The sequence below is a fragment of the Aneurinibacillus sp. Ricciae_BoGa-3 genome (assembly GCF_028421645.1).
Lineage (GTDB): Bacteria > Bacillota > Bacilli > Aneurinibacillales > Aneurinibacillaceae > Aneurinibacillus_B.
In genome coordinates this window covers 4,741,200-4,856,542 of record NZ_CP116887.1, presented here as the reverse complement: position 1 = coordinate 4,856,542, position 115,343 = coordinate 4,741,200, and the positions used below count along the sequence as shown (strand labels likewise).

The window sequence follows — 115,343 nt, the reverse complement described above, 5'->3', positions numbered from 1 at the left end:
GGTCCAGAAGATAAGGCGGCCCACTCCTACAACGGCCGCAGAACCGATCGCAACGAGGTGATGTATGGCCCTCCAGGCTATGCTTACGTCTATTTTATATATGGAAAGCATTTCTGCATTAATGCGGTAACCGCTGCGGTTGGAAGTCCGGAAGCTGTGCTCATTCGGGCGCTTGAGCCGGTATCCGGCATCGAAGAAATGGCGCTGGCCCGTTACGGAAAACCAGGGCCGCTTACAACTAAAGAACGGTACGGTTTAACGAATGGGCCAGGCAAGCTGTGCCAGGCGCTGGGCATAAACCGTTCGGACAATGGACGCTTTCTAGGCGGGGATGGGCTGTATATTAGCTCAGGGCTACCGTTCCAGCCGGAGGGGGAGCATCCACAACTGGAAGGGCAAGATTTGCAACTGCCCAACCCGGCACAATCCTTTGAGGTTGTTTGCGCACCGCGCATTGGTGTCGATTATGCAGAAGAGGCAGCGGCGTATCCCTGGCGTTTTTATATAAAAGACAGTCCCTTCGTTTCCAGGAAAGTGAAACGAGAAACAAAATGAATGCGGACAACATATACAGCCGCTGAATGCCAGCGGCTGTTTTTCTTATTATTCAAAAGGGAAGTAATTTAACAAAAAAGTAGTTTACGTAAAAAGTATGTTATCATACAGGAAAGTGTTTTTTCAGCGTAGACATAAGTTTTTAAGGGGTGAACATTATAAGATGGAGACAGAAGGCGGGCTTAAAAAAGAGATTGGGTTAACGGTAGCGATGTCGATCGTCATCGGCACTGTTATTGGTTCGGGAATCTTTATGAAACCGGGGAAAGTGATTGCGGCTTCCGGCGGATCGAATATGGCACTGCTTGCCTGGGTCCTGGGAGGAATTATAACCATTGCAGGCGGGTTAACGGTTGCGGAATTAAGCACCCAAATTCCTAAAACAGGCGGGCTTTATGTCTATCTAGAAGAAATTTACGGTAAGCTGTGGGGGTACGTCAGCGGCTGGGTACAAACGATTATTTATGGACCGGCTATCATCGGAGCGCTTGGCCTCTACTTTGGATCGTTGATGGCGAATCTCTTTGGGCTGCCTGCATCGTGGAAGATGGCATTCGGTCTCGCAGCTGTGCTCTTCCTGGGCGTCGTAAACAGCCTTGGGACAAAATATGGCGGAATGGTCCAGGCGGCGGCTACAATAGCCAAATTGATTCCGATCGCATTAATTGCAATTTTTGGTATCTGGAAAGGGAATGGAGACATTTTTGGTATGGCGAGCGGAAGCAGCCAGCCGATCAGCATGGGTGCGGCCATACTTGCAACGTTATGGGCCTATGACGGCTGGATGCTCGTTGGTTTTGTCGCAGGTGAGATGAAGAATCCAGCTAAGCTTCTGCCGAAAGCTATTATTGGTGGATTAGTGCTGGTGACCGCTGCTTATCTGCTGGTTAATGTAGCGATTTTGCATGTGCTCCCCGCTTCGCACATCGTAAGGCTCGGTGAGAACGCTGCAGGAACAGCGGCAGCTATCTTATTTGGCGGAATCGGCGGCAAGTTGATCAGCATCGGTATTTTAATTTCAATATTTGGATGCTTGAACGGTAAAATATTAACATTCCCTCGTGTGCCTTATGCTATGGCCGAACGTGGCCAGTTGCCGGCTTCAGGCCTGCTATCCCGCGTCCACAAAAAGTGGGGAACGCCGGTGAATGCCACCCTTTCCCAGATCATCTTGTCTGTTGTTATGATGGTGCTCGCTGATCCGGACCGTTTATCTAACATTGCTATTTTCGTCGTATACATTTTCTATATCCAAGCGTTTATCGGCGTTTTTATCCTGCGCAGAAGAAACAACAGCGAGTTAAGAACATACAGTGTGCCACTGTATCCCATCGTTCCGCTCATTGCGATTGTAGGGTCCGCGTTTGTCGTAATCAGTACGCTTTTTGACAGTCCAAGAGATAGTTTGTTGGCTATCGGATTAGCTGCGATCGGTCTCCCTCTTTACTGGATTTTAAATAAACGGGAAGAAAAAAGGGCAGGAAACGCAGCGGATATTCACCAGCCTTTAAAAGGTTAAGACAGGGTACCGGATAAGCATGTAAGCAGCGTTTCAAACACTTACAATTTCACAGTAGAGATATTGTAAAAAAAGGATTGTATAATACCATATAAATGTTCCATTATTTTGGAAAAGTAAAACAGCCATCGGCCTTGCCTATGGCTGTTTCTTATCTACATGGGTTCAGTCTTAGTTCACTGCCAGTGTCTGCCGCTCTGATGGGACCGAAGTCTGCTTAGGGAATGGTGATGCTTTTATGCGGATATTTCAGGATTTACTCTGGTATTTTAAAGAAGAGAAGAGAAGTTATGGATTTGGTGTACTTTTCTTGTTTTTTGTTTCGCTAATTAATCTAATCCCTCCGTACATTACATGGAAGGTGGTGGACGGCATCAAAGACAGGTCGATGGGGTCTCAGGAGCTTATAATATGGCTAAGCATCATCGTGCTGCTTGCTGGACTCGTTTATGGATGCCGGTATGTATGGCGGGTTTTTCTTTTCGGGGCGGTATTGATGACCTGAGGCTCCACGGATAGAAGTTTCATAATTCTGTCATATGACGCGCGGCCGCGCCCGCCAGAAGGTACTTCGGCGCCTCTTTGGGTATATGAGTCCGTACAAAAAACAGCTGCTGCTTGCTTTTATCACACTGATTCTCGCAACGGGAACGAACGTTGCGGGACCCGCTATTATCCAGCGGTTTATCGATCAATACCTGATTCCGCGCCACTTTCCCCTGCAGCCCATTCTCGCCCTGGGGATACTCTACCTGGTGCTGCATTTTCTTTCGGTAGGCCTCATGTTTTACCAGCTGGTGAGCTTTAATAAGATTGCCTTATGCGCCCGTGTATTCCATACGGCAAGGGAGAAACTCAGCCAGCTGAACGCAAAATTAAATGAATCACTCCAGGGAATGTACATCATCCAGGCGATGCTGTCAACCATTCAGGATGCGGACCTTATCCTCGTTCTTCATAAGGGAGAAATTGTCGAGAAAGGCAATCACCAGGAACTGCTCGTGAAGAAAGGGGTATATTATCGTATGTATCTCCTGCAGCAGGGCGTTAATCTGGAGGATCGATCGGCTGTTTCTGGGCAGAATAAATAAGCCCGAGGAAAAAAATTCTTTCAGACAGCCCAATTTGGCTATTTTTATTTTTAAAAAGTAAATACTGTGGTTAAAAATAATAGGGAGAGAAAAGGCTCACACGAACAGTTTCTCTGCATATTTAAACAATAAGGGGGAGAGATCATGTTTAATGTTTGCCTGCTTGGATGCGGGGGAACGATGCCGCTTCCCGGCAGATATTTAACATCTCTCCTTGCAGCCTACAGAGGCAGCATGATTTTAATTGATAGTGGAGAGGGCACGCAGGTCACCATGAAAGAGTTAGGGTGGGGTTTCAAATCGATTGAGGCGATTTTTTTTACCCATTATCATGCGGATCATATTGCCGGTCTTCCCGGCCTCATGCTGGCTATAGGTAATGCGGGCAGGGTTGAGCCGCTTATGCTGGCCGGGCCTCCGGGGCTTAAAACCATTGTCCAGGGCTTGCTGGTCATTGCGCCTTATTTGCCTTTTTCCATAGAATATAGGGAACTGTCAATTAGGGAGCAATCCTGTGTTACGGTTGGGGATATCCATGTACACACCCTGCCTGTATCTCATACGACCCCATGCCTGGCGTATAAGTTGGAGATCACCCGCATGAGAAAATTTAATCCTGACCTAGCTAAATCACTTGAAATTCCCGTATATTTGTGGAAGCCCCTTCAAACTGGGAATAAAGTTGTATATAATGGAAGGACCATTCACCCGGACATGGTACTGGGGCCTGCGAGAAGAGGAATAAAAGTTTGCTATTGCACAGATACAAGGCCGATAGAAGGCCTGGTTGAATTTGTTAAAGAAGCAGACCTTTTTATATGCGAAGGAATGTATGGAGAACAAGAAAAGCTGCCCAATGCGATTGAACATGGCCATATGCTGTTCTCGGAAGCGGCATATCTTGCACGGGAGGGAGAGGTGAGGGAGCTCTGGTTGACGCATTACAGCCCATCGATAGCTGATCCTGAACCGTATATGGAGACGGTTCAAGGGATTTTTCCAAATTCGTTAGCTGGCAGCAATCGTTTAGTTGCCCGTTTAACTTACAGAGACGAACCGCTTTCATAAGGAGTGATAGAGAATGACTGAACAATACTTGAAAGAAATACGCTGGATATGTAGCCAGCCTGGTGCTTCCGAGCCCCACGCGATTATTCTGCTGGATGAAGTAGAGCGCCTTCGCGATGAAGTTGCGAAACTGAGAAAGCAAATGAATCGTTTGGAGAATGCACAGGAAAGTGAAAATGTATCTTAAATCAAAAAGGACGGCCTCTAACCCTTGAAGTTAGAAGCCGTCCTTTTCTTAATTGCATTAGAAAGTATATTTCGCTGTAAAGCATTAAAGTTATTTGTGTTGGGACCGATAGGTCCCTTTCTCTTTGATAATATGCAAAGTTTATGTGCATCAAAATGCAACGGAACCTCCGGTCCCGAAACACCCAAGAAAAACATCGTGAGGCGCATGTCCGCACCTTTCTTTCCCCCTGTGGAGCGTGTGGAACAGAGGGCGAAAAAGACCGGCAACCTGTCTCCATCATTGAGATACCCAGATGTTGCACCTAAACGGTATAAAGGAATCTAAGGCCATCGCCTGCGCTTTCGCTTGCCACTGGCCAAGATTCCCTAATGCCGGTCCGCCCGTTTTTCCACAAAGCGGCCGTAAAAACTTCTATGAGGGGAAAGGAGAGAGCGGCATGGCCCGTGATGTTTTTCTCATTTTGCTGCGTTCTCCAGCGCTTGTCCCTGCTCGGCTTTTAAAGCTTCCTGTTCAAGAACATAGCGGTTAAGTTCGTGTTCTTCACATTCCTTCGAGCAGGAACGCTTGTGTTTTGGTTCGCATTCTTCGCAGCAGACGTACTGGATGTTACATAGCGGGTTTGCACAGTTAACGTAGCGGTCTTCCGGTTTGCCGCAATGATGGCATTTCGCCACGATTACATCTTCGTCTGTTCGGTTAATTGGAACGGAGATGCGTTCATCGAATACATAGCATTTGCCATCAAACAGCTTGCCCTGTACTTCGGGGTCTTTGCCGTAGGTAACAATACCGCCTTCGAGCTGGGCGACATCCTGGAATCCTTCATTAATAAGGAAACCGGATAATTTCTCACAGCGAATGCCGCCTGTGCAGTATGTGAGAACTTTCTTGTCTTTAAACTGCGATAGATTTTCGCGGATCCATTCCGGAAATTCACGAGACGATTTAACACCCGGGCGAATCGCGTTGCGGAAATGGCCGATTTCATATTCATAATCGTTTCGGCCGTCAATGACGATCACATCGTCGCGCTGAAGCTGCTCGTAGAATTCTTTCGGCGACAGGTGTTTACCTGTTACTTCGTTCGGATTTACATCCTCCTCGAAACGCCAGGTTACAATTTCTTTCTTCGGCCGAACAAAAATCTTCTTAAAGGCATGTTCTTCCGACTCGTCGATTTTAAAGAAGATATCGGAGAAACGCGGGTCCTTGCGCAGCTCTGCCATATAGGCGTCTGTTTGTTCCACGGTTCCTGACAGTGTTCCGTTGATGCCTTCCTCTGCAACAATAATCCGGCCCTTTACCCCAAGCTCTTTGCAGAATTCAAGGTGTTCGGCTGCGAAAGCTTCGTAGTCTTCGATGTGAACATATTTATAATAAAGTAAAATACGATATGGTTTTTGGCTTTCCATTATACTCACCTATCTATTTTTTGAATTTGATGTAGACCATAGAGGCATGAAATCCACGGAAAGGCATCAATATCTGTGGGCAAAATTAAGGAAAAAATAGGGACAGGCGAAATAATTTATAATTACACGCTGTCAATATTATAATGTACCACACTCCGATACCTATGTGGAAGTGGTGAAAGTTAGAAATACAAAATGATACAAAATCTTAAGTAACGGGTAATAGAGGGATAAGCGCAAAAGGAGGAATGCATGATGAAAGAAAACCAGCATGATAAGGAACTCCAACAGAAAAGCCGGCAGGTAGCCGATCAAAAATATCCGTCTGCCGAAAATAAGAAGGACCAGCACGCTTCTACCGGAATGGCAAAAACGCACAAACAGGCTGCAGATACGCTGACAGAAGGGACCATTGAGCATAAAGGCGGCAATTCCAGATAAACAAACCAGAAAGGGCCGGCCACTGAGCCGGTCCTTTCTTCATATAAACACGAAAGCATTCTATTTTAAAGTATTAAAGTTTTGGCTCCTGGGAGGGCTCGTACTCGAAATTAAGCTCATCCCGTGCATCATCATAATCGACGATTAAATCGTTCCCGTCAAAGTACCACAGATCTTCCTTCTCAATGAAGAATAGGATTCCTTCCTCATGAACTGAGGAACCCACAACCTGAGGTTCTTCCAGGGAAACCCCTAGCGAGAAACCGCTCTGGACGGTACTGCATCCCCCATAACGCACGAAAAAGCGGCAGCTGGATCCTTCTGTTGCCCCTAATTCATTTTTAAACCATTCCATGGCTGTTTTTTTAATGGATATTTTCACCGGTAGCATCTCTCCTTTACCGTCTTAAAACCACACTTTGGCATTATTATAACACGTTTAAAGAATAGCAAAAGGAAGTGGGGATATACCCTTCGTGCAAGTTGGGACAACCTTTTGCGATTTCTATGATAAAATAAGGAGAAGTAAAGTATTTTTATGATTTAGCCGAGAACACTCGTGAATTTATTCGTGAGATCAATCGGCTTCAGACAAGGGAGGGTCTATCCCTCTCGATTATCCGATTGTTCAAGTGCATATTGAAGAAGGTAAATAATAGTTTGGGTACGGGTTGTAAAACCCTTCCGCGGTTCAAAAGCAAAAAGAACAAGGTTCAATCCTATACAACGAAACAAACGAACGGAAATATTGCGATTGTAGAAAATAAAATAGAATAAAATCAAACTCCCGAAACTTGGTCTTGTCCGCTTTGCGAAATCAAGAGAAGTGGAAGGTCGTATTTTAAACGCTACAATCAGGCGAAGTCCATCTGGCAAATATTTTGTATCGTTGTTAGTAGAAACGGAAGTTCAAGAGTTACCGAAAACAAATTCTGCTTGTGGTAGAGATGTTGGCCTAAAGGATTTTGCCATTGTTTCAGACGGAACAATCTACTCCAATCCAAAGTTTTTCCATACACTGGAAGAAAAATTGGCGAAAGCACAGCGTATTCTTTCCAGACGTACAAAAAGCGGTTCCAATTGGAACAAGCAACGAGTTAAGGTAGCGAGAATACATGAGAATATTGCTAATGCAAGGAAAGATTACCTAGATAAGATTTCAACAGAGATTGTCAAAAACCACGACATTATCGGGATTGAAGATCTGTCTGTTAAAAACATGTTCAAAAACGGTAATCTTGCAAAAGCAATCAGCGAAGTGTCTTGGGCACAATTTAGAACCATGCTTGAGTACAAAGCGAGATGGTATGGCAAGCAAGTCATAGTTGTAGGAAAAACGTTCGCTTCTTCTCAACTGTGTTCAAAGTGTAACTACAAAAACAAAGACGTTAAAAATCTCAATTTGCGTGAATGGGATTGCTCTTCTTGTAATGCCCATCATGACAGAGATTTGAACGCAAGTATTAATCTTAAAAATGAAGCTATAAGACTTCTAACCGTAGGAACTATGGGGTTAGCCTAATCAGAACTGACCGTTAGGTTGGTGTTCTTAGGAATCTCGGTACTTTAGTGCCGAGTAGTTCAATTCAGTACAGAGGTGAAAAAAATGTCAGTTCGCAGAAATGATCCGTGTCCATGTGGGAGCGGAAAGAAATATAAAAATTGCTGTCTAAAAGAAAACAACATCGTTGCCATCCGGGAACTCCGTGAGCAGCGGCTTGCCCAGGCAAAAAGCCAGCTTACGCAAACCATTACCGAATTCGTAAATAAAAAAATAAACGAGTCGGAAGAGCAACGCTTGCGGCACGCATTCAAGGGAAATATTATAGAGTGGGTAGAGAGCAGCGATGCCGATCGCTTCTTCTCTTTCTGGCTCATCCATCTTCACCGTTTTGAAAATGGGCTGCGGGGGATTGAGTGGTTCTGGGAAGAAAAACGTTCCGCACTGGCGTCAGATCAGCAGCAGATTCTAGAGAACTGGCTAGCTATCCATCCGCGTATTATTCAAATTGTAGAGAAGTCGGAACAAGGGATAATGGTAGAAGATCTCATCACGTATGAGCGATTTGCTATGCCTTATGCTGAGACACTTCAGTACGCGATACCATGGGCAGCCAGCCTCGTCATGATGGAACGAAGCACGGAGGAAGACACCTATAATATGCATGGGGTCTATGCCTGGTTATCCCCTGAGTCCGTTCAGCGGGCAATTTCGGAAGTGAAAAAATCAATGGCGGATAATCATGCCTCCTATGAAAGAATCATGATTGATCAATATGTAGAATTGTTCAGGCTAATTTTACACGATAATCAATCGATTCCCCTTGCCTTGCCTGCTGCCCACGGAGTGGAGCTTATATATGATGTCCTGAACGCGGATGAGGCATTGACGTATCTGCTGGGTCAGCCGTCTATTCTTGCGGGCGATATAAGGGAGCAAACCCACACGTTTACCGTAGCAGGGGAATGGTACCAGTATACAGACAGCCTGATGAGCGGGCTGATATACATCACGCCTTTGCGCGCGTCGCTTGAGTTAGCAGGAAGCATCCTTACTGCGCATGTCATTGATAAGCAGTACACAGCAGAAGTGAAAGAACTGCTGGCGTCTGCCCCGGCGCTTGTTTTTCATGAAGAAAAACCCGGAGCGGAAGGTGAACTTACATACAGTATGTTTGCAACGGCTCAAGATAAAAACACACCTGTATTCGCTGGTTTTGCCCAGAATCAACTTCGCCTTAAAGATGCACTGCAGAGGCCGCTGGAACAGTTCGGCAACGAGTCACCTGCAGCCCTGCTGAAAGCGGGAAGGATAAAGGAAGTCGAGGGATGGGCCAATATGGCTGAGTATGCCAGCTTCATGGCGCAAGTTAGAAGGACAGGGTCCTATTTCCCTAACTTTATCGACGACTTCAACCCGTTCCGGGAATCGCTGGGAGTCAAGAGCCCGTTCACTGCGGGCATAGACAGGGCGACCGCGCTGGAACCTTGTGCGAATCCGTTTAACAGAAGTGAATCAGCGGGCAGTGCTGACAATAACAGCGAGGCCAGCCTGGATGCAGGTACGCCGGTGGAAGCAGAGTGGCCGCTTGGCATTACACCTCAGCAAAGTAAAGCTTTCTACGCGAACGATATCGTCGCCTTCTTTACCGAAAAGACAGAAGGAAAATCTTCGTCCACTTTAAAAAAATACGAAAAACATCTTGGAATACTGGTGAGCTATCTGCAGGGTGTGGGGGAACAGGCCCCCGACTGGAGTGTTTACAGTGAATCATTCTGGTCGGGTATGGTGAAATATGCAGCCGATGATTTAAGCCCGGCGCAATTAAAGGTTTTTGTTTCGGTGATATCAGCTTTTGCGAAATGGCTCGATAAGCGCAATGGTACAGAACTTCAGGCACGGGTGGATACCGCATCGGATGCACTCAAAGTAAAATAAGGAAACAAGAGGGTATCCAAATTTGGCTAAAAAGGAGATTCGCATGTTTCGGTTATTTATTGTTCTTGGCAGTTTAAATATGTTCTTATCGGTTGCACTCGGTGCGTTTGGAGCCCATGGACTGAAGGGGAAAATATCGGCTGATATGCTCGCCGTATATGAGACGGGCGTCCATTACCACATGATCCATGCCATCGCACTGCTGATCATTGCCTTTATTGGGGAAAAATTTATTGGAACATCCCTGCCAGCCTGGTCAGGCTGGCTGATGCAGATTGGCATTATTCTTTTCTCCGGGAGCTTATATGCGCTGAGCATAAGCGGGATTCGAATTTTAGGGGCGATCACGCCCATTGGCGGTGTTGCTTTTTTAGCCGGGTGGGTCCTGCTTGTGATCGCTGCAATTAAGGGATAAAATATACTGCAAAACCTCGCGAGGCTGAACCCGTGAGGTTTTTTAGTGCGCCCGGCATGGGCATTATCTATAGGGTTCAAGTCCCGAATGGTGAAGGCAGTAGTAACCATAGCTTAAGGCAAGGGTGTCGACCGTGAGGTCGAATCTGAAGGAAGCCGGCGGCAAACCTCCGGTCTGAGGAACACGAACCTCATATAAGGCTAACATTCGTTGGATGAGTCTGCTAAACAAGACGAAGTCCATACTGCCGAAGGCGAATGAGAGTAAATGAGGCAGATAGATGGAGGGGAAGATAATGTTCTTACCCGGGGAGATCTGTCTGACATGCCGAGTTCCCTTGGCAACCTTATCCGTGAGGATAAGCTGAACAGACAGAAGTCAGCAGAAGCCATAGTACATGGGTTGTGACGACAAACCATGGAAGGGCTGAACATTATGGAGAATGAAAGACAAGGCGTTCGAAGACACGCGATGAAGGCAGACAATCCGAAAGGACTTATCTGAAGGAAGAAGTGGTGAATCCACGGGGAACTTCAGAAGGGCGGAGTGTGCGTTCGGCACAAATTGGGCCTTTCATTCACGCAAGGAGTATACGTTATGATTGAACAATTGCTGTCACGGAACAATCTCTTACTTGCCCTAAAGCAAGTGGAACGGAATAAAGGAAGTCATGGCGTGGACGGTATGTCAGTTAAACTCCTACGAGCACATATTAAGGAACACTGGCATGACATTCGTCGTTCCATCGAGATGGGCTCCTATAAACCGAGCCCAGTCCGTCGGGTCGAAATCCCGAAACCGAACGGCGGCGTGAGGCAGTTAGGCATCCCTACCGTGACCGACCGTTTCATTCAACAGGCACTTGCGCAAGTATTGACGCCTCTCTTTGACCCTGGCTTTTCTGACCATAGTTATGGATTCCGCCCTGCAAGGCGTGGACATGATGCCGTAAGGAAAGCGAAGCGCTACATGCAGCAGGGATATAGGTGGGTGGTCGACATGGATCTGGAGAAATTTAGCGATATTAATTTAGAGTGGCCCTCGCCTATTTAAGTTAATTAACGTTTATTATCTATGTTTTTCTAATTAAATCGCAGTATTTCAGAATTACGTACCCGTTCGGGCACCGTAAGGTGCTTGAAAACAAGTTACTGGTTTACCGCATAAGCCTATGACAGTACGCATTTTACGCATCGGATGGCGTTGAGAAAGTTGTTTTAAGTCTGTAATGGTGATGTGTAGATAAATTTGAGTCGTATTTAGGCTCTTATGGCCTAATAATTTTTGAATGGCCACTAAATGAGCGCCTTCTTGCAAAAGGTGAGTAGCACATGTATGTCGCAATTTATGGGGAGTGACTTTCTTATCGATACCAGCTCGTGCCGCATATTTCTTAACCATAAACTGAATAGCTCGAGAAGTTAGCGCACCTCCCTTTTTGCTGACAAAGAGCTCAGAAATAGTGCTAGTTCTAGAAGTGAGGTAATCCTTAATGACGTCTTCAACGATTGAATCCAGTGGTACATATCGGATTGACCCCCGTTTTTTGGACAATTCTCCTCTTTTCTCGAGTTTTCTTTGCTTTTCATTTTGGCATTTTATTGCCACCGCACCATTGGCCATTGACAGTGAGCCTCTGAAAAATCGAGTGGGGTCTTCAAGCCCGGTGCCTCTAATAATTCTTTTGAAGCCCTTACGACGCACCGGAAGGTGCGAGTGTACTCGATTTTCTTCTCACTGTAAACGGTTCGCTACGCCCAACAGTTCTGGATCCTCTCATACCCTGATTGCTTTCTTCGGTTGCAACCCGCTTTCCAGGTGACGTCTGTGAAACTCCTCAGGTGTCAAGTAATGTAAGCTGGAATGAATCCTGCGCTGATTATAAAATTGCATGTATTCAACGACAGTCTCATATGCTTGCGCATATGTTTCAAACTCCTGCTGGGACAAGCGGTCTTCCTCTAACCACCGATGAAAGGATTCAATATGTGCATTCATATTCGGAGTGCGAGGTGGAATTCTTTCATGTTCCAACTTCCATTCCTTGCAAGACTCCCCAAAACGATGACTCACAAATTGTGGCCCGTTATCCGAGCGAATCACTGGCTTTTCTTCGGCTTTCCATTGTTTTCTTTGCATCAATGCTTGTTGCAACGCCTGGACCGCATGTTTCGCTTCACACCGCAATCCGATATGATAGCCAACAATTTGTCGATCAAATACATCCAGATAGGAGAGAATATAGAAAAATCGGTCTTCTCCTGCAATATACCCGTATTTGATGTCGACCTCCCAGAGCTGATTGGGTGCCGTAATATCTCGGTTGCGTGCCAGTTTCCGTGGGTGTTTGCTTTTTATCACGCGTTGTGGTTTCAGTATTTGGAGTTCTTTGCATAGACGATAGACCCGTTTTTTGTTAATGACCAATTGATGCTCGTTTCGTAGCCAATGGGTTAATTTCACGTAGCCATAGGCGGATTCATCACTTGCGATTGCTTCCATGATCCATTCTTTTGTCTGCTCATCCGAAACTTTTTTGCCCGATGTCGTCAGACAGTATCCAGGTAGTGGTCGTCCAGCCCCGGATTTCGTTTTCTCTGCTTTCTCGGATTTTGGCTGTATTGAATTATAGTACGTGGATCTTGCTACCCCCACAATGCGTAATACCAGAGATACTTGATACCCGGCTTTGATCCATTTGTCTGCAACTTCTAGTTTTTCAGCAAGTGAGGGTTTTTCTTTTTTACTAAATCACGAAGAACGGCTATTTCTAAGTCTTTTTCACCCAATAACTTCTTTAACTGGTCGTTTTCTTGCTCAATCTGCTCATGTTCCTGCACCAGTTGTTGATGCTCCATATCGGTGACACGGGTGGGACGTCCTTTGGTTGGCGGAACAGCACCTTGCTCTTTATATTCACGAACCCAACGTCCAATTACATTAGATCCCACATCATGCTTTCTCGCAACAATTGAGATATTCCCTGTTTCTAAGCACTCTTGAATGACTTGCATTTTAAATTCTGCAGAAAACTTTCTTCGTACCATGAAAATCCCTCCTGATATTTATTATCTTTAGATCAAGAGGTTTTGTCCATATTAATTACGGGGCTTAAGAGATATCGCTCCCGTCCCCCCTTTCCTTGAATCAGAATTCGTTTCTCTTCCCAATGGACATTACGTAGCTGGAGGGAGCAGATTTCACTTACTCGTAGTCCAACTGAGTAGATCAAAGTAAGGATTGCCCGGTCACGGCGGCCTAAAATAGTTGTGGTGTCTGGTTGGGTGAGTATCTGTTGAATTTCTTTGTTTTCTAAGACCACTGGAAGTCGTTCCGGTGTATCGAGAAGTTTCGGCCATTTTTTTCGTTCATCTTGTTTAGGAGTTATTATCTCCATAAGAATGAGATAGTCGATAAATGCTGAAAGGGTGGCCAATTTACGTTGCACAGCAGAAGAACCATTCTTACGGTCAACACGAAGGTAGCGGATATAATCCACAACCATTTTAGCTTTGGAGGGATTGTCCATTTGTGGGTAGTCATTTCTACAAAATGTTTGCCAAACTTTCATATCGATGGCGTAGGCATCGGCGGTTTTAGGACGACAACCTCGAACAAATTGGGTATAGTCGAGAAATTCTCTAAGAATGGCTTCATTATTCATGCTTTTTCTCTCCTGACACGGGTGGAATATTTCTGCGAAGTAGGCTAACGGCTTTTCTGATATCCTCGAAATCGGCGTGAGCATAGGGGGTGGTTTCTTTTAATGACTTATGTCCAAGTGCTTTAGCTATGACTTCTACTCTTCCACCTCGTTGGATAAGATGAGCCGTAAAAGTATGACGAATGGTATGAGGGCTAACAGGCTTTTCAATATGAGCAGCTTCGGAATATTTTCGTATACGCCTTGTTATGGTCCATGGTTTAATACGAGTTCCTTTTTGATTCAATAGGAAAGGGCCCGATTTGGCTTTGCGATAGAGCCCAACATACTTTTTTAAGTCGCCAATAGCTGCTTTAGGAATAGCTGTTTGACGATCACCTGATTTTCCTTCTCGTACATGAATCCAGCCTTCTTTTAGGTCCACATCTTCGATGTTTAGAGCACTCAGTTCTCCGACACGGAGCCCTGTTGCATAGAGTACCAAAAGAGTAATAAAGTCCGTAAAACCTTGGTTAGTTGAGCGATCAGGTGCAGAAAGTATACGTAGCATCTCTTCTTCCGTTAAATAGGTTTGTTCTTTCGGTTGTTTGGGTACCATTTTAAGTGCCTCCATCGGATTTTCAGTTCTCCAGCCACGGTCTATGGCGTAAGCCATAAATGAGCGAAGGTGGGATAGATTTTTGTCTATCGTACAAGGAGAGATTCCGGCTTGTCTACGAGCACTAAGCCAGCGAATGATGTCTACGGCACGTAACACCTCAATTCCTTTCTCCAGACAATGTGGACAGCCTACGGCAAATCGAGTAAGACTAAAACGAAATTCCTTTAACGTACCCTTCGAATATTTCTTCATACCCTCTGCAGTTCGAAGGAATTCTTGAATTTGTTCTGCTAATTTTCCTGTAAGAGGTTCAGCTATGGGAGTCATCGTATATTTTCGACGTAGTGGTTTATTTTGGCTAGATACGTTAACAATTTCCAACTTGGGTTTTGATGAACAAGACATTTCGTTGATAGGGTGTGACTCCAGTGTTGCTTCTATCTCTGGGTTTTGAATCCGAGTATAATGAAGGGTTGTTGTCAGTCGTTTATGGCCTAACCAGTCTTTGATTTGTACGATATTGCCTCCTTGTTGATACAGATGACTTGCACAAATATGGCGTAGTTGATGGGGGCGAAGGGATTTTTCCCACATCTCATGATATTTCCTAAAGGTAGCACCTATTAAGTTGTTGTCCATCGCTTCTTTCCGCCAGGTTAAGAATAGCGGTGCGTTAGGTTCAAGATCATTACGCGTAGCTAAATAAATCTGAAGTAATTCTAATATCTCATTAACGACGGGAACTCGCCGTTCTTTTCGCCCTTTTCCTTCTCGAATGATGAGAACTTGTTCTTCCCATAGAATATCTGTGATCTGTAAGTTTGCTGCTTCTCCAGCTCGAATGCCGGAGGCATACAAAAGAGCAAATAAGGCCAGATTACGCTTTCGGATAGGGTCGAATTGACGACGGCTCAAACAACTGTCGATTTGCCTTTTTAATTCCTTTAGGCAATCTTGAATTTCCTCTATTGAAGCGATCTCAGGTAAGGATTGATAAAGATCTAGATTCGTATACCTTAGATGACGAGCAGGATTTTCTAAACGTAATTCTTGCTGCACTAAATAATTAAAAAAAGAACGAAGTTGACTAATGATTACATTTCGGTATCCAAGAGATTTACTTTCTGTACGTTCAATACAGTAGTTCTCCAGGTGAACGTGGTGTTACCCTGAATAAGTGGACTGTTTCTTAGACACTTCGTATAATCATCAATGAAGTGTGAAAGAGGGAGATTACCATGGCAAGAAAACAGTATGATATGAACTTTAAACAAATGATTGTGGAGCTAAATCAGAACGGGCAGACAACGGCTTCACTTTCCCGCGAATATGGCATAACCGAGTCTATGATTTACAAGTGGAAGAAGCAATTGACACCTACGGTGCAAGCAGACGGTTCAACGATGAATCCTACTGACGTTAAACGACTTCAAAAGCGAATTGATGAGTTGAAAATGGAAAATGAAATCTTAAAAAAGGCAGTCGCCATATTCGCCAGTCCACCCAATTCCATCAAGTAAAGCTGATTGTTGATTCTTTCAGGGGGACGTACTCTATTACACAAGTACTTCGCGTCCTGGGGATAGCTAAATCGAGCTATTATGCGGCGTTTAAACGCTCAGAGAGCAAACGATCCCAACAAAATAAAGAACTCTTGACCATGATTAGACAAATCTGGTTCGACTCAAGAAAGCTTTATGGGGCTCCAAAGATTCACGCTGAACTTCGGAAAAAGAGTAAGCGTGTTGGGATCAAACGTGTGCAACGCATCATGAAAGAGAACGGAATAAGGTCCATTGTTCAAAAGAAATACAGACCAGCTCATGGTGCTGCTTGCTCGAAAGAGCAACCTGAACGCCTCAATTTAGTGAACCAAAATTTCGATGTACGAACAGTTGGCAATGTCGTGTTTACCGATATCACCTACATCTACACCAAACGAGACCGTTGGGTCTACTTAGCCTCATTCTATGATGCGAAAACGAAGCGAATCGTGGGATGGAATATGAGCCGCACCATTGATACAGCACTTGTACTCGAAGCGTATAACCGTATGAAGGTGCAGCTATCTTCTACTAAGAATCTCATTATCCATAGCGATCAAGGCGTTCAATATACATCAACTGCATATATCGAAGCCTTAAAAAACGACGGCTACCGTGCCTCTTATTCACGAAAGGCCTACCCCTATGATAATGCGTGCATCGAATCCTTCCACTCTGTTCTAAAAAAAGAATTGGTGTATCGTATGCAATTTAACGATTTTGAGGACGCACATCTTCGCATCTTTCAGTACATAGAAGGCTGGTATAATAACCAACGAATCCACAGCGCCTTGGGCTATCGAACACCAAACGAATATGCCAAGCTGTTAGCTCAACAAAAGGTGTCTTAAAATCGGTCCATGATATTGACGTAACATCAAACGAGTTGAACGTTTTGAAAGTTGATGGATAAGTTCTCCAGATATTGAGCTAGCTTTTTGAGTTCCCGCCAAGTAGCTTTCACCACTTTTGGCGTATATCCTCGAATAATGGTTTGATATTCTCGATAATCCTCGATGATAGATTCCATAAGATGTGTACCTCTCTGAAGTTAGTTTACAAGATCTCACGATCTTGTCTAGGGATGATCCTATGGGTCTATCTTATATCGCTAAAGAGAAATTCTTCGACAAAGTGAAACATGATCGGTTGATGAGGAAGGTAGCGGAGAAAGTAGAAGAGGATAAAACAGTTCTTCTCTTGATTCGTCGATTTCTTCAAGCGGGTGTCATGATACATGGAGTTGTCAGAGATTCGGAAGAGGGCACGCCGCAAGGTGGTCCACTAAGTCCGTTGCTTTCCAACATCGTATTAGATGAACTGGATAAGGAACTGGAGAAGCGAGGACACAAGTTTGTCCGCTATGCAGACGACTGTAATATTTACGTTCGTACACGTAAAGCGGGAGAACGGGTGAAAGCATCGGTGACCAACTTTATTGAAGAAACACTCAAGCTTAAAGTGAATCAGGAAAAGAGTGCGGTAGACCGTCCATGGAAACGCAAATTTCTAGGATTTAGCTTTACCTTCCATGTCAATCCGAAAGTCCGCATCGCTCCCCAATCTCTGAAAAGAGTTAAACAGAAAATCCGCGCGATCACGTCCCGGAAGAGTCCGATGGCTATCGATGATAGAATTGAGGAACTCAATCAATATCTCATGGGATGGTTGGGATACTTTGCGCTGGCAGATACGCCAAGTGTTTTCAAAAGTCTTGATATGTGGATTCGCAGACGATTGCGGATGTGCCTATGGAAACAGTGGAAACTTCCCCGTACAAAAGTAAAAAGGCTTATCGCTTTAGGTGTTCCTAAAGCAAAAGCCTTCGAGTGGGGTAATTCCCGCAAGGGATACTGGCGTATTTCCAACAGTCCTGTCCTGGATCGAACGTTGAATAATCGATTCTTCGAATCGCTTCAGCTTAAGAGTCTGGCAGAACGATATGACTCGTTGCGGAGTACATAATGAACCGCCGTATACCGAACGGTACGTACGGTGGTGTGAGAGGTCGGGGGTTAATCACCCCCTCCTACTCGATTGTTCGGAACATCCGTAAAACGGCGTTAACCTGGCCGCCGATAATAATGATCATCCCGGAGAAATAAAACCAGATCATCAGGATGATCACTCCGCCCAGGCTTCCATAAGTCAGCGTATAGTTGCTGAAATTGTTCACGTAAAACGAGAATCCCACCGATACAGCAATCCAGCCAAGCGCTGCAAGTACTGCGCCCGGGAGAACCTCCCTAATCGTTGTTTTTGTATTTGGCCCCAAATAATAGAGAACCCCAAATATAAGTATGAGAAACACTAAACTGAACACCCACCGAATGATGTTCCATACAAGAATAACAAAAGGTGGGATGATGAAGTGAGTCGTCGCAAATATTTCGATGGTTTTTCCGAAAACGGGCAACAGCAGTGTAATCACTATTGCTATTACCATGCCAATGGTGAACAGCAGAGCCATGCCGCGCGACACCCAGAAGGATCGCTCATGTTTGACGTGGTATGCCTTATCCAGCGCAATCAGAATCGCCTCAATCGCGCTTGAGGCTGACCAGAGGGTTCCAATAAGCGCAAGAACGAGCAGCCAACCTCGCCTGGCATTGAGGAACATATGGAGATTGGCTTCCAGTAACTGTGTAACTTTTTCGGGAGCGAACTTATCGACGAAGGCCAGCGTACTCTCGGTGGAAATGGGCAGGTAACCAATCAGGGTAAAGGCAAAGATAAAAAAGGGAAAAATGGATAACAAAAAGTAGTAAGCAAGCTGGGCTGACAAGCTTGTTACATCCACTTCAATAAAACGTTTATACATTTCATATAAAAATGAGAAAAAGCGACTTTTTTTCCTTGTTTCGAGCATAATGAACTCTCCAGCATTCAGGATACTTATCCTTATCTTACCATAGTGAGGAGCCAGCTTTTTTACTATTGTGTGTCGGACTGTCCTTATTAATTATTTTCCGTATTTATGGCTTGCGTGCATGTTGTGTTAGAATGGCAGAAGTTTAGGATTAAAGAGAAATGGAGTTGAACAGCTTGATTAAGGTTTACTTAGTGCAAAACCGCAGAAAGCGGATTGAACAGGGGCACCCCTGGATTTATCAAAGCGAAGTGGAGCGGATTGAAGGGGAATTCAATCCGGGAGATGTAGTGGATGTGGTAAACCATCAAGGCCATTTTTTGGCGCGGGGTTATATAAATCCGGCATCTCAGATGATTGTCCGTGTGCTGACTTTTAATGAAGAAGTGCAAGTGAACGAGCAGTTGTTTAAGGATCGAATTCTGGATGCCTGGAATTTTAGACAGCGTTTTCTGCCGGGTGTAAGGTCATGCAGGGTTATGTATGGTGAAGCGGACTTTCTGCCGGGGATTGTGGTTGATAAGTTCGAGGACGTGCTTGTCGTTCAAATTCTTTCATTGGGGATGGAGATTCGTAAAGATTGGATCTTGCAGGCTCTGCTCGATGTATTCTCCCCGCGGGCCATATACCTGCGCAACGATGTCCATGTACGTGAGCTGGAAGGACTTGAACAGGAAAAGGGATTCTGGTACGGGCAGTCAGAGACCGAGATAGAAATAGAGGAAAACGGCCTTAAGCTTGTGGTTGACATAGAAAATGGCCAGAAGACGGGCTATTTCTTTGACCAGCGCGAGAACCGTTCAGCCATTGCGCCTTTAATGAAAGGCTGGGGAGGTGTGCATGGTATTCGGCTGCAGAACATTGAAGACGATAACGGGGAGAGTACGGTCAAGCCGGTAGACAAGCGCGGCAAACCGGTGAAAAATCCTTTCTGGGATGGCGCGGAAGTTTTGGATTGTTTCACGCACACGGGGTCATTTACGCTGAATGCATGTAAACACGGGGCAAAAAAGGTGACAACGCTCGACATCTCTGAACTCGCGATTGAAACCGCCAAACGCAATGTTCAGTTAAACGGTTTTCTGCACCGCGTCAACTTCGTGGTAGCTAATGCGTTCGACTATTTGCGGGATGCCGTCAAGGAAGAGAAGCTGTGGGATGTGGTGATCCTGGACCCGCCGGCGTTTGCCAAATCACGTGGCGCAGTAAAAAGTGCGCTGCGTGGCTACAAAGATATCAACCTCAATGGATTGAAGCTGGTCCGCGATGGAGGCTTTCTTGTGACAGCCAGCTGTTCCTACCATGTCGATCCGCAGGCTTTTCAAGAGATGGTAAGGGAAGCGGCGAGGGATGCGAAGAAAATGATTCGGCTTGTGCATTGGAGCGGAGCGGGAATTGACCACCCGCAGATTGCAGGCGTAGACGAGGGCCACTATTTGAAGTTTGGCATCTATGAAGTGCGCAGCAGAGGATAGAAAAATATCACGTCTACATGCGCGTGACCACGGTAAAAGACGACAAGCCAGAGGCCTGTCGTCTTTTTTTTCAATTCGGTGTTTGTTCAGCTGCAACTGGCTCAGGCAAAGCATGCTTGTTTCGCTTGCCACCGGGAAGCGATGATATGAGGACGCCAAGCAGGATACATCCGCCCCCTGCAAAAAAGGATAAGCCGAGGTGTTCACCGAGCATAAGCCAGCCTAGGAAGGCCCCAACAAGCGGTTGTAGGAAGAAAAATACGGAACCTGCCCCCGCTTCAACCATCTGCATGCCTTTATTCCACAAATAAAAGGCACCCGCTGTCGACACGATCCCGATATACAGAACAGACAGCCATACAGATGGAAGCCCAAGACCGCTCACAGGTAGATAGCACCACTCCACCAGCATGGCTGGCGTGGTGAAAATCCACGCCCAGAAAATCGCGTAGGCGGTTACAACCAGCGGCGGATATTGGTCAGATGCTTTTTTAGCAAGTACCGATAACAGCCCCCAGGTAACTGCTGCACCGATGAGAGCAGCATTTCCCAGGATGGCTTTGGCATTCATGCCGCTTCCCTCCCATCCGACAACGATCACGACTCCAGCTGATGCAAGCAGCACAGACAGGACTTTCTTCAAAGTCAGCGCTTCACCCAGCATAAAGTAGGCGAAGATGACGATAAATACGGGGCTGGCTGAAGTAAGAATCGCACCCATATGGGCTGTGGAGAGCCAGGTGCCGATAAACTGCAGGCCAACCGATAAGAAGTAGCCAGTAAATCCAATCGAAATAAACATAGGTCTGTCTGCTCTGGTGGGCCTGGGCAGTCCCTGCTTCTCCGCCAGGATGTAAAGCACAATAAACCCAACCAGATAGCGTAGCCACAAGAGGGTAAAAGGTGGAATGTGATCGAGGGCGAGCTTGCTTACCACATACATGCCGCCCCATATGCTTGCCGCTATCCCCAGTGCCAGGCAGCCGAAAATTAACTTTCTCTTTTGTGTATTCATATGTTAATACCTCCGTTCGATTGTTTGTGCAGGAACGGGGGTATAGGCCCCGTTCTAGTAACGGAAGCCGGGTACATCATATTCAAACCGTATCGGTCTCATGTATGGTTCCTCCTCTTGGCTATCATTTGATCCTATTGTACCGTTTTGTTTAAACCCATGTAAATCATTTTCAGAATACTCCATCTTCCAACAGCATTTGTTTTTATGTGCTCGCTTTCTACAAAACGGGCCGAAGAAGTGTGTGAATTGTCGGACGATTTATATTCCCTTACTCTACTGGCGTGTCCTATACTAAATTTAACAAAAGGCGAACGAGGGGGATTTAACGATGAATCAATCATGGGAGATGCAGGTATTTACTTACTACCAGAATGGAATTTTACGTTTTATACAGCTGGGGAACTACCTGAAGGAGAAAGGATTCAGACCGATTGAAGCGATCAGAATGGTGTTTCGTTTTATAAATAAATACGCCGAAAACCACACGGCAAGCAGGAAAAATGACATGCCATTTGAACCATTACCGCAGCGGGCTATGCAGGCTTTTACGATAAAGAACAAGATGAGAAAAGGAAGCAGGTCTTTGCAGATATTCCAGTCCTATATTCATACGGGGTAGGTAGATGGCCAATGGGAAGCTTGGGTGGCGAGTTGTTTTTCGGTTCAACGTGTTATAATGAGAGGAGGATGAAACCAAAAGAGGAAAGGCTGTTACAATGAATCCAATTTTACAGGTTACACATGTTACGGGAGGCTATCAGCGAAACAGACCCATTATCCATGATGTTACCTTTCGCGTGATGCCGGGTGAAATGGTGGGACTGATAGGGCTCAACGGAGCCGGTAAAAGCACAACGATAAAACATATATTAGGACTTCTAGAACCTGTTGAAGGTTCTATTCTTGTTAATGGCAAAACGCTGCTGGAAGAGCCGCAGGCGTACAGGGCTTCCTCTACGTATGTGCCCGAAGCGCCGCTCGTGTACGATGATCTCACCTTGTGGGAGCATTTGGAACTTACAGCTATGGCCTATAATATACAGAGGGCGGACTTTGAAGAGCGAGCTGCTAGATTGCTCGATGAATTCAATATGAGAGAGAACCGCGACTTGTTTCCGCGCCATATGTCCAAGGGCATGCGGCAGAAAATGATGATTATGAGTGCTTTTCTCGTGCAGCCGCCCCTGTATATCATTGACGAACCATTTGTAGGACTGGATCCGGTTGGCATCCGCTCGCTGCTCGAGTTAATGGTTAAGGTAAAAAACACCGGCGCCGGAATTCTTATGAGTTCACATATTTTATCCACAGTAGAACGCTACTGCGATCGCTATATTGTTTTGCAGAAAGGGAGGATGATTGCTTCAGGTACGCTGGCAGAACTGCGCACACAAGCTGGAATGCCGGGTGCGAGCTTGGATGACATCTTCTACGAAATGACAAAGGATGGAGCCCCCAGATGAGTGTGCAACAACTTTGGAAACAGCGGGCCGCATCGTTCTGGGGTGAAGCGCTTCAATATTCCCGTTACATTGGAAACAGTGGCACGATAACCTTTCTTGTGTTTGCTTTTATCGCAGGGGCGTATTATTACAGCGTGTTTATCAGATGGCTGCCGCAGGCGTATCCAGTTGAATGGGGCATGGCGGCTGTTTTTGCGTTCGGGCTTTCGTTTGGCAGCGTTCGCACTTTTTTAAAGGAAGCGGATACCGTTTATCTCCTTCCACTGGAGTGGAAAATGGGCGCATACTTTCGTCTGTCCATCCGGTATAGCTTTATCCTGCAGGCGCTGTACCTATTTGGCCTGCTGCTGGTTGTCTGGCCGCTTTACCGACACAGAATGGCTGATCATGCATGGCCGTTTATTGCGCTTCTGTTATACCTTCTATTTCTAAAGGCGGGCAACCTGCTGGCCTCCTGGCAGGAGCAGCGTTTGAGGGAGCAGGGGATGCGCAGGCTGCATTTTCTGGTGCGGCTTGCCGCTAACTATGCGGTAGCAGCCGTGCTTTTCTCCCGGGGAATTGGTACAGAAATAGCAATCCTCACGCTCGTTTATTTTGGCGGAGGCTGGGCGTATTACCGTTTGCTTGAGAGGAAATATATCAACTGGCAGCAGTTGCTGGCGGCAGAGGGTAAAGCAAAATCCAGGTTTTACTTTTTTATAAACTGGTTTGTGGATGTGCCGGGTATCGAAACAAGGGTTAACAGGCGTCCCATTCTTTCATCCCTTGCCGGGCGTACACCTTTCATGCAGAAAAACACGTATGCTTTCCTATACGGAAAGGCTTTTGTTCGCTCTGACCTGCCCGGTATGCTTTTTAGATTAGCGGTTGTCGCGATATTGCTTATATGGCTGGTCCGAAATCCATGGGGCAAGGTTCTGGTGTATGCGATCTTTTTATACGCGAGCGCCATCCAGCTTGCTACGATTCGCCAGCTCCACCGATATGTATTCTGGCACCACGTCTATCCGCTTCCGCAGGGCTTGCGGGAAGAAGCACTTGTACGGATCGTTTACCGTGTCCTCCTGGTTGTCGCGGGAGTGCTGTTTGTGCCAGTAGCTTTAATGGCTGGAAACCTTTTGCCAGCAGCAGCCGCGGCGGCGATCGGTGTGGCCATATCGTACCTTTACAGCCACAGCGTGTTTTTGCGTGGCCTGAAGCAAACCAGCCTATGACCTGCACCCTAGCCACCCTGCCGGGGTTGTCGCATTTACGCCGTTCTGATCAGCATGTATGATAGTACTAATTCGCAAAAAGCGGTGTACAAAAGGAATGAGTTTATGATGATGCAACCCCAGCAGCTAAACAGGTTTGAGAGAAAGAAGCAGGCAACCCGGAACAGGATTAGGGAATGTGCTGTACAAGTCTTTTTAGAGAAAGGCTACAGCAATACAACGGTACAGGATATTATGGAGCGGGCTGATTTAGGCTATGGAACCTTTTATAAGCATTATAAAAACAGGCAAGATGTTTTGGTTGAGCTGACATCCGAAGTGCTTGAGCAGATTACGGTGAACTATACGAAACCGCCTAAAACTGAACAGGATATTTACCGGCGCACGCTGCACAGCATCCGCAATGTTATGCGTTCCTGTTATTTATATCGTGAAATTTTTTTGGTGCTTCAATCGGTGCGCAGCAATGATGAAGAACTGAGGCAATTGCGTGATTCGATTTATGGGGAGCTTTTTATACGGCTTAGGAATGATATTTCCTGGAGTATGGAAAAAGGATTATGCCGGGATGTGCGGCTAGCGACGGCCCTTGCTGCACTGGAGGGCATGATCCATGGCGTGATTAACTACATTATCGAAAACAGCGGCTTAACGATTGAGGATATCGATCAAATAGCGGAAGACACCGCTCTTCTTTTTAAAGAAGCGATCTTCACTACATCTGTAATGCCTGAGAAGAAGTGACAAACACTTCTTTACTGTCATGAATTTTTTAAATATTGCCAAATCGTAAGGAATTTCTTTATAATAAAGATACAGTAAAGTCATAAGTGACAATGTTATCACTGTATAGTGTTTATAAAGGAGGCTTTTCTTTGGTGGAAAAAGGCTTGCAAACAACGCCCGGCGGAGGTTTTATTGTTCGAGGTAGCGCGCCTGAGGAAGTATTCACACCTGAAGAATTTACAGAAGAGCATCAGATGATTGCGAAAACAACTAACGATTTCATTGACAATCACGTCTTGCCTAACATCGATAAATTAGAGAACCACGATTTTTCCTTGCTGGTTACGCTGCTGCGCAAGGCCGGTGATCTCGGCCTGCTGGGGCACAGCGTACCTGAGCAATATGGAGGCTCAGGACTTGATAAAATCAGTGCCGCCGTGGTGTATGAAAAACTTGGCCGAAGCGGCGGGTACAGTGTGGCTCACGCCAACCATACCGCGATTGGAACGCTCCCCATTACATACTTTGGCACGCCTGAACAGAAGGCGAAGTATCTGGCGGATCATGCCATCGGCGCGCGGCTTGGCGCTTACTGTTTAACAGAGCCGTCAGCCGGCTCAGATGCCCTTTCCGGGAAAACAAAAGCGGTTTTGAACGAAGAAGGAACCCACTATATTTTAAATGGAAACAAGCTTTTCATTACGAACGCTGGGTTTGCCGATACGTTTATTGTTTATGCGCAGGTGGATGGAGATAAATTCACCGCGTTCCTGGTGGATCGTGGGACTCCAGGCCTCATTATCGGACCGGAAGAGCAGAAGATGGGGATTAATAGCTCGTCTACTTGTCCAGTTATTTTCGAGGACTGCGCAGTGCCGGTGGAGAATGTGCTTGGTGAAATCGGCCGAGGGCATGTTATTGCGCTAAATGTATTGAATCTCGGCAGATTTAACCTGGGAACCGCGGGGTTAGGCGGTTCTAAGGAAGCGCTTTCTCGTGCTCTTAAATATGGCAGGGAGCGCAAGCAGTTTGGCAGGGAGCTGACGGCGTTTCCGGCTACACAGGAGAAGATTGCAAGGTTAGCGGCGCGCATTTATGCACTGGAATCGCTTCAGTACCGCACGGCTAATCTGCTCGAGCAGGCGCTTCGTGATCTGTATGAAGAGAAGCCGGACACCGGAAAACGCTTTGCAAAGCAATCCATGGAATATGCAATCGAATGCTCCATCTGCAAAGTATTCGGTTCAGAAACGCTCGACGAAGTGGTAGATGAATCCCTGCAGATTCATGGCGGCTATGGATTTATTAAAGAGTATCCGATTGAGAGGATGTACCGCGATTCGCGGATCAACCGCATTTTTGAAGGGACAAATGAAATCAACCGTCTGCTGATACCGGGCATGCTGTTCCGCCGCGGGGCACTGGGCACTCTAGCGCTTGAACAAGCGGTGAAGCAGGCATTTAGCGAAATCACCCGCGAGCCACAAGTGCCGCAGCAACCGGTGGGAAGAGAGCGGGGAATAACAGACAGCATCCGCAGGGTACTTCTCTACAGTGCAGGGTTGGCCTATGAGAAGTATGGCAGCTCGCTGGAGGAAGAACAGGAAATACTGATGAAACTGGCTGATCTGGCCATCTGGCTTTATGCGCTGGAAAGTGCGGTTCTTCGCACCATGAAAGCGGTGGAGAACAATGGGGCCGAAAGAGAGTGGCTTAAGATTGAATTTGCAAAGGAATTCGCCGATCAGGCGGCCTCGAACGCGGAAGCGGCTGCGCGCAGTCTGGTGAGCAGTCTGAGTAAGGAAGAACAAGTGTTAGCTAACGTTGAAAGCGTTTACCGCCAATTTGCTACGTTTGCCCGCACTGGAAGTATAGAAGGAAGACGAAAAATTGCCAGAGCTCTTGTTGCTCAGGTACATAATCTATGAGGTCAAGGAGAGAGGATCGCGATGAGCGTTGAAAACATCAAAACAGTGGCTGTAATTGGTTCTGGAACAATGGGTTCCCAGATTGCAATGGTGTCAAGCCTGGGCGGTTACCAGGTATTTCTGCACGACAGCAGCGAAGAAAGCTTAAAAAGGGCGGAAACACAGCTCCACGGGCATATGTCACGATGGAAGGAAAAAGGCAGAATATCCGAGGAAGGCTATCAGGATGCATTTGCCCGTCTGGTCTTCACAAGCGATCTGGCGCAGGCAGCTTCCCATGCAGACCTCATTATTGAAGCGGTTCCGGAGAAGCTGGAACTAAAGCGCCAGGTATTTGAGCAATTGGATGCACTGGCGCCGAAGCACGCGATACTTGCGACCAACAGTTCCTTTATTCCGAGCTCTAAAATTGTGGACGTAACCAAGCGGCCTGAACAAGTATGCAATATGCATTTCTTCCATCCGGTACTTGTTATGCAATTCGTTGAGGTTGTACAGGGTCCTCACACATCGGAGGTAACGGCCAAAACCGCTTATCAGTTCTGCAAGAAAATCGGAAAAACCCCTGTTCATATGAAGAAAGAGATTGAAGGGTTTATTGCCAACAGGATTCTGAATCGCATCATTGAAGAAGCTTTTTATCTGGTTGAGAACGGGGTGGCAACCATTGAGGAAGTGGACTTGGCCTGCACCAAAGCATTGAACCACCCTATCGGACCCTTTGCTTTGCTTGATCTGAGCGGATTGGATATCGGGTACTATAATGCGATGGATAAATACAAGGAAACCGGCGATGAGAAGGATCTTCCGCATCCGCTGCTGCGCGAACGGGTAGAGCGGGGGGATCTGGGGCGTAAAACAGGTAAAGGTTTCTATGACTATACGGAGAAGGCGGCAACAACGAAATAAGGAGGGCAACGAAGTGAACTTTGAATACTCGGATAAAGTAAAGAATCTGCAGGCAAAACTCAATCGATTCATGGAAGAGAATGTGTATCCAAATGAGAAACTGTACGAGCAGCAGTTAAACGAGGCAAGTGATCGGTGGACGATTCCGCCTATTATCGAGGAGCTGAAATCCAAGGCAAAAGAAGAAGGCCTGTGGAATTTATTTTTACCGGAAAGCGAGCGCGGCGCGGGATTAATCAATCTGGAGTATGCACCGCTGTGTGAAATTATGGGAAGATCGCTGATTGGGCCGGAAGTGTTTAACTGCAATGCCCCGGATACGGGAAACATGGAAGTGCTGGAGCGCTATGGCACTGAAGAGCAAAAGCATAAATGGCTGGTGCCCCTGCTCAATGGCGAAATTCGCTCCTGCTTCTCAATGACGGAGCCGGATGTTGCTTCATCTGACGCTACCAATATTGAAGCCAGCATTGTGCGGGATGGTGACGAATATGTGATTAATGGCCGTAAGTGGTGGTCTTCCGGTGCTGGTGATCCGCGCTGTAAAATCGCTATTTTTATGGGGAAAACAGATCCTACTGCAGCGCGTCATGAGCAGCAATCGATGATTCTCGTCCCCCTCGATACACCGGGAGTGGAAATTGTACGCGTGCTGCCTGTGTTTGGCTATGACCATGCCCCGCACGGCCATGCGGAAATTCAGTTTTCAAATGTGCGTGTTCCTGTATCCAACATTTTATGGGGAGAAGGCAAGGGGTTTGCCATTGCACAGGGACGCCTGGGACCGGGCCGGATCCACCATTGCATGCGGTTAATTGGCGTTGCGGAAAGAGCGCTGGACATCATGTGCGAACGGGTGAAAAACCGGGTGGCATTTGGCAAAACGCTTGCTGAACAAGGCGTTACGATGGAGAGAATCGCGGAATCCCGAATTGAAATTGAACAGGCGCGTCTGCTCACGCTTAAAGCGGCCTATATGATGGATACAGTTGGCAACAAAGAAGCGAAGGCGGAAATTGCGATGATTAAGGTTGTTGCACCGAACGTGGCGCTTCGCGTGCTGGATCGGGCGATTCAGGCGCTTGGTGCTGCAGGTGTATCCGATGATTTCCCGCTGGCCTCCCACTGGGCGAATTCCCGCACGCTGCGCCTTGCAGATGGCCCGGATGAAGTCCACCGTAACGCGATTGCTAAATTGGAACTGCGGAAGACGGGCTCATCCGGCAAAGCCGCTGCGAAAGTTTAATCAGTATGGCTATGGGAAAACTGCATGTGGTCTTGCGTAAAGAGGATATTGATGAAGTAAAAATTCAATGCACAACTGCTGTTGTACTGGACATTTTATTGGCAACCTCCACCATTACAAGCGGCTTGTTTTTTGGTGCGAAGGAATTTATTCCGGTTCTCGACGGGGAGGAAGGACTGCGGAAATCGGCTGAGCTTAAAGACGGTGAAAACCTGCTAGTAGGCGAGTATGCAGGCATTACACTAGATGGCTTTCTTTCGCCTAACCCGGCTGCCCTGCAGCCAGCAGTTGGAGGGAAAGGGGTTATTCTATCCACTACGAACGGGACCGTTGCCATTCGAAAATGCGCTTCGGCCCAGGAAGTTTATATCGCCTCGCTCTTAAACGCGGAGGCTGTTGCCAGGCACATAAACAGCCAGCATGGAGAGGATACGCTAGTGATTGTCTGCTCAGGTTCCTCTTCTCTATTCTCCCTGGAGGATTTCTACGGTGCGGGCTACCTGTTGCACTGCATCCAGGAGCAAGCAGGAAGCGGGGTATGGGATCTAACGGATGCGGCGCAGGCTGCGCTTGGATACTACACAGCCTACCAGGAACAGGCAGGCTCCATTCTGCTTGCGTCCCGGGTAGGGCAGATGATTGCGAACATGGGGTATGAGGAAGAAGTGCGTTTTGCCGCACGCAAAAGCGTGATGGATATTGTGCCTTATCTGGATGGCGAGCGTGTGATACTAAAATAGGGGCCGCTATGGCCCCTTATATCTTTTGTAAAGGAAAGTATATTTTGCTCTAACGTGTTCAAGTGCCTTGAGCGATGTTTTCCTCATTGTACGGATACGTGGTATTCCCGCATCCAGCGGTCAATCTGGATAAGGAAAGCGAAGAACTGCGGCACATTCATAAGCTGCCCAAACCATGGCATATGGATTGCGGAAACATCTGCAGAGGCGAATTTCCGAACGGCCGGTACATCTATAAATGGGAGAAGCGGGGACGCATAATCATCCAGAATGTGCAGCACCCTTTGCTGCACGGCTGCTAAATAGGAAGGGTTATGTGTTTTCGGGTAGGGGCTTTTACGCCTCTCCAGCACGTCATCCGGCAGCATACCCGCCAGTGCTTTTCGGAGGATGCCTTTTTCCCGTTGACCGTATGTTTTAAACTCCCATGGAACATTCCACATGTACTCCACCAGACGGTGATCACAGAAAGGAACCCGGACTTCAAGGCCTGTCGCCATGCTCATCCTATCTTTTCGATCGAGGAGGGTGGGCATCCAGCGGGTGAGATTCAGGTAAAACATCTCACGGATGCGTGCATCCTGCGCATTCTCGCCTTGCAGCCGCGGTACTTCATCCAGCGCCTGCTGATAGCGATCTGTTACATATTGTTCCGGTTTGATTAGCTCTTTAAGTTCGCTTGAATAGAATTTTATTTTATCCTGCACATTTCGCGCCCACGGGAACGTTGTCGACTCAAGGGCCTCTTTGCGATGAAACCATGGATAGCCGCCAAAAACTTCATCCGCGCACTCGCCGGATAGCGCGACCGTTACTTCCTTTTTGATTTCTTTGCAGAAAAGGTAAAGCGATCCGTCTATATCCGTCATGCCCGGCAAATCTCTGCCGCTGACAGCTGTATCAAGCGATTCAATCAGGTTTGGTGTATCAAAGAATATGTTGTGGTGTACGGTTCCGAGGTAACTCGATACTTTCTCAACCCACGGTGCATCCGGGTTTGGCTGGAATTCATTGGCCTTAAAAAAGATGTCGTTATCGACGTAATCAACGGAAAATGTATGGAGAGCCCCTCTTCCTTTCTCCTGGAAGTATTCAGAGGCGAAAGCGGAGATAGCGCTGGAATCGAGCCCTCCGGACAGCAGCGTGCAGACAGGTACATCTGCGACCAGCTGCCTCTGTACAGTGTCCCGGAACAAGTCTCGGATATGTTCAATGGTTTGCTCTAATGTATCCTCATGCGGGCGGCTTTCTAGAGACCAGTAGGCCCTGGTCTGCAATCCCTGGCGGCTGTATCGCAGGAAATGGCCTGGCAAAAGCTCATGAACATTATGGAACACCCCGACGCCAGGTGTTCTTGCTGGACCGAGCGCGAAAATCTCCGCAAGCCCTTCAGCCTTCATTACCGGGCTTACCGACGGGTGAGCCAGTAAAGCTTTTAACTCGGATCCAAACACCAGCGTTCCGTTCTGTTCCGAATAAAATAACGGTTTTACACCCAGGCGATCCCTGGCCATAAAGAGTTCCTGGGCTGCCTCATTCCAGATAGCAAAAGCAAAAATACCGTTTAAACGATCCAGGCAGGCTGCACCCCATTCAATGTAAGAAACAAGCAGCACTTCCGTATCGGAGGTCGAGATAAATCTGTGGCCCCGGACGGTTAACTCATTGCGTATGTCATCCGTATTGTAAAGCTCCCCGTTGTATACCATTACAAACTTGTTATCACCATGCTCGCGGATCATCGGCTGTGCGCCTCCGGCAGGATCTACCACAATCAAACGCCTGTGCCCGAAAGCCGTATGTCGCCCTATCCATGTTCCTTCGTTGTCAGGACCACGTGGAACTAACGTGTTTGTCATGGCTGCAAGCAGATTTTCATTCTGTTTTGCATCCTCATTCCAATTAATCCAGCCTGTGATTCCACACATGTAATATCCCTCCACTTATGAACCCAATTTTTCCCGGTAACTTACACTATGCAGGCGCCTATAAACCGGAAACCCTGAAGCGAAAAAAAATCATGATAATTTCGCTGCTGATGTAAACAATAACACTATCTTTTACACAGCGGGGTGGTATTATGGAATCCGGTCCAAATCGACAAGGAAGCGCGCACAGCAAGAAGGATGAGGTGGAGGCAGCAGTTCCCCATCAAATGCGATCGCCGGAAGCCTGGGAAGCCAGGCCTGATTTAAAAGAACCGTTTGTTAATGAATATGGGGTTGTGATCGGTGACAATTTCTATGATTCACCTCAGTCGCCTTTGAATAATTGGAGTAAAGATGCAGATCCGGCCATCATGGCGGGTGATCAGTGGGTTCACCCGACTAACGATATTGGGTGGAATACCGCTGAGAATCAAGAACTACTAAAAGAAGGAATCCTCCCGCAAAGCGGCATCTTCATGCATCCAACAAAGGATGTCAGCTATCGCAAGGACTGAGAAAAATTGTGGGTCTAAACTGCCCATATAAAGTATCGAGTGTAAAAACGCTGCGGCAACATGCCTGCAGCGTTTTTTTCATTATAGATAGTGAAAAGGAACCATTAATGAATGCAATAAGCACACAATTTATGATAGGGCTAAACTTTTGATTTTCATATACCGTTAAGAATAATATACTAGGACTAAATGAGTGAACAAAACTTGTATGCTGCAGCGTCAATTTGAGTTGTATATGCAGAAGGTTTGAAATAATAAACGCTTCCCCATAGTCTTCTAATAAGAGGTGACAAACTTGGAAATGAACCAATACCTTGATATGTTCGTTGAGGAATCAAAGGAACATATACAGGCCATAAATGACCATTTACTTGAACTTGAAAACGCCCCGGAAAGCATCGATATTGTGAACGAAATCTTCCGCTCCGCCCACACCCTTAAAGGGATGGCAGCTACGATGGGTTTTGAAGATATGACGACGTTGACGCACGAGATGGAGAACGTCCTTGATCAGGTGCGCAACCACAAGCTCGTTGTAAACAGCGATATGATGGATGTTATTTTCCGTTGCGTCGATCTGCTGGAAGGCATGCTGTATTCCATCGCCGGCGGTGGAGACGGACGTGAAGATGTGTCGGCCGTAGTCGCTCAGCTGCACGCTATCCTGAACGGGGAGACGGTTGTGCAGGCAGCGCCGAAGGTCCTGCCGGAGGACTCAGCGGCAGCGAACCCTGAAGCGGCACCCGATGTTGAAGCTTCCGCTGCTTCCCGGCTGCATGCGTTTGACCAATTTGAGATCACCGTACTGGATCAATCCGTTCAAGCGGGCCATCAGGCTTATTGGATCAAGACATCCGTGCGTGATGACTGCGTATTGAAGGCAGCGCGGGCGTATATGGTATACGACAACCTGGAATCGCTTGGTGAGGTGATCAAAACCACGCCTTCGGTTCAGGATTTAGAAGAAGAGCGGTTTGAGAAATCCTTTGAGATTGTGCTGATTACCAGGGAAAGCCAGGAGAAAATCGAGTCGACTGTCCTCAATGTTTCCGAGATTGAAGGGGTAGAAGTTGAGCTTATCGATATCCATTTATATAAGGCGGACCACCTGAGAGAAGCAAAACCGCAAGCCCAGGCTAAACCAGCGGCAGGAACAAAACAAGCTGGTGCAAAACCTGCAGATGCGGATAAATCAGCCCCCAAGAAGGCAGCTGCCGGCAAAACCATCCGCGTGGATATCGAACGGCTGGATGTGCTCATGAATTTGTTCAGCGAGCTTGTGATTGACCGGGGCCGGCTGGAGCAGCTGGCGCATGAGCTCAACAAGAGCGCCCTCACCGAAACGGTGGAGCATATGAGCCGCATCAGCGGGGATCTGCAGAGCATCATTCTCACGATGCGGATGGTGCCGGTTGAACAGGTGTTTAACCGTTTCCCGCGGATGGTGCGCGACCTGGCTAAAGAGCTCAACAAGAAAATCAACCTTGAAATTATCGGGGCGGAAACTGAACTCGACCGCACGGTAATCGATGAAATAGGCGACCCGCTCGTGCATCTGCTGCGCAACTCGCTCGACCATGGCGTGGAGCCGGCAGACAGGCGGCGGATGGCGGGCAAGCCGGAAGAAGGGCTTGTGCAGTTGAAGGCGTATCACAGCGGCAACCACGTCTTTATAGAAGTAAAGGACGATGGAGCCGGCATTAACCGGGAAAAGGTGCTGGCCAAAGCGCTGGACAAAGGCGTTGTAACCGAGCAGCAGGCCCAGTCGCTTACCAACAAGCAGATCGATGAATTGCTGTTTGCTTCCGGCTTAAGCACAGCCGATAAAATTTCTGATATTTCCGGGCGCGGCGTCGGGCTCGACGTGGTGAAAACCAAGATCGAATCGCTCGGCGGAAGCGTCAGTGTCGATTCCAACCCGGGCGTAGGCACGACGTTCTTAATCCAACTGCCGCTAACCCTGTCGATTATCTCTGCGATGCTCGTGCAGGTCGAAGATGAGAAGTATGCCGTACCGCTGAGCTCCATTATCGAGACCGCCGTGTTCTCACCGGATCAAATTATGCATGCCCACAGGCAGGATGTCATTGATTTCCGCGGACGGGTCGTGCCGCTTGTATCGCTCAAGAGCCTGTTCTCCATACCGGACAACGGCATCGCGAAAGAAGAAGACATCTCGGTTGTCATTGTACGCAAAGGCGACAAAATGGCCGGGCTGGTGGTGGATTCTTTCATCGGCCAGCAAGAGATCGTCTTAAAGTCGCTGGGCAAATACCTGACAAATGTGTTTGCTGTATCAGGCGCAACCATTCTTGGAGACGGACAAGTGGCGCTTATTATCGACTGTAATGCATTGATTAAATAAGGGGGGACGAATTTCATGTTCGATCAGTCAACTGTAATGGAAGAAATCAAGGTAATCGTTTTTCGCCTAAAAGAAGAGGAATACGGCGTAGAAGTACATCAGGTCCGATCTATAGAGCGGATGGAATCCATTACTCGCGTGCCGCGAACCGCCGATTTTGTTAAGGGGGTTATTAACCTGCGCGGCGTTGTCACTCCCATTGTGGATTTGCGCGGCCGCTTCGGACTTGAAGAAACTCCTTACACCGAATCGACCCGAATCATTATTGTTGCAACAGGTGGGCTTGAAATCGGCTTAATTGTGGATGCCGCGAATGATGTTATTGATATTCCGGTTAACGCCATTGCGCCGCCTCCTGAAGTTGTAGGCGGAATTGATGCGGTCTATCTTCGCGGGGTCGCCAAACTCGAAAAACGCCTGCTTATCCTGTTAAACCTGGATAATGTGCTAAACAAAGAAGAGCTAAGTGTGCTTGCAAAATTATAACGTGCTTGACCTATATTTGGGGTTAGGAGATATTGCGGATGAATAACACAATTTTGGTTGTAGACGACGCAGCCTTTATGCGCATGATGATTAAAGGGTTCCTTACGAAGTCCGGCTTCTCGCGGATAGAGGAGGCCGCTAATGGGGTTGAGGCGGTAGAGAAGTATAAATCGGCTCACCCTGCTTTGGTAACAATGGATATTACGATGCCTGAGATGGACGGAATTGAGGCAGTCAAGGCCATCCGCCAGATCGATCCGAACGCCAATATTATAATGTGCTCCGCCATGGGGCAGCAAAATATGGTCATACAGGCACTGCAGGCCGGCGCTAAAGATTTCATTGTTAAACCATTTCAGGAACAGCGCGTTATTGAAGCTATTAAAAAGGTGCTGGGGTAATAGTGTTGGAACGATTTTTACTTTATCCTGTGCCAAGTCTTAAAGCGGCAGCGGCCAGGAGATAACAGAATAATAAGGGTGTGGGAATGGCGGGTGGCTGATGGCTCCCGCCATTTTTGCTGGATAGCAAAAGTATTGCTTTCCTATCCACATCAGAGCAACTAAGGCTGTCGACCTTGGCTTGGTCCCAAAACACTCAAGAAAAACATCGCGAGGCGCATGTCCGCACCTTTCTTTCCCCCTGTGGAGCGTGTGGAACAGAGGACGAAAAAGACCGGCAACTGTCTCCATCACCCCGATACCCAGATGTTGCACCTAAACGGTATAAAGGAATCTAAGGCCATTGCCTGCGCTTACGCTTGCCACTGACCAAGATTCCCTAATGCCGGTCCGTCCGTCGTTGCACAAAGCGGCCGTAAAAACTTCTAATGAGGGGAAAGGAGAGAGCGGCATGGCCCGCGATGTTTTCTTTTGCATACCGCAATTGTCGCGTGCCCTATCGTCAATGTGATATGATTCTTGTGAGGAGAACCTTCAGGAATAGAAAGGATTTGTTTGGTATGCCTACTGAATTTCGTGTTTGTGATGAGTGCAAAATGATCAATATAAAGTCGATGGTTCCACTGTTAAAAGAAATAGACCCGCAGGCTACGATAGAGATGGGATGCCAATCCTACTGCGGTATAGGCTTTAAAAAACATTTCGCTGTCGTCAACGGCCGCTACATAACGGCACCTACCGAGCAACAGCTCATTGAGAAAATAAAAAAGCACCTTGCCCGGAAAACCATTTAAATTTATATATAAATGTGCTCAACGACCAAAGGACCAACCTCAGCTATGCTGTGTATTCGGGTTGGTCCTTTGGTTCAAGCTATATAGTAGCAGACGTGTCTCGTAATTAAATAACCTGAATTATTCAAACGCTGGAGCTTTCGGCTGCTCAGCAATAGCTGCAATCAACAGATGGATGGCCTGGTGTTTGCGCTCCTGTATATCGTCCACTTCATTTAGGCTTTCAATGAATTGTTCCATCTTGTTGCTCATAAAATCTCCTCCTATCAGGATGGTGTTGTTCTTTTATTTCCCACCAGAGAAGAGGTTGAAACTGTCTTTATTTTACAAGCAATACGTCACATTCAGCGTGCTGGCTGATCGTTTGGCTCACGCCGCCCAGCATAAGGCGTTCATAATTGGACAAACCCCGGGAGCCCATTACGATCAAATCAACTTCCAATTCCGCTGCTTTATCCAAAATAAGCTTTTTCGGGTCTTCTTCCTGTATAACTGTATCGATGGAGATGGACTTTTGTTTGAATAAAGGTTGAATCTCCGCTGCCTTTTCTTCCCAATAGCGAATAACTTCCGCATCATTAAGCTTTGATCCAAGGAAAAATGGGGAAATGGAAGGATAAGCAATAAGAATGGTGACATGGGCACCGTCTGCGGTTGCAATCTCTGCCGCTTTCCCGGCTGCTTTTCGGGCGTGATCGGAACCGTCATAGGCAAGTAAAATATGCTGGTACATGTTACACCTCCACTAGTTATCGGACTTATGTTCATTGTAATAGCCGGTCCTTTTTTCGTCAAAACGTAGTTGTAAAGGATTTGCTGATGATTTGCCGAAATTAATCTAAACGAAAATAGGCGGATCAATCATTGGGGCAAGGGAGATGAGGCATACATGCTCGAAAAGATTCTAGCCAGTTTTGGAATTGGTTCGGCGAAGGTCGATACGCGAATAGCGGAAGCGCGCGTCCGCATAGGGCAGGAGCTAACCGGGGAGATCCACATTACGGGGGGAGTGGCCGACCAATCTATCTCGCAAATCTATATGTCTCTATACACAAACTACTACAGGGAAACAGCGGGAACGAATGAGTTAAAGAGGGAAGTACTGGTCTCTATACGGGTGTCCGATTCCCTTACGATACAAGCAGGTGGGAAGAAGGTTATCCCATTTAAGCTGCAGATTCCTTATCACACACCTGCCTCGTTTGGCCGCCAGCATGTATATATCAAAACGGGGCTCGATATTGACCTGGCCGTTGATGCAACGGACCGTGATACCGTTGTTGTTCTGCCCGATCTGTTGATGGATCAGGTGCTTGCAGAACTAGAAAGTATGGGTTTCCGCCATACAAATGAAAGCGGTATATGTACCTACCGTAAGCATATCCACCGCATGGTCCCTTTTGTCCAGGAATTTGAACTCGAACCAACAGCGCTTTTTAGAAGCGAGCTGGATGACATTCAACTTATCTTCGATGTGCACCCCAGCGGTGTCGACATTCTAATGGAAATTAACCGGAATGAGCGGGGATTGAAGAATCTCGTAGAAGAAATGCTTAATTTAGATGAGGAATATACCCGTTTTTCACTCGACAGAAAAACCGGTCTTATTCCAGGCGTACTGGAAACGAGGATACGCGAGGCCATTAACAGGGGCCGGGAAGCGAGGAAAAATAAACTGTGAGAGATTGGAAGATTCGTGGCAATTGGCTGGAGTATACAGTCGGAGAGCAGGAAGCAGGGCTGGATGTAGAAACGCTTCTTAAGGGACGCCTTTCTGTTTCCGGACGTATGCTTCAGCGGTTAACCCGCAGGAAAGGTATTTTTCTCAACCGTAAACAGCCCTTTCTTAAGAGAAAAGTGAAGCTTGGGGATGAAGTCAAAGTATTAATTGGTGATAGAGCTGAAGCCTCTCTTCCACCAGCCAAGATGGACTTATCGATTCTGTTCGAAGACGACGCTGTCCTGGTTTTGAACAAGCCAGCCGGGATAGCCGTCCATCCGGTGCATCCCGGGCAACATCATACTCTGGCCAACGGGATTGCTCATTACTGGCATGAGAAGGGTATAAAAGGTGCGGTAAGGCCGCTGCACCGCTTGGATAAAAACACTTCAGGAGCTATTTTGTTTGCTGGAAACAGTTTTATCCATCAACTCCTTGATAAGCAGCTTCGTGAACATTCCATTCAACGTGTGTATTATGCGCTGATTAGCGGCATGATTGGCCAGACGGGAGAAACAGGTACATTCAACAGCCCAATCGGACGGGAAAAGGGCCATCCTGTGCGGCGCTGTATTAGGGAAGACGGGGACCCGGCCGTAACGCATTACCGTGTTGTTGAATGTTTTCCTTCTTCCGAGCTGGCAGGCAAGGGCGGCGCGACACTCGTTGAAATACAGCTTGAAACGGGGCGGACTCACCAGATTAGGGTGCATTTCAGTTCCAATGGGTATCCCTTAATCGGGGATGCTTTATATGGAGGACTTGCTTTGCCAGCGTTTACGCGTCAGGCCCTTCACGCTGCAAGTCTTATGTTTTGCCACCCGGTAACCGGAGAAGAGGTGGAATGCAGGGCCCCTCTGCCATCAGATTTGGAAGAGCTTATACATAAGTTGCGTTCGTAAGGAGAGAAGCCACAATGACGGGACGATTGCAGGAGGAAAAGGTATTTAAAGACCCGGTTCACCGCTATGTACATGTGCGGGATAAATTGATATGGGATTTAATCGGTACCAGGGAATTCCAAAGGTTGCGCCGCATTCGTCAACTGGGAACCTGCTATATGACTTTTCACGGTGCCGAGCACAGCCGGTTTAACCACAGCCTCGGTGTCTATGAGGTGATGCGCAGAATCGTCAACAATTTCGAAGGGCGCATTCACTTTACAGATGAAGAGAGGCTGCTGTGCCTCAGTGCCGCACTGTTGCACGACATCGGGCACGGACCCTTCTCTCATTCCTTCGAAAAGGTGTTTCATACGGATCACGAGGCATGGACCCAGCAGCTTATTAGAGGTGACACGCAGATTAACAGTGTGCTGCGAAAAGTTTCGCCGGATTTTCCCGACTATGTTGCACAAATTATCGGCAAGACTTATAAAAATAAGTTAATTACCAGTCTGATATCCAGCCAGTTTGATGCGGATCGGATGGATTATCTGCTGCGTGACACCTACTATACAGGAACCAATTATGGCTCATACGACATTGAGCGCATTCTGAGGGTGATGCGGCCCTATAATAATATGGTGGTAATCAAGCATACCGGCATGCATGCGGTGGAAGATTATATTGTTGCCCGCTATCAGATGTACTGGCAGGTATATTTTCATCCTGTCACCCGAAGCGCAGAAGTCATACTGCAGAAAATTTTTCAGCGCGTTAAGTTTCTTTACCGGCACGGATATGCATTTGCCCGAAAGCCCGATCATTTCCTTACATTGTTCGATCAGAGTATTTCGCTGGATGAATACCTTGCGCTTGATGAGTCTGTCGTATTATTTTATATGAGTGAATGGTGCAAGGAGAAAGATGACATTCTCCGCGATTTATGCGATCGCTTCATCAATAGGCGGTTGTTCGTTTACATCGAACATGATGATCGGATTAAAGATGCAGCCTGGAAGCAGGGGATCGAGGAGCTTTTTCGCAAGGCTGGCATTGATCCGGATTATTATCTTGTCGAAGATTCTCCATCTGACCTGCCGTATGATATATATGGGGTTAGCGAAGAGAATGGCGAGAAAACCCCTATTTATCTACTGATGCCGAGTGGGAATCTGGAAGAGTTATCTCTTTGCTCACCTATTGTAGAAGCTATCTCCGGTAAGAGGCGTTTTGATCACAAGCTGTATTTTCCACTAGACCTTCTGGAGGACGGTACGCGCGAATCTGAAGTCATGAATAAAATCAAGCATATGCTCCGTATCTAGTACGGCGCTGGCGAAAGGGAGTAGAGAAAATGGAGCTGTTTAACAATAAAGGCAAGCAGGGCGGCTTTAATATTATAAGCAACAAGAATCAGGTGCATGGCGGGTATGGTGCGGGAACCATCGATCTCGGCAACGTTTCGTCCATCATCGTGGATGAAGAGACAGCGGTGATTGACATTGGTGCCATGCATGCGAAAAGCGCGGTGGAGAAGGGTATCAAATTCTCCGCGAATAAAGAAGATGTTCCAAACGGAAAAACCTATTGGCTTGTCTGGGTGGCGGTTGATCAGGCTGAAGGCGGCGCTTACTACGCGGGCGTTACCGCCTGTGAAATGCTCATTGACAGAGAAGCGCGCCGGGGATGGAAAATCCTTGCCGATCACGTGAACAAAATGGACTATGCAATGAAGCGCCGTTACATCCTGGAAGGTTTAGGCGAGAAGGAAAAGAAAAACCTGCGTGAACTGCTGGAGAGCAACAATCCGATGATGTGGGCGAATTCCCCGGATGAACTCAAGAAGAAACTTTCCTAATCAACATCCTTGCCTCTTCATTAAAACCCGAAAGAAAAAAATTGTGAGGCAATGACCGCTCCTTTCTTTCCCCAAAGCGGCCGTAAAAGCTTCTATGAGGGGCAAGGAGAGAGCGGAATGCCCACAATTTTTTTTTGCCTACCAGAATTTCAGCCTATCCCAGAAAGATTTCTTCTCTGTAGTCGGTGGTGGCGTTACGTTATTACGCCGGTGGATGACGCAATATTCGGTTGGCTGGGTGCCAGGGATAAAGTACATCAATTTAACGTCCGGACAGGCTTCCGTAGCCAGTTGGCCGCTTTCCGGGTCCACATAGGCAGAAACGACGCCTGGTGGAACCGTAAAGTCCATGGCCGGTTTGCCTTGAAGAGCACCGTTCATGAACTGGGCCCATATAGGTGCCGCCTGCCGGGCATCATCAAATTCATCGATTTTTCGGTTATCATCATAACCCACCCAGACGGATGCCGTTAGATCCGGCGTGAACCCCGTCAGCCATGCGTCGTAGTCGGTGGTCCCGGTTTTCCCGGCTACCGGGCGCTGGATCATGTTGGCTACCCGATGGGCGGTGCCTCCGTTATCAAACACACCTTTCATCAGATTTGTTAAGATAAAGGCATTCTCAGGACTGACAACCTGCTGCAGGCGAGGGTGATTTTCCAGTATGGTATTTCCTTCCCTGTCAACGATTTTGGTAACGGCAATGGTATCTGCCTTCTTCCCCTGGTTGGCTAACGTGGAGAAAGCGCGGGCCATCTCAATGGCCGTAGCCGGACTGCTGCCTAAAGCCGACGAAGGAATGGGTTTCACGGGTGAAACGATGCCAAGCCGTTTGGCCATGCTCACCATTTTATCCTGTCCGATTGTGAGGTCAGTCTGCACTGCGTAGATGTTATCAGAACGGGCAATGGCCTGATCCATGTTGATAAAATCATGCGCATACTGGCTGCCAAAGTTTTTGGGTGCATAAACTTCTTTTTTGTTCTTCCCGTAGGTAAACACAGTTGGCTGGCTCTTAATCCGGGTAAGAGGCGTAAACCCGTTCTCCAGCGCAGCCATATACAAAATCGGTTTAATGGAAGAGCCAGGCTGCCGTTCAGCAAGCGTCCGATTATAAGAACTCTCCTTATAGCTGCGCCCGCCAACCATGGCGCGGATGTAGCCGGTTTGCGGCTCCATCGCAACCAGTGCGGCCTGAAGCGTCCGGTTGGCCGGCAGGTATTTGGCCACGGCAGCTTCTGCCTGCTTCTGCATAGCGGGATCAAGGGTAGTGTAGATTTTCAAACCGCCATGCTCAATCAAATCGGGGTCAATGTGATAGGTGTCCTTCAATTGCTGGACAACGAAGTCCCTGAAATAGGGGGAAATCACAGAGTCCCGGTTTTGTAGGGGCGCAAGTTTAATCGGCGCGTTTCGTGCATCTGCCGCCTGCTGAGCGGTTATAAATTTAGCAGTAACCATCGCGCTAAGAACCATATCCTGCCGTTCTCTGGCAGCCTTCATATCCACAAATGGTGAATAGAACCGTGGACCCTTCGGAAGACCGGCAAGCATGCTTGCCTCTGCCAGGGTTAATTCCCCTGCATTTTTCCCAAAATACGTTTTGGCTGCTGCCTGGATCCCATATGCGCCTTGCCCGTAATAGATTTGGTTCATATAGAGCTCAAGCAGCTGCGGTTTCGTATAATTCAATTCCAGCTGCATAGTCAGAATAGCTTCCCTGAGTTTTCTTGACCACGTTTTGTCGTGGCTTAGATAAAGGTTTCGCGCCAGCTGCATGGTAATCGTACTGGCTCCCTCCACTTTGGACAGATGCCGTATGTCTGTAAGTGCAGCCCCTGCGATTCTCTTGATGTCAAACCCGGTATGGTTGTAGAATTTGCGGTCTTCAATGGCGACCGTGGCATCCCGCATGTAAGAAGGGATTTTATCCAGCGGAATAAAAGTCCGGTTTTCACCTTTATAAAGCGTTGCAATCACCTGCCCATTATCACCGTACATAGTGGTGGTTTCACTAATAGAAACAGGGGGAAGCGGCTTCGAGCGCAGATAAAGGAGAAAAAGGGTTAGGGCCCCTGCCAGTATGGCGGATCCCAGCATGAAATAACGCAGCGTTTTTTTAAATGTTCGGTACCAGCGTACAAGCCGGTGTTCCGGAATAACTTCCATTAGGGATACCCTCCCTCTTTAATTTGCTGTTTTTGGTTTATCTAGCAATCAGTAAACGGTCTACTTCTATCAGACAGTATGGCGACTTTTGGTAGATTGTATACAGACTGCGGTAAGCAGAAACTGTACGGTAAGGATGTTGTATGCAAATTGCGGATAAAAACTGTGGAATCGCGGAAATAATAAAAGTATGTTTTGATTTTTGTGGAGGGTGTTACTATAATTGAACATGGTTCATGAATTCTTGCTATGAAGCATGAAAAACATGAAAAGGATCGTTCCTTTACAAAGAGGAACAAAGAAAGGGGACGAAGTAAATGGGCGGAATGTGGTACACAGAAAAGCAGACGGAAAACTTCGGAATCACGATTAAAATAAACAAAACTTTACATACAGAGCAGACGGATTTTCAAAAGCTGGATATGGTGGAAACGGCTGAGTTCGGCAATATGCTGTTCCTTGATGGCATGGTAATGACCTCGATAAAAGATGAGTTTGTTTACCATGAAATGGTCGCGCATCCGGCGCTTCACACGCACCCAAATCCGGAGAACGTTCTGGTTGTAGGCGGTGGTGACGGCGGTGTTATTCGCGAAGTGTTGAAGCATAAATCCGTGAAAAAAGCCACACTTGTAGAAATCGACGGCAAAGTTATCGAATACTCGAAGAAATATCTGCCTGAGATCGCAGGGGAACTGGATAATCCACGCGTAGAAGTAAAAGTGGATGACGGCTTTATGCACATTGTAAAAAGCAAGAATGAATACGATGTGATTTTCGTTGATTCCACGGAGCCGGTGGGTCCTGCAGCGCCGCTCTTTGAACGTGGCTTCTACCAGGGGATTTATGAAGCGTTGAAAGAAGACGGCATTTTTGTGGCACAGACAGATAATCCGTGGTTTAAAGCTGATTTGATTAAAAAAGTAAACCGTGATGTAAAAGAAATTTTCCCGATCACAAAAGTTTATATTGCGAACATCCCTACGTACCCAAGTGGCATGTGGACGTTCACCATGGGATCGAAGAAATATGATCCCGAAGCGCTTGACGCCAACAGTATTCCAGAGCTCGAAACCAAATATTACACACCGCGCCTGCATGGTGCAGCATTTGTCCTTCCGAAATTTGTGGAAGAGCTGACGAAGTAGGGAGGACACAATATGACGATGCACTTTTTTAATCCTTCCTACAGCGGCCACGCATTCTTTGAAGCGCAGAGCAGCTATGAAGATGCGCAGGCTGTGATCTACGGAATGCCGATGGACTGGACCACAAGCTTTCGCCCGGGTTCACGTTTCGGCCCTACCCGCATTCGCGAGGTATCGATAAACCTGGAGGATTACAGCCCGTATGCGGACCGCGAGCTTCAGGAAGTCAACTATTTTGACGCCGGTGACATTCCGCTGCCTTTTGGAAGCGCACAGCGCAGTTTGGAAGCCATTGAAGAATACGTACGGAGAATAGTAGCCGACGGAAAATTCCCTATCGGCCTCGGTGGGGAGCACCTGGTCAGCCTGGCTCCAATCAAGGTAATGGCTGAGAAATATCCGGATCTTGTAGTGGTGCACATCGATGCACATACCGATCTCCGGCATGAAATGGAAGGGGAGGAACTTTCCCATTCCGCGATTATTCGCCGTGCACTGGATTATGTCAAACCGGAAAACGTCTATCAGTTCGGCATTCGCTCCGGCCTGAAAGAGGAATTTGAGTATGCCCGTGACCACCTGCACCTTCATAAGTTCGAGGTTATCGAACCGCTCAAGAAGTGCCTGGATGAACTCAAGGGCCGTCCAGTGTATGTAACGTTCGATATTGATGCGGTTGATCCGGCTTTTGCCCCTGGCACAGGCACAGCAGAACCAGGCGGCATTACTTCCGCTGAAGCGATTGAGTCTATTTACCTGCTTTCAGCTCTCAATGTAGTGGGTTTTGACCTTGTAGAGGTTGCCCCTGTGCTTGACCAGTCAGAACGTACACAAATCCTGGCGTCTAAGTTGATCCGTGAAGTTATTTTGACCATGGTGAAATAGGCCAAACCGTATAAATATAGCGAAGCCCGCAAACCAGACAGGATTCTCCGACAAGGGAGACAGTTGCGGGCTTTTCTTATTGATAAAGAAATTGTATGTTACTTTAAAGCGTTAAAGTAATTGTTATTTCTTAACCGGGGACTGGATGGTCCCCAAAACGCTAAAGAAAAACATCGCGAGGCAATGCCGGCTCCTTTCTTTCCCCTTCAGGAGCGTCTGGAACAGAGGGCGAAAAAGACCGGCAACCTGTCTCCATCATTGAGATACCCAGATGTTTTGCCGGTCCGCCCGTCGTGACAGAAAGCGGCCGAAAAACTTCTGCGGGGGGAAAGGAGAGAGTCGCATGTCCGCGGTGTTTATTCTTGCATTTGCTAAAGACAGGCGCACGAGATAAAATAGTACTATTATTATGGACAGTAACGAGGAAAGCATGGGTGATACGGTGCAAAAACCCAGTCAGCAGGTTAACATACATCTGCGAAGCATATTCCGGCTTAAGACGTCCTCACCGGATATACATAGAGTCAATTATGAAGGTCGGCTGTACGCACTAGGAGACAGCTGGCTTGTCAAATTTGTTGAGCATGAAGAAGACGGCAATACAAATACAACCTTAAAAATAAAAGGTGATGAAATAACGGTCATTCGCCAAGGTGCTGTTACGATGCGCCAGCATTACCAGAAGGGTGTTAAAACAAGCGGTACATATGAAGGCCCGGCAGGTATGCTCCAGATGGATACCGAAACCATTGAAGTATTGCATCAAAATGGCCAGGATGGCTGGCTGAGGCAATGTTCGTGGAAATATGACATGTATCTAAACGGCCAGAAAATAGGCCGCTATGAATTGGAATGTATGTTTACCCGGAAAGATACCGTTATTTTTCATTAAGGGGGCCTAGAAGATGAGTGTTATTGAACAGACAAAGAGCAAAATTATAAATGAAATAAAACGCGCCGTGACAGCAGCTGGGATCGTGGAAGAAGCGCAGATTCCAGAGTTTGTACTGGAACTCCCAAAAGATAAAGCGCATGGAGATTATGCGACCAATATCGCCATGCAGCTGACCCGCATCGCGCGAAAAAACCCGCGCCAGATTGCCGAAGAGCTGGTAAGCCATTTAGATAAAAAGGCCGCCAGCATTTCCAAGGTTGAAATCGCAGGACCTGGCTTTATCAATTTTTATATGGACAACAGCTACCTAACGGATGTCATTGGACAGGCTTTACAGGCCGGCGACAACTACGGCCGTACAAATACAGGCCAAGGATCGAGAGTTCAGGTGGAGTTTGTTAGCGCAAATCCTACAGGCGATCTCCACCTGGGACACGCACGAGGGGCGGCATTTGGGGATGCCCTGTGCAATGTGCTTGATATGGGCGGCTATGAAGTATCGCGCGAGTATTATATAAATGATGCAGGAAACCAGATTGTAAACCTGGCCCGGTCCATAGAAGCCCGCTATTATCAGGCGCTGGGACAGAATGTTGAAATGCCTGAAGACGGATATTTTGGGCAGGATATTATCCAATTCGGTAAAGAGCTGGCTGAAAAAGACGGCAATAAATACGCCCAGATGGATGACGGGGAGCGCTTTGTCTTCTTCCGCAACTGGGGCCGCGACAAAGAACTGGAGAAAATCAAAAAGGATCTGGCTGATTTCCGAGTTCGCTTTGATGAATGGTTCAGCGAGACGTCACTGTATGAATCAAACGCTGTGCAAAACATCGTAGAAGAGCTTCGCAACCGCGGCTTTGTGTATGAGAAAGATGGCGCAACCTGGCTGAGGTCGACGGACTTTGGTGATGATAAGGACCGCGTGCTGATTAAACAGGATGGCTCCTATACGTATCTCACACCTGATATCGCGTACCATGAGAACAAATTTAAGCGCGGCTTTGAGCAGTTAATCAACATCTGGGGTGCCGACCACCATGGCTATATTCCCCGTATGAAAGCGGCCATGCAGTGTCTTGGTCATGACCCGGAACAGCTTGTTGTGCTCATTAACCAGATGGTGAGCCTGTACCAGGGCGGGGAAAAAGTCAAAATGTCGAAGCGCACCGGCAAAGCGGTTACGATGCGCGATCTTATGGAGGAAGTCGGAACGGATGCGACGCGCTACTTCTTCGCGATGCGCAGCCAGGACTCGCACCTTGATTTTGATATGGACCTTGCTGTGTCGAAGTCCAATGAAAACCCGGTGTTCTATGTGCAATACGCACACGCGCGCATCTGCAGCATCTTCAGGCAGGCTGAGGAGCAGGGGGTTGGATTCGACCTTGCCAAAGCGGACTTTAACCGTGTATCCAGCGAGAAGGAAGTGGACCTGCTGAAGCACCTGGGGGCCTTCCCGGGTGAAGTGGCCAACTCAGCTGAAATGCTCGCGCCGCACCGCATTGTACGCTATGTGCATGAACTGGCCGGCATGCTGCACAGCTTCTACAACGCAGAACGTGTGATTACAGAAGACGAGGGCCTAACGCATGCCCGCCTGGCGCTCATGAAAGCCGTCCAAATTACCATTCAGAACTGCCTCAAGATGATCGGTGTTACCGCACCTGAAAAAATGTAAGAAAATATCAAGCAACGGACAAGCGTACATGGCAATAGATTCTAAGAAATTCTGCTGGAAACAGCAGGATTTTTTGGTCGTATAGAAAGTATATTTCGTTTTAAAGTATTAAAGTTATTTTCTGCTGGGACCGATAGGTCCCTTTCTCTTTGTTATATGTAAAGTTTATGTGCTTCACAGTGTTGGTGCCTTGATCGATTTTTAAAGGGACCTCCGGTCCCGAAAAACCCAAGAAAAACATCGTGAGGCGCATGTCCGCACCTTTCTTTCCCCCAGGCCGAAAGGTGTTTCCGATTTTACCTTTCGGCATAAGTGCAACTTAGGTTGCTGCCAGCGCTACAGCTTAGCAGCAACCTAGTTTTCTAATGGAGCGTGGGGGACAGAGGGCGAAAAAGACCGGCAACCTGTCTCCATCATTGAGATACCCAAATGTTTTTGCCGGTCCGTCCGTCGTTCCACAAAGCGGCCGTAAAAACTTCTATGAGGGGAAAGGAGAGAGCGACATGGCCCAAGATGTTTTTCTCAAATTTTTTTGTTTTTCATGCAGGAGAATGAGCAAAGGCGTCGAAATTTTCTATCTTATAAGAGATTTTATTGATAATCGATAATTTGATTATTTTGGTGACTGAATAGTCATTCACTTTTTTTGGAAAGTCTGCTATTATAGAGTTAAGACTTTTTACCATTGTCTGATTATTTATGAGTGGGATATACAATAAAGGAGTTGAGAGAGATGAATATTCTGCCGGTCGTAAATTTAATCGCTTTCTTGGCAGTAGTAGGCTATGCGCTGTATCTATTTGCCCACCTGGTCTACAGCCGAATCACCTTCATTAAACTCGGCAAACCGGCCAATTTGCGCGAAGATGCTGGCAAAAGGCTAAATGTCTTCCTTGTAAACGTTTTCGGCCAGAAGAAATTGCTGAAGGACTCCAAAAGCGGCGTCATGCACGTCGTGCTGTTCTATGGGTTTCTGCTTGTACAATTTGGTGCCCTTGACCTGATCTGGAAGGGGCTGAAGCCAGGTTCCCACCTACCGTTCGGTTCCGCGTATCCGTATTTTCTATTATTCCAGGAAATTGTTGTCGTTGCTATTTTGATTGCCATTATCTATGCATGGTACCGCAGGAACGTGGAGAAGCTTAAGCGGCTTAAAAGGGGCTGGAAAGCCAACCTGGTCGTGTGGCTGATCTCTATCCTCATGGTTAGTACACTATTTGCTGAAGCATTTGAAATGGTATGGCGTGAACCGGGCCATTTAGGATTCCACGGCACCCAGCCGATTGCCTCAAGCCTTGCGACGGTTTTTGCAGGGGTTAGTCCTGCCGCAGCTGTCGGGGTCTTCTATTTCTTCTGGTGGATTCACCTTCTAACCCTGCTATTCTTCCTTGTTTACATACCGCAGGGTAAACACGCACACCTTATATTCGCTCCGTACAACTGGGCAATGAAGGACAAGTCACGCCCTGTAGGCCGGTTGAGCAAAATCGATTTTGAAAAGCTGGAGGAAGAAGGGGCAGAAGAATTTGGGATCGGGCGCGTTGAGAACTTTACTCAGACACAGCTTATCGATTTATATGCGTGCGTAGAATGCGGCCGCTGTACCAGCATGTGCCCGGCATCGGGAACCGGTAAAACACTTTCCCCGATGGATTTAATCGTAAAAATGCGTAACCACCTGACGGACAAGGGTGCAGCTATCACATCCCGCACACCCTGGATGCCTTCCTTTGCGTTTAAGAATAAGACGGGGAATTTGCTGGCCATGCAGAGTGCAGCAGCGGGCGCTAATTCCGAGGTGGCAGCTGCTATTGAAGGAAACACCGCCTTAGCTATCGACTATGATGTAAATCTAATTGGCGATGTCATTACAGAAGAAGAACTGTGGGCCTGTACGACCTGCCGCAACTGCGAGGATCAATGCCCGGTAGCAAATGAGCACGTGAGTTTGATCGTGGATATGCGCCGCTACCTGGTGATGACAGAAGGACAGATGCCGTCTGATGCACAGCGGGCCTTAAGCAATATTGAACGCCAGAGCAATCCATGGGGCATTAATCGTAAGGATCGGATTAAATGGCGCGAAGGGATGGAGGATCTGGTACCAACCGTGAAAGAAGCGGAAGAATTTGAATATCTCTTCTTTGTAGGCTCTATGGGCTCATTCGATAACCGGACGATTAAAATTACCCAGTCCTTTGTTCGTGTAATGAACAAAGCTGGCATTAAATTTGCGATACTGGGCAATGAAGAGAAGAATTCCGGGGATACGGCCCGCCGGCTTGGCAATGAGATGCTCTTCCAAGAGCTAGCGGCAGAAAACATTGCCAACTTCCAAAAATACGGCATCAAGAAGATCGTTACGATGGATCCGCACGCTTATAATACATTTAAAAATGAATATCCGGATTTCGGCCTGGAAGATGTGGAAGTCTATCACCATACGGAGCTGCTGGCGAAGTGGATTCACGAGGGCCGGATTAAACCGGTGAATGAAGTGACAGAACGCGTTACCTACCACGATTCCTGCTACCTGGGACGCTATAACGAAGTGTATGATGCACCGCGAATCATTCTTTCCGCTATTCCTGGCGTGCAGATCGCCGAAATGGAGCGCAACAAATGTGATAGCATGTGTTGCGGTGCCGGCGGCGGGATGATGTGGCAGGAAGAGCATCAGGGAACACGGGTCAACCTTGCCCGCACGGAACAGGCGTTAGAAGTGAACCCCACGACAATTGGAAGTGCATGCCCGTACTGCCTGACGATGCTTTCTGACGGTACAAAAGCAAAAGAAGTAGATGAGCAGGTTAAGACACTTGATATGGTAGAAATTTTGGAAAAATCACTCTAAAATTTACTATCTTATTTGGCACAATATTGGTAAAATAAAAATAGAAAAACGGGTATCCGGCGGTAAGTTGACTGCCGGGTACGTTTAAGAGGACAATCTGACCGAGCAATCGCTCGGTTTTGCGGGAGGAATGTATTATGGCTGGCAAATCAGTAATTGTAAGCGCTACACGGACTCCTTTTGGCAAGTTTGGAGGCGCGTTAAAATCCCTACAGGCAGTGGACCTCGGCGGCATTGTCATTAAAGAGGCAGTCCGGCGGGCGGGCATTTCACCGGATACGGTAGATGAAGTCATTATGGGGATGGTATTACAGGCCGGAGCAAAACAAATTCCATCACGCCAGGCCGCCCGCAAAGCCGGGTTGCCCTGGGAAGTACCAACGGAAACCATAAATAAAGTGTGCGCGTCAGGGCTTCGCAGCGTCACACTGGCTGACCAGATTATCCGTGCCGGAGATGCATCGATTATTGTAGCTGGCGGCATGGAAAGTATGAGCAATGCGCCATACCTTCTTACCGATGCGCGGTGGGGAATGCGGATGGGCAATGGCAAGGTCGTAGATGCGATGTTGAATGATGGATTAACCGATGCGTATGATGGGCTGCATATGGCTGTTCACGGCAGCAATGTGGCGGCAGAATATGAAATCTCCCGCGAGTCCCAGGACGAATGGGCGCTGCGCAGCCAGCAGCGTGCCATCGAAGCAATGGACCAGGGCAAGTTTAAAGACGAAATTGTACCGGTTCATGTGTCACAGCGCAAAGGTGACCCGATCCTTGTGGATGCGGATGAAGCGCCGCGTGAGACAACGCTTGCGCAGCTGGCAAAACTGCCGCCTGTTTTTACAAAAGGTGGTTCGGTAACAGCCGGCAACGCGCCGGGCGTAAACGATGGAGCAGGCGCCCTGGTGGTGATGTCCGAAGAAAAAGCGCAACAACTTGGCATTAAGCCGCTTGCCGTTATCCATGGCCATGCAGCGGTTGGTCAGGAAGCGCCTTATATTGCAACAACACCAGGCCTCGCCATTAATAAGCTTTTGAAGAAAACCGGCCGGGAGCTGGATGAAGTAGACCTTTTTGAGGTAAATGAGGCGTTTGCGGCGGTTACGCTAACAAGCGGCAAGATCGTGGGATGGGATCCGGATAAAGTGAATGTCAACGGTGGTGCCATTGCCTTTGGCCATCCTATAGGGGCCAGCGGCGCCCGCATTTTAATGGCGCTGGTTTATGAGCTTCGCCGCCGGGGTGGGGGGCTTGGCATTGCTGCCATTTGCTCAGGAGCGGCACAGGGAGATGCGGTTATGGTAGAGGTTTATCCGGCTTAAGGGCACTTCGCATTCCATGCTTAAACCGATATAGAGGAGAGTGGAGAGAAGATGGAAATCAAGAAACTTATGGTGATAGGCGCCGGCCAGATGGGTGCGGGAATTGCCCAGGTTGCCGCGCAGGCTGGACTTGAAGTTATCCTTCATGATCTATCAGATGAATTCGTGGATAGGGGTCTTGGCGTCATTACAAAAAATCTTTCCCGCGATGTACAGAAAGGCCGCAAAACAGCAGATGAGAAGCAGGCCATTATCGGAAAGATTACACCTTCTACTGATTTGAACGCTGCAAAAGACGCGGATTTTGTAGTAGAGGCCATTGTAGAGAATATGGATGTAAAAACGAGCCTGTTCAAGCAGCTTGACGAGATTACACCCGCTCATACGATTCTGGCAAGCAACACGTCATCACTGCCTATTACCGAAATTGCGGCTGTGACGAAGCGGCCTGAGAAGGTTATCGGGATGCATTTTATGAATCCGGTGCCGGTTATGAAGCTTATCGAAGTGATTCGCGGGCTTGCTACATCTGATGAAACTTACCGCACGGTGGCGGAGTTGTCAGCTGCGATGAACAAAACAGCGGTGGAAGTCAATGATTTCCCTGGATTTGTGTCGAACCGGATTCTACTGCCTATGATCAATGAAGCCATCTATTGTGTATACGAAGGGGTTGCCACACCTGAGGCGGTAGATGAAGTGATGAAGCTTGGGATGAATCATCCGATGGGCCCGCTTACGCTGGCGGATTTCATCGGCCTGGATACTTGCCTGTACATCATGGAGATTCTTCATGAAGGGCTGGGCGATTCTAAGTACCGCCCATGCCCGCTGCTGCGTAAATATGTTAAAGCTGGCTGGCTCGGGCGTAAATCGGGCCGCGGCTTTTACAAGTATGAATAAATAATACGCGGGCGGGTAACGATTGTTACAGCCGGGAGGAGATATACGTGCAGCTTTGTTTTACGGAAGAGCAGGAAATGATGCGTAGGATGGTACGCGATTTCGCTCAGAATGAAATCGCTCCCAGTGTAGATAAAATGGAGGAAACGGATGAATTTCCGCTGGAAGTTATCCGCAAAATGGCAGAGTATGGCCTTATGGGAATTCCTGTGCCGGAAGACTGGGGCGGATCCGGCATGGATTTTGTCTCTTACATTTTGGCCATCAATGAAATATCCAAGGTGAGCCCGACAGTTGGCGTGATCCTATCCGTCCATACTTCTGTCGGAACCAATCCAATCCTCTACTTTGGAACGGATGAACAGAAGAAGAAGTACCTGCCAAAACTTGCATCCGGGGAATATATCGGTGCTTTTGCCCTTACCGAACCAAATGCCGGTTCAGACGCGGGCAGCCTACGTACTACAGCGGTTAAAAAAGGTGACAAGTACATTTTAAACGGCTCCAAAATTTTTATTACAAACGCCGGAGCGGCGGATACGTATATTACATTTGCCCGCACAGATAGGGCGGAAGGCAGGAAAGGAATTTCCGCTTTCATTGTCGAAAAAGACACACCAGGATTCTCCATTGGCAAGAAGGAGAAGAAAATGGGCCTCCATGGATCCAATACATCGGAATTGATTTTCGATAATGCCGAAGTTCCGGCCGCAAACCTTCTTGGCCAGGAAGGGGATGGCTTTGCGATCGCCCTCGCTAACCTGGATATAGGCAGGATCGGCATCGCCGCACAGGGGCTGGGGATTGCGCAAGGCGCTCTCTCCCACGCCGTCGCTTATGCGAAGGACCGGGTCCAGTTCGGCAGACCGATTGCGGCGCAGCAGGCCATAGCTTTTAAATTAGCTGATATGGCAACCCAGACAGAGGCCGCGAGACTGCTTGTGTACCGTGCGGCAGATCTGCGCAGCCGGGGCGAGAAATGCGGCCTGCAGGCATCCATGGCCAAACGTTTTGCTACCGATACCGCAATGAAGGTTGCGACGGAAGCGGTTCAGGTGTTTGGCGGGTACGGCTATACAAGGGACTATCCTGTTGAACGCTTTTTTCGCGATGCCAAAGTCACACAAATATACGAAGGAACCAACCAAATTCAGCGCATTGTCATTTCGAAATATCTGCTGGATTAAAAATATAAAAATAGGAGTGGAGAACATGGATTTCAGATTGTCAGAAGAGCATGAAATGATGCGCAAAATGGTGCGGAATTTTGCGGAAACAGAATTGGCGCCCAAAGCGGCAGAGCGCGATGAAGAAGAACACTTTGATATGGATATATTCCGTAAAATGGCGGAGCTTGGCTTAACAGGAATCCCGTGGGAGGAGAAATACGGCGGGGCCGGGTTTGATTTCTTAAGCTATGTCATCACAATAGAGGAACTTTCCCGGGTGGATTCTTCCGTTGGCGTAGCGCTGTCGGCCCACACCTCGCTTGGAAGCTGGCCGATTTACAAATTCGGTACTGAGGAGCAGAAACAGAAATACCTGCGTCCGCTGGCGGAAGGCAAAATGATGGGGGCTTACTGCCTGACTGAGCCGGGTTCGGGTTCCGATGCGGCCGGCATGAAGACAACCGCGAAAAAAGAGGGAGATGCCTATATTCTAAATGGAAGCAAAATCTTCATTACAAACGGCGGGCTCGCAGACGTTTATATCGTCTTTGCTGCAACCACTCCTGAACTTAAGCATAAAGGCCAGACGGCTTTTATTGTGACTAAGGATATGCCTGGGTTCAAAGTAGGGAAAAAAGAGAAAAAGCTCGGTATCCGCTCTTCTGCCACGACAGAAATTATTTTTGAAGACTGCCGCGTGCCTGCGGAAAACCTGCTGGGTGAAGAAGGCCAGGGCTTTAAAATTGCGATGATGACGCTTGACGGCGGACGCAACGGGATAGCAGCCCAGGCCGTCGGGATTGCGGATGGTGCGCTGACACATGCAACCGCTTATGCGAAGGAGCGGGTCCAGTTCGGCAGGCCGATTGGCTCGCAGCAGGCTATTGCATTTAAACTGGCTGACATGGCCACACAGGTTGAAGCAGCCCGACTCTTAACCTATCAAGCTGCCGTGCTAGAAGATCAAAAACTTCCGTATGGAAAAGCATCGGCCATGGCGAAGCTGTTTGCCGGCGATATTGCGATGGAAGTCACCACGGAAGCCGTCCAGGTGTTTGGCGGTTATGGCTATACGCGCGAATATCCGGTTGAGCGTTTTATGCGCGATGCGAAAATCACACAGATCTACGAAGGAACCAACGAAATACAGCGCCTTGTTATCTCCAACTTCTTATTGAAAGACTAAATGAATTTTCTGATAAGAATTGCTTTTCGGAGATATTCTCTGTATAATATATGGAAAGAGAAGAGGCATAAGCTGCCTTTTCTTTTTCCATGCCTACTGAGCAATCGCTCAGTCGGAACGGAGAAAGGGGTAAAGAATGACACAGCAAAAGAAAACCATTCCTTCTATGGTGAAAGATCCAAAGCTTATTGAGAAGCGGCGGGAGCAAATAATTGAAGCGGCCGTGGGGCTGTTTATTTCAAAAGGCTTTCACAAGACAACAACAAGAGAGATATCACGTGCCTCAGGTTTTAGTATTGGTACGTTATATGAATATATTGAATCGAAGGAAGATGTTCTGTATCTGGTATGTGACGCGATACACCATGAAGTAGAGGCTGGGCTTGAAGCCGTTCTCGTTGAAACAAAGAACGGGGCCGATAAGCTTAGGGCCGCCATTAACGGTTTCTTTCACGTAATGGATAAATTACAGGACCGTGTGCTATTAATCTACCAGGAAATAAAATCACTGCCGCGCGAAGCGATGCGCTATGTCATGGCAAAGGAAGAACAGATCACCTCTATTTTTGAGGAAATTCTCAGTTGCGGCATGGAGGATGGTTCACTGCGGATCCAGGAGAGTGCAGTGAAGCTCATGGCGCATAACATTGTCGTGCTTGGAGAAATGTGGGCCTTCCGGCGTTGGAGCCTTAAGAAATACTATTCTCTTGAACATTACATTGATATCCAGACATCTTTAATTTTACGCGAATTGACGACTGATTAAGAGTCAAGATTATAAGGGGGAACTCTCGTGGAAACAACGATTTATCGTCCAAAGTATAATGTGCGTTTTGTAACCGCGGCAAGTCTATTTGATGGGCATGATGCTTCCATTAACGTGATGCGCCGCATTCTTCAGTCCTCAGGCGTTGAAGTGATTCACCTTGGCCACAATCGATCTGTAGAAGAAGTCGTGAACGCTGCGATACAGGAAGATGTACAGGGAATTGCCATAAGTTCCTACCAGGGCGGCCATGTAGAGTTCTTCAAATATATTGTGGACCTTTTAAAAGAAAAGGGCGCCCCCCATATTAAGGTATTTGGCGGCGGTGGCGGCGTTATTGTTCCTTCGGAGATCCAGGAGCTTCATGCGTACGGTGTAACCCAGATCTTCTCTCCGGATGACGGGCGCAGAATGGGCCTGCAGGGCATGATTAATTCGATGATCGAACAGACGGATTATCCAACAAAGAAAGATGTAGAAAAAGAGATCAAACAACTAAAAGCAGACAACTGGAATGCAATCTCCCACCTCATTACGCTCGCGGAAGAAAATGTGGAGAAGCAGGATAAAGAAGTAGCTGCTACGCTTGAGCTTATCCACGCGCAGGTCAAAAAAGTGACGGTTCTGGGGATTACCGGAACGGGCGGTGCCGGAAAAAGTTCACTGACAGATGAGCTGGTCCGCCGTTATCTCGACCAGTATCCGGATAAAACCATTGCGATTCTGTCCGTTGACCCGTCCAAGCAGAAAACAGGCGGCGCCCTTTTAGGCGATCGGATCAGAATGAATGCGATTAATTCGCCCAGGGTTTATATGCGTTCGCTGGCCACCCGCAAATCCCACAGCGAGCTTAGCAAGGCAATTGGCGAAGCGATCAATATTGTAAAGGCTGCCGGCTATGACTTTATTATTGTCGAGACTTCAGGTATCGGCCAAGGCGACGCGCAGATTATGGACATATGCGATACGGCGATGTATGTCATGACAAGCGAATTTGGTGCAGCTACCCAGCTTGAGAAGATTGATATGATCGATTATGCCGATATCATTGCGATCAATAAATTTGAGCGGCGCGGCTCCGAAGACGCACTGCGTGACGTGAAGAAACAATGGAAACGCTCCCGCAATCTTTTTGATATGGACGATGAACAGGTGCCGGTAGTGGGTACAATCGCCAGCCAGTTCAACGATCCGGGTACAAACGTCTTATTTGCGAAGCTGATGGGCATTGTGCAGGGTAAGTCTGGTGGCGACTGGGGTACATCGCTTGTCGTTCCTGAAAATCAGGTATCTAAGAAGCAGTACGTCATTCCTGCGGATCGGGTAAATTACCTCGGAGAGATCGTCAATACAGTAAGAGAGTATAAACGTCAAACAGCGGAACAGGTAGCGATTGCCCGCAAGCTTTTCCAGCTTAAGGGGACGAAAGAAGAGTTCTCCCGCCGGGAAGGTGGCATGGCGGAGGAGCTACTGAAACAAATCGATGCATGCATTGCTCACTACGAGGAGAAGCTTCACCCGGAAAGTAAAAAAATACTGGCCAACTGGAAATCGCTTAAGGAAGCCTACACCCGGGATGAATACGTCACCAAAGTCCGCGACAAAGAAATCCGGACCAAGCTGTACACAACCTCATTATCTGGAACACGTATCCCCAAGGTATCCCTGCCTAAATTCGAAGATTGGGGCGAGATACTTCGCTGGTCGATGGAAGAGAACGTGCCGGGTGAGTTTCCGTACACGGGCGGTGTGTTTCCTCTCAAACGGGATGGGGAAGACCCGAAACGCCAGTTTGCCGGAGAAGGTACACCGGAGCGAACCAACAGGCGCTTTCATTACCTGTCAAAAGACGATGCAGCCAAGCGCCTCAGTACGGCATTTGACAGCGTTACCCTCTATGGAGAGGATCCGGACTACCGCCCGGACATCTACGGCAAAATCGGAAACAGCGGCGTCAGCGTCTGCACGCTGGACGATATGAAGAAGCTGTATGCAGGATTTGACCTCTGCCATCCGTCTACGTCTGTATCGATGACGATCAATGGACCGGCCCCTATCATTTTGGCGATGTATATGAATACGGCTATCCAGCAGCAGCTGGATAAATTCGCAGAAGTGAATGGCCGCCATCCCAATGAACAGGAGGCACGCCAGGTACGGGAAATGACGCTGCGCAGCGTGCGGGGTACCGTACAGGCTGATATCCTTAAGGAAGATCAAGGCCAGAATACGTGTATCTTCTCGACTGAATTTGCCCTGAAAATGATGGGAGATATCCAGCAGTATTTTATCGATCACCAGGTGCGCAACTATTATTCGGTCAGTATTTCGGGTTACCACATCGCAGAGGCGGGGGCAAACCCCATTTCGCAGCTCGCTTTCACGCTGGCGAACGGTTTTACGTATGTCGAATACTACTTGAGCCGGGGCATGCACATCGACGATTTTGCGCCGAATCTATCTTTCTTCTTCAGCAACGGGCTGGATCCGGAATATACGGTGCTTGGCAGGGTTGCCCGCCGAATCTGGGCAACGGTTATGAAGAACAAATACAAAGGTAACGAGCGCAGCCAGAAGCTTAAATACCATACCCAGACATCGGGAAGATCCCTGCATGCACAGGAGATGGACTTTAACGATATCCGCACGACGCTTCAGGCGCTCATGGCGATATATGATAATTGCAATTCGCTCCACACGAATGCATACGATGAGGCAATTACAACGCCTACAGAGAATTCTGTGCGCCGCGCGATGGCCATCCAGATGATTATTACAAAAGAGCTGGGACTCGCAAAAAATGAAAATCCACTGCAGGGATCTTTCATTATTGAAGAATTGACAGACCTGGTGGAAGAGGCAGTCATGCAGGAATTTCAACGGATCAGCGACCGCGGAGGCGTGCTGGGTGCCATGGAAACGCAGTATCAGCGGGGCAAAATCCAGGAAGAATCGCTGTATTACGAAACAAAGAAGCATAACGGGGAACTCCCTATTATCGGTGTCAATACCTTCATTAATCCGCATGCGGATGAATCTGATTATGAAATCGAGCTGGCCCGTGCGACGGAAGAGGAAAAAGTACAGCAGATCAATAATTTGAACGCCTTCCAGGAACAGCACAAAGACGCCGCTTCAGGGGCTCTGCAGCGATTAAAGGAGGTTGCGCGCAATCACGGAAACATCTTTGAGGAGCTTATGGAAACGGTAAAGGTGGCCAGCCTTGGTCAAATAACAGGTGCACTTTACGAGGTAGGCGGACAATACAGGAGAAATATGTAACAGATCGAAACCGGGTGGATGCCCGGTTTCTTATCATTTGCGGGAGGGGAAAGGCAAGTTTTTTGGCATTCCATTTTGTCACCTTTCCCATACGAGGGAACCAGTAGGATATTTACAGTTGTGAAAAGTTAAGATTCGCTTGGCTCATTGTTGCTATGAACATCCATAATTTTTCTTTTAATGCTTGCCTTCCATGTACTATTTTGTATAAAATAAGGAATACTGGCTACTAACGTTTTTTTCGCCTTTCCTTTGGCGAAATCTATTGAGGAGAAGGGAAGTGCCGAAGTTGAGTAATATAGTCAACCTTGAACCGGAAAAGATTGAGGAAATGGCAATGGTCGATTTGTCGTACCAGCTTTTAAGCGAGACCAAAAAACCGCAGTATTATCGTGACCTTTTTAATCAGGTTGTAGAACTAAAGCAAATTTCAGAGCAGCAGGCGATGGACGTGATCGCACAGGTATATACAGAGATTAATCTCGACGGGCGCTTCATCTGCCTTGGCGATAATCTATGGGGCCTCAAACGGTGGTACCTTGTTGAAACGCAGGAAGAGTCTGCGGAAGGCTCGCTGCGCGGGAAAATGTTCCTTGATGATGACGATGAAGATGAGGAATATGAAGAAGAAATTGCGGATTATGACGCTCTTCATGCCACCAAAGAAGCGGATGAAGAAGATGCTGATATAGAAGACGAAGATTTAGATGAAGAAGAAGCGTTTGAAGAGGATGAAGAACAGGACTTCGATGAAGAACTGGAAGATGAATCTGAAGAGGATGAAGATGAGGAACTTGACATGTAATTGCTGTAAGGATAAAATACTTTTTGGGCTTTAAAAGTAAACGAAAAAAGCAAAACAAAAGTGCCCCCTCTCCGAACATTCGGCTGGGGAAAACTTTTGTTTTTTTATTTTATATTGTCCTTCATATAGAGCTGTTCTTTGGGAAAAGTATTAAATGGGCGAAGAAAGTGGGGATCATTGCATGGCAAAATATATTTTTGTTACCGGCGGGGTTGTATCCTCGTTAGGTAAAGGGATAACAGCGGCTTCTCTAGGAAGGCTTCTGAAAAACCGGGGTTTAAATGTTACGATTCAAAAATTTGACCCGTACATTAACGTAGACCCGGGTACCATGAGCCCTTACCAGCACGGTGAGGTATTTGTAACAGAAGACGGGGCTGAAACAGACCTGGACCTGGGCCACTATGAACGATTTATTGATATAAACTTAAATTCCAACAGTAATGTAACGACGGGCAAAATTTATTCTTCCGTAATCACGAAGGAACGCCGCGGTGATTATCTGGGGGGGACTGTTCAAGTTATTCCGCATATAACGAATGAAATTAAAGAGCGGGTTTTTCGTGCGGGGCGGGAAAATAATCCTGATGTTGTCATTACAGAAATCGGAGGAACCGTCGGGGATATCGAAAGTCTTCCGTTCCTAGAAGCCATTCGGCAGATTAAAAGTGATGTAGGCCGTGACAATGTGATGTACATTCACTGTACGCTTATCCCTTATCTGAGCGCTGCCGGTGAGTTAAAAACAAAACCGACCCAGCATAGCGTCAAGGAACTGCGCAGCCTTGGCATTCAGCCGAATGTGATCGTGTGCCGTACAGAAAAGCCCGTATCCCAGGATATGAAGGACAAAATCGCGCTATTTTGCGATATTGATCCCAAAGCGGTCGTTGAGGCATCGGATGCCGATACCCTGTACGAAGTTCCACTTATGCTTAAAGAGCAGGGATTGGACGACTATGTATGCAACCATCTTAATCTAACCTGCCCTGAAGCTGATATGAAAGAGTGGAAGCAGCTGGTCCATAAAGTGCGCAACCTCTCCGGAAAAACAACTATTGCCCTTGTCGGTAAATATGTAGCGCTGCATGATGCTTATCTCAGCGTTGCAGAAGCGCTCTACCATGCAGGCTATGAGAATGATGCGGACGTCAAAATCGAGTGGATCGATGCGGAGGAAGTAAATCAGGAGAATGTGCGGGAGCTGCTTGGACATGCTGATGGCATTCTTGTTCCTGGTGGGTTTGGGGACCGCGGGGTAGAAGGCAAGATTGCCGCAACCCAATATGCGCGGGAGAATAAGGTTCCATTCCTCGGGATTTGCTTAGGGATGCAGGTTGCTGTGATTGAATTTGCCCGCCACGTCCTTGGCAAGTATGACGCGCATACATCTGAAATTGATCCTTCCACACTGAATCCAGTGATTGACCTGCTTCCGGATCAGAAGGATATTGAGAACATGGGCGGAACGATGCGCCTTGGCCTCTATCCTTGTAAGCTTGAGAAAGGCAGCCGGGCGTTTGAGTCTTATACCCAGGAACTGGTTTATGAACGCCACCGTCATCGCTATGAATTTAACAACGCATACCGGGAAGAAATGAAAAATGCGGGGCTCAAATTCAGCGGAACTTCCCCGGATGGACGCCTTGTAGAAATTATTGAAGTTGTTGACCATCCCTGGTTTGTGGCCAGCCAATTCCATCCGGAATTCGCTTCTCGTCCAAACCGCCCTCAGCCGCTGTTCCGCGATTTTGTGCGGGCGACGCTGAAGTAAATTGAACGGTTAGCATAGGGTTTTGCATTCCTGATAAAATCAGGAGTGCAAAACCCTTTTTTGTCGTATAAGCAGAAAGTATATTCGCTTTAAAGTGTTAAAGTTATTTTCTGCCGGGACCGATAGGTCCATTTCTCTTTGTTGATATGGAAGTTTATGGGCTTCATAGTGTTGAAGTGCCTTGAGCGATTTTTTCAATGGAACCTCCGGTCCCGAAACACCCATGAAAAACATCATGAGGCACATGTCCACACCTTTCTTTCCCCCTGTGGAGCGTGTGGAACAGAGGGCGAAAAAGACCGGCAAACTGTCTCCATCATTGGATACCCAGATGTTTGCACCTAAACGGTATAAAGGAATCTAAGGCCATTGCCTGCGCTTACGCTTGACACTGACCAAGATTCCCTAATGCCGGTCCGTCCGTCGTTCCACAAAGCGGCCGTAAAAACTTCTACGAGGGGAAAGGAGAGAGCGGCATGGCCCGCGATGTTTTTCTCAAATATAGGCAGGAATTTTTTGTAGGGCGGCGAATCCATATAATTAAGAATATAGCGCTTTCTTATCGGAGCAGGAACATTAGGGGGTCAACAAATGGAAAGCAAAAAAGTGCTCGTGGTAGACGATCAGTATGGCATACGTGTTTTATTATTCGAGGTGTTTGGTAAAGAAGGATATCAAACATTTCAGGCTGCCAATGGTAAACAGGCACTTGATATTGTCGCCAGTGAATCGCCTGACCTTGTGATTTTAGATATGAAAATTCCGGGCATGGACGGGTTGGAGATATTAAAAGAAATAAAAAAAATAAACCAGAGTATTAAGGTGATTATGATGACGGCCTACGGGGAACTGGATATGATTAAAGAAGCAACAGAGCTTGGGGCTGTTTCACATTTCACCAAACCGTTTGATATTGATGAACTTCGCAGTGCTGTCCATAAGCAACTCGCATGCTAAAACGCCGTTGTGCTATAATGGGAATGGTTGTGAATATGGAGCAGTTATGAGGAGGATACTACATATGCCATTAGTTTCGATGAAAGACATGCTGAATAAGGCGGTCGAAGGAAAATACGCGGTAGGCCAATTCAACATAAATAACCTGGAGTTTACGCAGGCTATTCTGCAGGCGGCACAGGAAGAAAATGCGCCGGTTATTCTTGGTGTTAGTGAAGGCGCTGGCCGCTATATGGGCGGTTTTAAGCTGGTAGTAGCTATGGTTAAAGCATTAATGGAAGAATACAAAATTACTGTTCCGGTTGCTATTCATCTTGACCATGGGTCTTCTTTCGAAAAATGTGTGGAAGCCATTCATGCAGGTTTTACATCGGTTATGATAGATGGCTCTCATTTCCCGCTCGACGAAAACATTGCATTAACTAAGCGCGTAGTGGATGTGGCCCATGCTCTTGGCATATCCGTAGAAGCTGAACTGGGGCGCATTGGCGGCCAGGAAGATGACCTCATTGTTAATGATGCCGATGCAATGTATGCCATTCCGGAAGAGTGCGATCGGCTTGTTCGCGAGACTGGCGTTGATTGCTTTGCACCAGCGCTTGGTTCTGTTCATGGCCCTTACAAAGGCGAGCCAAACCTTGGTTTTGGACGCATGGAAGAGGTTATGAAGCTGACCGGTGTTCCACTTGTACTCCACGGTGGTACAGGCATCCCTACAAAAGATATTCAGAAAGCAATTTCGCTTGGAACAGCAAAAATTAACGTAAATACAGAGAACCAGATGACCTCAGCGGCTACTATACGTAGGGTGCTTGCGGAAAAACCTGATCTGTATGATCCGCGTAAATACCTCGGACCTGCCCGGGATACCATTAAAGAAACGGTTCAAGGCAAAATCCGTGAGTTTGGAAGCAGCAATAAAGCTTAATTCGTAAAAACATAAGGAGTGTGCCATGAAATTCTTTATTGATACAGCAAATGTTGAAGAAATTCGTGCTGTGAATGAATGGGGAGTACTGGCCGGAGTTACGACCAATCCCTCCCTCGTAGCTAAAGAAGGCCGCGACTTTGAGGAGACCTTAAAAGAAATCATTGATATCATTGACGGGCCCATCAGCGCAGAAGTTATCAGCCTTGAAGCTGAAGGCATGATAGAAGAAGGGGAGCATCTCGCTTCACTTTCTAAAAATATCGTCATTAAAGTACCGATGACTGTTGAAGGCCTCAAAGCTGTGAAACACTTTACAAAGAAGAAGATTAAGACCAACGTTACCCTTGTCTTCTCCGCAACCCAGGCCCTTCTTGCCGCTCGTTCTGGTGCCACCTATGTTTCCCCTTTTCTTGGCCGTTTGGACGATATTGCCCACAATGGGGTTCAACTTATATCGGATATCGCGCAGATTTTTGCCATGCACGATATTGAAACGGAAATCATTTCAGCAAGTGTACGCCATCCCCTGCATGTTATAGAATGTGCAAAATCAGGTGCGGATATCGCCACAATCCCTTATGCTATATTTAAACAAATGGTGAAGCATCCGCTTACTGACAGCGGAATCGAGCGTTTCCTTGCTGATTGGGATAAAGCCAAGCAAAAATAAAGAAGGAAAAGCACCTTTTCATAACGTAATATGAGAAGGTGCTTTTTCCGATACGTTAGGGGTTTGATCCATGGAGAAACTTTTCATAAAGGGTGGACAGAGACTGCATGGAAATATCCAAGTTAGCGGCGCGAAGAACAGTGCGGTCGCACTCATACCTGCTTCTATCCTTTCAGAATCGGAAATCATCCTGGACAATTTGCCTGAAATTAGCGATGTGCACATTTATGGTGAGATACTGAAAGAGCTTGGAGCCAGTGTAACGCTTGAGGGAGAAACGATGCGGATTGATTCATCCAACCTTCGGCCGCAGGCTATGCCAAACGGAAAAGTGAAATACCTAAGAGCTTCCTACTACTTAATGGGTGCCATGCTGGGCCGCTTCGGCAAGGCCACCATTGGAATGCCGGGAGGATGCAATCTGGGACCACGTCCAATTGACCAGCATATCAAAGGGTTCGAAGCGCTCGGCGCCGTCATAACCCATGAGCAGGGTTCACTGCACATTCAGGCCAAACAGTTAACTGGAACCCGAATTTATCTAGATGTTGTAAGTGTCGGTGCCACTATTAATATTATGCTGGCAGCGGCGCGTGCCAAAGGTAAAACCATTATTGAAAATGCTGCCAAAGAGCCGGAAATCATTGATGTGGCGACTCTGCTCAATTCAATGGGCGCGAATATTAAAGGTGCGGGTACGGATGTGATTCGGATTCGCGGCGTCAACAAGCTTCACGGGTGCCGACATTCTATTATTCCAGACCGGATCGAAGCGGGAACCTATATGATAGCCGCTGCTGCAACAGGCGGGGATGTGAGGGTGGAAAATGTGATCCCGAGGCACCTTGAATCTCTTACAGCTAAGCTGCGGGAAATGAATGTTGAGGTAGAAGAAATAGACGATGCGATTCGGGTCACAGGAAACAAGGATTATCACTCTGTTGATATCAAAACACTCCCTTACCCAGGTTTTCCAACCGATCTGCAGCAGCCTATGACTGCGCTGCTTACACTGGCACAGGGTACAAGCATTGTTACAGATAATATTTACCAATCTCGATTCAGGCATGCTGACCATTTGAACAATATGGGGGCCAGCGTTAAAGTGGAGGGCCGCTCTGCCGTCATTGAGGGCAGGCGGGACCTGCATGCAACGAAGGTTACCGCCACCGACCTGCGGGCAGGAGCCGCTCTTGTGATTGCAGGCCTTATGGCTGATGGGATTACAGAAATCTCGGGAGTTTACCATATTGATAGAGGCTATGCCAGGCTGGAAGAAAAACTTAAAGGGCTCAATGCCCAGATGTGGCGGGAATCCAGATAATTTGAACACACGAAATGATAGTATCGCACACTAACAAGATGGGAGAATAGACAAAATGGATCGCAGTTTATCATTAGAATTAGTTCGTGTAACAGAGGCAGCAGCGTTAGCATCAGCACGGTGGATGGGCCGGGGTAAGAAGGAGGAGGCCGATGATGCCGCAACTACAGCTATGCGCGCCGTGTTTGACACCGTTCCGATGGAAGGGACCGTTGTAATAGGTGAAGGTGAGATGGATGAAGCGCCGATGCTGTACATAGGCGAGAAGCTGGGCCAGGGAAATGGGGGCCCGCAGGTGGATGTTGCAGTTGATCCGCTTGAAGGAACCAATATTGTGGCAAAGGGTACATGGAATGCTTTAACGGTGCTCGCTGTCGCTGACCGTGGCAATCTGCTGCATGCGCCGGATATGTACATGGATAAAATTGCAGTTGGACCGAAAGCAGCCGGCAAAGTTCATATTGACGCCCCTGTTATTGATAATTTAAAAGCTGTAGCCAGGGCAAATGGAAAAGACATCAGCGATCTGGTGGCTGTTATCATGGATCGGGAGCGCCATTCCAAACTTATTCAGGAAGTGCGGGACGCTGGAGCCCGAATTAAGCTGATAACGGACGGAGATGTTGCGGGGGCTATTAACACGGCGTTCGACCATACGGGTGTCGATATATTGTTTGGCATCGGCGGCGCGCCTGAAGGAGTTATTGCGGCTGTTGCTTTGAAGTGCCTGGGTGGCGATTTCCAGGGCCGGCTTGTTCCGCAGAGCCAGGAAGAATTGGAACGCTGTAAAAAAATGGGGATAGCCGATCCGAATCAAATTCTCCTTTTAGAAGATTTGGTGAAGGGTGACGATGCCATTTTTGCTGCAACCGGCGTGACAGATGGAGAACTGCTGAAAGGTGTCCGTTTTAGCGGATCGAAAGCGATGACGCATTCGATTGTAATGCGGGCCAAAACTGGAACCGTGCGCTTTATCGATGGGCAGCACAGGCTTGATATTAAACCTAATTTTGTTATGGAAAATTAAACTAAAAAAGCGTGGTGTTCATGAATTAATGGAAATGAACTTGGTCCAACTGGAAGAAAAGAAGTTAACAGAGCTGTATAAACTGGCAAAGCAGTTTCAGATTCCGTATTATGCAACCTTTAAAAAGAAAGAGCTTATCTTTGCTATCTTGCAGGCACAGGCAGAAAAGCAAGGAAACATGTTTATGGAAGGGGTGCTCGAAACGCACCCCGACGGTTTCGGATTTCTCCGGCCGATTAACTACCTGCCAAGCGCGGATGATATTTACATATCCGCTTCCCAAATCCGCCGCTTCGACTTGAGAACAGGGGATAAGGTTTCAGGTAAAGTTCGGCCGCCTAAGGAAAATGAACGATATTTTGGCCTTCTGCATGTGGATGCGGTAAACGGCGAACCGCCGGAAACTTCCCCGGAAAGGGTGCATTTTCCTGCACTTACCCCTCTATATCCCGAGAAGAAAATTGTTCTGGAAACATCGCCGGATAAGATCTCCTCACGAGTGATCGATTTAATCTCACCTGTTGGCATGGGACAGCGCGGTTTAATTGTGGCACCTCCAAAAGCAGGTAAAACGGTTCTTCTAAAGGAAATCGCCAACAGTATTGCCACCAACCATCCGAACATTGAACTTATCGTCCTTCTAATAGACGAGCGCCCGGAAGAGGTAACGGATATGCAGCGTTCGCTCGTGAAGGGTGAAGTTGTAAGCTCGACATTCGATGAAGTACCGGAGAATCATATCAAGGTTGCTGAGCTTGTGCTTGAACGGGCAATGCGGCTAGTCGAGCACAAGAAAGATGTCGTGATTCTACTGGACAGTATTACAAGATTGGCGCGGGCTTATAACGTTACGGTCCCGGCAAGTGGACGTACACTGTCTGGCGGTATCGATCCGGCAGCTTTTCATCGGCCTAAAAGGTTTTTTGGGGCTGCGCGCAATGTGGAAGAGGGCGGCAGCCTGACGATATTGGCCACGGCGCTTATTGAAACCGGATCGCGCATGGATGATGTCATTTATGAAGAATTCAAGGGAACGGGAAATATGGAACTTCACCTGGATCGTAAACTGGCCGAACGCCGCGTGTACCCGGCTATTGACATTAGACGCTCCGGAACGCGCAGAGAAGATCTGTTGTTTACAAAAGAAGACCTTGAAAAAATCTGGGCCCTGCGAAAATCGATTATGGACAACAATGAATTTACGGAAGCCTTCATCAAGCGAATCAAAGGAACGAAAACCAATCAGGAATTTCTGGACTCCCTCATTTTTGAACAAGTTAAAAAATCTCCTGGTAAGGCACGATAGTCTCCTACTTATAAGCAACCATCTATGTTTGTAACCAGCCTACTTGATGTGAGCAGTTGACAAGAAATTTAATACGTGTTAGAAAGGCCGCTCCATCAGTGAGCGGCCTTTTGTATGATATCTGCTGCGGATGTCTGTTCAGGGAAGGCTGCACGCCCATTAACAACTGTAGCAACTTTGACTTTTATGCTGCGATTGCCGTATAATGTATCGAATAGACTACGCTTATTACGCCTTTATGTGAATGAATCAATAAGGAGCTTTGATAGATATGTATCTTGTATACGCGGATGAGAAGGGCCAGGTTTATGATCATCCGGAACTATTCGGTCTGGGCCGAAGTGGAAATGTTCTCCAGGAAATACTTGAGGATGAACTTATTCCGCTGCCCGAAGGTGCAACGCTTGTCAGCTTGCCTTTTACACGGCCGGTTGGACTCAATCCGGACAACGGAGAGATGGTTCCGCTTGAAGGTTATCAGGCTGTCGGTGCGCTTCTGCCGCAGGGATTTACCCGTCTTATGTTTCCTGGTTATGTGAAGGAAAACAAGGAAGAGAAGCTTCCGCTTTTTGGTTATACAGCAGTTGTCTGGCACAATGACGGTTTTTACGTAGCCGCAGAGGCATCTGATGATCCGTATAAATGGAATCCTTTAAACTTCCCAATGCCTGAACTGGAAGGTAAAGTGAAGGAAGTCCTCGCCCAATACCCGGAAAACAGGGTATTTGATCATTTAAGCAATTGCACGCTCGGCTATGGCTGTCTAACAGCCTCGAACACATTCATGAACCGATGGGAAGCTGGATTACCTGTTTCTTACTCCTGTAATGCAGGCTGTTTCGGTTGTATCTCAGAACAACCGGATGACAGCGGCTTTCCTGCACCGCAAACCCGCATGAACTTCAGGCCAACAGTTGAAGAACTGGTTGAGGTTATGATGCACCACCTGAAAACCCCGGAATCGATCATCAGCTTCGGCCAGGGTTGCGAAGGGGAGCCATCCACGCAGGCGGCCATTATTACTCAGGCTATGCGGGAAGTTAAATCCCGTACGAAGACAGGCTTTATTAATATCAACACCAATGCAGGGCTGACTGATCACATCAAAGCCATTGTAGATGCCGGCCTTGATCTTATGAGGGTGAGTACGATCAGCGCCATCGATGAACATTACAATGCGTACTACCGCCCACGAGCTTACACGCTCGCCAATGTTGAACGATCTGCCGCCTATGCCAGCGAAAAAGGAGTCTACACGTCGATTAACTATCTGGTATTTCCGGGTGTGTTTGACCGGGAAGAGGAAATGGAAGCGATGATCGACTTTATTAAAAGAACAGGGATTCGCCTGATCCAAATGCGAAACTTAAACATTGACCCGGAAAGCTACCTTGAGATGATCCCGCCGGCTAAAGGAGAAGTGTTCGGTATGAAGCAGGCACTTGAGATCTATCGTCAGGAGCTTCCGGATGTTATAATAGGATCCTACACGCACGTCCCGCCTGTTGAATTCCAGGAAAGGCGCCGTCAAACGCTTAACGTTTAAAATACAGTTGAATATATTTAGTAGTGGTGATATAATTTAATTATTGTGATTGAAACTCTGTTTCGTAAAGATTCAGGGCAGAAAGGGTGAAAACAATGAAAGCGGATATCCATCCAAATTATAAACTTACGAAAGTTACCTGTGCATGTGGTAACGAATTCGAAACTGGTTCAGTTAAAGAAAACCTTCGGGTTGAGGTTTGCTCCGAATGCCATCCGTTCTTCACTGGTAAGCAGAAGTTCTTAGATGCTGGCGGACGTGTAGATCGATTCAAGAAGAAATACAACATGAAATAATAGAACGTATGAAAATGGACAGGCAATTATGCCTGTCCATTTTTGTGTCGGCAGATATAAAAAACTTCCTGGATATGGACAATAGCACAAAACAATATGCTGGATATGTTTTTCTTAGCACAGATGCAGCGGTGGAAAAGAAGTCATGGATGAGGCGGAAGGAGAATGATCGATGGCGCAGCTATATTTTCGATATGGGACAATGAACAGTGGTAAATCCGTAGAAATTTTAAAAGTAGCCCATAATTATGAAGAACAGGGGAAAAAAGTTTTAATTTTTACATCTATCGTCGACAACCGGTATGGTACGGGTTATGTAGCCTCCAGGATCGGCATCAAGCGAGAGGCGATTACAGTAGCTGAGGCTACCGACATTAGGCGTGTTGTTGAGCAACACCCGGCGGGACTTCCTGATTGTGTGCTCATCGATGAGGGACAGTTTTTAAAAAAACAACATGTTATCCAGTTGACAGAGATTGTAGACGAACTGGGTATCCCTGTTATTGTATATGGCTTGAAAAATGACTTTTCTAATCATTTATTTGAAGGCAGTGAGGCACTTCTCTTATACGCTGACAAACTCGAAGAAATTAAAACCATTTGCTGGTTTTGTACGAAGAAAGCAACCATGGTGCTTCGTGTTAAAGATGCAACACCGGTGTACACAGGGCAGCAAATTCAGGTCGGAGGCAATGACAGTTACATCCCGGTTTGCCGGCCCCACTATAACCACCCTACTCTGTCCAAACTTCCGGTAAAACAGGAAAAGGAATAACGATGCAGCGGGCCCTTTGGCAGGCATTCACGAAGAAATAGCTACACATAAGTTTTTCCCTCCTGCGGACACAATAGAAGTAGGAGGTGGGCTTATGCATAAGTGGCTTACTGGTGCAATGATCGCTAGCTTTATATGGGCAGCGGGCTGTACGCAGCAACAAGCGGGGCCGGGTGGAGGTCAGCACCAGAGTAACACCTATGTTCAGTCGGTTCCGAATCCGGCACATGACAAAGGCGTCGAACAACCGGATACCCAACCACAGGCTCAAGCTATAGCGAATATGGCGGCAGGGGTGCCTGGTGTGAAGCGTGCTACGGCAACGATAAATGGGCGGATTGCTTATGTCGGCGTTCAACTGGAAGATGTTGTGCGCAATAAGGCGCGTGCTGATTATATCACGCGCCAGGTAGCGGCCCGTATTAACCGAACCATTCCGGGTTATACCATTCGGCTCACATCCGATAACCGGGTGTTTCATTTAATTGAGAATGTCAGGGAAGGGATTCGCAGCGGTACTCCAAGCAATAACTACCGCATGAATCTGCTCGATATCGACAACCGGCTATCGCAGCATCAGGTGCAGGCCATGGCACGTTAAAAGGGGTATACCAAACAAAATATCGCGGGCAATGCTTCTACGGGGAAAGGACAGAGCGAGCATACCCGCGATCTTTTACTTCTTTTTTCAAGATGTTGACAATTGATAGGAATGTGTTATGCTTTAGATATCAACCGATATGAGGTTCATGATTCACATAACACAAAGAGTTATCACTTCATGATTTTGTATTGGAACTTTTTGTGGTATGTGAATTTTTTATTTGCAAGAAGTAAATAATGAATACGACATATCAATTATTTTTTGGAGGTTTTACCCACATGAATCAAGGTACAGTAAAATGGTTTAACGCCGATAAAGGTTTTGGCTTCATCGAGGTTGAAGGTGGAGACGATGTATTCGTACATTTCTCTGCAATTAACGGAGAAGGTTTCAAATCGCTTGAAGAAGGCCAACGAGTAAGCTTTGACGTTGTTGAAGGAAACCGTGGACCGCAAGCTACGAACGTAACGAAACTGTAAACCATAGATGAGATCAATCCCCCTGTTAGCCTCTGCTGCAGGGGGGTTTTTGTTTTGACTAAATCCTTGTATTCATTTATAATTATAATGTTACGGACTTTTTGAAATGAGGTGAACCAACCGTGCTACAGCGATTAGAATCTGTTGTTGAGCGGTATGATAGGTTAACAAACCTACTGTGCGATCCGAACGTTATGAACGATCCCGCAAAATTGCGTGAGTATTCGAAAGAACAATCTGATATTGAAGAAACCGTACAGGCGTACCGTGAATATAAATCTGTAAGTGAACAGCTCGACGATGCGAAAGCCATGCTTGAAGAAAAGCTGGATGATGAGATGCGCGAGATGGTTAAAATGGAAATTGGCGAGCTTGAAGAGCAGAAAGAGCAACTCGAGGAGCGTATCCGTGTGCTGCTTCTGCCCAAAGACCCCAACGATGATAAAAACGTGATCATCGAAATCCGGGGTGCGGCCGGCGGAGACGAAGCGGCTCTCTTTGCGGCTGATCTCTACCGCATGTATACCCGCTATGCGGAAAAGCACCGCTTCAAAATGGAGGTGCTTGAGGCCAACTATACTGGCATAGGCGGATATAAAGAGATTATTTTCTCCATCAACGGAAAAGGCGCATACAGCCGCCTGAAGTTCGAAAGCGGCGCGCATCGTGTGCAGCGTATTCCTTCAACCGAATCCGGCGGACGCATTCATACGTCCACCGCTACCGTTGCTGTCCTTCCAGAGGCAGAGGAAGTGGAAGTCGAAGTTAACGATAACGATATCCGGGTTGACCTGTTCTGCTCAAGCGGCGCGGGCGGCCAGAGTGTTAACACCACGAAATCCGCAGTTCGGCTGACCCACGTCCCTACCGGTATTGTCGTAACCTGCCAGGATGAGAAATCCCAGCACAAAAATAAGGACAAGGCAATGCGCGTGCTTCGCGCCCGGCTATTTGACAAATTCCAGCAGGAAGCCCAGGCTGAATATGCTGGTGTGCGTAAATCAGCAGTAGGAACCGGTGACCGCAGTGAGCGGATTCGCACGTATAACTTCCCGCAGAGCCGTGTCACCGACCATCGGATTGGCCTGACGCTGCATAAGCTGGACCAGATCCTCGATGGCGAGCTGGATGAGGTTATTGATCAGTTAATTCTCAGCGAGCAGGCGGAATTAATGCGGAATGCGGAAGGTGCATAATATGGCAGTATCCATACGGGAAGCTCTGAAGAGGGCTTCTCTTTTTTTAGAGGCAAAAGGCATTGAAGATGCTTTGTTTTTAGCGGAGTACGCCATTCGGCATGTAAAGGGATGGGACAGGACGCGCTTTTTTGCTTCGATGGGCGATGAACTTAGCCAGCAGGATTGGCTTAAAGTCGAGTCGATCATAAAGCGAAGAGGAGAAGGAGAGCCTTTTCAATATATTGTTGGAGAACAGGAATTTTACGGCCTTACCTTTAAGGTAAATCCATCGGTTCTCATTCCCCGCCCGGAGACAGAACTTCTCGTAGAAGAGATTCTAAAAAAAGCAACCAGCCTCTGGCCTCCTGAGGAGAAGCTGGCAGTAGCAGACATCGGAACCGGCAGTGGGGCGATTATTGTAACGCTTGCCGTAGAGGGAAACAACAACTGGGAATACATCGCGACGGATATCGCGCAGGAATCCCTCGACACAGCGGCTCTCAACGCGAAGAACAATGGGGTTGGGGATAAAATTTCTTTTGTGCAGGGTGATCTGCTTGCGCCTTTGCGTGAAAGGGATCAGCGTGTGGATATCCTTGTATCCAATCCGCCTTACATTCCCTCATATGATGTCACCCAGCTCGACGTCCAGGTTAAAGCTCATGAGCCGCTTCGGGCGCTTGACGGTGGCGAAGATGGGCTTGATTTCTACAGGCGAATGGCGCGGGATCTCCCGGACGTGCTCCAGAACAAAGCACTGCTGGGCTTGGAAGTTGGCATTCACCAGTCTGAAGCGGTGCGCGGATTGCTGCTTGACACCGGCCTTTTCCATAAGGTCTATATTATAGACGATCTGCAGGGAATCGGCCGCCATGTACTCGGGCTGCGGGATAGCAATAAATAAAGTATTCTGAACGTTTAGCATTCGCCTTTTCTGCTCATACTGTTGACAGGGAGAAGAAAGGGTGAGGGGAAATGCAACGTTCAATGCTGCTATTCTTTTGTATGTTTATACTTGTGATGAGCTGGGAAGGACAGCGGGATGCGCTGGCGGTGTTTGCGTCTTCCCATGTACCGCAGAATTCGATTCGGCTCCGCATTCTTGCCAATAGCGATTCTTTGGAGGATCAGAACTTAAAGAGGCATGTTCGTGATCAGGTGATACAATCCGTTAAGAAATGGTCCGGGCAGGCGCAGGATGAACAGGCTGCCCGAACTATCATAAATCAACATCTGCCGGAATTACGCCAGGTTGTCAATGATGATATCAAACAACAAGGATTTTCCTACACCGCGCACGTGGATCTTACACCAACCGATTTTCCGACCAAGATGTATGGGTCGCAGGTGTTTCCGGCCGGCAAATACGAAGCAGTGCGAATTTCTATCGGGCAAGCTGAGGGGGCCAACTGGTGGTGTGTGTTGTTCCCGCCCTTATGCTTTGTCGATATTGCAAATGGCGACACCACTGACCACATCAAAAAGACTGCAGATGGCCACGCCACGACTGTGGCGGCCAGTACAGGCATCCAGAACAAGGATAAAAACCAGGTTCAGGTGAGGTTCTTTCTTGTGGATATGTTTTATAAAATCGCTGACTTTTTCAAGGCGTAAACCATTACCCCAAACAAACTCGGACTCTGCCCACAAGCAGGGTCTTTTCTACATAACCAATCACAAAGCGGCCGTAAAACTTCTATGAGGGGAAAGGAAAGAGCGGCATGCCCGCGATGTGTTTTTATGTTTATCCACAAGTTATTCACAAGTTGTGGATAATAGGTATAATAAATGGGGATGAAGTCGTCGTAAGTAAATAAATCAAAGAACAGAGGGCATAGAATGGACAAGAAGACAGCATACTGGAATGTGGATAACCTTGTGGATGAGTCGGATATTTATCCACAAACGCGCAAATCCATTGTGGAAGCAGCAGAGTTGCTGCGGAATAATGAACTGGTGGCTTTTCCGACAGAAACCGTATACGGGCTGGGCGGCAACGCGCTTGCTGACGACACGGTTGAGAAAATTTACGCGGCCAAAGGAAGGCCAAGTGACAACCCGCTCATTCTACATATTGCGGACAAAGAACAGCTTAATGATCTTGTGCGGGAAGTCTCCCCGCTTGCTTCTCTATTAATAGAGGCGTTCTGGCCGGGCCCTCTTACGCTTGTGATGCCAAAAAAACAGGGGGTTGCACACCGGGCCTCTGCCGGGCTCGATACGCTCGCTATCCGCATGCCGGACCACCCGCTTGCCCTTGCGCTGATTCGCGCAACAGGGCTGCCGATAGCCGCTCCCAGCGCCAATCTTTCCGGCAGGCCAAGCCCGACAACGGCCAGGCATGTTATGGAGGATTTAAATGGAAGAATAGCCGGGGTGCTTGACGGAGGGCCCACAGGAATTGGTGTGGAATCAACGGTGGTGGACGTTACCGGGAATATTCCGGTGATTCTTCGTCCAGGTGGTGTGACGGCAGAACAGATTGCGGAAGTTGCTGGGAACGTCGCGGTAGACCCTGGAATCACAAGCGACAAAGTGGCACCCAAGTCGCCGGGCATGAAATACAGACATTATGCACCGGCAGGCGAGATGACCCTGGTTGAGGCTGATTCACAGGAGCAAATGATTCAGGCTATCATCCGTTTGGCTGAGCAAGCAGCCGCAGAAGGGAAAAAAGTGGGCATACTGGCTGCTGAGGAATCGGCCTCACGCTACCCTGAGGGGTGTACTGTGATTGCCTGTGGCCAACGCGCTGATTTGCATTCGGTAGCCCACCGGGTATACGATGTACTGCGGACGTTTGATGAGCGGGGTGTCGATGTCATTTTCTCAGAAACCTTCCCGGCTAAAGGGGTTGGCGCGGCGATTATGAACCGGCTGAATAAAGCCGCAGGCGGAAAACGTTATATTTGCTAGTTGTCCCGCATATCCTGCCTTAGATATGTAAAAGTACAGGCAGGATGGGAGTGATGATTTTGGGTGTTATTCAATGGGGTGAGATGATTACGATCCTCATGATTGGCATAGCACTCGGAGCGGATGCATTTTCGCTTGGCATAGGCATGGGAATGGGCGGCATTCGTCTGCTAACTGTTCTTAAAGTAAGTATAATCATTGGAATTTTTCATGTTATTATGCCGCTGATCGGGATTGCAGCCGGTCTATTCCTTACTTCCGTAGTGGGCAATGTCGCTTCCTACCTTGGTGGGGGAATCTTAATTGCGCTGGGCATTCATATGCTGTGGAATGCTTACTTTAACGAAGAAGAAAGTCCCTTGTTGAAAACAAGCTTCTGGGGAATCATGCTCTTCAGTTTCAGCGTCAGTTTGGATGCACTGTCTGTCGGCTTTTCCTTTGGCTTGTTTAATGTAAATATTGTAATGGCCGTCGTTACATTTGGCGTGATCAGCATGGTGCTGTCCATGTGCGGTCTTTTACTGGGCAGACGGGTTGGCGGCTGGATGGGTGCATACAGTGAAATAATCGGGGGGCTGATACTGTTAGCCTTCGGGATTAAATTCCTTCTGTAGGGGGCCCGGCTATGACGGAAACAGTATTTATCAGTATGATGACGGGGTTAACGACCTTGCTGGGATCCATGGTGATTCTGTTTATCGGGCCTCCTGGCAGAAAACTGCTGGCCTTTTACCTTGGCCTGTCTGCCGGCGTTATGACGCTTGTCATATTTGTTGACTTGCTGCCTGCTTCTTTAAGAGATGAAGATGTGTATGGCGCGCTGCTCGGGTGCTGTGCAGGTGTCGCTTGTCTGATGTTTGTCCATAAAGCCGCTGATTTTGCCCAGCGTAAAACTGGTAATGGACGTAACGATTCAGAAGGCATGTGGCGTAAAGCGGGATGGATGATGACCATAGCGATTGCTATGCACCATATACCCGAGGGGATTGCTATCGGCGCCGGGTTTCAGGCGCATGAAAGCATAGGGGTGATGATTGCGCTGTCGATGTCTCTGCATAACATTCCGGAAGGGATCGGTTTTACAGTGCCGCTACTTATGGGAAGAATACCAAAGCTAGTCATCCTGCTGCTTGCCTTTATTATCAGCCTTTGCATACCGCTTGGTGCATGGCTGGGAGAATTATATTTTTCTTCTACCCCATGGGCCATCACGTTTGGACTGGCGTTTGCGGCTGGTGCAATGGCCTATATCGTTTGGAAGGAAATTGCACCGTCAGGTCTGAAGCAGGACCGCCTAAGCGCTCAGGCCGGTATGCTTGCGGGTCTTGCGGTGATGGTTGCGCTTCACTTATTAGAAGGATAAAATTTCTTGCAAAAAGCGCGTTCTTCGTACACCATGTAAGGAGAAAGCTGGAAAGGGGAGAAAGAAATGCGCATTTTATTTGTTTGTACAGGAAACACCTGCCGCAGTCCAATGGCGGAAAAACTGCTGAGAAAAATGGCTGCGGAGAGGGGAATGGATATTGAAGTGAAATCTGCCGGCCTCTTTGCTTCCCCAGGTTCAGCGGCATCGCCGCAGGCTGTTCACGTACTTGGGAAGCGGGGGATTACGGAAAGCCATCAATCACAGCCTGCTACCAGCGAACTGCTGGATTGGGCGGATCTTATCTTAACCATGACGGAATCACACAGAGATTCCCTTCTGCAGAAATATGAACATTTACAAAGCAAAATCTACACGTTGAAAGAATATACCGATATTTCCCTGGAGGAGCTCAGCCGCGGAGAAGAGTTGGATTCCCTGTACCAGGAAGTAGAGAGGAAGCAGGAAGCATTCCTGAACAGCCATCGTGAGGAAATCCGCAGACTGGAAGACGAGTATCAGGAATTGTACAACCGGCTGGAGGTCGTAAGGGAAGAGCTGGACGAATGGAAAAACCGCCTGATGAAAGAGACGACAGAAGAACGAAATCGAATCGCCATACTGGAACAGCAAGTGCCTGGCTATGATATTGTCGATCCTTACGGAGGAACGGTGGAAGACTACGAAACATGTGCAGGTGAGATAGAACAAGCGCTGCACAACCTTCTTAAAATATTGAAAAAAAATACAGAAAATAGTTGAAGTCCACCCCTTTTTATTCCGATATTAATATACAGCTATTTTAATGTCGTTATCTATAGGGGGAACCATGATGGACGAACAATCAAAATACCGTTTTGGTCTCGTAAAGAAACTCGTGATTGGCATCAGTCTGCTGTCTGCAGTAACATACAGCGTCAGTGCCTTTTTTATCTTTTTTCTAAGCAGATATACCGCAGATGTGATGCCTTCCTGGCTTTTTACGCTTCTTACCCTTTCGTTGGGCGTCATCTGGTCTGGTATATTTGGCTATCTAGTCGCCCGCTGGCTTACGAAGCCGCTTGTTGCGCTTGAGCGAGTGGCGAAGGCGGCGTCCACGGGAGATCTGCGGTCTGAAGTGGATATACCGAAGTCGGATGATGAAATTCGCGCGCTTGCCCAGTCCGTATCCACCATGATTTTAAATTTAAGAGGCATGCTGAAGGATATTAACTCTTCTTCTGAGAATGCAGCCGTAAGTGTTAATGAATTAACGTTTGCCTCCGAGCAGGCCGCTGTACAGATCGAACAGGTAAGCGTAACAATGGATCAAATTGCCCGGGGAGCGGAAAGGCAGGCGGCCCATACCGCAGCGGCCGTTGAATCCCTGGAACAGGTAGTGGGACTTGGCAGGGAAGTAAATGAGCATGCTGTACAATCCCGCCAGCTTACCCGGGAAATGCTTTCGACCCTGCAGGAGAGCAGTCAGGTCGTATCCATTCTCGTAGAAGGCATGCATAGCCTGGCTGAACAGAACGGGCTGTCCATCCAGTACGTGCAGCAGCTTGAACAGAATGCAGGCGAGATTGGCAAGATCACAGGCGTTGTCAGCGAGCTTGCCGGGCAGACCAATTTGCTCGCGCTTAATGCAAGCATTGAAGCTGCACGGGCCGGTGAACATGGAAGAGGTTTTGCTGTTGTAGCGGAAGAAGTCCGTAAACTTGCAGACGAGAGCGGAACAGCGGCTTCAAATATTAATACGTTGATTGAACAAATGCAGCGTCAGGTTGGAATTGTGGTAAAACAGATTGGCGAACAGGTCGCAATGGCGGATATGGAGTCCAAGCGCGGGGAAGAAACCACCCGTGCGCTGGGCAGTATAGCAGGATCTGTTAACCAGGTTGTTGAATCGGTTGAGAGAATCGCGGGGCTCATATCGCGCCAGCTTGACAGCATGGAGCGTACGATGCAAGATGCCCGAGACGTCGCGCGTGTCGCTTCTGAAACATCCGAGGGGGCGGCCACTGTGTCTAACGCTGCCCAGGAGCAAACGGCGTTTATGGAAGAAGTGGCGGCCGCCGGCCAAGTTCTGCGCGAGCAATCGGATCAGTTGAAAGGATTTGTAAAGCGATTTCAGTTTTAACATTCCTGCGGAGGTGATTGCTTGGCCAGAGAAATAACGTTGAACAGCGTAGAGCTTGCGAATGGAGAAACCATTGCGTATCGGCAAAGAAAAGGCGGCGATCAGGTTATCGTCCTTGTTCACGGCAACATGACATCCTCTGTTCATTGGGATTTGCTGATGGAGAATCTTGACGAGGCCTACACAATCTATGCCGTTGATTTGCGAGGATTTGGTGAATCGAGTTATCGTCAGCCCATCAGCAGCCTGCTTGAGTTCGCTGCGGATGTTAAGGAGTGGGCTGACAGGTTACACCTAACCTCTTTTGTGCTAGTGGGCTGGTCAGCAGGGGGCGGTGTAGCCATGGAGCTTGCAGCTGAGCATCCTGAGATGGTTGAGAAGCTCATTTTGCTGGCATCTGTAAGCACCCGGGGATTGCCGCTTTTTAAGAAGGATGCTTTCGGACACCTTCTTTCGATACCGCTGCGGACGAAAGAAGAAATCGCGCTGGATCCGGTGCAGGTTGTTCCTATTCTCAGTGCTTACAAAAATCGTGATAAGCAAACGCTTCGGTTTATCTGGAACGCTACGATTTACACGATAAACCAGCCGGAACAGAGCCGTTATGAGAAGTATCTGGATGATATGCTCACACAGCGCAACCTGGTGGATGTAGATTATGCATTAGCTACCTTCAACATTAGTGAAGTTACAAATGTGATGGGGCCAGGCAATGGCCGGGTGAACCGGATTACGATGCCTGTGCTTGTTTTATCCGGAAAAAGAGATTTAGTTGTACCGCAACAAGCGGCGCTTGAAATCCGACAGGATATTGGCGAGAACGCCTCTATTCATTATTTAAACGCCGGGCATTCGCCGTTAATTGATGACTTGGATCACTTAATAGAAGAAATAGATGCGTTTATTCGTTAGAAACGATAAGGAATGGCACAGAAGAAGACTTTTTGCTTAAGGTAAGCAGGGAGTCTTTTTTTAGTGGGCAGGAAAGAAAATTACTCTTTAAAGCGAACATTAATGTGGGTTATAATGATAAACGTAAGGATTTTAGTACATATCAGCTTGCGCAAATTCCTCTATGCAATCTCAATGATTGGGTTATAATACTTGTAGACATGACTTAAGCAGAGAGAAACGGGGGAGAATACATTGAAAGTTGCGCTAGGAGCCGACCATGGCGGTGTTAATTTAAAAGAAGAAATCAAGAAATTCCTTGAGGCTGAAGGGATCGAGTATGAGGATTTTGGCTGTACCTGTACCGATTCTGTCGATTACCCGGACTTTGCCCTGCCAGTTGCCGAGAAGGTGGCATCGGGGGACTTTGAACGGGGGATTCTCATTTGTGGTACAGGCATAGGGATGACCATTGCCGCCAACAAGGTAAAAGGAATTCGCTGTGCACTTGTGCATGATTGTTTCAGCGCGAAGGCGACACGGGAGCATAACGATTCAAACATTCTGGCTATGGGTGAGAGGGTAATAGGGCCTGGCCTTGCATTAGAGATTGTGAAAATTTGGCTGGGAACGGAATTCATGGGTGGAAGACATCAACGCCGGCTTGAGAAAATTAAAATGCTAGAAGACAATCAGTAAGGTTGTGATTCCCATGAATATAGAGAAGCTTCAGAATGACTTGCAGTCGATACTTGATGACCTATTGGAAGCCGCACCACTTGGAGAGCACAGGGTATTGGTAATCGGAACAAGTACAAGTGAAATCGTTGGCCAGCATATTGGAACGTCAGGGAGTGCGGAAGTGGCGGCTGCTCTTTATGAAGTGTATCGCCGAACGAGTGAAAAGCATGGGTTTTCGCTGGCTTTTCAATGCTGCGAGCATTTAAACCGGGCGCTTGTTGTGCCACGTCGAATTGCCGAACAACGCGGCTGGCCTGAGGTGGCCGTTATCCCGGTTCCAAAAGCCGGTGGTGCTATGGCATCGGCAGCCTATCGAAAGATGGAAGACCCGGTAGTTGTGGAACGGATTCAGGCTGATGCTGGAATTGATATCGGTGATACGTTCATTGGGATGCATTTAAAGCCGGTTGCGGTTCCGGTACGCCCGCGCATCAAGCAGTTGGGCGGCGCCCATGTCACAATGGCACGCACCCGGGCGAAGCTTATCGGCGGACCACGGGCTGTATACGAACTTCCGCCAGAAGATAAAAGTTGTACATAACTTAATTGGAGAAGGGAATGTGAGAAATGATTGAACATGTAAAAAGACAGGACAAGGAAGTAGCAAAAGCAATTGAGTTGGAACTCGGACGCCAGCGGAGCAAGATTGAGCTTATCGCCTCCGAAAACTTTGTCAGCGAAGCTGTTATGGAAGCCATGGGAACCGTCCTCACGAATAAATATGCGGAAGGTTATCCAGGCAAACGCTATTACGGCGGCTGTGAGTATGTAGATATTGTCGAGAATATCGCAAGAGACAGAGCCAAACAGCTTTTCGGCGCGGAGCATGCTAACGTCCAGCCGCACTCGGGTGCACAGGCCAATATGGCTGTTTATTTCTCCGTTCTGGAACCGGGTGATACCGTCCTTGGCATGAACTTATCGCATGGTGGCCATCTAACACACGGAAGCCCGGTAAACTTCTCCGGTAAACTGTACAATTTCGTTGAATATGGTGTGGATAAAGACACCCAGGTGCTTGATTATGACGATATCCGCAGAAAAGCGGAAGAGCATAAACCAAAAATGATCGTAGCGGGGGCAAGCGCATATCCCCGGTTTATAGATTTTGAAAAATTGTCTGACATCGCAAAAAGCGTAGGCGCCTATCTGATGGTGGACATGGCCCATATCGCCGGCCTAATTGCAACCGGACATCATCCGAATCCGGTTCCGCATGCAGATTTCGTGACAACCACAACCCATAAAACCCTGCGCGGACCACGTGGCGGGATGATTCTCTGCAAAGAAGAATATGCGAAGGCTGTTGATAAATCCATCTTCCCGGGCGTTCAGGGTGGCCCGTTGATGCATGTAATCGCCGCAAAAGCGGTCGCTTTTGGCGAGGCGCTGCAGCCGGAATTTAAAGACTACTCCGCCCGCATCATCGCCAATGCCAAGCAACTGGCTGAGTCGCTCACTGAAGAAGGATTTACGCTCATTTCAGGCGGTACCGATAACCACCTGTTGCTTGTAGATGTACGCAATCTTAACCTGACCGGGAAAGATGCTGAACATCTGCTGGATGAAGTCGGGATTACCTGCAATAAGAACACCATTCCGTTTGACCCGGCAAGCCCATTTGTGACAAGCGGTATCCGCATCGGAACACCCGCTGTGACAACCCGCGGGTTTGATCAGGAAGCTATGAAAGAAGTAGCGGCCATCATGGCGCTGACACTGAAAAATCCACAGGACCAACAAAAACAGCAGGAAGCCGCCAACCGCGTTGCTGCCCTCTGTGAGAAGTTCCCGATGTATCCTGGCATCTAATTTTATCTTTTCTTGTTTGCTGTCCACCCGCTCTTACCGATGAGTCAAACCGGTAAGGGCGGGTATTTTTAATTGTTATGTATCTACTCCCACATTTGATATAATATAACGCAGTGTAGATTTTCATATTGAACAGGAGGCCTGTAAGGTGGGTAAAGTATATGTGTTTGACCATCCGTTAATTCAGCATAAGCTATCGTATATTCGTGATAAAAATACCGGAACAAAAGAGTTCCGTGAACTTGTAGATGAAGTGGCCATGCTGATGGCATACGAAATAACCCGTGAAATGCCGCTCGAGGAAGTCGTGATTGAGACGCCGGTTACGACTTGCAAAACCAATGTGATTTCCGGGAAGAAGCTTGGTCTTGTACCGATTCTGCGCGCCGGACTTGGCATGGTGGATGGAATGCTTAAGCTTATTCCAGCTGCCAAAGTTGGACATGTTGGTTTGTACCGTGACCCGGAAACGCTTGAACCGGTTGAGTACTACGTTAAACTTCCAAGCGACATTCAGGACCGGGAACTGATCGTGATCGATCCGATGCTCGCAACGGGCGGTTCGGCAGCTGCGGCGATTACCGCGCTGAAAAAACGGGGAGCTCTTAACCTGAAGCTCATGTGCCTTATCGCAGCGCCAGAAGGAATTGAGCGCCTTCAGCAGGCCCACCCTGATATTGACCTGTATGTTGCTGCAGTGGACGAGCAGTTGAACGATCACGGCTATATTGTTCCGGGCCTTGGTGATGCAGGTGATCGCCTGTTTGGTACGAAGTAATTGAGGAGGAAACTTTCGTGGCTAAAAAAATTATGACAGTGTTTGGCACGCGCCCGGAAGCCATTAAGATGGCACCGCTCGTACACCAATTACGCCAGTATCCCGAACTCGAACCGTTTGTCTGTGTGACCGCCCAGCACCGGCAAATGCTGGATCAGGTACTGGATATCTTCTCCATCACCCCTGATGCTGATTTGAATGTAATGAAAGACAGGCAGACCCTTACCCAGATTACCACGAGGGTTCTAGAAGGACTGGATAACGTAATGAAGGAAGTTAAGCCGGATATGGTCCTCGTACACGGGGATACAACGACAACCTTTGCCGCCAGCCTAGCCGCTCTGTATAACCAAATTCCCGTTGGGCACGTGGAAGCAGGCCTGCGTACGTGGAATAAGTATTCGCCTTATCCTGAAGAGATGAACCGCCAGTTAACCGGCGTGATTTCTGATCTTCATTTTTCCCCGACCGCCCAGTCTGCGAATAATCTAAGGCAGGAAAATAAACCGGAGAGTTCCATCTACATAACAGGAAACACGGTAATTGATGCCCAGAAGACAACGGTGCAGAAAGATTACAGGCATCCCATTCTGGAGGAATTTGCAGGGAAAAGGCTGGTTCTGGTGACCGCCCACCGCCGTGAGAATTTAGGGGAGCCCATGGCGCGTATGTTCCGGGCGATCCGCAGGCTTGTTGATAAGCATGAGGATATTGCGGTGGTGTACCCGGTGCATTTGAATCCGCTTGTTCAGGAAGCGGCTGAGAAATTCCTTGGTAACCACGAGCGCATTCGCCTCATTGATCCACTCGATGTGATCGATTTTCATAATTTTATGTCCCGTTCCTATTTAATCCTGACCGATTCGGGCGGCGTGCAGGAAGAAGCGCCTGCTTTTGGCGTGCCTGTACTTGTTCTGCGGGATACGACTGAGCGCCCCGAGGGAATCGCCGCAGGAACGCTCAAACTTGCAGGAACGGATGAAGAGAAAATTTACGCGCTTGCCGATGAACTGCTATCCAGCGAGCAAGCTTATGAGAAGATGGCCAAGGCCGCTAACCCGTACGGGGACGGGGAAGCATCCCGCCGCATTTGCGAGGCGATTTTACATCACTTCGGGCTGCGCAGCGAACGGCCTACACCTTTTAGAGTTTAAAAAAAGTATAGTAAAACATCAGAACCATGCGGGTCTCACCAGGCCGCGCATGGTTTTTTATTTTAAGTATGGTTTCGTAAATGAAACAATTCCCTGTTTTTGGCGTCTAAGTAAATGGTGCAATAGAGACAAAAAACAGAGGAGGAATCAAACAGGATGAGCAGGGCTTTACGAAGGACGTTTGCCACGTTTCTTGCTATAACAATGATCATTGCGCTGCAAATGCCAGCCATCGGCCAAGCCGCGGACCTTTCATTAACTGAAACTTCTTCATCACCGCTTGGTGAAGGAACGACACTGCACGAGTACAGGGCTTCTGTTGGGGGAAAGACATCCCTCGTTCATGTAACAACGGTTGATTTACATAACCAGTACGTCCAGGTCGGACCTGTGTATGGCACAGCCGGCAAGCTGACGAACAAACAAACGGTGAAAGGAATGGCGGATGAGCGGGGAGCAGTGGCAGCGGTTAATGCTGACTTTTTCCGAATGGACCGCAAAGGTGCGCCGTTTGGCATTGTTCTCGACAAAGGAAAACTTGTGTCCTCCATGGGGAAAATCAACAACTGGTATTCGTTTGGAATTTTAAACGATAACACGGCCATCGTTGCCCACATGAATTTTCAGGGAACACTTGAAACGCCTGATGGCGCAACGAGTGACATCATGGGTGTCAACAAGGAAGAATACAATCCGACCAATGACAAAAGCCATTTAGGCAAAATTAATTTGTACACAAGCGATTTTGGCACGACCAGCCTTGGCGCTATCAAAGGGTATGAAAGTGCGGTAGAAATGCTTGTGGTGGATGACCACGTATCTGATATTCGCATCGGAAACCCTGGCTATACCATTCCGTCAAATGGCTATGTGCTGTGGGGCGACGGAGCAGGGAAGCAGTTTCTGCTTGATCACCTCCACATCGGCGATGCAGTAAAAACGACTCTCCAGACAACGCCCGATGTTGCGTTGGGGGATCGCAGCCTTGTCAGTGCTGTAGGCGGCAACATGCTGCTTGTCAAAGATGGACAGGCCCTAACCAACATTCCTTCAGACAATATTGCGGGACTTGTGGCGAGAACAGCATTTGGCGTATCACAAGACGGAAAAACGCTCTATATCGTGGCTGTGGAAAGCTCCAGCCGCAGCACAGGGATGACACTTGATACACTGGCGCAGCTTCTCCAGCAGCTTGGTGCGTACAACGCGGCCAACTTTGACGGAGGCGGTTCAACCACGATGGTTGCGCGCTACCCGGGAGATAAGCAGACGACTCTGCTTAACACACCTGCAGCAGGTGCAATGAGGCAGGTGCCTACCGGTCTGGCAGTATTCAATACGGCGCCTCCGGGGGATTTTGCTAACTTCCTGTATACGACGAATGGAAAGACTACGCTTGGAAAATCGCTTCCCATAACAGTCAAGGCGTATGATACACACTACAACCCATTCGACCTGAATCCGTCTAATATAACCTGGTCAGCTGATCCGGCTGACGGGACATTCACAGGGAATGTATTTACGCCGAAACGAAGCGGCCAAATCAAGATAACCGGCGAGTATAAAGGACTGAAAAAAGACCTTACTCTTACGGTAGCGAATATTCCGGATGTTCAGGATCTTGTGGTTAATCCGTCTCCGGTTGCCGTGGACCCCAACGGCCAGGTAACTTTCTCGGTGGCGCTTAAAACCAAATCCGGTGATCTTATTCCTGCGACACAGGATATGATCAAAGCATCTGTATCTCCGGATTTAGGGATTGTCAGCGGCTTCACCTTTACTGCAGGCAGCGAGCAAAAAACGGGTTCAATGCAGGTTCAGTATGGTTCCATTACCCGCAATGTACCGGTAATAATCGGGACGATGTGGTCATCGTGGAACGCTGCAAATGCCTTATCGAATCCAACTTACACAACAACACCGGCCTCTCTTGCCCCACAGGGTTCTTTCCGGCTCACCACAGGCGATGAACCGGTGAACGGCTCTACTAAAGCGCTGCGCCTGCAATACAGCTATGCGGGTGCTCCCAACACATCCATGCGGTTTGCGTACGGGAACTTTGGGACAGCGGGTGTGACTTTGCCAGGGCAGCCCCTTGGCATAAAGCTATCAGTTAACGGGGATAACAGCGGCCACTGGCTGCGTGCCCAGTTAGCCGATGCCAGCGGCCAGATTTATTATGTGGATTTAGCCAAACAAATTGACTGGTCTGGATGGAAAGAAGTACAAGGACAGTTTCCGTCCGGTATGAAATATCCGGTTGCACTACGGAGCCTTTACGTGGTGGACCAGGAGGATTCTACGCTTTCTGAGCAGGGCACGCTTTACTTTGACAGCTTCGCGCTTAAGTATCCAAATAGCCCGGCGCCAGCGCCCGCCCCTGCGCCAACGCCAGTGCCTGCTCCGGCACCTAAACCGGTACCTGCACCAACCCCGGTGCCGCCCAAACAGGATGGTCCGGGAAATAGCAGTGCGGCCTTTTCCGATTTAAAGGGTCACTGGGCAGAAGCAACGGTCATGAATATGTTCAAAAAAGGAATTGTCAGCGGGATCTCTGCCAACAAAATGGGGCCAAACCTTCCGGTAACACGCGGCCAGTTCGTTGTGTTTATGGATCGGGCTTTTGGCTGGACCAAAGGCAAAGCGCCGTCAGGAAAGCTGTCTTTTAAAGATTCTATTCCAGCGTACGCCCAGGCTTCTGTTCAGGCTGCTGTAAGCAAGAAGATTATCTCCGGCATGACAGACGGTACTTTCCAAGCTGACAAGCCGATCACCCGGGCCGAGATGGCTGTCATTATGTACAATGCACTCAAGCAGGGATATGGTACGGATCATTCGCCATCCGCAAGTGTATCTTCTTACAAAGACTTCGCGTCGATTCCTGCATATGCACGCAGCAAAGTACAGTATTTAACGCAGAGAGGTTTTGTTTACGGTTCGGAAGGAATGTTCCATCCGCAGAACTCTGCCACCCGGGCCGAGGCGTTGGTTATACTTAACAGGCTTTTGAATGACTAAGGCTAATTTTCTAAAATTTTAGCAGGATTGGGTACAACATTGTCGAATATAGTACGGGTAATTCTCAATTTTTACAAAAAAAAGTGTGGAGAGAGGGAGTCGTCTATATGAATCAACGAGATGTTGTAATCGTGAGTGCTGTTCGTACTGCTATGGGAAGCTTTATGGGATCCCTAGGTAATATTCCTGCTGTGGAGCTTGGCGCCATCGTCATCAAGGAAGCTTTAAACCGCGCCGGTGTAGCAGGGGATCAGGTAGACGAAGTGATTATGGGCAACGTGCTGCAGGCAGGAACAGGTCAGGGTCCGGCTCGCCAGGCTGCAATGAAGGCTGGCCTGCCTCAGGAAGTTTCCTCTATGGCGATCAATAAGCTGTGCGGGTCAGGCTTAAAGGCTGTTCACCTGGCAGCGCAAGCTATCGCAGTTGGAGAAGCAGATATCGTAGTCGCAGGCGGAATGGAAAATATGAGCTTAGCTCCGTATCTTCTGCCGAAAGCCCGTACAGGTTTCCGCATGGGCGACCAAACCGTGCAGGACAGCATGCTGACAGACGGCTTAATCTGCGCTTTTAACAATTACCATATGGGGATTACCGCTGAAAATATTTGCGAGCAGTATGGCTTGTCCCGTGAAGAACAGGACGAATTTGCTGCATGGAGCCAGCAAAAGACCGAGGCGGCTATTAAAGAAGGCAAATTTAAAGACGAGATTGTTCCGGTTCAAATTCCGCAGCGCAAAGGTGACCCGGTTATTTTTGATACGGATGAATTCCCGCGTGCAGGCGTTACAGCTGGGCAGCTGGGCAAGCTGAAACCAGCTTTTAAGAAGGATGGCTCCGTTACGGCAGGCAATGCATCCGGTATCAATGATGGGGCCGCCGCGCTCGTGCTGATGAGCAGGGAACGCGCTGAAGCGATGGGCATTAAGCCGATGGCTGTTATTAAAGCGAACGCAAGCGCCGGGGTCGATCCGAAGATCATGGGTATCGGGCCAGTGCCGGCTACGAAGAAAGCCCTCGAAAAAGCCGGACTGTCCATTGAGGATATTGACCTGGTTGAAGCTAATGAAGCTTTTGCCGCTCAATCGCTTGCAGTAGGCCGCGATCTTGGCATTCCGCGCGAGAAACTGAATGTGAACGGTGGCGCGATCGCTCTGGGACACCCAATTGGAGCAAGCGGTGCACGCATTCTTGTCACGCTGCTGCATGAAATGAAGAAGCAGGGGCTTAAGCGCGGTTTGGCCACCCTTTGCATCGGCGGCGGACAGGGTGTTTCTACCATTGTTGAAATGGAGTAAATCTTAGATGTGTCAAGGTTAAAAATGCAGCGGGGCGGGATAAACTATGCGTAAACCCCTGGTTATGTCGAAATAGTGACAAAGCCTTTTCAACTTGTTGACAAACAATAAATGCTTAAGTACTATGGTTAGGGGCAATGTTAAAACTAACAAAAAGGTTGCATTGTCCCTGACTATTTTTTTGAATTTTGCTGTCTGCTTTTGGAAACCGCTTTTACAATAACAGGTATAATCCTGAGATGATGGCGGGGGGAAGAACAGTGAACCAGAACAAGAACGGACCGATGCGCGCTTTTGCGCTGGTCGGAACAATAGGGATAGAGATGGCTATCTCTGTATTGTGCGGTTTCTGGGCGGGGCGCTGGCTTGATGGGTGGCTCCACACAGCACCGTGGTTTTTGCTTGCCGGTATTTTGCTCGGTCTTGCGCTGGGAATCACCGGGATCCTCTTCCTGATCAAACAGTTTTTTGGAGAGTGACATGGAAGAGTTTATTGCCTCATTCAAGCAGATTTGGCGCATCACCTTTATATTGTTCGCAGCCATTGTACTGCTGTGGGTTTTTATGCCGCAGCGCGTCTTTTTCCAGGGTTTGATTTTAGGTGTGCTGGTAAGTATACTGAATGGGCTGATTCTTTATATCAAGACTTTGCAGGCTGGAGAAGCCGCAGTAACACCGGGTAAACGGGCTAAGGGCCTGGGAATGCTTCAGAGGGTGCTACTCGCGGGCTTTGCTATTTATGCTGCAAACAAGCTGCCCCACTATTTTTCTGTTTATGGGGTTTTAATCGGACTTTTTGCGGTGCAGCTGGTGACCTTATTTCATGCTATCTCTCAATATGTTTCTATAAAAAAATAAAAAGAATGAAAGGGGTGAAATAGAGAAATGGAACATTTTCCTCCGTCAATAACGATAGCCGGTCTGGTATTTGATATCTCCACCGTGATTATGTCTGTCTTTACCGCCCTGTTAGTCCTCTTGATTGTCTGGATTTCGACCAGAAATATGTCCGCAGGTGTACCACGAGGCTGGCAAAATTTCTTCGAATGGGTCATTGACTTTGTGCGTGGGATTGCAGGCCAGTTTATGGACGCGAAAACAAGTACGAAGTTTATAACCCTCGCAATTACGCTTTTCCTCTATATATTTATTGGAAATCAGCTTGGCGTAATGGCCAACTTTACCACAGCATATACCGCACCAAATCCCGCTATCGGTCTGACACAGGAACAATTTGCCAAGCATGCGCATGTTGTAGTTGAGCATGGGCAGAATGTAAGAGAGGTAACAGTGGCATGGTTTAAATCACCAACCGCTTCACCAAGTGTTACGTTCGGCCTTGCTTTTATGGTTCTTATTTATGCACACATCCTAGGGATTCGTAAAGACCCCGGCGGATATGTTAAGCATTATTTTGAACCTCAGCCATGGATGGTTATCCTTCATGTCATGGAGGAATTTATCATCAAACCGCTGACACTGCCATTGCGACTATTTGGTAACATTTTTGCAGGTGAGGTACTCATTGCATTCCTGCTTGCCGGTTCCGTAGCAGCTGTAACTCTGCCGCTAATCGTCTGGCTTGGCTACTCCGTTTTTGTTGGCGCTGTACAAGCCTACATCTTTACTACTCTTACTTTGGTTTACATTTCACAGAAAGTTGTGGATGATCACTAGAGCGGAAGCTCGGTTACTAAAATTATTTTATATATCTTGAGGAGGAAATCATAAATGCATACAATGGATTTCGCTATTGCAGTAGGTTTAATTTTCGGTCTCGCCGCTGTTGGCGCAGGTATCGGTAACGGTCTTGTTGTATCCCGTACAATTGAAGGGGTTGCACGCCAGCCAGAAGCTCGTGGTTCTCTGATGGGTCTTATGTTCCTTGGTCTTGGTCTGGTAGAGGCCCTGCCGATCATCGCGGTTGCTATTGGTTTCATGGTATTCGGCCGACTTGGCTAATTGTAAAGAACAATAAAACGTTAACCTTAGTGGTTGAACTTTAGCCGGGCGGGGACTATCATCCTTCGCCTTCCCTTTTGTACTGAAACAATATCTCCTGCATTGATAGGAAAGGAGTGACAGGTATGTTGGATTTGGGAGGACTCAGAATCGAGTATGGAACGCTGCTGTTCCAGATTGTTCTGTTCTTAATCCTTTTATTCCTTGTTAGCCGCGTCGCGATGAAACCGGCACTGTCTGTATTACAGAAGCGCCAGAACCACATCGCCGATCAAATATCTGCTGCTGAAAAGGCAAATGCTGAAGCTGCGTCTTTACTTGAACAGCAGCGTGCTGAATTAAAGAAAGTCCGTGAGGAAGCACAGGCTATTTTGGACCGTGCGAAGAAGCAGGCGGACATCGAATCACAGGAAATTATTGCTGCCAACCAGGAACGCGCTGAACGAATGATTGAAGATGCAAAAGTCGAGATTAATCGCGAGAAGGACAAAGCGCTCAGTTCGGTGCGCGACCAGGTTGCTGGATTGTCTGTTCTGCTTGCTTCTAAAATTATCGAAAGAGAAATGACAGAAGCACAGCAGCAGGAGACGATTAAGCAGTTTATCGGTCAGGTGGGCCAAGTATGAGTGCTGTTGCAAAACGGTATGCGCGCGCCCTCTTTGATGTAGTCAATGAACATGGCACGCTTGAAGCCACTGAACAGGAACTTGTACAGATTAACGGAATCATCCGTGAGAATACGGAGTTTGAGAACCTTTTGACTCACCCGAAAATCTCTGTGGATGAGAAAAAGAATTTAATCAATCAACTGTTCCAGGGCAAAGTGTCTGACATCACGTTGAATTTTGTCAACCTGCTTATTGAGCGGGGACGCGAGCATGAACTTGGACAAGTGACGGCTACTTTTACGGAACTATCGAATGAAACACGCGGGCTGGCAGATGCTATTGTAACAACAGCCAAACCGTTAACGGAAGAAGAAATAAAGCAGCTTGCCGATAGTTTCGGCCAGAAGCTAAATAAAACACTGCGTGTAACGACAGTAGTGGACCCCACTATTCTCGGCGGCGTGGTAGTGCGAATCGGAAACCGCCTGTATGATGGCTCCATTAAAGGCAAACTGGATCGGTTTACGCAGCAAATTAAGCAAGCCCAAGTATGATAGATAGGGGTGAACCATAAGTGAGTGCAATCAGACCTGATGAGATTAGTTCTCTAATTAAACAGCAGATTGAAAGATATAAATCAGACATCGAAGTTGTGGATGTGGGTACTGTAGTCCAAATTGGTGACGGTATTGCCCGCGTGCACGGTTTAGATAATGTTATGGCCGGTGAACTTCTTGAGTTCTCAAACGGCATTATGGGTTTGGCCCAAAACCTTGATGAGGACAATGTAGGTGCGGTAATTCTTGGACCTTACACAGCAATTCGCGAAGGTGACCAGGTAAAACGCACAGGCCGCATTATGGAAGTTCCTGTAGGGGAAGCCATGCTCGGCCGGGTTGTAAACCCGCTTGGCCAGCCAATCGATGGGTTAGGCCCAATTGAAACAACACACTTCCGCCCGATTGAAAGTCCTGCACCGGGTGTAATGGCCCGTAAATCGGTACATGAACCGCTGCAAACAGGTATTAAAGCAATCGATGCTATGGTCCCGATTGGCCGTGGCCAGCGCGAGCTTATTATCGGTGACCGTCAAACAGGTAAAACAGCCATCGCCCTTGACACGATCATCAACCAGAAGGGCAAGAACATGGTATGTATCTATGTGGCGATTGGACAAAAGCAATCAACAGTTGCCGGCGTTGTGGAAACCCTCCGCAAACATGGTGCTCTAGATTATACAATTATAGTATCCGCTACCGCTTCTGATCCGGCTCCGCTCCTCTATCTTGCACCATATACAGGTGTATCGATTGGTGAGTACTTCATGTACAATGGCGGACATGTTCTGTGCGTATACGATGACCTCTCCAAACAGGCTGCCGCATACCGCGAGCTTTCCTTACTGCTCCGCCGTCCTCCAGGCCGTGAAGCATATCCAGGGGACGTGTTCTACCTGCATAGCCGCCTGTTAGAGCGTGCAGCTAAATTAAGCGATGATCTTGGCGGCGGTTCTTTAACGGCACTGCCTTTCATTGAAACCCAGGCAGGAGACGTATCTGCCTACATTCCAACGAACGTTATTTCGATTACAGACGGACAGATCTTCCTTGAAGCAGACCTGTTCCACGCAGGCCAGCGTCCGGCTGTAAACACCGGTATCTCTGTATCACGCGTAGGTGGATCTGCGCAGATTAAGGCTATGAAGAAGGTCGCCGGTTCTCTGAAGCTTGAACTTGCCCAGTATCGTGAACTGCAGGCGTTTGCGCAGTTCGGTTCCGACCTGGATAAGGCTACCCAGGCGACATTAAATCGCGGCGCCCGCATGACTGAAATTATGAAGCAAAGCCAATTCGACCCAATGGCGGTTGAGAAGCAGGTTGTTTCGATTTATGCGGTAACGAAAGGCTTTTTGGACGACATTCCTGTTGAAGATGTTCGCCGCTTCGAAAAAGAATTGCTTTCTTATTTTGAGCACAACAAAAAAGATTTGCTCGATACGATCGCAAATACGAAGGGATTACCACCTGAAGACCAGTTGAAAGCAGCAATTGAAGACTTCAAAAAGGGCTTCGCAGTCTCCGAGTAAAGGAACATGGTCAGCTCCATTGGCGGCCGCTAATGGAACGTTACTAAGGATGAAAAGGTGGTGAATCCAATTGGCTGGAGGAATTCGTGAAATAAAGCAGCGCATCAAAAGCACGCAGAACACACGGAAGATTACCAGAGCGATGAAAATGGTAGCGGCGGCAAAACTTCGCCGCGCCCAGGAACGTGCCGAGGCTTCCCTTCCGTATGCTGAAAAAATGCGCGAGGTTGTGATGAGTATTGCGGCAGGCGCTAAGGGTGTCAAGCACCCCATGCTGCAAAGCCGCCCGGTGAAGAAAACCGGTTATGTCGTCATTACCTCAGACCGTGGACTTGCGGGGGGCTACAACAGTAATATTCTGCGCATGGTTACCCGCACGATCGCTGAGCGTCATCAGAACAAAGATGAATACACCATCATCATACTCGGGCGGAAAGGCCGCGATTTCTTTAAAAGGCGTGGCTATCCGATTAGCGAGGAGTATGTGAATATACCTGACTCCCCGAATTTCGCCGACATCAAAACTGTCACGCGTAAAGCAATTGGAATGTTTGCGGATGGCGAAATTGATGAACTCTATGTTGTTTATAACAAATTTATCAGCGCAATTCAGCAGGATCCAACCGAACTGCGTCTGCTTCCTCTTGGTGACGTAGAAAAAGTGGACAACTCAACGGTATATGATTTTGAGCCGTCTGCTGGTGAAGTTCTTGCCGATTTGCTGCCAAAATATGCAGAAACATTAATTTTCAGCGCGCTGCTTGATGCAAAAGCAAGCTTCCAGGGGGCGCAAATGACGGCGATGGGCAATGCTACGGATAACGCTTCGGAGATGATCGAACGCTATACGCTGTTCTATAATCGTGCCCGCCAGGCTGCAATTACACAGGAAATTGCCGAGATCGTAGGCGGAGCGAACGCGCTGCAATAGGTCGAAGAGACAGGAGGGAAACAAATGAATAAGGGACGCATCCTTTCAGTAACAGGCCCGGTTGTTGACGTTGAATTCGACCGTGGAAACCTGCCTGATATCTATAATGCGCTTAGAATTAATCAATCACTTGAGAACGGAAGAACCATTGATCTTACGCTTGAAGTTGCACTTCACCTGGGAGACAATGCAGTACGGACTGTCGCGATGTCTTCCACCGATGGGCTTGTTCGCGGTATGGAAGTTGTTGATACAGGTGCCCCTATCTCTGTACCGGTAGGGGAGGCAACCCTTGGGCGCGTATTTAACGTACTGGGTGAACCTATCGACTTAAAACCGGCTCCAGAAGGTGTACAACGGGATCCGATTCACCGCCGTCCACCGGCTTTTGAAGAGCAGTCTACAGCCGATGAAGTGCTTGAAACAGGAATTAAGGTCGTTGACCTGCTCGCCCCGTATGCAAAGGGCGGTAAAATTGGATTGTTCGGTGGTGCGGGTGTAGGCAAAACCGTACTTATTCAGGAACTTATCAATAACATAGCACAGGAGCATGGTGGTTATTCCATCTTTGCTGGTGTAGGGGAACGTACCCGTGAAGGGAATGACCTATACTATGAGATGGTTGACTCCGGCGTTATCGCTAAAACATCCATGGTTTTCGGACAGATGAATGAGCCGCCAGGTGCCCGCCTTCGCGTAGCGCTAACCGGTCTTACAATGGCTGAATATTTCCGTGATGTTGAGGGCCGCGACGTACTTCTCTTCATCGATAATATCTTCCGTTTCACGCAAGCTGGTTCTGAAGTATCCGCGCTTCTCGGCCGTATGCCTTCTGCCGTAGGTTATCAGCCTACGCTTGCGACAGAGATGGGCCAGCTCCAGGAGCGTATTACCTCTACGAAGAAAGGTTCTGTTACATCTATCCAGGCTATCTATGTACCTGCGGATGACTATACAGACCCGGCTCCTGCGACAACTTTTGCCCACTTGGATGCCACAACCAACCTTGACCGTGGTATTTCTGAACTTGGTATTTACCCTGCAGTTGACCCGCTTGCATCTACATCACGTATCCTTTCTCCAGATGTTGTTGGCCAGGAGCACTATGATGTAGCACGCGGCGTGCAGCAAATCCTGCAGCGTTACAAAGAACTTCAGGATATCATCGCCATCCTTGGTATGGACGAATTATCTGATGAAGATAAACAAATTGTTGCCCGTGCACGTAAAGTTCAGCGTTTCATGTCACAGCCGTTCCACGTTGCTGAACAATTCACAGGTTTTCCTGGGAAATATGTCCCGGTTAAAGATACGGTTCGCAGCTTCAAGGAAATTCTTGAGGGCAAACACGATGACCTCCCTGAAGGTGCATTCCTTTACGTTGGAGCGATCGAAGAAGCCGTTGAAAAAGCGAAGAAAATGTAGGTCTACCCTGATGATGGGGAGGGTTTCGTAAATGAATACAATCGCAGTCGAAATCGTTACTCCGGAACGGGTTGTCTACCGCGGCGATGCTCGCATTGTGGTAGCCAAAGGAATCGAAGGGGATCTTGGTATCCTTCCGAACCACATTCCAATGGTTACACCGCTTAAGATTGCCCCTGTCCTGGTTAAGAAGCAAAACGAAAACGATGAAGATGCCATCGCGGTAAGCGGAGGCATCATGGAAGTTCGCAAAGATAAAATCACCATTCTTGCGGAAAGTGCAGAGACAGCAGAAGAAATCGATGTTAGACGTGCAGAGGCCGCGAAAGAACGCGCCGAAAGCCGGCTTTCTAACAAATCTGGCACTGATGTCGACGTGAAGAGAGCAGAAGCTGCACTCCAGCGTGCTGTTACCCGCCTTTCAGCCGCTCGAAAATAATACAGAAGCTCCCGTTTTCCTAAATGGAAATCGGGAGCTTTTTTTGTTCTATTAACAAAATGAACCAATTTGAAATGACTTTTAACACCTAAGAAGTATTTTAAAGACGTTCATATGGGAAAGAAAAACATCCCGAGGCAATGCCAGCTCCTTTCTTTCCCCTAGAGGAGCTTCTGGAACAGAGGGCGAAAAAGACCGGCAACCTGTCTTCTTCATTGAGATACCCAGATAATTTTGCCGGTCCGCCCGCAGTGACAGAAAGCGGCCGAAAAAGCTTCTGCGGGGGAAAGGAGAGAGCGGCATGTCCGCGGTGTTTTTCTGATTCTTATTGAAGGTGGTGTTCACTGATAATGGAATTCAGGAGGTTTTCACATGAGCGATGGATAATGTTATAGGTTTCCTGAAACGCTTCATCACCCTGCGCCCAAGGATCTGGCACATCACCAGATCCTTGCGGGTCGAATTCCCGCAGAAGATGCACATTGCCGCCTGCCTTGCCAAGCTTATGTATATTTGCCTGGTTAGAGGCGTCCATGGCGATGATGTAATCCCATTTAGCTAGATCATCCGCTGTAAATTGTCTGCCGTGCTGGTCTTCCAGAGAAATACCGTGTTTTAACGCGATCCGGCGAGACCCGGGGTCTGGAAGTTGGCCAACATGGTAGTTGGCCGTACCAGCCGAATCAATAATAAATCGATCACTCAGATTTCGTTCCTCAACCATTCTGCGAAAAATGGCTTCTCCTAAAGGGGAACGGCAGATATTCCCCAGGCATACGAATATTATCCGAATTTTATCGTTTGCAGTCATTGTATCACTTCCTTACTAATATAGTAATTTTAAGACGATGATGTTTATATTTTACTATACAAATTAGCCTTAAACATGCTTAGTTACTTCATTAGACACTCTTCTTTTCATCTGTTATAATTGGTTTGAAATTCCCAATTCAAATTTTTTCAACTTATTTTTAGAGTCAAATATTTTGGGGGTAGAGGTAATGACAGCACTATATTCTAACAATTATTTGATTGTTGTCATCTTTCTGTTTCTTGGTGTCCTCCTGCCGGTGGTTGCGCTTACATTTGGACGGCTCTTGCGTCCATATAATCCAACGGAAGAGAAGAGAAAAACCTATGAAAGCGGTGTCGATCCATTTGGTTCCAGCCGTGTCCAGTTTAACGTCAAGTATTATATTTTCGCATTGCTATTTGTCATATTTGACGTCGAAACGGTATTTCTTTATCCATGGGCAGTAGCGTATGACAAGCTAGGTTTGTTTGCCTTAGTAGAAATGCTTATTTTTATAGTCTTACTAGTCATCGGGTTAGTCTATGCCTGGAAGAAGAAGGTGTTAGAATGGAACTGAACTTAGAGGGCATCACCCTGGAAGAGCAAAAAGAGCTTGAGCGCAATGTCTTTTTCAGCACGATTGAACAACTTAAAGCCTGGGCTCGCAGCAACTCAATCTGGCCCCTAACCTTTGGTCTGGCCTGCTGTGCTATCGAAATGATGGGTACAGGCGGCGCCGACTGGGATACAGACCGTTTTGGCGTTATCTACCGGGCATCTCCGCGCCAATCTGACTGTATGATTGTGGCGGGAACGGTAACGAAGAAGATGGCACCGCTCTTAAGGCGCCTGTATGATCAAATGGCTGAACCGAAATGGGTAATCGCTATGGGTTCATGCGCAACTGCGGGTGGACCGTATGTGAGATCTTATGCCGTAGTGAAGGGTGTCGATCAGATCGTTCCGGTTGATGTGTATATTCCCGGATGCCCCCCAAGCCCGCCTGCTCTTATTTATGGAATTAATAAACTCCAGGAAAAAATTCGCTATGAAGCGAAGACCGGAAAGAAGGTGACCGGTTAATGAGTGACGATACGCAGAAACCTACACCGGAAGAGAAAGCAGCCGCCGCCGCAAAAGCGAAAGCAGCCGCCGCTGCCAAGGCTGCAGCAGAAGCAAAACGTAAACGAATGGCAGAGGCCGGGCAAGCAGCTCCGATTGAAAAGGAAGCCACTCAATCAGTAGCAGAGGCCAACGGTGACGCTGATGCCAAAGCGAAGGCCGCCGCTGCAGCCAAGGCGAAAGCCGCAGCAGCCGCTGCCGCGAAAGCAAAAGCAGCCGCCAATGCAGGAACAGGTGCTGGCGATGATGCTGCAGCAGAGCCTAAGAAGCCTTCACCCAATCAACCGGTTCTGGATAAGTTTGTGAAACTAATAACAGATAAGTTAGGGACAGATGCAATACAGAAATCGTATATTAACGAGCTTAGCGAACACATTCCGACTCTGATTGTTCCCCGCGATCAATGGCACAGCGTTGCCCGCCTGCTCCATGACCATGAGGACCTGGCTTTTGACTATCTATCCATGAGCCTCGGCGTTGACTACGAAACGTACATGGAATCTGTCTGCTATCTTTATTCTTATAAACATAATCACAACGTATGTATTAAAGTAACAACAGACCGCGACAATCCGATTGTTCCTTCCGTGACCGATATTTGGGCAGGTGCTGACTGGTTTGAGCGGGAAACATATGACCTTTTGGGCATCACATATGAAGGTCACTATAATCTAAACCGTATTCTCCTGCCTGATGACTGGGTTGGGCATCCGCTCCGTAAAGACTACGTGCAGTATGATGAGGAGGTGTGAGGGGATGGCAGAAGCAACGGATAAGAAATTAAGAACAGAAGAAATGCTCCTTAATGTGGGGCCGCAGCATCCGAGTACCCACGGGGTATTCCGGCTTGTGGTAAAGATTGACGGAGAGACAATAACAGAAGCGATTCCGGTTATCGGTTACCTCCATCGTGGAACGGAGAAACTGGCTGAGGATTTAAACTATACGCAGATTATTCCGTACACGGACCGCATGGATTACCTTGCTGCGATGTCCAACAACTATATGATGGTACATACTGTTGAAACAATGATGGGACTCGAAATTCCCGATTACGCCGAATACCTTCGCATTATTGTACTGGAACTGCAGCGGATAGCCAGCCATCAGGTATGGTTTGGCACGGGCTTGCTTGACCTTGGGGCAATGGGGCCCTTCCTATATGCGTTCCGTGACCGGGAAAAGATCGTCCGCTTCTTCAATGAACTGTGCGGCGCCCGCCTGACATACAACTATATGCGCGTAGGCGGCGTGAAGTGGGATGCGCCTCCAGGCTGGCTTGATAGAGTGCGCGCTTTTATTCCTGAGATGCGCAGGGAGCTCGAAGGCTATCATAAGCTGGTCAGCGGCAACGAAGTATTCCTTAAGCGTGTGAAAGATGTAGGTGTGATCACGAAGGAAGAAGCGATTAACTATTCGCTTAGCGGGGTTTGCCTGCGGTCCACAGGTGTAAACTGGGATCTTAGAAAGAACGCGCCATACTCTCTTTATGACCGCTTTAAATTCGAAGTTCCTGTGTATGATTCCGGTGATTGCTACGCCCGGTACCTGATACGCATGGAGGAGATAGAGCAGTCACTTAACATCGTCGAGCAAGCGCTCGACCAAATCCCGGAAAGCGGCGAAATTATGGCGAAGGTTCCGCGTGTAATACGCGTTCCGGAAGGTGAAGGATTCACCAGAATCGAAGCGCCGCGCGGTGAGATTGGCTGTTACATCTCAAGCAAAGGAAAGGATAAACCGTACCGCATTAAATTCCGCCGCCCTTCATTTGCCAACCTGCAGATCCTTCCCAAGATGCTTAAAGGACAGAACATCGCGGACATGGTAGCTATCCTTGGCAGTATCGATATTGTGCTAGGGGAGGTCGATGGTTAATGGAACAATACTTATCCCAGAATCTTGGTCTGACAAATGGCCTTGTCTTTGTTATTTCAGCGGTTCTTCTGCTGGCGATTGTACTGGGGTTTGTTACGTACTCGATTTACTTCCAGCGTAAGCTTATTGGCTGGATGCAGCTGCGGATTGGCCCCAACCGGGTAGGGCCGCTTGGCCTCCTTCAAACCGTAGCAGACGTTTTAAAGCTGCTGCTTAAAGAGGATATTATTCCAAAGGCCGCGGATAAGCCGCTGTTTATTATTGCGCCGGTCATCGCCTTTATGCCTGCCTTTGGCGTGCTGGCGATTATGCCGTTTACGAAAACCCTGCATTTCGCCGATATGGGAGTAGGGCTGCTGTATTACATCGCGCTTTCCGGCATTACCGTATTAGGTGTAATTAGCGGCGGCTGGGCCTCCAACAATAAATACTCGCTGATTGGAGCTATGCGTTCCGCTGCCCAGATGATTAGCTACGAAATCCCGCTCGTCATGTCAGTAGTTGGCGTGATCCTGCTGTCAGGCAGCCTCAATCTAATCGACATTGTCGAAAAACAGAGACAAATGCACGTATGGTTCTTTATCCCGCAAATTCTCGGCTTTATCATCTTTATTATTGCACAGCTGGCTGAACTAAGCCGGACGCCCTTTGACCTTACTGAAGCAGAATCGGAGCTTGTATCCGGCTATCACACAGAGTACAGCGGCTTCCGCTGGGCGTTCTTCATGCTTACTGAGTATGTCTATATATTTGCAATGGCATCTTTAACTACCGTTCTGTTCCTGGGCGGCTGGCTTCCGCCTTTTGCCTTCTTAAGCTTTATCCCGGGAATCATCTGGTTTATCTTGAAGTTTGGTGCGATTGTCTTCTTTATCTTCTGGCTGCAGGCAACATTCCCGCGGATGCGTGTGGACCAGCTGATGCAGCTTGGCTGGAAGGTCCTGCTTCCGCTGGCGCTGGTCAATATCTTTATCACCGCCATTGCCAAAACGTTTCTGTAGGAGGGCGATAGTATGTTAGGCTTTGCCAAAGGATTAGCGTATACCTTTAAACGAATGACAGAAAAGAAAATTACCCATATGTATCCCGATCAGGCGATGGAGTGGCCGGAACGTTTTCGTGGCATCCAGTATTTTGCTCCGGAGAAATGCATCGTGTGCAACCAGTGCATGCGCATCTGTCCAACAGGCTGCATTGACCTTATCGGGAAGAAAAGCGAAGATCCGAACAAAAAAGGAAAAGTAATCGACACGTATGATATTAACTTTGAAATCTGCATCCTGTGCGATTTATGTACGGAAGTCTGCCCGACAGAAGCGATTGTCATGACGACAAATTTTGAATTGGCGTCCTACAGCCGGGATGAACTTTTCAAAGATATGAAATGGCTCCACGACAACAACACAAATGTAAGGGGAGGGAAAGAGTAGATGACCGGACAGTTTATCGCTTTTTTCCTGCTTGCTTTAATTGCAATGGGTGGATCTGTCTTTATGATCAGTTCCACCAAGGTTGTACATATGGTGGTTTCTCTTGCTTTCACGTTCTTAAGCATTGCCGGCCTGTACATCATGCTTGAAGCAGAATTTGTCGGCATGGTACAGATACTTGTTTATTCCGGAGCTATCTCGATTCTCATGCTGTTTGGCATTATGCTTACCCGCCACGACCAGGAGGAGGTGCCCGCCAAGAGGGGGCGCAAATTCATAGCGTTTGTGGCTGCGGCTGTATTTTTTGGATTCGTATTCTGGGGCATTCAGAATACGAATTGGACTTCGCAAGCGAAAGATTATACCACCCAGAATAACGTGAAGGAGATCGGGATCCAGCTGTACACCCAATACACGATCCCGTTTGAAATTGTTTCGGTTCTTCTTCTTGTCGCCCTTATCGGTGCGATTATTCTGGCGAAAAAGGAGGACCCAGAGGACGTATGAATGTACCGGTTACCTCTTATCTGCTTGTCGCCCTAATTTTGTTCTGCATCGGGTTATACGGGGCGCTGAGCAAGCGCAATGCTGTCATTGTACTTTTATCCATCGAACTTATGCTAAACGCGGTGAACATAAATCTGGTGGCTTTCGCGAAAATGGGGCTTAACGCCAATATTGCCGGCCAAATCTTTTCACTGTTCACGATTACGGTAGCGGCTGCCGAGGCATCAGTGGGCCTGGCCATTCTTATCGCGCTCTATCGCAATCGACCAACGGTTAACGTGGATGAGATGGATTTAATGAAGCGATAGAATGGAAAAGGACTGGTGACAGAATGGATATATTAGCGAATGCCTGGCTTATCCCGCTCTTTCCGCTTATAGCTTTCGTCCTGCTCGTTAGCTTCGGGCGCCAGCTTAAAGAAGCTTCGTCCTATATCGGAATACTGGCAACGGCCGTTTCTTTTGTGATGGCACTCCTGGTATTTGCGAGACGTTTTGCCGGAGGGGCCGAGGATTACAGCAATCTTAATTTCAACTGGTTAACGTACGCGGGCCATAAAATAGCGATGGGCTTTGAAGTAACGCAGTTGAACGCCATGATGCTTGTTATTGTTACACTTGTGAGTTTGCTGGTAAATATTTATTCCAAGGGGTATATGCACGGAGACGAACGCTTACCGGTGTTCTATCAATACCTGGCACTGTTCACTTTCTCCATGCTTGGTGTTGTTCTTTCGCCAAATATCCTGCAGCTTTATATCTTCTGGGAGCTTGTAGGGGTCTGCTCCTTCTTGCTTGTAGGTTTCTATTTCTCGAAGCCCGAAGCCCGGGCTGCAGCGAAAAAAGCGTTTATTGTCACCCGTATCGGTGATGTTGGCCTTTTTATCGGAATTGCCCTGATATATTGGTGGGTTGGAAGCTTTGCGTATGCGGATATCTTTCACGCGATCCACGCTGGAAGCCTCGAGAGCTGGAAAATAACATTAATTGGGATCCTTGTGTTTGTCGGCGCGGTTGGAAAATCAGGCCAGTTCCCGTTGCATACGTGGCTGCCGGATGCCATGGAAGGCCCAACGCCTGTCAGTGCTTTAATCCACGCCGCTACCATGGTTGCAGCCGGTGTATACCTGGTTGCCCGCATGTATGATGTCTATCTCGCATCCCATGTTGCCGCGGATGTCGTGGCTTACATAGGTGGTTTTACCGCAATTTTCGCCGCTTCAATCGGCCTAACCCAAAGAGATATCAAAAGGGTGCTCGCCTACTCAACGGTAAGCCAGCTTGGCTATATGATGCTGGCCCTCGGTGCAGCCAGCGCTGCCGGTTATGTGGCCGGTACCTTTCATTTAATGACCCATGCCTTCTTCAAAGCCCTGCTCTTCCTCGCCGCAGGCAGCGTTATACACGGTGTCGGAACGCAGGATATTTTCGAGATGGGCGGCCTATGGAATAAGATGCGCACCACCGGAATTGTATTTCTTATCGGATGTCTGGCTATTTCCGGGATTTTTCCGTTTGCCGGATTCTGGTCCAAAGAAGAAATTCTTACGGCAACGTACGCTTCCGGCCGGTTGGACCTTTTCGCCGCTGGTGTTATCGCCGCATTTTTTACCGCGTTTTATATGTTCCGCCTGTTCTTCTTAACCTTTACCGGGAAAAGCCGGACGCAGGGGCATGCGCATGAATCGCCGGCGGTTATGACCGTGCCGATGATCGTGCTTGCTGTACTGGCCGTTATCGCCGGCTTCATCAACACACCATGGAAACCGGTGCTTGGCGAATGGCTTACGTATAATTTCACAGCCCTGCATCAAGCGGGAGGCGCAGAGAGCGGAGGGCCACTATGGATTACAGTCCTTGCCCTGCTTGTATCGCTGCTAGGTATCTTCCTCGCCTGGTCCATGTATGTTAAACGCCCGATTAGCGACAGCACGGAAGGCGGATTCTTCTACAGGCTATCCTACCGCAAGTACTACATCGATGAGATCTATGATGTCGTATTTGTCCGTCCGCTTCGCGCAATCGGCCATGCATTGAACGCGTTTGACGTTTATATTATTGATGGAATTGTCCGCCTTGTTGCAGCCATTACGCGGGGAATCGGAGGAACAGGTGCACGCGTACAGAACGGTCAGGTTCAGACATACGGCGCAGTTGCCTTAATAGGCCTCGTGCTGCTGATTGCGGGCCTGACTTTAGCAGGGGGGTACTTCGGATAATGACGAACAATTTTCTTATCCTCTTAACATTTTCACCGCTGCTGGGCATTTTGATACTTCTGTTTACACCAAAAACGCTGGCAGGGACCATTAAATGGATTGGAGTGCTTGGCACGCTTATCCCGCTTGTTCTGGCTGTTATGCTGTACGGCTCTTTTGACCAGACGGCAGCAGGCCTGCAGTTTGCGCAGAAACTGAACTGGATTGCCATTCCGGTCAATCCGCAGGCGGCCTTCCACATTGATTTTGAGATGGGGGTAGACGGCCTGTCCATGCCGCTTGTTGTCCTCACAGCTATTATTGCTTCAATGGCGGCGGTTACAGGCCTGACTGTGAAGAAACGCTGGAAAGCATTCTACATTCTCCTGTTAACCATTGAGATGGGCATGCTAGGCGTCTTCACGTCCCTGAACCTGTTTCAGTTCTTTATCTTCTTTGAATTTACGATCATCCCGATGTTCTTCCTCATGGGCATCTACGGATTTATCGAGCGCGAGAAAGCGGCCATTAAGTTCCTGCTGTATAACGGCGTAGGTTCCGCCATTCTGCTCATCGTTTTTGCCACGCTGTTTATGACAACGATGTCGATGAATATGTTTGATCTTAAACACATCTTGACGGACCCGATGAACCAGCTGAACATGCCGGGTGCGCCTGGTAACTTACCGGAAAATGTTCGGCTGGGGTTATTCGTGGCACTTCTTATCGCATTTGCGATTAAAATCCCAGTGGTGCCTTTCCACACCTGGATGCTTAAAGCGTATCAGGAGGCACACCCGGCAGCCATTATGATTTCATCCGGTGTCCTCATCAAAATCGGCGCCTATGGCTTAATCAGAATGAACGCCGCATTCTTTCCGGAATGGATGAACCAGCTCTCTGCCGTAATTGCCATCTTTGGCGTGATTAACATTCTGTATGGCGGCGTGCTGGCGCTTGTACAAAATGATTTAAAACAAATGCTCGCGTATTCCAGTGTGAGCCATATGGGTGTGGTGCTGCTCGGCCTTGCCGCTATGAATGAGCAGGGCTTCCAGGGAGCCGTGTTTCAGATGGTTTCACACGGCCTCATCGCAGCGCTTATGTTCTACATGGTGTCGATCTTTTACAACCGTACAGGCACAACCGATATTCGCGAACTGGGCGGTCTCGCCAAGTCGATGCCCATTATCAGCGGGGTGTTCCTGACGGCGATGTTGGCCTCAGTAGGCCTGCCGGGAATGTCTGGCTTCGTCGGTGAATTCCTCTCTTTCGTTGGCCTGTTTGGTTCCAAGCCGGCCATAGCCGCAGTGGGGGCACTTGGTATTATTCTTACCGCCATCTACTTGCTTCGGGCAACGCTTGCTACAACCTTTGGGCCGATGCAGGAGAGGCATGCCGCCCTGGCGGATGCCCATTCTGTAGAAGTCATCCCAATGATTGTGCTGCTGGCGCTCGTTATCGTAATCGGTGTATATCCGGCCGTGCTCAGCGAACCGCTGCAGACAACCCTAGTAAATATCGTGCCGAGGATAGGAGGTTGATAGCTGATGAATGGTGTTAGCAAATGGGGGGCACTGGCGCAGTTTGATTGGTCGGTTATGACCCCTGAATTTACCATACTGGGTGCAGCAACCATCCTTTCCCTGCTCGACCTGGTGATGTCGAAGAAGGCGGATCGAAAAATATTCGCGTGGATTGCTTTGGCGGCGGTGCTGCTTGCGGGGTATTTCGTTTTGCAGAACACTGGCCGCGGCGTCGTTTCTATCATGGCTGATATGTTCCGCCTCGATGGTTTTGCGAATGGCTTTAAAATCATATTGCTTGCAGGTGTAGCATTTGTCCTGATGATATCCACAGCGTATGTGGACAGAGCAAACATTATCTACTCAGGAGAATTCTATTACTTGATTCTGGCAGCCCTGCTCGGCGGAATGGTGATGGCTTCTTCAGCAGACTTGATTACCCTGTTTGTTGGCCTGGAGCTATTGTCCATTTCTTCCTATATTCTTGTCGGGACAAGAAAGAACCATATTCAGTCCAACGAATCAGCCTTTAAATATGTAGTGTCGGGTGGAATCGCAACGGCGATCACCTTATATGGCATGTCCTTTATTTACGGAATAACAGGGTCGACCAACCTTTATGTAATCAGTGACCGCCTTGTAACGGAATTTCAGAACGGCTTTCAGTTCATTACATACCTTGGGCTTCTGCTGATGCTTGTGGGGCTTTCTTTTAAACTGTCAACTGTACCGTTCCATATGTGGGCCCCAGACGTCTACCAGGGCGCCCCAACGCCGATTACGGCTTTTCTGTCTGTTGTATCCAAAGCGGCTGGATTTGCTCTCGTAATTCGCGTATTTCTTGTTCTTACATTAAATCTGCAGGAGGCTGGCGGCGCAGCTGGACAGCCGAATCCGATTTTGCTTGGCAAGTGGGGCCTCATCCTTGGACTTGTTTCCGCCGCTTCGATGATTATCGGAAACACCGTTGCCTTGCGCCAGGTTAATGTGAAGAGGATGATGGCCTATTCCGGCATTGCGCAGGCCGGCTATATACTTGTCCCGTTAGCCTCATTTACGATGCTCCTTTACGATCAAACGGTGTTCTATTTATTTGCCTACCTGCTGGCGAATATGGGGATTTTTGCGGTGATCACGATTGTAAACCGGGACCAGGGTACAGAGGATATCAGCTCATTTGCCGGGCTATACCACCGTGCGCCCTGGGTGGCGGTGGCAATGACATTCTTTGTCCTGTCACTTGCAGGTATCCCGGTGACGGCCGGCTTCATGGGTAAATTTTATATCTTTATGAGCGCTGTTGCTTACCATAAATTCTGGCTGGCAGGGATTATGATGGCCACCAGCGTGGTATCGTACTTTTATTATTTCGGCTTTATCCGGCAGATGTATATGCGCCCGGGCAGGACCGAAGCACCGCTTAAAGTGCCAGCTGCCATTGCTGTCGTGCTTGTCATTGCTTTGGTCGGCACAGTAGCTGCTGGCGCGGTTCCGGGCAGTGTCATTGGGTATATCCACAATCATTTCCCATTTGAACAAATGATTCAGCAAGCTGGCCAATAATGTATTATGATAGAGGGGAGTACGAAGCGTATTCCCCTCTTATCTTTTATACAGGCCAGGAGAGGATGTGAAAAGGCATGGCAATGTCGGGTGCCGTAAATATCATAATGTCGCTTGTTTTTATCGGGTTAAGCTTCTGGGCCTTGCAGGCTTTTCGCTTTGACCTGTTTCTTAAGAACCCTAAAGGAGGCAAGGCCAAGCTCCTGCAAATCCTTCTATCTATTATGATTGGCGGAGCAGTAGCGAGCTTTTTCAGCGAATATTACGGCTGGACCAAAATGCTCCAGCAAATCTCGCAGCAGTAACACTTCTAAAAGTGAAGGCAAGAGCGGAATCGCCTGAGATGTGTTTCGTAACGCATAGGGCCCTCTTTTTTTGACCAAACTAGCTAAAAAAGAATGGTTGGGAGAGGGCAAAATGAAAAAGTTGATACTGGTTGTTTTGTTTGTCGTGTTTGCCGGGGGATTTACCGCATATGCACAGGAACAGAGCGGCTCAGCGAGGCTGGAATCGGCAGCTGCTCAGCTTGATAAAATGGCATCAACCGTTGTCAAAACAGGGGCGGAAATTGCCAGTGTTCAGGTAAGAATTAAAGCGGAGAAAACCTTCCGCAATGTACAGGAAACAGAGGCATGGAAGCGCCAGACGGCCCGGCTTCTTTCTGCGCCAGACTTCCAGCCTTTACAGGGGACGCCGCAGTCCTGCCATACCCAGGGTGTCTATCTTGGAGTTAAAACAGACGTCTACCTGACGGTTGAAAGCGAAACAAATAACTTTCAAACGGTTGGTTTATCGCTAACTTTTTCGGGTAAAGATAGACAAGTTGCTTTGGTTGAAGGCGTGACAAAAGTAGCAGGGGAAAAGGTAATAAATGGTTATAAGATAAACCAAATTAACACTTGTGTTATTGGAAAATATGGTGGTAAACTGAAAATTGACTTGCAAACAGAAAAATGCAGGGAAATTCTCGCGGCATTTAACAGTACACCTGTTGAATCGCTGCGTGAAGACACGGTTTTAAGTTATTCAGCTTATTCACCCCAAATTAAGGACTATATTTTAACAAACCGAAACCGAATGAATTTGCAGGTCGCCACACATATTGATGATATACATCAGAAGACAACCGTAACAGTTGGCGTACCAATTATTACAGTTGAGTATTAACAGGAAATTAGCAGGAAACTATTGCAGGACGCGGGGGGAAATGTAACGTGGATAAGATTGTCATCCGCGGTGGACAACGTCTGTCGGGAAAAGTACGGGTACATGGAGCAAAAAATGCAGTGCTGCCTATCATTGCGGCATCAATTCTTGCAGAAAATGGCGCAAGCACAATTCATGAAGTACCTGGGTTGGACGATGTTTATACCATCAGCGAAGTAATTCGAGCCTTGAATGTAAACATACAGTACAATAAACAAACGGAAACGTTAAACGTCGACGCATCAACTTTATCGGCAACCGAGGCACCTTATGAATGGGTTCGTAAGATGCGTGCATCTTTTCTAGTCATGGGTCCACTGCTGGCTCGCAAAGGAAAAGCAAAAATCCCGCTGCCAGGAGGGTGTGCGATCGGTTCACGCGGAATCGATCAGCATCTTAAAGGATTTGAGGCAATGGGTGCAAACGTTGAAATTGGCCAGGGGTATATTGACGCAACAGTTGAAGGACGCCTCAAAGGAACGAAGATTTACTTGGATATCCCAAGCGTGGGCGCCACGGAGAACATTATGATGGCGGCATCCATGGCGGAAGGCATTACCACTATTGAGAATGCGGCACAGGAACCGGAAATTGTGGATCTGGCCAATTACCTCAATGCTATGGGCGCCCGCGTTCGTGGGGCAGGCACAGGAACCATTCGGATTGAGGGTGTGGAAACACTCAGCGGTGCTACACACTATGTGATTCCGGACCGAATCGAAGCGGGAACATTCATGGTAGCGGCCGCTATCACGCGCGGCGACGTATTGATTGAGAATGCGATTGCTGATCATTTAAAACCTGTAATCGCCAAGCTTCGTGAGATGGGGGTAACGATTGAAGAAGTGGACAATGGACTTCGTGTACATACCGAGAGGGAACTTAAAGCGGTGGATGTGAAAACACTGCCTCATCCCGGATTCCCGACGGATATGCAGGCTCAATTCATGGCGATTATGCTGTCTGTGCCTGGTACAAGCATTATTTCGGAGACCGTATTCGAAAATCGCTTCATGCATGTTGATGAGTTTAAGCGCATGGGTGCGAAAATCAAAATTGACGGCCGGATGGCGATAATCGAGGGAAAATCTCGTTTAACCGGAGCTAAAGTTAAAGCGACTGATCTCCGCGCTGGTGCAGCCCTTGTATTAGCCGGATTGATATCAGACGGGGAGACAGAAGTGACAGAACTCCGCCACATTGACCGGGGATACGTGGACCTCGTCGGCAAGCTAAAGGCGTTAGGTGCCACAATTGAACGCCATACCACACCTGTTGTGCAGCTTGTAACAGAGGACCGGACCGGGGAAGAGACGGTAACAATCCCGACGTCAGCATCATTAGCTTAATGCAATTATTTATATATGTTATGAAGAAGGCCTGCCGGTTAGAACCGGCGGGCCTTTTTACATGTTGTTAAAATATTTACTTTCCCTATAAAAAAAATTTACCTGAGCCTCACACTTTCTTGTATCAGGTGTTTTACGATAAGAAGGTGTCAGTTACAGTCTATGATTTCAACCAAAAAAAGGGGATCGAGTAATAAAGGTGAACGTCAAAATGGATATGAAAACAATTTTACAACAGAACCGGATCATCGCAGCAACTGAACAGGACAATCTGTCCCTGGCTCTGGACTCTCAAGCAAGCGCTGTTTTGCTCATGTACGGAAAACTGATCAATCTAGTCGAGGAAGTCTCGCGGGTGGATCAACAGAACAAGCCGATTTTTCTTCATGCTGACTTAATTAAGGGATTGTCTACGGATAAAGAAGCATTCCGATTCCTGGCGAAATATGTCAAGCCCAGTGGAATTGTGACAACGAAGAGCCCGGTGATCCGCGCCGCGAAAAAAGAAGGAATGTTAACCATTCAACGCATTTTTTTAATTGATACGGCTTCTTTTCTTACTGCGATCCAGAATGTAAAGGATAATGAACCGGATGCGATTGAAGTCATGCCGGGGATTGCCCCGTCCATTATTCAGGAATTTAAAAAACACGTTGACCAGCCCATTATCTCCGCAGGGCTAATCTGGTCCAAGGATCAGGTACACGCTGCCATTCAGGCAGGGGCGGATGCTGTATCGTTAAGTAAGCCTGAGTTGTGGAATATGCAATTTTAATATTCTCTTTATAATTCATTAACGTGAAATTCAAATGAATTTGTTACTTTTAAAACAACAAAATAGTTGTGCGAATGATTGGGTGGAGACGAGTGAAAACCCATAATTCCCTTTTTTGCTGATAGGTTACCAGAAAGAGGGTGAGTTATGTGTTTTTTAAAGTCTCTGCCTTTTTGTGTTGTTTTTAAAATCAAAAATCAAAATGGGGGTAATAACGATGATGAATAAGCTGAAGCTTGGTCTTGCAGTGTCGGCTTTAATGGCAAGTTTGGTTGGATGTTCTGCTGCTTCTGATACAGCGAAAAATGCGGCAAACACACAAAAAGATAACGTAGTGATTGCCTACAACAATCCATCGAAATGGGCGGACTGGGGAACGCTGCATGATTCGTTCAAGCAAAAAACAGGCATTTCTGTTCCAGATGACAATAAGAACAGCGGACAAACCATTACCTCCCTGATGGCAGAGCAGAGCAGTCCGGTGGCGGATGTTGCCTATTATGGCATCGTGTTTGGCCCGCAGGCCGCAGATAAAGGCCTTGTTGAAGGCTACAAGCCGCCAAAATTCGACGAAGTTCCAGCATCCTTAAAAGATCCGCAGGGAAAATGGATGGCTATCCATTACGGTGCTGTTGCGTTCATCGTAAATAAGCAGGTGCTAGGAAATACACCGGTTCCTGCGTCATGGTCAGATTTATTAAAACCTGAATACAAAGGAAAATTCGGCTTCCTGGATCCAACATCTGCCGCTATCGGCTATAGTGTGGCCACAGCAGCCAATCTAGCCATGGGCGGTACGCTGGATAACTGGCAGCCGGGGATTCAATATTTGCAGCAATTAGAGAAAAACGGTGCCATCCACCCGAAAGCCACTGCGAATGCTAAAGTGATGAAGGGCGAGATCCCTATCTTGATCGATGCGGATTTCAATGGATACAAAATGAAATATGACGATAAAGCACCAATCGATGTCGTGATTCCGAAAGAAGGTTCTTTAAAGATTCCGTACGCGATTTCCCTCGTGAAAAACGCACCGCACCAGGCAGCCGCAAAACAGTATCTCGATTATGTGCTCTCTGATGAAGGCCAGAAACTGTTTGCCAAAGGCTACGTTCGCCCTATCCGCAACGTTGATATACCAGCGGAAACAAAGAGTAAGTTCCTGCTTGACAGTGATTATGCCCGGGCAAAAGATGTAGATTATACAAAAATGAATCAGGTGCAGGCTGGATTTATCGAGAAATGGAAGAGTCAGGTAACGGCCGGGTAATATGAGGAACACACATGTTAAATAAATGGAACATTTTATGGTTGCTGCCGATTGTGATTGTGTTCGGCTTTTTCTTCCTGTATCCGCTGGTGATGCTCATCATCACCAGCTTTCACAGCGGGAGTCACTTTACGGTTCAGCATTACACAGACATCGTCACCAATGCTTACTATGCGAAGGCGCTGTTAAACAGTTTAGGACTGGCGCTGATTGTCACGGTTGTAGCGCTGCTTTTATCGGGTGTACTGGCTTTCTTTCTTGCCCGGCATGATTTTCCCGGTAAATCGATCTACTTTACGCTGCTCACATTTCCGATGTCTTTTCCAGGGGTGGTCGTGGGGTTTATGATCATTATTCTGTTTGGTTCAACTGGTATTGTGCCCATGCTGGTACAGATGCTGACAGGAGCAAAAGCCATGGTTTTTGCCTACACCATCCTGGGAATCTTTTTGGCTTATCTTTATTTTGAAATTCCCCGGATTGTCATGACGCTCTACGGGGCGATTAAAGAATTCGACCATTCCTTGGAGGAAGCGGCCCGTACAATGGGGGCCACACCCTGGCAAGCCATTTGCTATGTGGTTGTGCCCACGATTTTTCCAATTTTTGTATCAGCAGGCGCCCTCGCATTTTCTACTTCTATGAGCGCGTTCGGCACCGCTTTTACACTGGCGGATCAGTTCGAGATTCTTCCGATTGTCATGTATAACGAATTTACCCTTAATTTTAACATTGAAGTAGCCAGCGCAATTGCTATCGTCATTGGATGCATCTGTGTATTAATGAACACGGCGTATCGGATGATGCTGGAGAGGGGAGGGCGGTAACGGTGCAATTCATAGGAAAAAGTCTGATGTATCTGCTCATTGTACTGGTAAGTGTGTTTATGATCCTGCCTCTTTTCATCACCATTCTGGGTTCGGTTTCTGTCTATTGGGGCTCCGCGATGTTTTCTTCCGGATGGACCCTGCAGTGGTACAGGGAAGTATTTAACGAATACGGCCAGACGATTATTTTTACGCTTACCATCACGTTGCTTGCAGTAATCCTTAATGTTTTATTGGGAACGATGACCGGCTATCTGTTTTCGAAATCTACGCACCCTGCGGTAAAAGTTCTGGAAGAAATTCTTACACTTCCCATCGCTGTGCCGGGAGTCGCGATCGCGCTGGCTCTCATCCAGACCTATGCGTGGATGCGGGTGTCCGGCGCATTGATTCTTGTTGGCCATGTGGTTGTTACGTTTCCGCTCATGTTCAGAACCGTGCTCGGAACGCTTCGCACGAAAGATTTTCGCCTGTTGGATGATTGCGCCGCCAGCCTGGGCGCGGGGCCATTCTATCGGTTCTTCCATGTGATTTTGCCCAGTATCAAATCAGCCGTTCTGTCCGGTGCGATTATGGTGTTTATGCTTTCGCTGGGCGAATTTAATATGACCTTTTTCCTTTATACGCCATTGAAAAGGACATTAACGGTTGGCCTATACGAAGCGTATTCCAGTCTGCGCATCGAAGTGGGGAGCGCCTTTACGGTTGTTTTCTTACTGCTGGCCATCCCGCTTATGTATTTCTTACACAGATCGAACCAGTCTACGACGTTTTCCAGAAATGGAGGGGTGTAACATGCAGCAGACCCATATTGAGATCAGAGGTGTACACAAAACCTTCCGGGATGGCACGAATGCCCTTCAACCGATTGATCTGGAGATTAACACAGGTGAAGTACTTGTTTTGCTTGGCCCTTCCGGATGCGGGAAGAGTACCTTATTGCGAATGATCGGGGGATTGGAACAGCCAACAGGCGGTTCCATCCGGTTTCATGGGGAGGAGGTAACCCATCTTCCGGCAGAAAAAAGGGGTATCGGGTTTGTTTTCCAGCAGTATGCGCTATTTCCGACGATGACCGTCGCACAAAATATTGCCTTTGGCATGAAATTGCGTAAACAGAGCAAGCAGCAACAGGCGCAGAAAGTAAACGAAATGCTGGAACTCATGAACCTTGCAGAATTAAGAGATCGCAAGCCTTCTCAGTTGTCCGGCGGCCAGCAGCAGCGTGTGGCCGTGGCCAGAGCATTGGCAATTGAGCCCAGCGTTCTGCTGATGGACGAACCGCTTACGGCATTGGATGCCAAGTTAAAGGAGCATCTGCGGATTGAGCTGGCGCAGCTGTTCCGCAAGCTAAAAATTACGACGATTTATGTCACCCATGACCAGGTGGAAGCGATGGCCATTGCCGACCGCATTGCCGTGATGAACAAAGGGGTAGTCGAACAGATAGGCTTCGCTAAAGACATTTATCATCGGCCTAAATCTCCTTTTGTCGCCCAATTTGTCGGCCAAATCAACCAGCTAAAAGGAAAAATCATCGCGGATGGACAGGGCCAAGTGGCCGACTTCGGTCTCTGCCGGATTCCTTATGAAGGAACCGATGGATCGTTTGCTGAAGTAGAAGCATTTTTACGGCCGGAAGATATCACGCTTGGCGGTAACACCGGCTTTCCTGCAGTTGTCCAGGAGGTCATATTTTTAGGGGAACGTTTCCGCGTCATTGTAGACGCACAGGGGCAAAGGCTCATGATGGATGTACCGAATGATATTGTGCTAAACCACGGGGACCAGGTTCATCTGCAGGTCCAGCAAAATAAATTGATCTATGCATAAGGGGTGCGAACGATGAATAAAGAAATTTGCTTTTCAGACTTACCTTTGTTAACCCATTCCATTGGAAAAAATGTCGAACAGCTAATGGAGTATGGCGCGGATAAAATCGAGCTGCTCATGGACGGCATTGAATGGGATGAGATGGATGAACAAATCAAACGTATGGCGGCAGTTTTCCGTCAATATCAGGTTGGATATACCGTCCATCCGCCTGCTTGGGATACGAATTTGACAAGTGAAAACAGAGCGATCCGCCAGGCTTCTTATGATGAGTACAGAAAAGCCATTGAGTTCGCCCATGCCATCGAAGCTGAGCATGTAGTCATTCACCCGGGCTTTTGTTTTTCGCCGGTTTTTGACAAAGCCATTGCACGGAAAAGAGCGGCAGCATACATCAATGAGTTATGCCGGGTGGCAGCTCCGCTTGGGGTAAAAATTGCAGTAGAAAATGTCGGCTACAAAGGGACATCGATTGTGACGGAAGAAGAATTTGGAATGTTCCTTGACGATGTGGATGAAACAGCAGGCTATCTCATTGATACCGGCCACGCCCATTTGAACGGATGGAATATTCCCGCTGTGATCCGCCGCGTTAACGACCGTTTATTTGCGGTACACCTTCACGATAACAGCGCCGAGGGTGATGAACACCTGCCTATCGGAGAAGGGACGATCCACTGGGAACCGATTTATGGCGCATTAAAAGAATTGGGCTCATCCTGCCAATTGATCTTGGAATATGCGCCTGGGACTGATTTGAGCAAATTAACATACGGAAAAGAGATTCTAAAACATAACCTCGGTTTGTGATAGGAGAATTTTTTCCCCGAAGGAAGGGATTGAAAGGGATTGGTTCAGTTTACTTCATTTGATGCGTACTTCTTCGATCTGGACGGAACGATTTTTATCGGGGACAAATTGCTTCCCCATGTACAAGAGACACTTTCCTATTTGCGTGATCAAGGCAAGAAAATTATGTTTCTTACCAATACATCCACCCAGACTCGGCATGACTGCTGCGAACGATTGCAGCGTCTGGGCGTGCAATCAGCTGTAGAGGAAATTATCACCGCACCCTATATTGCGGGGCTTTATCTGCAGGAATTCTATCCG

At 47.9% G+C, this 115,343-nt stretch carries 115 protein-coding genes and 4 pseudogenes (2 of these 119 cut by a window edge); 104 read left to right on the top strand and 15 right to left on the bottom strand.

Going from position 1 to position 115,343, the window contains the following annotated elements:
* From PP175_RS24645 to PP175_RS24620, 6 genes and pseudogenes are all read left to right on the top strand, one after another.
* Positions 1-555 carry the 3' portion of a DNA-3-methyladenine glycosylase gene (locus PP175_RS24645; RefSeq protein WP_272440820.1) on the top strand. 132 nt of this gene lie to the left of the window's left edge, so 555 of the gene's 687 nt are visible here — the last part of the coding sequence; the start codon falls outside the window, past its left edge; its stop codon occupies positions 553-555.
* A gap of 163 nt (positions 556-718) precedes the next feature.
* Entirely contained in the window at positions 719-2,074 is a 1,356-nt protein-coding gene (locus PP175_RS24640; protein ID WP_272440819.1) for an APC family permease, read from the top strand.
* A gap of 238 nt (positions 2,075-2,312) precedes the next feature.
* Positions 2,313-2,579 carry a hypothetical protein gene (locus PP175_RS24635; protein WP_272440818.1) on the top strand — a complete coding sequence of 89 codons (267 nt, stop codon included), beginning with the start codon at positions 2,313-2,315 and terminating at the stop codon, positions 2,577-2,579.
* 397 nt (positions 2,580-2,976) lie between these two features.
* A pseudogene (locus PP175_RS30170) lies at positions 2,977-3,165 on the top strand (hypothetical protein); the annotation flags it as partial.
* Between the two features lie 144 nt (positions 3,166-3,309).
* Entirely contained in the window at positions 3,310-4,233 is a 924-nt protein-coding gene (locus PP175_RS24625) for a ribonuclease Z (RefSeq protein WP_272440816.1), read from the top strand.
* Positions 4,234-4,246: 13 nt separating this feature from the next.
* A complete protein-coding gene (locus PP175_RS24620) occupies positions 4,247-4,420 on the top strand; it encodes a hypothetical protein (protein WP_272440815.1) in 174 nt (57 codons plus the stop codon).
* Positions 4,421-4,878: 458 nt separating this feature from the next.
* Here the strand turns inward: PP175_RS24620 and trhO are convergent, their stop codons facing one another.
* Positions 4,879-5,835: an oxygen-dependent tRNA uridine(34) hydroxylase TrhO gene (gene trhO, locus PP175_RS24615; protein WP_272440814.1), complete on the bottom strand. Its 957-nt coding sequence runs from the start codon at positions 5,833-5,835 to the stop codon at positions 4,879-4,881.
* Positions 5,836-6,087: 252 nt separating this feature from the next.
* On the opposite strand from trhO, the gene PP175_RS24610 reads away from it, so the two are divergent.
* Positions 6,088-6,276, top strand: a complete 189-nt coding sequence (locus PP175_RS24610; RefSeq protein ID WP_272440813.1) for a YozQ family protein — start codon at positions 6,088-6,090, stop codon at positions 6,274-6,276.
* Between the two features lie 73 nt (positions 6,277-6,349).
* On the opposite strand, the gene PP175_RS24605 is transcribed toward PP175_RS24610, so the two are convergent.
* Positions 6,350-6,658: a HesB/YadR/YfhF family protein gene (locus tag PP175_RS24605; protein ID WP_272440812.1), complete on the bottom strand. Its 309-nt coding sequence runs from the start codon at positions 6,656-6,658 to the stop codon at positions 6,350-6,352.
* Positions 6,659-6,960: 302 nt separating this feature from the next.
* On the opposite strand from PP175_RS24605, the pseudogene tnpB reads away from it, so the two are divergent.
* The 5 genes and pseudogenes from tnpB to PP175_RS24580 all read left to right on the top strand — a co-directional run.
* Positions 6,961-7,798, top strand: a pseudogene (gene tnpB / locus PP175_RS24600) (IS200/IS605 family element RNA-guided endonuclease TnpB); the annotation flags it as partial.
* An 84-nt stretch (positions 7,799-7,882) separates the two neighbouring features.
* Positions 7,883-9,715, top strand: a complete 1,833-nt coding sequence (locus PP175_RS24595) for an SEC-C domain-containing protein (RefSeq protein WP_272440811.1) — start codon at positions 7,883-7,885, stop codon at positions 9,713-9,715.
* 43 nt (positions 9,716-9,758) lie between these two features.
* The gene (locus PP175_RS24590; protein WP_272440810.1) at positions 9,759-10,130 is read left to right on the top strand and encodes a DUF423 domain-containing protein; all 372 of its coding nucleotides are present in this window, start codon (positions 9,759-9,761) and stop codon (positions 10,128-10,130) included.
* Between the two features lie 267 nt (positions 10,131-10,397).
* Positions 10,398-10,538, top strand: a complete 141-nt coding sequence (locus PP175_RS24585; protein WP_272439345.1) for a hypothetical protein — start codon at positions 10,398-10,400, stop codon at positions 10,536-10,538.
* A gap of 189 nt (positions 10,539-10,727) precedes the next feature.
* Positions 10,728-11,153, top strand: a pseudogene (locus PP175_RS24580) (reverse transcriptase domain-containing protein); the annotation flags it as partial.
* Positions 11,154-11,237: 84 nt separating this feature from the next.
* Here the strand turns inward: PP175_RS24580 and PP175_RS24575 are convergent.
* From PP175_RS24575 to PP175_RS24555, 5 genes are all read right to left on the bottom strand, one after another.
* A complete protein-coding gene (locus tag PP175_RS24575) occupies positions 11,238-11,684 on the bottom strand; it encodes a tyrosine-type recombinase/integrase (RefSeq protein WP_442870404.1) in 447 nt (148 codons plus the stop codon).
* Between the two features lie 222 nt (positions 11,685-11,906).
* Entirely contained in the window at positions 11,907-12,800 is an 894-nt protein-coding gene (locus tag PP175_RS24570; protein ID WP_272443366.1) for an IS3 family transposase, read from the bottom strand.
* Between the two features lie 41 nt (positions 12,801-12,841).
* Entirely contained in the window at positions 12,842-13,177 is a 336-nt protein-coding gene (locus PP175_RS24565) for a transposase (protein WP_272440808.1), read from the bottom strand.
* Positions 13,178-13,209: 32 nt separating this feature from the next.
* Positions 13,210-13,794 (bottom strand): tyrosine-type recombinase/integrase, encoded by a 585-nt coding sequence (locus PP175_RS24560; protein WP_272440807.1) that lies wholly within the window; start codon positions 13,792-13,794, stop codon positions 13,210-13,212.
* A complete protein-coding gene (locus tag PP175_RS24555; protein WP_272440806.1) occupies positions 13,787-15,454 on the bottom strand; it encodes a tyrosine-type recombinase/integrase in 1,668 nt (555 codons plus the stop codon). Before PP175_RS24555 ends, PP175_RS24560 begins: the two co-directional genes overlap by 8 nt.
* 179 nt (positions 15,455-15,633) lie before the next feature.
* Between PP175_RS24555 and PP175_RS24550 the strand changes: the two genes are divergently transcribed.
* Both PP175_RS24550 and PP175_RS24545 read left to right on the top strand, forming a co-directional pair.
* A complete protein-coding gene (locus tag PP175_RS24550) occupies positions 15,634-15,915 on the top strand; it encodes a transposase (protein ID WP_272439342.1) in 282 nt (93 codons plus the stop codon).
* Positions 15,885-16,790 carry an IS3 family transposase gene (locus PP175_RS24545; protein WP_334314215.1) on the top strand — a complete coding sequence of 302 codons (906 nt, stop codon included), beginning with the start codon at positions 15,885-15,887 and terminating at the stop codon, positions 16,788-16,790. Before PP175_RS24550 ends, PP175_RS24545 begins: the two co-directional genes overlap by 31 nt.
* 26 nt (positions 16,791-16,816) lie before the next feature.
* Here the strand turns inward: PP175_RS24545 and PP175_RS24540 are convergent, their stop codons facing one another.
* Positions 16,817-16,969, bottom strand: a complete 153-nt coding sequence (locus tag PP175_RS24540; protein ID WP_272440805.1) for a hypothetical protein — start codon at positions 16,967-16,969, stop codon at positions 16,817-16,819.
* An 86-nt stretch (positions 16,970-17,055) separates the two neighbouring features.
* Here PP175_RS24540 and PP175_RS24535 point away from each other — a divergent pair.
* A pseudogene (locus PP175_RS24535) lies at positions 17,056-17,904 on the top strand (reverse transcriptase domain-containing protein); the annotation flags it as partial.
* A 64-nt stretch (positions 17,905-17,968) separates the two neighbouring features.
* Here the strand turns inward: PP175_RS24535 and PP175_RS24530 are convergent.
* Positions 17,969-18,808 carry a YihY/virulence factor BrkB family protein gene (locus tag PP175_RS24530; protein ID WP_272440804.1) on the bottom strand — a complete coding sequence of 280 codons (840 nt, stop codon included), beginning with the start codon at positions 18,806-18,808 and terminating at the stop codon, positions 17,969-17,971.
* 176 nt (positions 18,809-18,984) lie between these two features.
* On the opposite strand from PP175_RS24530, the gene PP175_RS24525 reads away from it, so the two are divergent.
* Positions 18,985-20,283: a class I SAM-dependent rRNA methyltransferase gene (locus PP175_RS24525; protein ID WP_272443365.1), complete on the top strand. Its 1,299-nt coding sequence runs from the start codon at positions 18,985-18,987 to the stop codon at positions 20,281-20,283.
* Positions 20,284-20,353: 70 nt separating this feature from the next.
* On the opposite strand, the gene PP175_RS24520 is transcribed toward PP175_RS24525, so the two are convergent.
* Positions 20,354-21,298: a DMT family transporter gene (locus PP175_RS24520; protein WP_272440803.1), complete on the bottom strand. Its 945-nt coding sequence runs from the start codon at positions 21,296-21,298 to the stop codon at positions 20,354-20,356.
* 331 nt (positions 21,299-21,629) lie between these two features.
* Here PP175_RS24520 and PP175_RS24515 point away from each other — a divergent pair, with 331 nt between their 5' ends.
* From PP175_RS24515 to PP175_RS24480, 8 genes are all read left to right on the top strand, one after another.
* A complete protein-coding gene (locus PP175_RS24515; RefSeq protein ID WP_272440802.1) occupies positions 21,630-21,920 on the top strand; it encodes a hypothetical protein in 291 nt (96 codons plus the stop codon).
* A gap of 97 nt (positions 21,921-22,017) precedes the next feature.
* Positions 22,018-22,764, top strand: coding sequence for an ABC transporter ATP-binding protein (locus tag PP175_RS24510; protein ID WP_272440801.1), 747 nt, complete (start codon positions 22,018-22,020; stop codon positions 22,762-22,764).
* Complete coding sequence (locus PP175_RS24505; protein WP_272440800.1) at positions 22,761-23,978, top strand: ABC transporter permease; 1,218 nt, start codon at positions 22,761-22,763, stop codon at positions 23,976-23,978. Before PP175_RS24510 ends, PP175_RS24505 begins: the two co-directional genes overlap by 4 nt.
* A 105-nt stretch (positions 23,979-24,083) precedes the next feature.
* Positions 24,084-24,722, top strand: a complete 639-nt coding sequence (locus tag PP175_RS24500; protein ID WP_272440799.1) for a TetR/AcrR family transcriptional regulator — start codon at positions 24,084-24,086, stop codon at positions 24,720-24,722.
* Between the two features lie 134 nt (positions 24,723-24,856).
* A complete protein-coding gene (locus PP175_RS24495) occupies positions 24,857-26,632 on the top strand; it encodes an acyl-CoA dehydrogenase family protein (RefSeq protein WP_272440798.1) in 1,776 nt (591 codons plus the stop codon).
* Between the two features lie 21 nt (positions 26,633-26,653).
* Complete coding sequence (locus tag PP175_RS24490) at positions 26,654-27,541, top strand: 3-hydroxyacyl-CoA dehydrogenase family protein (protein WP_272440797.1); 888 nt, start codon at positions 26,654-26,656, stop codon at positions 27,539-27,541.
* Positions 27,542-27,554: 13 nt separating this feature from the next.
* Entirely contained in the window at positions 27,555-28,787 is a 1,233-nt protein-coding gene (locus PP175_RS24485) for an acyl-CoA dehydrogenase (RefSeq protein WP_272440796.1), read from the top strand.
* A gap of 5 nt (positions 28,788-28,792) precedes the next feature.
* Positions 28,793-29,527 (top strand): 2-phosphosulfolactate phosphatase, encoded by a 735-nt coding sequence (locus tag PP175_RS24480; protein ID WP_272440795.1) that lies wholly within the window; start codon positions 28,793-28,795, stop codon positions 29,525-29,527.
* An 83-nt stretch (positions 29,528-29,610) separates the two neighbouring features.
* Here PP175_RS24480 and asnB read toward each other — a convergent pair whose 3' ends face one another.
* Entirely contained in the window at positions 29,611-31,455 is a 1,845-nt protein-coding gene (gene asnB, locus PP175_RS24475; RefSeq protein WP_272440794.1) for an asparagine synthase (glutamine-hydrolyzing), read from the bottom strand.
* A gap of 152 nt (positions 31,456-31,607) precedes the next feature.
* On the opposite strand from asnB, the gene PP175_RS24470 reads away from it, so the two are divergent.
* The 5 genes from PP175_RS24470 to PP175_RS24450 all read left to right on the top strand — a co-directional run bounded on the left by PP175_RS24470 (position 31,608) and on the right by PP175_RS24450 (position 36,016).
* Positions 31,608-31,970: a DUF3905 domain-containing protein gene (locus PP175_RS24470; protein ID WP_272440793.1), complete on the top strand. Its 363-nt coding sequence runs from the start codon at positions 31,608-31,610 to the stop codon at positions 31,968-31,970.
* A gap of 295 nt (positions 31,971-32,265) precedes the next feature.
* The gene (locus PP175_RS24465; protein ID WP_272440792.1) at positions 32,266-34,335 is read left to right on the top strand and encodes a chemotaxis protein CheA; all 2,070 of its coding nucleotides are present in this window, start codon (positions 32,266-32,268) and stop codon (positions 34,333-34,335) included.
* 15 nt (positions 34,336-34,350) lie between these two features.
* Positions 34,351-34,821 (top strand): chemotaxis protein CheW, encoded by a 471-nt coding sequence (locus PP175_RS24460; RefSeq protein ID WP_272440791.1) that lies wholly within the window; start codon positions 34,351-34,353, stop codon positions 34,819-34,821.
* 38 nt (positions 34,822-34,859) lie between these two features.
* Positions 34,860-35,222 (top strand): response regulator, encoded by a 363-nt coding sequence (locus PP175_RS24455; RefSeq protein WP_272440790.1) that lies wholly within the window; start codon positions 34,860-34,862, stop codon positions 35,220-35,222.
* Positions 35,223-35,782: 560 nt separating this feature from the next.
* Positions 35,783-36,016, top strand: coding sequence for a YuzB family protein (locus PP175_RS24450; protein ID WP_272440789.1), 234 nt, complete (start codon positions 35,783-35,785; stop codon positions 36,014-36,016).
* A 120-nt stretch (positions 36,017-36,136) separates the two neighbouring features.
* Here PP175_RS24450 and PP175_RS24445 read toward each other — a convergent pair whose 3' ends face one another.
* Both PP175_RS24445 and PP175_RS24440 read right to left on the bottom strand, forming a co-directional pair.
* Positions 36,137-36,268, bottom strand: coding sequence for a hypothetical protein (locus tag PP175_RS24445; RefSeq protein WP_272440788.1), 132 nt, complete (start codon positions 36,266-36,268; stop codon positions 36,137-36,139).
* Positions 36,269-36,335: 67 nt separating this feature from the next.
* Entirely contained in the window at positions 36,336-36,749 is a 414-nt protein-coding gene (locus PP175_RS24440; protein ID WP_272440787.1) for a universal stress protein, read from the bottom strand.
* A gap of 156 nt (positions 36,750-36,905) precedes the next feature.
* Between PP175_RS24440 and PP175_RS24435 the strand changes: the two genes are divergently transcribed.
* The 4 genes from PP175_RS24435 to PP175_RS24420 are packed head-to-tail and all read left to right on the top strand — an operon-like array spanning position 36,906 to position 40,478.
* A complete protein-coding gene (locus PP175_RS24435; RefSeq protein ID WP_272440786.1) occupies positions 36,906-37,697 on the top strand; it encodes a sporulation protein in 792 nt (263 codons plus the stop codon).
* The gene (locus PP175_RS24430) at positions 37,694-38,638 is read left to right on the top strand and encodes an RluA family pseudouridine synthase (RefSeq protein WP_272440785.1); all 945 of its coding nucleotides are present in this window, start codon (positions 37,694-37,696) and stop codon (positions 38,636-38,638) included. The genes PP175_RS24435 and PP175_RS24430 overlap by 4 nt, the downstream gene beginning before the upstream one ends.
* Before the next feature lie 14 nt (positions 38,639-38,652).
* Positions 38,653-39,945 carry an HD domain-containing protein gene (locus PP175_RS24425; protein WP_272440784.1) on the top strand — a complete coding sequence of 431 codons (1,293 nt, stop codon included), beginning with the start codon at positions 38,653-38,655 and terminating at the stop codon, positions 39,943-39,945.
* A gap of 29 nt (positions 39,946-39,974) precedes the next feature.
* The gene (locus tag PP175_RS24420) at positions 39,975-40,478 is read left to right on the top strand and encodes a YwhD family protein (protein ID WP_272440783.1); all 504 of its coding nucleotides are present in this window, start codon (positions 39,975-39,977) and stop codon (positions 40,476-40,478) included.
* 138 nt (positions 40,479-40,616) lie between these two features.
* Here PP175_RS24420 and PP175_RS24415 read toward each other — a convergent pair whose 3' ends face one another.
* A complete protein-coding gene (locus PP175_RS24415; protein WP_272440782.1) occupies positions 40,617-42,647 on the bottom strand; it encodes a transglycosylase domain-containing protein in 2,031 nt (676 codons plus the stop codon).
* 317 nt (positions 42,648-42,964) lie between these two features.
* Here PP175_RS24415 and speE point away from each other — a divergent pair, with 317 nt between their 5' ends.
* From speE to PP175_RS24165, 50 genes are all read left to right on the top strand, one after another.
* Positions 42,965-43,795 (top strand): polyamine aminopropyltransferase, encoded by an 831-nt coding sequence (gene speE / locus PP175_RS24410; protein WP_272440781.1) that lies wholly within the window; start codon positions 42,965-42,967, stop codon positions 43,793-43,795.
* Positions 43,796-43,813: 18 nt separating this feature from the next.
* Positions 43,814-44,680: an agmatinase gene (gene speB / locus PP175_RS24405; RefSeq protein ID WP_272443364.1), complete on the top strand. Its 867-nt coding sequence runs from the start codon at positions 43,814-43,816 to the stop codon at positions 44,678-44,680.
* Positions 44,681-45,110: 430 nt separating this feature from the next.
* Complete coding sequence (locus PP175_RS24400) at positions 45,111-45,572, top strand: YwiB family protein (RefSeq protein ID WP_272440780.1); 462 nt, start codon at positions 45,111-45,113, stop codon at positions 45,570-45,572.
* Between the two features lie 13 nt (positions 45,573-45,585).
* Complete coding sequence (gene argS, locus PP175_RS24395; protein WP_272440779.1) at positions 45,586-47,256, top strand: arginine--tRNA ligase; 1,671 nt, start codon at positions 45,586-45,588, stop codon at positions 47,254-47,256.
* A gap of 733 nt (positions 47,257-47,989) precedes the next feature.
* Positions 47,990-50,110, top strand: coding sequence for a (Fe-S)-binding protein (locus PP175_RS24390; protein ID WP_272440778.1), 2,121 nt, complete (start codon positions 47,990-47,992; stop codon positions 50,108-50,110).
* A 137-nt stretch (positions 50,111-50,247) separates the two neighbouring features.
* Positions 50,248-51,435: an acetyl-CoA C-acetyltransferase gene (locus PP175_RS24385; RefSeq protein WP_272440777.1), complete on the top strand. Its 1,188-nt coding sequence runs from the start codon at positions 50,248-50,250 to the stop codon at positions 51,433-51,435.
* Between the two features lie 51 nt (positions 51,436-51,486).
* Positions 51,487-52,338: a 3-hydroxybutyryl-CoA dehydrogenase gene (locus tag PP175_RS24380; RefSeq protein ID WP_272440776.1), complete on the top strand. Its 852-nt coding sequence runs from the start codon at positions 51,487-51,489 to the stop codon at positions 52,336-52,338.
* A 47-nt stretch (positions 52,339-52,385) separates the two neighbouring features.
* Positions 52,386-53,525 carry an acyl-CoA dehydrogenase gene (locus tag PP175_RS24375; RefSeq protein WP_272440775.1) on the top strand — a complete coding sequence of 380 codons (1,140 nt, stop codon included), beginning with the start codon at positions 52,386-52,388 and terminating at the stop codon, positions 53,523-53,525.
* Positions 53,526-53,550: 25 nt separating this feature from the next.
* Complete coding sequence (locus PP175_RS24370; RefSeq protein WP_272440773.1) at positions 53,551-54,693, top strand: acyl-CoA dehydrogenase; 1,143 nt, start codon at positions 53,551-53,553, stop codon at positions 54,691-54,693.
* A gap of 136 nt (positions 54,694-54,829) precedes the next feature.
* Positions 54,830-55,459 carry a TetR/AcrR family transcriptional regulator gene (locus PP175_RS24365; RefSeq protein WP_272440772.1) on the top strand — a complete coding sequence of 210 codons (630 nt, stop codon included), beginning with the start codon at positions 54,830-54,832 and terminating at the stop codon, positions 55,457-55,459.
* A 27-nt stretch (positions 55,460-55,486) separates the two neighbouring features.
* Positions 55,487-58,741, top strand: a complete 3,255-nt coding sequence (gene icmF, locus PP175_RS24360) for a fused isobutyryl-CoA mutase/GTPase IcmF (protein ID WP_272440771.1) — start codon at positions 55,487-55,489, stop codon at positions 58,739-58,741.
* Positions 58,742-59,021: 280 nt separating this feature from the next.
* Positions 59,022-59,546, top strand: a complete 525-nt coding sequence (gene rpoE, locus PP175_RS24355) for a DNA-directed RNA polymerase subunit delta (protein ID WP_272440770.1) — start codon at positions 59,022-59,024, stop codon at positions 59,544-59,546.
* A gap of 181 nt (positions 59,547-59,727) precedes the next feature.
* On the top strand, positions 59,728-61,320 hold the full coding sequence (locus tag PP175_RS24350; protein WP_272440769.1) for a CTP synthase: 1,593 nt from the start codon (positions 59,728-59,730) through the stop codon (positions 61,318-61,320).
* Between the two features lie 591 nt (positions 61,321-61,911).
* Entirely contained in the window at positions 61,912-62,277 is a 366-nt protein-coding gene (locus tag PP175_RS24345; RefSeq protein WP_272440768.1) for a response regulator, read from the top strand.
* A 64-nt stretch (positions 62,278-62,341) separates the two neighbouring features.
* On the top strand, positions 62,342-63,205 hold the full coding sequence (fba, locus tag PP175_RS24340) for a class II fructose-1,6-bisphosphate aldolase (protein WP_272440767.1): 864 nt from the start codon (positions 62,342-62,344) through the stop codon (positions 63,203-63,205).
* A 25-nt stretch (positions 63,206-63,230) separates the two neighbouring features.
* Entirely contained in the window at positions 63,231-63,878 is a 648-nt protein-coding gene (gene fsa / locus PP175_RS24335) for a fructose-6-phosphate aldolase (protein WP_272440766.1), read from the top strand.
* A gap of 70 nt (positions 63,879-63,948) precedes the next feature.
* Positions 63,949-65,202: a UDP-N-acetylglucosamine 1-carboxyvinyltransferase gene (locus PP175_RS24330; RefSeq protein ID WP_272440765.1), complete on the top strand. Its 1,254-nt coding sequence runs from the start codon at positions 63,949-63,951 to the stop codon at positions 65,200-65,202.
* Positions 65,203-65,257: 55 nt separating this feature from the next.
* Positions 65,258-66,229: a class II fructose-bisphosphatase gene (glpX, locus tag PP175_RS24325; RefSeq protein WP_272440764.1), complete on the top strand. Its 972-nt coding sequence runs from the start codon at positions 65,258-65,260 to the stop codon at positions 66,227-66,229.
* A 28-nt stretch (positions 66,230-66,257) separates the two neighbouring features.
* On the top strand, positions 66,258-67,535 hold the full coding sequence (rho, locus tag PP175_RS24320) for a transcription termination factor Rho (protein WP_272440763.1): 1,278 nt from the start codon (positions 66,258-66,260) through the stop codon (positions 67,533-67,535).
* Positions 67,536-67,806: 271 nt separating this feature from the next.
* Complete coding sequence (locus tag PP175_RS24315; RefSeq protein ID WP_272440762.1) at positions 67,807-69,081, top strand: radical SAM family protein; 1,275 nt, start codon at positions 67,807-67,809, stop codon at positions 69,079-69,081.
* A 95-nt stretch (positions 69,082-69,176) separates the two neighbouring features.
* Positions 69,177-69,377, top strand: coding sequence for a 50S ribosomal protein L31 (gene rpmE, locus PP175_RS24310; protein WP_272443363.1), 201 nt, complete (start codon positions 69,177-69,179; stop codon positions 69,375-69,377).
* 172 nt (positions 69,378-69,549) lie between these two features.
* Entirely contained in the window at positions 69,550-70,152 is a 603-nt protein-coding gene (locus PP175_RS24305) for a thymidine kinase (RefSeq protein ID WP_272440761.1), read from the top strand.
* Between the two features lie 94 nt (positions 70,153-70,246).
* Positions 70,247-70,753 carry a YhcN/YlaJ family sporulation lipoprotein gene (locus PP175_RS24300; RefSeq protein WP_272440760.1) on the top strand — a complete coding sequence of 169 codons (507 nt, stop codon included), beginning with the start codon at positions 70,247-70,249 and terminating at the stop codon, positions 70,751-70,753.
* A 281-nt stretch (positions 70,754-71,034) separates the two neighbouring features.
* The gene (locus tag PP175_RS24295; RefSeq protein WP_272440759.1) at positions 71,035-71,235 is read left to right on the top strand and encodes a cold-shock protein; all 201 of its coding nucleotides are present in this window, start codon (positions 71,035-71,037) and stop codon (positions 71,233-71,235) included.
* Positions 71,236-71,357: 122 nt separating this feature from the next.
* On the top strand, positions 71,358-72,431 hold the full coding sequence (gene prfA, locus PP175_RS24290; protein ID WP_272440758.1) for a peptide chain release factor 1: 1,074 nt from the start codon (positions 71,358-71,360) through the stop codon (positions 72,429-72,431).
* A gap of 1 nt (position 72,432) precedes the next feature.
* Complete coding sequence (prmC, locus tag PP175_RS24285; RefSeq protein WP_272440757.1) at positions 72,433-73,317, top strand: peptide chain release factor N(5)-glutamine methyltransferase; 885 nt, start codon at positions 72,433-72,435, stop codon at positions 73,315-73,317.
* Between the two features lie 71 nt (positions 73,318-73,388).
* Positions 73,389-74,027: a stage II sporulation protein R gene (gene spoIIR / locus PP175_RS24280; RefSeq protein ID WP_272440756.1), complete on the top strand. Its 639-nt coding sequence runs from the start codon at positions 73,389-73,391 to the stop codon at positions 74,025-74,027.
* Positions 74,028-74,252: 225 nt separating this feature from the next.
* Positions 74,253-75,329 (top strand): L-threonylcarbamoyladenylate synthase, encoded by a 1,077-nt coding sequence (locus tag PP175_RS24275; protein ID WP_272440755.1) that lies wholly within the window; start codon positions 74,253-74,255, stop codon positions 75,327-75,329.
* Positions 75,330-75,382: 53 nt separating this feature from the next.
* Positions 75,383-75,943, top strand: coding sequence for a manganese efflux pump MntP (locus PP175_RS24270; RefSeq protein WP_272440754.1), 561 nt, complete (start codon positions 75,383-75,385; stop codon positions 75,941-75,943).
* 11 nt (positions 75,944-75,954) lie between these two features.
* Complete coding sequence (locus tag PP175_RS24265) at positions 75,955-76,692, top strand: ZIP family metal transporter (protein ID WP_272440753.1); 738 nt, start codon at positions 75,955-75,957, stop codon at positions 76,690-76,692.
* A gap of 66 nt (positions 76,693-76,758) precedes the next feature.
* Positions 76,759-77,454: a low molecular weight protein arginine phosphatase gene (locus PP175_RS24260; RefSeq protein WP_272440752.1), complete on the top strand. Its 696-nt coding sequence runs from the start codon at positions 76,759-76,761 to the stop codon at positions 77,452-77,454.
* A gap of 67 nt (positions 77,455-77,521) precedes the next feature.
* Positions 77,522-78,814 carry a methyl-accepting chemotaxis protein gene (locus tag PP175_RS24255; RefSeq protein WP_272440751.1) on the top strand — a complete coding sequence of 431 codons (1,293 nt, stop codon included), beginning with the start codon at positions 77,522-77,524 and terminating at the stop codon, positions 78,812-78,814.
* 21 nt (positions 78,815-78,835) lie between these two features.
* Complete coding sequence (gene phaZ, locus PP175_RS24250; RefSeq protein ID WP_272440750.1) at positions 78,836-79,726, top strand: intracellular short-chain-length polyhydroxyalkanoate depolymerase; 891 nt, start codon at positions 78,836-78,838, stop codon at positions 79,724-79,726.
* 234 nt (positions 79,727-79,960) lie between these two features.
* On the top strand, positions 79,961-80,404 hold the full coding sequence (rpiB, locus tag PP175_RS24245) for a ribose 5-phosphate isomerase B (RefSeq protein ID WP_272440749.1): 444 nt from the start codon (positions 79,961-79,963) through the stop codon (positions 80,402-80,404).
* Between the two features lie 13 nt (positions 80,405-80,417).
* Positions 80,418-80,987 carry a TIGR01440 family protein gene (locus tag PP175_RS24240; protein ID WP_272440748.1) on the top strand — a complete coding sequence of 190 codons (570 nt, stop codon included), beginning with the start codon at positions 80,418-80,420 and terminating at the stop codon, positions 80,985-80,987.
* Positions 80,988-81,013: 26 nt separating this feature from the next.
* On the top strand, positions 81,014-82,258 hold the full coding sequence (gene glyA / locus PP175_RS24235) for a serine hydroxymethyltransferase (protein ID WP_272440747.1): 1,245 nt from the start codon (positions 81,014-81,016) through the stop codon (positions 82,256-82,258).
* Between the two features lie 148 nt (positions 82,259-82,406).
* On the top strand, positions 82,407-83,036 hold the full coding sequence (gene upp, locus PP175_RS24230; RefSeq protein WP_272440746.1) for a uracil phosphoribosyltransferase: 630 nt from the start codon (positions 82,407-82,409) through the stop codon (positions 83,034-83,036).
* Positions 83,037-83,068: 32 nt separating this feature from the next.
* The gene (wecB, locus tag PP175_RS24225) at positions 83,069-84,190 is read left to right on the top strand and encodes a non-hydrolyzing UDP-N-acetylglucosamine 2-epimerase (RefSeq protein ID WP_272443362.1); all 1,122 of its coding nucleotides are present in this window, start codon (positions 83,069-83,071) and stop codon (positions 84,188-84,190) included.
* 156 nt (positions 84,191-84,346) lie between these two features.
* A complete protein-coding gene (locus tag PP175_RS24220) occupies positions 84,347-87,208 on the top strand; it encodes a phosphodiester glycosidase family protein (RefSeq protein ID WP_272440745.1) in 2,862 nt (953 codons plus the stop codon).
* A 107-nt stretch (positions 87,209-87,315) separates the two neighbouring features.
* On the top strand, positions 87,316-88,503 hold the full coding sequence (locus tag PP175_RS24215; RefSeq protein WP_272440744.1) for an acetyl-CoA C-acetyltransferase: 1,188 nt from the start codon (positions 87,316-87,318) through the stop codon (positions 88,501-88,503).
* 260 nt (positions 88,504-88,763) lie between these two features.
* Entirely contained in the window at positions 88,764-88,982 is a 219-nt protein-coding gene (locus PP175_RS24210) for an AtpZ/AtpI family protein (protein ID WP_272440743.1), read from the top strand.
* Position 88,983: 1 nt separating this feature from the next.
* Positions 88,984-89,361, top strand: a complete 378-nt coding sequence (locus PP175_RS24205; RefSeq protein ID WP_272440742.1) for an ATP synthase subunit I — start codon at positions 88,984-88,986, stop codon at positions 89,359-89,361.
* A 27-nt stretch (positions 89,362-89,388) separates the two neighbouring features.
* Positions 89,389-90,180, top strand: a complete 792-nt coding sequence (gene atpB, locus PP175_RS24200) for a F0F1 ATP synthase subunit A (protein ID WP_272440741.1) — start codon at positions 89,389-89,391, stop codon at positions 90,178-90,180.
* A 63-nt stretch (positions 90,181-90,243) separates the two neighbouring features.
* Positions 90,244-90,465: a F0F1 ATP synthase subunit C gene (gene atpE, locus PP175_RS24195; RefSeq protein ID WP_272443361.1), complete on the top strand. Its 222-nt coding sequence runs from the start codon at positions 90,244-90,246 to the stop codon at positions 90,463-90,465.
* Positions 90,466-90,590: 125 nt separating this feature from the next.
* A complete protein-coding gene (atpF, locus tag PP175_RS24190; protein ID WP_272440740.1) occupies positions 90,591-91,091 on the top strand; it encodes a F0F1 ATP synthase subunit B in 501 nt (166 codons plus the stop codon).
* Positions 91,088-91,627 carry a F0F1 ATP synthase subunit delta gene (locus tag PP175_RS24185; protein ID WP_272440739.1) on the top strand — a complete coding sequence of 180 codons (540 nt, stop codon included), beginning with the start codon at positions 91,088-91,090 and terminating at the stop codon, positions 91,625-91,627. Before atpF ends, PP175_RS24185 begins: the two co-directional genes overlap by 4 nt.
* Before the next feature lie 20 nt (positions 91,628-91,647).
* Positions 91,648-93,159: a F0F1 ATP synthase subunit alpha gene (gene atpA, locus PP175_RS24180; RefSeq protein WP_272440738.1), complete on the top strand. Its 1,512-nt coding sequence runs from the start codon at positions 91,648-91,650 to the stop codon at positions 93,157-93,159.
* Positions 93,160-93,229: 70 nt separating this feature from the next.
* A complete protein-coding gene (atpG, locus tag PP175_RS24175) occupies positions 93,230-94,090 on the top strand; it encodes an ATP synthase F1 subunit gamma (protein ID WP_272440737.1) in 861 nt (286 codons plus the stop codon).
* A 24-nt stretch (positions 94,091-94,114) separates the two neighbouring features.
* Positions 94,115-95,515, top strand: a complete 1,401-nt coding sequence (gene atpD, locus PP175_RS24170; RefSeq protein WP_272440736.1) for a F0F1 ATP synthase subunit beta — start codon at positions 94,115-94,117, stop codon at positions 95,513-95,515.
* A 31-nt stretch (positions 95,516-95,546) separates the two neighbouring features.
* Positions 95,547-95,954 (top strand): F0F1 ATP synthase subunit epsilon, encoded by a 408-nt coding sequence (locus PP175_RS24165; RefSeq protein ID WP_272440735.1) that lies wholly within the window; start codon positions 95,547-95,549, stop codon positions 95,952-95,954.
* Between the two features lie 325 nt (positions 95,955-96,279).
* On the opposite strand, the gene PP175_RS24160 is transcribed toward PP175_RS24165, so the two are convergent.
* Positions 96,280-96,765, bottom strand: a complete 486-nt coding sequence (locus PP175_RS24160; RefSeq protein ID WP_272440734.1) for a low molecular weight protein-tyrosine-phosphatase — start codon at positions 96,763-96,765, stop codon at positions 96,280-96,282.
* Positions 96,766-96,955: 190 nt separating this feature from the next.
* Between PP175_RS24160 and PP175_RS24155 the strand changes: the two genes are divergently transcribed.
* From PP175_RS24155 to PP175_RS24055, 21 genes are all read left to right on the top strand, one after another.
* The gene (locus PP175_RS24155) at positions 96,956-97,324 is read left to right on the top strand and encodes an NADH-quinone oxidoreductase subunit A (RefSeq protein ID WP_272440733.1); all 369 of its coding nucleotides are present in this window, start codon (positions 96,956-96,958) and stop codon (positions 97,322-97,324) included.
* The gene (locus PP175_RS24150; protein WP_272440732.1) at positions 97,315-97,830 is read left to right on the top strand and encodes a NuoB/complex I 20 kDa subunit family protein; all 516 of its coding nucleotides are present in this window, start codon (positions 97,315-97,317) and stop codon (positions 97,828-97,830) included. Before PP175_RS24155 ends, PP175_RS24150 begins: the two co-directional genes overlap by 10 nt.
* Complete coding sequence (locus PP175_RS24145) at positions 97,830-98,621, top strand: NADH-quinone oxidoreductase subunit C (RefSeq protein WP_272440731.1); 792 nt, start codon at positions 97,830-97,832, stop codon at positions 98,619-98,621. Before PP175_RS24150 ends, PP175_RS24145 begins: the two co-directional genes overlap by 1 nt.
* 4 nt (positions 98,622-98,625) lie before the next feature.
* Positions 98,626-99,747 carry an NADH-quinone oxidoreductase subunit D gene (locus PP175_RS24140; RefSeq protein WP_272440730.1) on the top strand — a complete coding sequence of 374 codons (1,122 nt, stop codon included), beginning with the start codon at positions 98,626-98,628 and terminating at the stop codon, positions 99,745-99,747.
* Entirely contained in the window at positions 99,747-100,748 is a 1,002-nt protein-coding gene (gene nuoH, locus PP175_RS24135; protein WP_272440729.1) for an NADH-quinone oxidoreductase subunit NuoH, read from the top strand. Before PP175_RS24140 ends, nuoH begins: the two co-directional genes overlap by 1 nt.
* A gap of 12 nt (positions 100,749-100,760) precedes the next feature.
* Positions 100,761-101,177 carry an NADH-quinone oxidoreductase subunit NuoI gene (gene nuoI, locus PP175_RS24130; RefSeq protein WP_272440728.1) on the top strand — a complete coding sequence of 139 codons (417 nt, stop codon included), beginning with the start codon at positions 100,761-100,763 and terminating at the stop codon, positions 101,175-101,177.
* Positions 101,178-101,684: an NADH-quinone oxidoreductase subunit J gene (locus tag PP175_RS24125; protein ID WP_272440727.1), complete on the top strand. Its 507-nt coding sequence runs from the start codon at positions 101,178-101,180 to the stop codon at positions 101,682-101,684.
* Positions 101,681-101,992, top strand: coding sequence for an NADH-quinone oxidoreductase subunit NuoK (gene nuoK, locus PP175_RS24120; protein ID WP_272440726.1), 312 nt, complete (start codon positions 101,681-101,683; stop codon positions 101,990-101,992). The genes PP175_RS24125 and nuoK overlap by 4 nt, the downstream gene beginning before the upstream one ends.
* A gap of 23 nt (positions 101,993-102,015) precedes the next feature.
* Complete coding sequence (nuoL, locus tag PP175_RS24115) at positions 102,016-103,902, top strand: NADH-quinone oxidoreductase subunit L (RefSeq protein ID WP_272440725.1); 1,887 nt, start codon at positions 102,016-102,018, stop codon at positions 103,900-103,902.
* Positions 103,902-105,425: a complex I subunit 4 family protein gene (locus tag PP175_RS24110; RefSeq protein WP_272440724.1), complete on the top strand. Its 1,524-nt coding sequence runs from the start codon at positions 103,902-103,904 to the stop codon at positions 105,423-105,425. The genes nuoL and PP175_RS24110 overlap by 1 nt, the downstream gene beginning before the upstream one ends.
* Positions 105,426-105,431: 6 nt before the next feature.
* Complete coding sequence (nuoN, locus tag PP175_RS24105) at positions 105,432-106,970, top strand: NADH-quinone oxidoreductase subunit NuoN (RefSeq protein ID WP_272440723.1); 1,539 nt, start codon at positions 105,432-105,434, stop codon at positions 106,968-106,970.
* Between the two features lie 77 nt (positions 106,971-107,047).
* Positions 107,048-107,275 carry a DUF1146 family protein gene (locus PP175_RS24100; protein ID WP_272440722.1) on the top strand — a complete coding sequence of 76 codons (228 nt, stop codon included), beginning with the start codon at positions 107,048-107,050 and terminating at the stop codon, positions 107,273-107,275.
* A gap of 112 nt (positions 107,276-107,387) precedes the next feature.
* Entirely contained in the window at positions 107,388-108,137 is a 750-nt protein-coding gene (locus PP175_RS24095; RefSeq protein ID WP_272440721.1) for a YwmB family TATA-box binding protein, read from the top strand.
* Between the two features lie 47 nt (positions 108,138-108,184).
* Positions 108,185-109,525 (top strand): UDP-N-acetylglucosamine 1-carboxyvinyltransferase, encoded by a 1,341-nt coding sequence (gene murA / locus PP175_RS24090; RefSeq protein ID WP_272440720.1) that lies wholly within the window; start codon positions 108,185-108,187, stop codon positions 109,523-109,525.
* Positions 109,526-109,736: 211 nt separating this feature from the next.
* A complete protein-coding gene (locus PP175_RS24085) occupies positions 109,737-110,300 on the top strand; it encodes a glycerol-3-phosphate responsive antiterminator (protein ID WP_272440719.1) in 564 nt (187 codons plus the stop codon).
* A gap of 217 nt (positions 110,301-110,517) precedes the next feature.
* Entirely contained in the window at positions 110,518-111,570 is a 1,053-nt protein-coding gene (locus PP175_RS24080) for an extracellular solute-binding protein (protein WP_272440718.1), read from the top strand.
* A 14-nt stretch (positions 111,571-111,584) separates the two neighbouring features.
* Positions 111,585-112,397, top strand: a complete 813-nt coding sequence (locus tag PP175_RS24075; protein WP_272440717.1) for an ABC transporter permease — start codon at positions 111,585-111,587, stop codon at positions 112,395-112,397.
* A 2-nt stretch (positions 112,398-112,399) separates the two neighbouring features.
* Complete coding sequence (locus PP175_RS24070) at positions 112,400-113,191, top strand: ABC transporter permease (RefSeq protein ID WP_272440716.1); 792 nt, start codon at positions 112,400-112,402, stop codon at positions 113,189-113,191.
* A gap of 1 nt (position 113,192) precedes the next feature.
* Positions 113,193-114,230: an ABC transporter ATP-binding protein gene (locus PP175_RS24065; RefSeq protein ID WP_272440715.1), complete on the top strand. Its 1,038-nt coding sequence runs from the start codon at positions 113,193-113,195 to the stop codon at positions 114,228-114,230.
* 12 nt (positions 114,231-114,242) lie between these two features.
* Positions 114,243-115,040, top strand: coding sequence for a sugar phosphate isomerase/epimerase family protein (locus PP175_RS24060; protein WP_272440714.1), 798 nt, complete (start codon positions 114,243-114,245; stop codon positions 115,038-115,040).
* Between the two features lie 39 nt (positions 115,041-115,079).
* On the top strand, positions 115,080-115,343 hold the beginning of the coding sequence (locus PP175_RS24055; RefSeq protein ID WP_272440713.1) for an HAD-IIA family hydrolase. The gene runs 531 nt beyond the window's last position; 264 of the gene's 795 nt are visible here — the first part of the coding sequence; its start codon is at positions 115,080-115,082; its stop codon lies off the right edge, out of view.

What these genes read in the sequence shown, in the direction of transcription:
- PP175_RS24640 (WP_272440819.1), top strand. Translation starts at nt 719, where the DNA reads ATGGAGACAGAAGGCGGGCTTAAAAAAGAGATTGGGTTAACGGTAGCG.
- PP175_RS24635 (WP_272440818.1), top strand. Translation starts at nt 2,313, where the DNA reads ATGCGGATATTTCAGGATTTACTCTGGTATTTTAAAGAAGAGAAGAGA.
- PP175_RS24625 (WP_272440816.1), top strand. Translation starts at nt 3,310, where the DNA reads ATGTTTAATGTTTGCCTGCTTGGATGCGGGGGAACGATGCCGCTTCCC.
- PP175_RS24620 (WP_272440815.1), top strand. Translation starts at nt 4,247, where the DNA reads ATGACTGAACAATACTTGAAAGAAATACGCTGGATATGTAGCCAGCCT.
- trhO (WP_272440814.1), bottom strand. Translation starts at nt 5,835, where the DNA reads ATGGAAAGCCAAAAACCATATCGTATTTTACTTTATTATAAATATGTT.
- PP175_RS24610 (WP_272440813.1), top strand. Translation starts at nt 6,088, where the DNA reads ATGATGAAAGAAAACCAGCATGATAAGGAACTCCAACAGAAAAGCCGG.
- PP175_RS24595 (WP_272440811.1), top strand. Translation starts at nt 7,883, where the DNA reads ATGTCAGTTCGCAGAAATGATCCGTGTCCATGTGGGAGCGGAAAGAAA.
- PP175_RS24590 (WP_272440810.1), top strand. Translation starts at nt 9,759, where the DNA reads ATGTTTCGGTTATTTATTGTTCTTGGCAGTTTAAATATGTTCTTATCG.
- PP175_RS24585 (WP_272439345.1), top strand. Translation starts at nt 10,398, where the DNA reads ATGAGGCAGATAGATGGAGGGGAAGATAATGTTCTTACCCGGGGAGAT.
- PP175_RS24565 (WP_272440808.1), bottom strand. Translation starts at nt 13,177, where the DNA reads ATGGTACGAAGAAAGTTTTCTGCAGAATTTAAAATGCAAGTCATTCAA.
- PP175_RS24560 (WP_272440807.1), bottom strand. Translation starts at nt 13,794, where the DNA reads ATGAATAATGAAGCCATTCTTAGAGAATTTCTCGACTATACCCAATTT.
- PP175_RS24550 (WP_272439342.1), top strand. Translation starts at nt 15,634, where the DNA reads ATGGCAAGAAAACAGTATGATATGAACTTTAAACAAATGATTGTGGAG.
- PP175_RS24540 (WP_272440805.1), bottom strand. Translation starts at nt 16,969, where the DNA reads ATGGAATCTATCATCGAGGATTATCGAGAATATCAAACCATTATTCGA.
- PP175_RS24530 (WP_272440804.1), bottom strand. Translation starts at nt 18,808, where the DNA reads ATGCTCGAAACAAGGAAAAAAAGTCGCTTTTTCTCATTTTTATATGAA.
- PP175_RS24520 (WP_272440803.1), bottom strand. Translation starts at nt 21,298, where the DNA reads ATGAATACACAAAAGAGAAAGTTAATTTTCGGCTGCCTGGCACTGGGG.
- PP175_RS24515 (WP_272440802.1), top strand. Translation starts at nt 21,630, where the DNA reads ATGAATCAATCATGGGAGATGCAGGTATTTACTTACTACCAGAATGGA.
- PP175_RS24510 (WP_272440801.1), top strand. Translation starts at nt 22,018, where the DNA reads ATGAATCCAATTTTACAGGTTACACATGTTACGGGAGGCTATCAGCGA.
- PP175_RS24505 (WP_272440800.1), top strand. Translation starts at nt 22,761, where the DNA reads ATGAGTGTGCAACAACTTTGGAAACAGCGGGCCGCATCGTTCTGGGGT.
- PP175_RS24500 (WP_272440799.1), top strand. Translation starts at nt 24,084, where the DNA reads ATGATGATGCAACCCCAGCAGCTAAACAGGTTTGAGAGAAAGAAGCAG.
- PP175_RS24490 (WP_272440797.1), top strand. Translation starts at nt 26,654, where the DNA reads ATGAGCGTTGAAAACATCAAAACAGTGGCTGTAATTGGTTCTGGAACA.
- PP175_RS24480 (WP_272440795.1), top strand. Translation starts at nt 28,793, where the DNA reads ATGGCTATGGGAAAACTGCATGTGGTCTTGCGTAAAGAGGATATTGAT.
- asnB (WP_272440794.1), bottom strand. Translation starts at nt 31,455, where the DNA reads ATGTGTGGAATCACAGGCTGGATTAATTGGAATGAGGATGCAAAACAG.
- PP175_RS24470 (WP_272440793.1), top strand. Translation starts at nt 31,608, where the DNA reads ATGGAATCCGGTCCAAATCGACAAGGAAGCGCGCACAGCAAGAAGGAT.
- PP175_RS24460 (WP_272440791.1), top strand. Translation starts at nt 34,351, where the DNA reads ATGTTCGATCAGTCAACTGTAATGGAAGAAATCAAGGTAATCGTTTTT.
- PP175_RS24455 (WP_272440790.1), top strand. Translation starts at nt 34,860, where the DNA reads ATGAATAACACAATTTTGGTTGTAGACGACGCAGCCTTTATGCGCATG.
- PP175_RS24450 (WP_272440789.1), top strand. Translation starts at nt 35,783, where the DNA reads ATGCCTACTGAATTTCGTGTTTGTGATGAGTGCAAAATGATCAATATA.
- PP175_RS24445 (WP_272440788.1), bottom strand. Translation starts at nt 36,268, where the DNA reads ATGAGCAACAAGATGGAACAATTCATTGAAAGCCTAAATGAAGTGGAC.
- PP175_RS24440 (WP_272440787.1), bottom strand. Translation starts at nt 36,749, where the DNA reads ATGTACCAGCATATTTTACTTGCCTATGACGGTTCCGATCACGCCCGA.
- PP175_RS24435 (WP_272440786.1), top strand. Translation starts at nt 36,906, where the DNA reads ATGCTCGAAAAGATTCTAGCCAGTTTTGGAATTGGTTCGGCGAAGGTC.
- PP175_RS24425 (WP_272440784.1), top strand. Translation starts at nt 38,653, where the DNA reads ATGACGGGACGATTGCAGGAGGAAAAGGTATTTAAAGACCCGGTTCAC.
- PP175_RS24420 (WP_272440783.1), top strand. Translation starts at nt 39,975, where the DNA reads ATGGAGCTGTTTAACAATAAAGGCAAGCAGGGCGGCTTTAATATTATA.
- PP175_RS24415 (WP_272440782.1), bottom strand. Translation starts at nt 42,647, where the DNA reads ATGGAAGTTATTCCGGAACACCGGCTTGTACGCTGGTACCGAACATTT.
- speE (WP_272440781.1), top strand. Translation starts at nt 42,965, where the DNA reads ATGGGCGGAATGTGGTACACAGAAAAGCAGACGGAAAACTTCGGAATC.
- speB (WP_272443364.1), top strand. Translation starts at nt 43,814, where the DNA reads ATGCACTTTTTTAATCCTTCCTACAGCGGCCACGCATTCTTTGAAGCG.
- PP175_RS24400 (WP_272440780.1), top strand. Translation starts at nt 45,111, where the DNA reads ATGGGTGATACGGTGCAAAAACCCAGTCAGCAGGTTAACATACATCTG.
- argS (WP_272440779.1), top strand. Translation starts at nt 45,586, where the DNA reads ATGAGTGTTATTGAACAGACAAAGAGCAAAATTATAAATGAAATAAAA.
- PP175_RS24390 (WP_272440778.1), top strand. Translation starts at nt 47,990, where the DNA reads ATGAATATTCTGCCGGTCGTAAATTTAATCGCTTTCTTGGCAGTAGTA.
- PP175_RS24385 (WP_272440777.1), top strand. Translation starts at nt 50,248, where the DNA reads ATGGCTGGCAAATCAGTAATTGTAAGCGCTACACGGACTCCTTTTGGC.
- PP175_RS24380 (WP_272440776.1), top strand. Translation starts at nt 51,487, where the DNA reads ATGGAAATCAAGAAACTTATGGTGATAGGCGCCGGCCAGATGGGTGCG.
- PP175_RS24370 (WP_272440773.1), top strand. Translation starts at nt 53,551, where the DNA reads ATGGATTTCAGATTGTCAGAAGAGCATGAAATGATGCGCAAAATGGTG.
- PP175_RS24365 (WP_272440772.1), top strand. Translation starts at nt 54,830, where the DNA reads ATGACACAGCAAAAGAAAACCATTCCTTCTATGGTGAAAGATCCAAAG.
- PP175_RS24350 (WP_272440769.1), top strand. Translation starts at nt 59,728, where the DNA reads ATGGCAAAATATATTTTTGTTACCGGCGGGGTTGTATCCTCGTTAGGT.
- PP175_RS24345 (WP_272440768.1), top strand. Translation starts at nt 61,912, where the DNA reads ATGGAAAGCAAAAAAGTGCTCGTGGTAGACGATCAGTATGGCATACGT.
- fba (WP_272440767.1), top strand. Translation starts at nt 62,342, where the DNA reads ATGCCATTAGTTTCGATGAAAGACATGCTGAATAAGGCGGTCGAAGGA.
- fsa (WP_272440766.1), top strand. Translation starts at nt 63,231, where the DNA reads ATGAAATTCTTTATTGATACAGCAAATGTTGAAGAAATTCGTGCTGTG.
- PP175_RS24330 (WP_272440765.1), top strand. Translation starts at nt 63,949, where the DNA reads ATGGAGAAACTTTTCATAAAGGGTGGACAGAGACTGCATGGAAATATC.
- glpX (WP_272440764.1), top strand. Translation starts at nt 65,258, where the DNA reads ATGGATCGCAGTTTATCATTAGAATTAGTTCGTGTAACAGAGGCAGCA.
- rho (WP_272440763.1), top strand. Translation starts at nt 66,258, where the DNA reads ATGGAAATGAACTTGGTCCAACTGGAAGAAAAGAAGTTAACAGAGCTG.
- PP175_RS24315 (WP_272440762.1), top strand. Translation starts at nt 67,807, where the DNA reads ATGTATCTTGTATACGCGGATGAGAAGGGCCAGGTTTATGATCATCCG.
- rpmE (WP_272443363.1), top strand. Translation starts at nt 69,177, where the DNA reads ATGAAAGCGGATATCCATCCAAATTATAAACTTACGAAAGTTACCTGT.
- PP175_RS24305 (WP_272440761.1), top strand. Translation starts at nt 69,550, where the DNA reads ATGGCGCAGCTATATTTTCGATATGGGACAATGAACAGTGGTAAATCC.
- PP175_RS24300 (WP_272440760.1), top strand. Translation starts at nt 70,247, where the DNA reads ATGCATAAGTGGCTTACTGGTGCAATGATCGCTAGCTTTATATGGGCA.
- PP175_RS24295 (WP_272440759.1), top strand. Translation starts at nt 71,035, where the DNA reads ATGAATCAAGGTACAGTAAAATGGTTTAACGCCGATAAAGGTTTTGGC.
- prmC (WP_272440757.1), top strand. Translation starts at nt 72,433, where the DNA reads ATGGCAGTATCCATACGGGAAGCTCTGAAGAGGGCTTCTCTTTTTTTA.
- spoIIR (WP_272440756.1), top strand. Translation starts at nt 73,389, where the DNA reads ATGCAACGTTCAATGCTGCTATTCTTTTGTATGTTTATACTTGTGATG.
- PP175_RS24275 (WP_272440755.1), top strand. Translation starts at nt 74,253, where the DNA reads ATGGACAAGAAGACAGCATACTGGAATGTGGATAACCTTGTGGATGAG.
- PP175_RS24270 (WP_272440754.1), top strand. Translation starts at nt 75,383, where the DNA reads ATGATTTTGGGTGTTATTCAATGGGGTGAGATGATTACGATCCTCATG.
- PP175_RS24265 (WP_272440753.1), top strand. Translation starts at nt 75,955, where the DNA reads ATGACGGAAACAGTATTTATCAGTATGATGACGGGGTTAACGACCTTG.
- PP175_RS24260 (WP_272440752.1), top strand. Translation starts at nt 76,759, where the DNA reads ATGCGCATTTTATTTGTTTGTACAGGAAACACCTGCCGCAGTCCAATG.
- PP175_RS24255 (WP_272440751.1), top strand. Translation starts at nt 77,522, where the DNA reads ATGATGGACGAACAATCAAAATACCGTTTTGGTCTCGTAAAGAAACTC.
- PP175_RS24240 (WP_272440748.1), top strand. Translation starts at nt 80,418, where the DNA reads ATGAATATAGAGAAGCTTCAGAATGACTTGCAGTCGATACTTGATGAC.
- glyA (WP_272440747.1), top strand. Translation starts at nt 81,014, where the DNA reads ATGATTGAACATGTAAAAAGACAGGACAAGGAAGTAGCAAAAGCAATT.
- wecB (WP_272443362.1), top strand. Translation starts at nt 83,069, where the DNA reads ATGACAGTGTTTGGCACGCGCCCGGAAGCCATTAAGATGGCACCGCTC.
- PP175_RS24220 (WP_272440745.1), top strand. Translation starts at nt 84,347, where the DNA reads ATGAGCAGGGCTTTACGAAGGACGTTTGCCACGTTTCTTGCTATAACA.
- PP175_RS24215 (WP_272440744.1), top strand. Translation starts at nt 87,316, where the DNA reads ATGAATCAACGAGATGTTGTAATCGTGAGTGCTGTTCGTACTGCTATG.
- PP175_RS24205 (WP_272440742.1), top strand. Translation starts at nt 88,984, where the DNA reads ATGGAAGAGTTTATTGCCTCATTCAAGCAGATTTGGCGCATCACCTTT.
- atpB (WP_272440741.1), top strand. Translation starts at nt 89,389, where the DNA reads ATGGAACATTTTCCTCCGTCAATAACGATAGCCGGTCTGGTATTTGAT.
- atpE (WP_272443361.1), top strand. Translation starts at nt 90,244, where the DNA reads ATGGATTTCGCTATTGCAGTAGGTTTAATTTTCGGTCTCGCCGCTGTT.
- atpF (WP_272440740.1), top strand. Translation starts at nt 90,591, where the DNA reads ATGTTGGATTTGGGAGGACTCAGAATCGAGTATGGAACGCTGCTGTTC.
- PP175_RS24185 (WP_272440739.1), top strand. Translation starts at nt 91,088, where the DNA reads ATGAGTGCTGTTGCAAAACGGTATGCGCGCGCCCTCTTTGATGTAGTC.
- atpD (WP_272440736.1), top strand. Translation starts at nt 94,115, where the DNA reads ATGAATAAGGGACGCATCCTTTCAGTAACAGGCCCGGTTGTTGACGTT.
- PP175_RS24165 (WP_272440735.1), top strand. Translation starts at nt 95,547, where the DNA reads ATGAATACAATCGCAGTCGAAATCGTTACTCCGGAACGGGTTGTCTAC.
- PP175_RS24160 (WP_272440734.1), bottom strand. Translation starts at nt 96,765, where the DNA reads ATGACTGCAAACGATAAAATTCGGATAATATTCGTATGCCTGGGGAAT.
- PP175_RS24155 (WP_272440733.1), top strand. Translation starts at nt 96,956, where the DNA reads ATGACAGCACTATATTCTAACAATTATTTGATTGTTGTCATCTTTCTG.
- PP175_RS24150 (WP_272440732.1), top strand. Translation starts at nt 97,315, where the DNA reads ATGGAACTGAACTTAGAGGGCATCACCCTGGAAGAGCAAAAAGAGCTT.
- PP175_RS24145 (WP_272440731.1), top strand. Translation starts at nt 97,830, where the DNA reads ATGAGTGACGATACGCAGAAACCTACACCGGAAGAGAAAGCAGCCGCC.
- PP175_RS24140 (WP_272440730.1), top strand. Translation starts at nt 98,626, where the DNA reads ATGGCAGAAGCAACGGATAAGAAATTAAGAACAGAAGAAATGCTCCTT.
- nuoH (WP_272440729.1), top strand. Translation starts at nt 99,747, where the DNA reads ATGGAACAATACTTATCCCAGAATCTTGGTCTGACAAATGGCCTTGTC.
- nuoI (WP_272440728.1), top strand. Translation starts at nt 100,761, where the DNA reads ATGTTAGGCTTTGCCAAAGGATTAGCGTATACCTTTAAACGAATGACA.
- PP175_RS24125 (WP_272440727.1), top strand. Translation starts at nt 101,178, where the DNA reads ATGACCGGACAGTTTATCGCTTTTTTCCTGCTTGCTTTAATTGCAATG.
- nuoK (WP_272440726.1), top strand. Translation starts at nt 101,681, where the DNA reads ATGAATGTACCGGTTACCTCTTATCTGCTTGTCGCCCTAATTTTGTTC.
- nuoL (WP_272440725.1), top strand. Translation starts at nt 102,016, where the DNA reads ATGGATATATTAGCGAATGCCTGGCTTATCCCGCTCTTTCCGCTTATA.
- PP175_RS24110 (WP_272440724.1), top strand. Translation starts at nt 103,902, where the DNA reads ATGACGAACAATTTTCTTATCCTCTTAACATTTTCACCGCTGCTGGGC.
- nuoN (WP_272440723.1), top strand. Translation starts at nt 105,432, where the DNA reads ATGAATGGTGTTAGCAAATGGGGGGCACTGGCGCAGTTTGATTGGTCG.
- PP175_RS24100 (WP_272440722.1), top strand. Translation starts at nt 107,048, where the DNA reads ATGGCAATGTCGGGTGCCGTAAATATCATAATGTCGCTTGTTTTTATC.
- PP175_RS24095 (WP_272440721.1), top strand. Translation starts at nt 107,388, where the DNA reads ATGAAAAAGTTGATACTGGTTGTTTTGTTTGTCGTGTTTGCCGGGGGA.
- PP175_RS24085 (WP_272440719.1), top strand. Translation starts at nt 109,737, where the DNA reads ATGGATATGAAAACAATTTTACAACAGAACCGGATCATCGCAGCAACT.
- PP175_RS24080 (WP_272440718.1), top strand. Translation starts at nt 110,518, where the DNA reads ATGATGAATAAGCTGAAGCTTGGTCTTGCAGTGTCGGCTTTAATGGCA.
- PP175_RS24075 (WP_272440717.1), top strand. Translation starts at nt 111,585, where the DNA reads ATGTTAAATAAATGGAACATTTTATGGTTGCTGCCGATTGTGATTGTG.
- PP175_RS24065 (WP_272440715.1), top strand. Translation starts at nt 113,193, where the DNA reads ATGCAGCAGACCCATATTGAGATCAGAGGTGTACACAAAACCTTCCGG.
- PP175_RS24060 (WP_272440714.1), top strand. Translation starts at nt 114,243, where the DNA reads ATGAATAAAGAAATTTGCTTTTCAGACTTACCTTTGTTAACCCATTCC.